The 115,343-nt window shown below is 42.2% G+C and carries 55 protein-coding genes and 19 pseudogenes (1 of these 74 running past the window's edge); 21 read left to right on the top strand and 53 right to left on the bottom strand.

Annotation, left to right across the window (positions count from 1 at the left end; all coding sequences use genetic code 11):
• The 7 genes and pseudogenes from DXA05_RS26755 to DXA05_RS00330 form a co-directional block, all read right to left on the bottom strand.
• Window positions 1-214 (bottom strand): annotated as a pseudogene (locus DXA05_RS26755) (beta-N-acetylhexosaminidase); its annotated part reaches 1,219 nt to the left of the window's first position; the annotation flags it as partial.
• A 149-nt stretch (window positions 215-363) separates the two neighbouring features.
• Window positions 364-1,770 carry a DUF5006 domain-containing protein gene (locus tag DXA05_RS00350; protein WP_284515329.1) on the bottom strand — a complete coding sequence of 469 codons (1,407 nt, stop codon included), beginning with the start codon at window positions 1,768-1,770 and terminating at the stop codon, window positions 364-366.
• Window positions 1,767-2,131 (bottom strand): annotated as a pseudogene (locus DXA05_RS26750) (DUF5006 domain-containing protein). The gene DXA05_RS00350 and the pseudogene DXA05_RS26750 overlap by 4 nt, the downstream one beginning before the upstream one ends.
• Before the next feature lie 97 nt (window positions 2,132-2,228).
• Window positions 2,229-4,046 (bottom strand): annotated as a pseudogene (locus DXA05_RS00345) (RagB/SusD family nutrient uptake outer membrane protein).
• Window positions 4,047-4,059: 13 nt separating this feature from the next.
• A complete protein-coding gene (locus tag DXA05_RS00340) occupies window positions 4,060-7,416 on the bottom strand; it encodes a TonB-dependent receptor (RefSeq protein ID WP_004312870.1) in 3,357 nt (1,118 codons plus the stop codon).
• A gap of 29 nt (window positions 7,417-7,445) precedes the next feature.
• A complete protein-coding gene (locus DXA05_RS00335) occupies window positions 7,446-9,098 on the bottom strand; it encodes a glycosyl hydrolase family 18 protein (protein WP_004312871.1) in 1,653 nt (550 codons plus the stop codon).
• A 246-nt stretch (window positions 9,099-9,344) separates the two neighbouring features.
• Entirely contained in the window at window positions 9,345-9,743 is a 399-nt protein-coding gene (locus tag DXA05_RS00330) for a hypothetical protein (RefSeq protein ID WP_128858621.1), read from the bottom strand.
• A 163-nt stretch (window positions 9,744-9,906) separates the two neighbouring features.
• Between DXA05_RS00330 and DXA05_RS26745 the strand changes: the two genes are divergently transcribed.
• Window positions 9,907-10,035, top strand: a complete 129-nt coding sequence (locus DXA05_RS26745; protein ID WP_284515328.1) for a hypothetical protein — start codon at window positions 9,907-9,909, stop codon at window positions 10,033-10,035.
• Window positions 10,036-10,154: 119 nt separating this feature from the next.
• On the opposite strand, the gene DXA05_RS00320 is transcribed toward DXA05_RS26745, so the two are convergent.
• Together DXA05_RS00320 and DXA05_RS00315 are read right to left on the bottom strand one after the other, a co-directional pair.
• On the bottom strand, window positions 10,155-11,912 hold the full coding sequence (locus DXA05_RS00320) for an AAA family ATPase (RefSeq protein ID WP_009040686.1): 1,758 nt from the start codon (window positions 11,910-11,912) through the stop codon (window positions 10,155-10,157).
• 136 nt (window positions 11,913-12,048) lie between these two features.
• Entirely contained in the window at window positions 12,049-12,297 is a 249-nt protein-coding gene (locus DXA05_RS00315; protein WP_225450099.1) for a hypothetical protein, read from the bottom strand.
• 142 nt (window positions 12,298-12,439) lie between these two features.
• On the opposite strand from DXA05_RS00315, the pseudogene DXA05_RS00310 reads away from it, so the two are divergent.
• Window positions 12,440-14,886 (top strand): annotated as a pseudogene (locus DXA05_RS00310) (glycoside hydrolase family 95 protein).
• A 36-nt stretch (window positions 14,887-14,922) separates the two neighbouring features.
• Window positions 14,923-18,866 (top strand): annotated as a pseudogene (locus tag DXA05_RS00305) (two-component regulator propeller domain-containing protein).
• A gap of 157 nt (window positions 18,867-19,023) precedes the next feature.
• Here DXA05_RS00305 and DXA05_RS00300 read toward each other — a convergent pair.
• From DXA05_RS00300 to DXA05_RS00290, 3 genes are read right to left on the bottom strand one after another with little or no spacing between them, the layout of a single operon-like run.
• On the bottom strand, window positions 19,024-20,388 hold the full coding sequence (locus DXA05_RS00300; protein ID WP_117809331.1) for a TolC family protein: 1,365 nt from the start codon (window positions 20,386-20,388) through the stop codon (window positions 19,024-19,026).
• A 12-nt stretch (window positions 20,389-20,400) separates the two neighbouring features.
• Entirely contained in the window at window positions 20,401-23,580 is a 3,180-nt protein-coding gene (locus tag DXA05_RS00295; protein ID WP_128858620.1) for an efflux RND transporter permease subunit, read from the bottom strand.
• 14 nt (window positions 23,581-23,594) lie between these two features.
• A complete protein-coding gene (locus DXA05_RS00290; RefSeq protein ID WP_128858619.1) occupies window positions 23,595-24,701 on the bottom strand; it encodes an efflux RND transporter periplasmic adaptor subunit in 1,107 nt (368 codons plus the stop codon).
• A gap of 223 nt (window positions 24,702-24,924) precedes the next feature.
• Here DXA05_RS00290 and DXA05_RS00285 point away from each other — a divergent pair, with 223 nt between their 5' ends.
• Entirely contained in the window at window positions 24,925-25,836 is a 912-nt protein-coding gene (locus DXA05_RS00285) for a helix-turn-helix domain-containing protein (protein ID WP_004313768.1), read from the top strand.
• A gap of 87 nt (window positions 25,837-25,923) precedes the next feature.
• Here the strand turns inward: DXA05_RS00285 and DXA05_RS00280 are convergent.
• From DXA05_RS00280 to DXA05_RS00230, 10 genes and pseudogenes are all read right to left on the bottom strand, one after another.
• A pseudogene (locus DXA05_RS00280) lies at window positions 25,924-26,933 on the bottom strand (HipA domain-containing protein).
• A gap of 2 nt (window positions 26,934-26,935) precedes the next feature.
• Complete coding sequence (locus DXA05_RS00275; protein ID WP_004308471.1) at window positions 26,936-27,259, bottom strand: HipA N-terminal domain-containing protein; 324 nt, start codon at window positions 27,257-27,259, stop codon at window positions 26,936-26,938.
• Between the two features lie 11 nt (window positions 27,260-27,270).
• Window positions 27,271-27,465 (bottom strand): helix-turn-helix domain-containing protein, encoded by a 195-nt coding sequence (locus tag DXA05_RS00270; protein ID WP_004316118.1) that lies wholly within the window; start codon window positions 27,463-27,465, stop codon window positions 27,271-27,273.
• 808 nt (window positions 27,466-28,273) lie between these two features.
• Window positions 28,274-30,313, bottom strand: coding sequence for a fimbrillin family protein (locus DXA05_RS00260; RefSeq protein ID WP_128858618.1), 2,040 nt, complete (start codon window positions 30,311-30,313; stop codon window positions 28,274-28,276).
• A gap of 29 nt (window positions 30,314-30,342) precedes the next feature.
• On the bottom strand, window positions 30,343-30,816 hold the full coding sequence (locus DXA05_RS00255; protein ID WP_004298778.1) for a hypothetical protein: 474 nt from the start codon (window positions 30,814-30,816) through the stop codon (window positions 30,343-30,345).
• Window positions 30,817-30,828: 12 nt separating this feature from the next.
• Window positions 30,829-32,009, bottom strand: a pseudogene (locus DXA05_RS00250) (glycoside hydrolase family 88 protein).
• Window positions 32,010-32,024: 15 nt separating this feature from the next.
• Window positions 32,025-33,956: a heparinase II/III family protein gene (locus tag DXA05_RS00245; RefSeq protein WP_128858617.1), complete on the bottom strand. Its 1,932-nt coding sequence runs from the start codon at window positions 33,954-33,956 to the stop codon at window positions 32,025-32,027.
• 24 nt (window positions 33,957-33,980) lie between these two features.
• Window positions 33,981-35,795, bottom strand: coding sequence for a heparinase II/III family protein (locus DXA05_RS00240; RefSeq protein ID WP_128858616.1), 1,815 nt, complete (start codon window positions 35,793-35,795; stop codon window positions 33,981-33,983).
• 20 nt (window positions 35,796-35,815) lie between these two features.
• Window positions 35,816-37,626, bottom strand: a pseudogene (locus DXA05_RS00235) (RagB/SusD family nutrient uptake outer membrane protein).
• A gap of 29 nt (window positions 37,627-37,655) precedes the next feature.
• Window positions 37,656-40,927: pseudogene (locus DXA05_RS00230) on the bottom strand (TonB-dependent receptor).
• A 266-nt stretch (window positions 40,928-41,193) separates the two neighbouring features.
• On the opposite strand from DXA05_RS00230, the pseudogene DXA05_RS00225 reads away from it, so the two are divergent.
• Both DXA05_RS00225 and DXA05_RS00220 read left to right on the top strand, forming a co-directional pair.
• Window positions 41,194-42,626 (top strand): annotated as a pseudogene (locus DXA05_RS00225) (sialate O-acetylesterase).
• Between the two features lie 167 nt (window positions 42,627-42,793).
• Window positions 42,794-46,803 (top strand): annotated as a pseudogene (locus DXA05_RS00220) (two-component regulator propeller domain-containing protein).
• Here DXA05_RS00220 and DXA05_RS26740 read toward each other — a convergent pair.
• The 12 genes and pseudogenes from DXA05_RS26740 to DXA05_RS00160 all read right to left on the bottom strand — a co-directional run bounded on the left by DXA05_RS26740 (window position 46,743) and on the right by DXA05_RS00160 (window position 65,182).
• Window positions 46,743-46,892: a hypothetical protein gene (locus tag DXA05_RS26740; protein WP_284515338.1), complete on the bottom strand. Its 150-nt coding sequence runs from the start codon at window positions 46,890-46,892 to the stop codon at window positions 46,743-46,745. The pseudogene DXA05_RS00220 and the gene DXA05_RS26740 sit on opposite strands and share 61 nt — an antisense overlap.
• Window positions 46,893-46,897: 5 nt before the next feature.
• Window positions 46,898-48,019, bottom strand: a complete 1,122-nt coding sequence (locus DXA05_RS00215; protein WP_284515327.1) for an ATP-binding protein — start codon at window positions 48,017-48,019, stop codon at window positions 46,898-46,900.
• Window positions 48,020-48,582: 563 nt separating this feature from the next.
• Entirely contained in the window at window positions 48,583-49,356 is a 774-nt protein-coding gene (locus DXA05_RS00205) for a radical SAM protein (protein WP_004298756.1), read from the bottom strand.
• Window positions 49,357-49,471: 115 nt separating this feature from the next.
• Window positions 49,472-51,582 (bottom strand): annotated as a pseudogene (locus DXA05_RS00200) (DUF5117 domain-containing protein).
• A gap of 25 nt (window positions 51,583-51,607) precedes the next feature.
• The gene (locus DXA05_RS00195; RefSeq protein WP_074637962.1) at window positions 51,608-53,956 is read right to left on the bottom strand and encodes a zinc-dependent metalloprotease; all 2,349 of its coding nucleotides are present in this window, start codon (window positions 53,954-53,956) and stop codon (window positions 51,608-51,610) included.
• 15 nt (window positions 53,957-53,971) lie between these two features.
• A pseudogene (locus DXA05_RS00190) lies at window positions 53,972-55,637 on the bottom strand (PKD-like family lipoprotein).
• 17 nt (window positions 55,638-55,654) lie between these two features.
• Window positions 55,655-56,337, bottom strand: a pseudogene (locus tag DXA05_RS00185) (DUF4843 domain-containing protein).
• A gap of 9 nt (window positions 56,338-56,346) precedes the next feature.
• Window positions 56,347-57,870, bottom strand: coding sequence for a RagB/SusD family nutrient uptake outer membrane protein (locus DXA05_RS00180; protein WP_004316103.1), 1,524 nt, complete (start codon window positions 57,868-57,870; stop codon window positions 56,347-56,349).
• A 16-nt stretch (window positions 57,871-57,886) separates the two neighbouring features.
• Entirely contained in the window at window positions 57,887-61,240 is a 3,354-nt protein-coding gene (locus DXA05_RS00175; RefSeq protein ID WP_074637961.1) for a SusC/RagA family TonB-linked outer membrane protein, read from the bottom strand.
• A gap of 133 nt (window positions 61,241-61,373) precedes the next feature.
• Window positions 61,374-62,552, bottom strand: a complete 1,179-nt coding sequence (locus DXA05_RS00170; RefSeq protein WP_004316101.1) for a FecR domain-containing protein — start codon at window positions 62,550-62,552, stop codon at window positions 61,374-61,376.
• A 24-nt stretch (window positions 62,553-62,576) separates the two neighbouring features.
• Complete coding sequence (locus DXA05_RS00165) at window positions 62,577-63,092, bottom strand: sigma-70 family RNA polymerase sigma factor (protein ID WP_128858615.1); 516 nt, start codon at window positions 63,090-63,092, stop codon at window positions 62,577-62,579.
• A 43-nt stretch (window positions 63,093-63,135) separates the two neighbouring features.
• Window positions 63,136-65,182: pseudogene (locus DXA05_RS00160) on the bottom strand (helix-hairpin-helix domain-containing protein).
• Between the two features lie 144 nt (window positions 65,183-65,326).
• Between DXA05_RS00160 and DXA05_RS00155 the strand changes: the two are divergent.
• Complete coding sequence (locus DXA05_RS00155; RefSeq protein WP_004308443.1) at window positions 65,327-65,905, top strand: DUF4294 domain-containing protein; 579 nt, start codon at window positions 65,327-65,329, stop codon at window positions 65,903-65,905.
• A gap of 360 nt (window positions 65,906-66,265) precedes the next feature.
• Here the strand turns inward: DXA05_RS00155 and DXA05_RS00150 are convergent, their stop codons facing one another.
• Window positions 66,266-66,793 carry an RNA methyltransferase gene (locus DXA05_RS00150; protein ID WP_004298728.1) on the bottom strand — a complete coding sequence of 176 codons (528 nt, stop codon included), beginning with the start codon at window positions 66,791-66,793 and terminating at the stop codon, window positions 66,266-66,268.
• Window positions 66,794-67,294: 501 nt separating this feature from the next.
• Here DXA05_RS00150 and nadA point away from each other — a divergent pair.
• Complete coding sequence (nadA, locus tag DXA05_RS00140) at window positions 67,295-68,233, top strand: quinolinate synthase NadA (protein ID WP_004298721.1); 939 nt, start codon at window positions 67,295-67,297, stop codon at window positions 68,231-68,233.
• 144 nt (window positions 68,234-68,377) lie between these two features.
• On the opposite strand, the gene DXA05_RS00135 is transcribed toward nadA, so the two are convergent.
• From DXA05_RS00135 to leuS, 4 genes are all read right to left on the bottom strand, one after another.
• Window positions 68,378-69,220 (bottom strand): OmpA family protein, encoded by an 843-nt coding sequence (locus DXA05_RS00135; RefSeq protein WP_008641420.1) that lies wholly within the window; start codon window positions 69,218-69,220, stop codon window positions 68,378-68,380.
• A gap of 31 nt (window positions 69,221-69,251) precedes the next feature.
• On the bottom strand, window positions 69,252-69,833 hold the full coding sequence (locus tag DXA05_RS00130) for a non-canonical purine NTP diphosphatase (RefSeq protein WP_004314157.1): 582 nt from the start codon (window positions 69,831-69,833) through the stop codon (window positions 69,252-69,254).
• 50 nt (window positions 69,834-69,883) lie between these two features.
• Complete coding sequence (locus DXA05_RS00125; RefSeq protein ID WP_004314158.1) at window positions 69,884-70,801, bottom strand: YitT family protein; 918 nt, start codon at window positions 70,799-70,801, stop codon at window positions 69,884-69,886.
• 124 nt (window positions 70,802-70,925) lie between these two features.
• Complete coding sequence (leuS, locus tag DXA05_RS00120; RefSeq protein ID WP_128858614.1) at window positions 70,926-73,760, bottom strand: leucine--tRNA ligase; 2,835 nt, start codon at window positions 73,758-73,760, stop codon at window positions 70,926-70,928.
• Between the two features lie 735 nt (window positions 73,761-74,495).
• Between leuS and DXA05_RS00115 the strand changes: the two genes are divergently transcribed.
• Window positions 74,496-77,066, top strand: a complete 2,571-nt coding sequence (locus DXA05_RS00115; RefSeq protein WP_128858613.1) for a family 78 glycoside hydrolase catalytic domain — start codon at window positions 74,496-74,498, stop codon at window positions 77,064-77,066.
• Between the two features lie 133 nt (window positions 77,067-77,199).
• Here the strand turns inward: DXA05_RS00115 and DXA05_RS00110 are convergent, their stop codons facing one another.
• Both DXA05_RS00110 and DXA05_RS00105 read right to left on the bottom strand, forming a co-directional pair.
• Window positions 77,200-78,132, bottom strand: coding sequence for a HEPN domain-containing protein (locus tag DXA05_RS00110; RefSeq protein WP_128858612.1), 933 nt, complete (start codon window positions 78,130-78,132; stop codon window positions 77,200-77,202).
• 16 nt (window positions 78,133-78,148) lie between these two features.
• A pseudogene (locus DXA05_RS00105) lies at window positions 78,149-79,899 on the bottom strand (AAA family ATPase).
• A 130-nt stretch (window positions 79,900-80,029) separates the two neighbouring features.
• Between DXA05_RS00105 and DXA05_RS00100 the strand changes: the two are divergent.
• Window positions 80,030-80,905, top strand: a complete 876-nt coding sequence (locus tag DXA05_RS00100; RefSeq protein WP_004298693.1) for a DMT family transporter — start codon at window positions 80,030-80,032, stop codon at window positions 80,903-80,905.
• A gap of 73 nt (window positions 80,906-80,978) precedes the next feature.
• Here the strand turns inward: DXA05_RS00100 and DXA05_RS00095 are convergent, their stop codons facing one another.
• The 3 genes and pseudogenes from DXA05_RS00095 to DXA05_RS00085 form a co-directional block, all read right to left on the bottom strand.
• The gene (locus DXA05_RS00095; RefSeq protein ID WP_128858611.1) at window positions 80,979-82,115 is read right to left on the bottom strand and encodes an alkaline phosphatase; all 1,137 of its coding nucleotides are present in this window, start codon (window positions 82,113-82,115) and stop codon (window positions 80,979-80,981) included.
• Window positions 82,116-82,129: 14 nt separating this feature from the next.
• Window positions 82,130-83,233: a metallophosphoesterase gene (locus DXA05_RS00090; RefSeq protein WP_128858610.1), complete on the bottom strand. Its 1,104-nt coding sequence runs from the start codon at window positions 83,231-83,233 to the stop codon at window positions 82,130-82,132.
• Window positions 83,234-83,239: 6 nt separating this feature from the next.
• Window positions 83,240-85,497: pseudogene (locus tag DXA05_RS00085) on the bottom strand (GH92 family glycosyl hydrolase).
• Between the two features lie 231 nt (window positions 85,498-85,728).
• Between DXA05_RS00085 and DXA05_RS00080 the strand changes: the two are divergent.
• The 10 genes from DXA05_RS00080 to DXA05_RS26720 all read left to right on the top strand — a co-directional run bounded on the left by DXA05_RS00080 (window position 85,729) and on the right by DXA05_RS26720 (window position 101,776).
• Window positions 85,729-88,920, top strand: coding sequence for a SusC/RagA family TonB-linked outer membrane protein (locus tag DXA05_RS00080; RefSeq protein ID WP_128858609.1), 3,192 nt, complete (start codon window positions 85,729-85,731; stop codon window positions 88,918-88,920).
• A gap of 12 nt (window positions 88,921-88,932) precedes the next feature.
• Complete coding sequence (locus tag DXA05_RS00075; RefSeq protein WP_061447930.1) at window positions 88,933-90,615, top strand: SusD/RagB family nutrient-binding outer membrane lipoprotein; 1,683 nt, start codon at window positions 88,933-88,935, stop codon at window positions 90,613-90,615.
• A 12-nt stretch (window positions 90,616-90,627) separates the two neighbouring features.
• Window positions 90,628-91,722 carry a glycoside hydrolase family 99-like domain-containing protein gene (locus tag DXA05_RS00070; protein ID WP_120144752.1) on the top strand — a complete coding sequence of 365 codons (1,095 nt, stop codon included), beginning with the start codon at window positions 90,628-90,630 and terminating at the stop codon, window positions 91,720-91,722.
• A 68-nt stretch (window positions 91,723-91,790) separates the two neighbouring features.
• Entirely contained in the window at window positions 91,791-93,449 is a 1,659-nt protein-coding gene (locus DXA05_RS00065; protein WP_284515326.1) for a metallophosphoesterase, read from the top strand.
• 77 nt (window positions 93,450-93,526) lie between these two features.
• Window positions 93,527-93,814: a hypothetical protein gene (locus tag DXA05_RS26735; RefSeq protein WP_284515325.1), complete on the top strand. Its 288-nt coding sequence runs from the start codon at window positions 93,527-93,529 to the stop codon at window positions 93,812-93,814.
• Between the two features lie 120 nt (window positions 93,815-93,934).
• Window positions 93,935-96,559, top strand: coding sequence for a hypothetical protein (locus DXA05_RS00060; protein WP_120144730.1), 2,625 nt, complete (start codon window positions 93,935-93,937; stop codon window positions 96,557-96,559).
• Window positions 96,560-96,691: 132 nt separating this feature from the next.
• Window positions 96,692-99,283: a zinc-dependent metalloprotease gene (locus DXA05_RS00055; RefSeq protein ID WP_120144731.1), complete on the top strand. Its 2,592-nt coding sequence runs from the start codon at window positions 96,692-96,694 to the stop codon at window positions 99,281-99,283.
• 2 nt (window positions 99,284-99,285) lie between these two features.
• Window positions 99,286-99,612 (top strand): DUF5118 domain-containing protein, encoded by a 327-nt coding sequence (locus tag DXA05_RS26730; RefSeq protein WP_284515324.1) that lies wholly within the window; start codon window positions 99,286-99,288, stop codon window positions 99,610-99,612.
• Window positions 99,613-99,632: 20 nt separating this feature from the next.
• Window positions 99,633-101,243: a zinc-dependent metalloprotease gene (locus DXA05_RS26725; RefSeq protein WP_284515323.1), complete on the top strand. Its 1,611-nt coding sequence runs from the start codon at window positions 99,633-99,635 to the stop codon at window positions 101,241-101,243.
• Window positions 101,240-101,776 (top strand): hypothetical protein, encoded by a 537-nt coding sequence (locus DXA05_RS26720; RefSeq protein WP_284515322.1) that lies wholly within the window; start codon window positions 101,240-101,242, stop codon window positions 101,774-101,776. Before DXA05_RS26725 ends, DXA05_RS26720 begins: the two co-directional genes overlap by 4 nt.
• Before the next feature lie 99 nt (window positions 101,777-101,875).
• Here DXA05_RS26720 and DXA05_RS00045 read toward each other — a convergent pair whose 3' ends face one another.
• From DXA05_RS00045 to DXA05_RS26710, 6 genes are read right to left on the bottom strand one after another with little or no spacing between them, the layout of a single operon-like run.
• Window positions 101,876-103,162 (bottom strand): hypothetical protein, encoded by a 1,287-nt coding sequence (locus DXA05_RS00045; protein ID WP_120144733.1) that lies wholly within the window; start codon window positions 103,160-103,162, stop codon window positions 101,876-101,878.
• Window positions 103,163-103,174: 12 nt separating this feature from the next.
• Window positions 103,175-103,381, bottom strand: a complete 207-nt coding sequence (locus tag DXA05_RS00040) for a hypothetical protein (protein WP_008646870.1) — start codon at window positions 103,379-103,381, stop codon at window positions 103,175-103,177.
• Between the two features lie 26 nt (window positions 103,382-103,407).
• Window positions 103,408-104,793, bottom strand: a complete 1,386-nt coding sequence (locus DXA05_RS00035; protein WP_008646868.1) for a RagB/SusD family nutrient uptake outer membrane protein — start codon at window positions 104,791-104,793, stop codon at window positions 103,408-103,410.
• A gap of 13 nt (window positions 104,794-104,806) precedes the next feature.
• The gene (locus DXA05_RS26715; protein WP_284515321.1) at window positions 104,807-105,529 is read right to left on the bottom strand and encodes a hypothetical protein; all 723 of its coding nucleotides are present in this window, start codon (window positions 105,527-105,529) and stop codon (window positions 104,807-104,809) included.
• Window positions 105,511-107,691: a SusC/RagA family TonB-linked outer membrane protein gene (locus DXA05_RS00030; RefSeq protein WP_284515320.1), complete on the bottom strand. Its 2,181-nt coding sequence runs from the start codon at window positions 107,689-107,691 to the stop codon at window positions 105,511-105,513. The genes DXA05_RS26715 and DXA05_RS00030 overlap by 19 nt, the downstream gene beginning before the upstream one ends.
• Entirely contained in the window at window positions 107,676-108,044 is a 369-nt protein-coding gene (locus DXA05_RS26710; RefSeq protein ID WP_284515319.1) for a carboxypeptidase-like regulatory domain-containing protein, read from the bottom strand. Before DXA05_RS26710 ends, DXA05_RS00030 begins: the two co-directional genes overlap by 16 nt.
• Before the next feature lie 1,271 nt (window positions 108,045-109,315).
• Here DXA05_RS26710 and mutS point away from each other — a divergent pair.
• The gene (mutS, locus tag DXA05_RS00020) at window positions 109,316-111,904 is read left to right on the top strand and encodes a DNA mismatch repair protein MutS (RefSeq protein ID WP_032849410.1); all 2,589 of its coding nucleotides are present in this window, start codon (window positions 109,316-109,318) and stop codon (window positions 111,902-111,904) included.
• A gap of 128 nt (window positions 111,905-112,032) precedes the next feature.
• Here the strand turns inward: mutS and lgt are convergent.
• From lgt to ychF, 3 genes and pseudogenes are all read right to left on the bottom strand, one after another.
• A pseudogene (gene lgt, locus DXA05_RS00015) lies at window positions 112,033-112,868 on the bottom strand (prolipoprotein diacylglyceryl transferase).
• Between the two features lie 17 nt (window positions 112,869-112,885).
• Window positions 112,886-113,802, bottom strand: a pseudogene (locus DXA05_RS00010) (ketopantoate reductase family protein).
• Between the two features lie 47 nt (window positions 113,803-113,849).
• Window positions 113,850-114,953: a redox-regulated ATPase YchF gene (ychF, locus tag DXA05_RS00005; RefSeq protein WP_004298673.1), complete on the bottom strand. Its 1,104-nt coding sequence runs from the start codon at window positions 114,951-114,953 to the stop codon at window positions 113,850-113,852.
• Window positions 114,954-115,343: the final 390 nt, after the last annotated feature.

Below are 115,343 nucleotides of genomic sequence, written 5' to 3'. Positions count from 1 at the left end.
GGCTCTTCTCACTGCCACCTATTGCCAACTGTGGGGTGATCCCCGAGCTTCTCTTCAATAAGTTTATAAAGTTGCGGACGATGACAGCCTGCTCGTGGTTCTCTACCGAAAACAGCGTTTGAGAAGAGAAAGTAAAGTTACCCTCTCCCGGCACGACCTGCGCCGGACGGGGAACTATTGAAATAGGGGGAGATGTCAAGTTGGCGGCATGCATACTAATCAAAGACGTCAATAGCACGAGAATAATTAAGATTTCTTTCTTCATGGTAATAAAACTTTTAAGAGTGAAAATGTCGAAAGAGATGCATAAACACCTGACTTCCGACATTTTATCAATTAATCTATTGAAAACAGAACACTATATTAGTAGAATAATTGACCTGCATTTGCCCAGTATGTCACACCTTCGTCCGAATACGTGCTATTCGTATAAAAACGAATCCAATCAATTTCCATCATAGGTGTATTCGGATCGGTCTTAGGTTCGGAAATAGCCTTCAATACACTATCCCATCCGTCCGGACGATTGTCTGCCGGAGCAAAAAGGAAATCCAAAGCCAAGCCATCTGCAGGAGCAAAACCCCAAGAACTTGTCGAAGGGACATCTACATTCGTACTTCCATTGATTCCTACTTTTATTCCATCTGTAGTCAATTCTACCCAATAAATATTATAATCACCAATTTTGGGGAGTGGGCTTGTTTTAGTACCATCTTCCATTGTCGAGAAAACACCTTGTGTCACCAAGTTTCCTTTCGTATTTCTAAGAATATCGATTCTCTGTATTTGTTTATCAAATACGCCCCCAGGTGCATCTCTAAGCTCAATGACCGGAACAATACCCGTACGATCTCCCGTCACACGCACTCTCATTTCTATACGCATTCCCGGATTGATGTGTATAAAACGGGTAGAAGCACCTGAACCGCCTCTTCCAATATATACAGCAGCCGAACCGTAATCTCTACTCGCACCAAGTCCGTCTCCCGGTGTGGAACCAGCTTGTACCCACAATTGATAAGTACCGTCTTCTGTTACATTAGAACATTTATCGCGATTAGCAGCAAACACATCTTGTATTGATTTAGTTGGAATATAATTAAAAGACCAATGCCTATAGTTACCAAACGACGTATTCGGCTTCGTCGGCATACTCCACCCGAAAGAGCTTTGTATAAAATGGAACTCTACGCCACTCCAGAATTTCCATCCTTCCTCTGCTAATTTCTGGTTGGGATGCGAAGTTAACGAAGCATAATCAGTTCCAGGTTTAGCACCCGTTTTTCCGGTTATTTCTACAGACGAGCTTCTGTCACTCCCCCACCAAGCATCGAATTTGCTTTTATTGCCTTTAGATACAAATGGATATTCCGGATGTTCATACACCAAGGTCGGATCATACATATCCGGATTGGCAAGAGATTCGAGGTCAGTCATCATAATTACTAATTTATCAGACTTCATCGGATTAGCTTCAGAGTTTGAAGTGAAATTCAATGTCAACTCCTTGTCTCCTGTCTTCGCTCCATCCATAACTAAAGATATAGGGTCAGTTTTTGCGTTCAGCGCTCCTGCAGGAATAGTCAGTTCACTGGGCAAATTTTCAAAAGAGCTCTCATCCTCCGCTTTTGCGCTGATACTTACCACAATAGGTATTGCCCTCGGTTTATCCAGACTGGCTACCAACACAAATTTATCACCTTCCGTTACTATATTGTCCGCATTGCCTTGTATTGCCATATTTACCCGATAGTAATCGGACACTTTCATAGGAAACTAGGGTTACCAATCTCGTATCCGCGGGAAAAAGCTACAAAATTAAAGTTTTTACTTCCTTCCAATCCAGTTTCTTTCAGAGGGAACTCAACACGAATACTCTTCTCACCTTTCGGAAAAGTAACGATGTTATGAAAATCTTTGAATACGCCGGACACATCCTCCGTACCAGTTTTAGCGGTAAAATAAATATCAAAATCTTCGTTAGCCAAAACCTCGCTCCATCCTTATCCGGATTAATATCCAAATCGACAACTAACTTTTCGCCCATTACAAAAGTCGTATTATTGACAGTCATCGTAAAAGGAACAGCTTGTGGTAAAGGCAAATACTTAGTTTCATCTTCACATCCCATCAAGCATACACCCAATAGAGATATTGAAAATAGTTTGTAGAATATATTCTTCATGTTTTTTTCTTTATAATTATCAATGAACTTAAGTTGATGCTTCTCAATTTTTGCGCCACCCCGGATTCTGTGTCAGTTCTTTATTCAATGATATCTCGCTCGGTGGAATCGGAAGTAGATAATCACGTCCCGCATCAAACTGGAACCCACGTGGAAGAACATTTTTCAGTGGATCCAAGTAATCGTTATTGTCTACCAGAATTTGAGCCAATTCTTCATTCTTCGGATCAATTGATTTATATAAAACGCTGCCGGCTCCAAAGTAAGCGCCTCCGCCACGTTTCCCCTGGAATAACTTATGTGCTCTCCAACGCATCAAATCATCCAAACGCATTCCCTGCAATGGCAGTTCAGAGCGTCTTTCCCGACGGATTTCTTGCAGATTGGCAGAAATTGTATAACCAAAATCAGGGAAATTGGGATCAATAGCTGATGGAGCGAGATAAGTGACTCCGGCCCGTTCGCGTAATGGCTTTATAGTCTTCTCCAAAACAGCAGCGTCACATTTTCCCAATTCTTCCGCAGCTTCTGCATAAGCCAGCAAGGCTTCTGCATAACGAATCATTGGAGTGGCAGTTTCTCCCTGCCCACTTACGAATGTAGTATCAATTCCCATACGGATATGATAGCCGGTAGTATTACTCTGATTTCCGGTACTTACAATTTGAGGAGGATTGATTAAATCTTTATCTTCCTCTGAATAAGCCTTCACCAGCATTTTCTTAGCTCCTTTCACTGTCATCGATTTGTATTTACAGTCCGAATGCATTACAGTGGCCAGCAACCGACCATCCCTATCCTTAAAAGATTCATTGAAATCTTTAAATTTTGCGGCTGTGGGATCAATAAAGTTGCCATCCACACTTAAATAATTATCTACTAATGATTGAGAAAGTCCGGCTGGTCCTTCAGCATCACACATTCCACTGGATAAATTCGTATTTAAACTGTGAACCAAGTTGTCGGCAATTGAATATTTCTTCCAAAACAACACTTCCTGAGTAGCCGACAAATCTTTTGAATTGAACAGGTTTCCATACTACGCATCATCAATATTCTTCACTGATTTATCATTCTCTTTTGTGTTTAATGTAATACCCATTTGAAACAATTCATCCCCCAAAGTAAGTACTTGCTGCAAAAAATCATCTGATTTATACTCGGCAGCGGCAAAGTCAGTACCTTTATGATATTTCTCCCACGTACCTTCAAAGAGTGCCACTCTCATCGCCATAACCATAGCAGCTTCTTTACAAATACGCAATCCCTGATATTTGCTGCGGGAATATAGCAACTCTTTAGCTGCCTTCAAATCATCAAGAATGAATTGTGCCACTGCCGAACGATCACGTGCCGGAATCTGTAACCCGCCAACGGTAGCGTTTCCATCCCAAAACTTGTCCATCACAGGAATACTGCCGAATTTAGTCAACAAGTAATAGTGCCAATATGCACGAAAGAAATAGGCTTCTCCTTTCAGAGATAATACTTCCGCTGTTTCTTCAGCTGCCGGTACTTTATAATATTCTAAGAAGTAATTGACACTACGTAGATTCTGGTATCCTTTCTGCCATTCTGTTACGCCTCCGATAGATTCTTGCAACTCCCCGTTCATACGCCTGTCATACACCATGGCTACCATATTATCACTATTCTTTTCTTCTCCCATTATTCCCATGCCATAGGCACCTGCAGAAGGAAGAGCAATATACAAACCATTGACATAATTAGTCACGGCACTTTGATTCGTCAAGAATGTCTCGCTACTGGGCACCACCAAAGGCACTTTATCCAGAAAGTCAGAACAGGAAGTCAATAAAGTACCGGCTAAAGCTACTGCTAATAAATATATTTTTTTCATCATTATCCTCTATTTAAAAAGTAAAATCAAGTCCGAATACAAAATTCCGGTTTAGCGGATACACCATACCATTACCATTAGATACGACCGGTGAGGTTAGACCCGGAGCCTCTGTAGTAGTACCTCCAGCCATTCCGTTCACCTGATTAAGCGTTTCCGGATCAAACTGTTTTGGCAATTTTGTTACAGTAAACAGGTTATCGCATGCTACATACAATTTCAGTCGACTAATACCGATATGTTTTAGCAACTTCTTATCGAAATTATATGATACAGTCAGGTTCTTCATACGCATATAAGCTGCATTCAATAAATAGCGAGTTGAATTATACCCTGTATTTACATAAAAGTCCTGATTATTTTTCCAGCTAGTCAGACGAGGCAAAAAGCCATTCGGAGTCTCCGGGCTGAAATAATCCAGATGCTCCTTGAAGTTATAGCTACCTGCACTAAACATATAGCTACTTCCCGAAATCGGGAAATCCCTTTTTGCCACTCCTTGCAATAAAGTAGATACTTCAAAACCCTTATATCCCACATTCAAATTGATACCGAACGAATATTTGGGAGTTGTATTACCAATAATCTTCAAGTCACCATGATTGTATATCGTACCGTCACCACCATCTATTTTCCCATCATTATTGGAATCTATATATTTCAAATCTCCACGACGCCACATGTCATCCGGCTTGAGCGCACTCATATCCACCTTTCGCAAGTAATCATCAATCTCACGGTTTGTCATGAAAAGGTCGTCAGCCTGATACCCCCAAATCTCACCAAGATCCATCCCTTCATAATATCCTTTATTAGGACCATACCCGGTGTGATTATTGTAAATGGTTCCATCTGGATTATTATATTTGGTAACGACAGCCTTATAGCTAAACACATTGAATCCTACGCCATAACTAAATCCACATTTCAGCTGATCATGCCAGTTCACCGAAAGCTCCCATCCGCGGTTACGCAATGTAGCATTATTTATTTTAGAGCGGTTTTCGGAAGCTATACCACTAATATCGGGAATAGCTTCGGCCGGACCAATCATATCCCTTGTCATGCGCTGGTATATATTTGCTTCTAAAGAAAGCCGATTGTCGAACAGCATCAAATCAAGTCCCAAGTTTGCATTATCCACTTTTTCCCATGTAATAAACGGACTTACCATTTTAGGGGTCTTTGCTATCGTTCCCTTGATAGCACTGGCAGAAGAGGCAGTAGGCAATAACCAACCATTAGATCCCAAAGCATCCAATGACATAGTAGCCAGATAATCGTATAATCCGGCTCCATTCTGATTACCCAGACGACCATAAGACACACGGACTTTCAATTGAGACACCGGAAGTTTCAGCCTCTGGAAGTAATCTGTTCTGGCAATATCATAACCAGCAGAGAATGAAGGGAAAAATCCCCAACGGTTTCCTTTTGCAAAACGTGAAGAGCCATCATAACGCCCGCTGAACTCAAAGAAATATATATTGTCATAATTCCAGTTCAACTTAAGGTAAGCCCCCATTGTAGCCCAATGTGTACGATCTTCTCCGGCTATGACGTTCCCGCTGGCATTTGCAAAAGAAAAGATATCATTACTCATCATTCCATCTTTATACATATACTCATTGGAATCTTCTTTCATTTCCATTTGGAATCCCGCCATTGCCTTGAAAGAATGTTTTCCCCATTGCTGAATATACATACTGGACACATTAGGCGACAAATAATAATTGAACAGACTTCCACGGGCATAAGAACCGAACTTCATTAACTTCCAATCGATATTCGGATAAGAGAATCCTTGCCTGCGTCCAGTAGCATCACCCGGTTTTAGCGTCCCTAAAGGAGTTTCATATTGCGGATTCTCATATAGAATCATATTGTTATTTTCTACATCAAAACGTATCTTCATTTCAGCCGTAACATCCCATCCTTTCATTAGAGTAGCCGTAGCGGATACTGACAAGGCATCTGAAAGCCGATTATTTTCATAATTCGAATTTTGCATGAAAAGCGTTTCGTTCCAGCTGGGAATATTATATTTTGAATCAATCGGCAAATGTGTTACTTGTGACGGACGATGCGAACCTATCTTATTATAAATAATAGACTGGTTGGGCATCGGACGTTTTATCATTTGCAAAGTTATATTATTATTTAGGTTGAATCTCAACCAGTCAGTAGGCTTCGCCTGTAGCTTTGTATTCAGATTATACTTGCTCAAATCATCCTTAACATGATCCAGAAAGCCCTCCTGATAGACATATCCCATACCGATATAGTAGTTTATCTTCTGCGATCCACCCTGTACACTCAAATTATGTGAATGACGAATGGACTTATCCTTGTAATAGTATTTAAACCAATCCGTATTGCCATACTGGGCATAATATGCACTAGCCCAGTCTTCTCCGTTACTAGATACATCTATTCCCGGAAATTCCTCTGAATATGGATTCTGCATGAATCCCTTAATCTTTTCTATAACCGAGTCTGAGATTCTATTAATCCCCGAAGCAGATGCACCGGCATCATACAAAGCATTATTATAATAAGCAAACTCCAAAGAATTCATCATCTGTGGAGTACGGATAGGAGAACTAAAACCAACTGTTCCCGAATAACTTACTTTAGCTTTTTCCGAATTTCCACTTTTAGTTGTAACCAATACCACACCATAGGCGGCACGGGCACCATAAATCGCGGCTGCCGAGGCGTCTTTCAACACACTGATACTAGCAACATCGGCGGGATTCACATTCTGCATACTTTGTTCGATTCCGTCTACCAATACATACGGTTCGCCACCATTGATAGAGCCAACACCACGGATATTGAATTTTATATCCGTACCCAACTCACCTCCTTTAGCTCCTCCCATTGCATCCGATGCGAAATTTAATCCTGCTACATTACCTTGCAAAGCGCTGGTGAGGTCCGTTATGGGACGATTGACGATATCATCTCCTTTCACTACAGATACCGCCGCCGTAATTGTATTTCTCTTTTGCGTATCCATACCGACAACAACAACCTCATCAAGCACTTCCGTGTTTTCCTTCAATACGAATCGATTGTTTTGTAATTTTGTAATTTTCACATCCAATGGAGTATAGCCAACATAACTTATAGAAAGCGTTTGCCCCGCTTTTCCCTGAACAGAAAAATTTCCGTCCAAATCCGTAATTGTTCCGGTTTTTGCACCTTTCACCATCACACTGGCGCCAATAACAGCTTCTCCCTGTTCGTCCACTACTTGCCCCGTAATCATCTTTTGTTGGGCAATGACCCCTATCGGCAATAAGAATAGGAAAATCAGAAGAAAAACAAGTCGTTCTTGTATCTTCATTAATTTTTCTTTTTTCATAATATTACATTTAATAATTAAGATTACATTTACTTGGGATTATTAATCTCATAAGCAACAAACTCCTCTTGTATCGCTTTCAACAATGATTTTTCATTATTTACCGACACATCGGACCCCCAACTCATTATTCCTCTATAGCCTTCCTCACAAGCATACTTCGCTTTTTTACGAATCGTATTCTGACCATTAAGAGTATACGTTTTGCCATTATACGTAAATTCATCCAAAGCAACATCCGAAAGTCCACCATTTATAAAATCAGAGTAAGAGACTTGTTCTCCATTTACACCGGTAGTCCCGATAAAAGGCACACCGAGAACCAGTTTATCTGCCGGAATCCCGTACTCAACAGCCATTTCTGCATCTTTTACAAATTGCTCGTAAGAATATCGCATCACTGCCGGTCCGTAGCATTGGTAAGACATAAAATCCAAAGCTTCAATCGCATTTTTCGAAATTTTATAAGCAACCGGATGAAGGGATACGGAGAAACATACGTCTTTGCCAAGTATCTGTCTGATTTTCACAATCGTCGCACTGTAGTTAGCATATTCTGTCTCCGTAGTAGGCCATTCAATATCAAGGTCTACTCCGTCAAATTCATATTCCTTCAAAACACTCTTCAAATTATTAGCAAATGCGGTACGCGTATTATCAGCACTCATCATTTGCCTCCATTGCCCGCTGCCGAATCCTAATCGTAATTTTCGGCTGTCATTACCTACCTGAGCTGCCAAGGTTTCGCGTATTTTTTTCCAACGGTCCAACCAAGTGTGAGAGTCCTTCCCCGGATTGGTAGAATCATCATATTGCCAATAAGCCAACACTTTTGCTACCATATTCCAATTATCGAATTTTATACCATTCTTCCCACCAGTACCTGCTGCCATACTCCAAAAAGAAGTTTCATCCAAACGGCCTTTGAAGTTTTCACCTATATAAAAATCGGCACGGGCAGTAGGCAATACGATTTCTTTGTCAAGCGTAGAAGACCACGCATCTACAAAAATCCTGAATTGCTTTTTATTGCCATCATAATCTACCGCCAGATAATGCCAAGCTCCCGGAGCCAAACCCTTGGCATCCACATAGGTACCTGCTGTCACTGATGCATTTCCCAACGCCCAGCTCACAGTCTGCTCGTTAGCACCTAATTGTAAGGCAGCCAACACTTTATCTCCACTTGTTTTTTTAAAGATATATGCTCCGGGCACCCACTCATCTATAAATATATAGGTAGCAAAAGTGAAACTTTTATTAAATGTCTCTTCTGTAGAATGCAATAATCCATCTTTTCCATTCATTTTTCCGGTTCCGTCAAATTTTATCACACCGCTACGTCCCTCATAAGTAGCTTCATGCGAAACCCCGCCTGTAAAAGTTGCATCATTTATAGGCAAGTCAAAAGCTATATCTCCATTAGCATAAGGACGCGCAGCCAAATAAATAAGATCATTGCTGACAATCAGATTTTCTACCGGAATACGGTTTAATTCGAAAGGGTCACCACCAATGTATTGACAATTGATTAATGTTTTCTCAGCCGGATCATCCACTCCCGGCTGTCCGGTGATTGCTCCTTCAGGGGGCATTCCACCCGGAACTTCTACCCATTTAGTGTCTTTACAAGCTGTTAGCGATACTAACACGAAAAGACATAAAAAGAATTTGTTTCTCATAAATTTAAGTTATTAAGATTTTCTATTCGCTGACAATAAGAGTCTCCATTAATCAAACAATTGGTTTTTCTCCTAAAATCAACGTCACAAAAATAGGTACAACAACAAAAATCAATATTTAAAAAATAGCCATTAAATATTCACTTTTCACCAAATCAACCCGTTCCATCGGAGAAATGGTTCTTATCTCAAAAAGACAATGATTAAAACACCCAACTATCCGGTTCTGACCTTGCCAAAACCCTCTTATTGAATATTCATGTTATAATCCGGTTTCAGCCGTTTCAGTGTTGTCTGCAAACGCCTTGATAGGAGGAAATAGCGGCTGAAAGCGGAAAAAGACATCCCTCGCAGAAAGATACTGCAAACAAGGTAGAGTGCTTTCAGCGCATTCAGTTTTCTCAAATTAGCTGATGGATCTATATATTCAGCGTAGTAGATATATATACTCACCACGCTGAATATATATGCCCAACAAGCGGGGTATATAGATTCATCACGTGGGCAAAAGTCGGTGGAATGTGGGCTTGGGTTCCTTTGAGTGGGGGATGGAGTACTACATACAATGAAATGATGTAAGAGACTTGAGCAAGTCAAGTACATGGCTCTGCTTACTTCAGTACTGGTTTGAACAAGTTCATCCACACATAGTTTTATTCCTTACCGCATCACCATCGAGCAAAATTAGTAAAGCTATTTCGTAATTAGTTTCAACCCTATTTGAAACTAAAAGTTTCACGCCGGGAAACAAAGTGTTTCACCGTATGAAACGAAGTGTTTCTCGGTGTGAAACGGATTGTTTCAAGCCTTGAAACAATTTTTGAAACTAATCGCCACAGGTGAAGAGATGGTGAAGTTATTGCACTTCACCCGCAAACTCCTTATTCATCGGAGAGACAGAGAAAAGGTGAAAGGGAGATGGAAAGATGGAAAATAAATATCCAGTGGGGAAATTTATTCGATACTGTAATGATTCAGTACTATACCGAAATGAATATTACTTTATAAGCTCTCTACTTCTTTTCCTGATAATTAACAGCTATCGAATGCTGTATCTCAAGAATTTACCTCCTCGCAAACTCTCATTTCCATACCTTTATACACTACCACAATCTTGTGTAGTTGCGTAGTGCCAATAGCGTTCTTCACCCTGTCGGTGTCAGCATAGCGGTTGGTCTGGGCAATAGCTTCCGCCCGCAATTCCTCCACCCGGCTTTCGGGGTCTTTGTATCTGGCATACTTCAGCTCGATGATGTAGCTATGGCTCATGTCAGGGTAAATCTCCAGCATGGGAGACAGGAAAATGTCAACATATCCGGATTGCGTGTCTGCTTCGGAAATGGGACGGTAGAAACGGTTTTGCGCTGTCATGGCAAGCGTGAAGCCATGTACGAAGGACTCTCCTTTCTGCTTGTCGCGCTGAGAGGCGTAGCGTTTCAGGCAATCGGCGATGTAGTCGAAGTAAGATTGCCATGCGCCATCGTAAGCCAAAGCAGAGGATAACTCATCTTTTTCATGGTTGTTGAAACTGAGGTCGGCTTCATTGTATGTATTCAGCAGATAAGTATAGAGTTGTTCACGCACCACTTGGTTGGGAATGATAAGTTTAGTCTTACCTTTGTACGTTCCGCTCACGGTGAGCATGCCGAAGTAATAGAGCAGGCTCACGAAATTATCGGAATCTACAATGTTGGCAGCTGGGAAACCGTCTTTCAACTCGCCGGTGATGTATCCCTGGCTCACTAAAGTCTGGATAATGGAGGCATCGTGCGCAAACTCTTTATCCTTGCGGATAAGCATACGCAGTTTCTCGTAATCGATACGAATGTTACTTTCTATCATATTTCGCGGTGCCTTTCCGTTATTATCAATATAGTTCTTAACGAAATAGAGCACCATATTGGAGTTGTACAAGGTTGGCTGATCATAACACTCCTGCGCAAAGCAATAGTTGTCATACCACGGTTTCATAAGTTCTATCAACTCATCTACAGTGTGATGGAATGGAGCTTTAGTAGAATAATAAGTCAGCATTTCGCGGACTTCGTCCTCGGTGAAACCCATCATTGCGTTGAATTTCGGTGTGAGGGAATAGTTGGTGCCAATATTAAATCCACTGGTGAGGTCATCCATCGTGACGGGACTCACTCCGGTGATGAAGCAACGCTTGATGCTGGAATAGGTTCCGGCTTTCACCCTATTGAAGAAGGCGCGCAGGTAGCCTTCCTTGTGGGTCTCTTCCGTATATCGGTGAATGCTTTCGGCATCCGAGAGGATGGCATTGGTGAAGTGGTCATATTCGTCAATGAAAAGATATATTTGCTGCCCGGCAAGTTCACACTGATGATATAGATAATCCAACTGCTCAACAGCTCCTGCTTTTTCATTCAAGACTTCCTTAATGCCTTTCGGCAGGTATTCTGCATAAATATCACAGAAATAATCGAAGCTGGTATTGCAATGTGCATCCAACCCTTGACGGTAGTTGTGCAACTCTCCACTAATTCCTGAGAAATTGAGATACAACACCAGATAACTGTTACGGTCTCGTGTGGGATGCTTTCCGATATAGAGATCGCCAAACAGAGCATCGAACTTGTCACGTGTACGCACATCATAATAGTGTTGCAACATGTTCAGCGTAAGGCTCTTGCCGAACCGGCGCGGGCGGATGAAAAAGAAGAATCTGTCCGATTGTTCTATTACAGGGATGAACGAGGTTTTATCCACGTAATAATAATTATCAAGACGAATATCCGCAAAGTTCATCATGCCGTATGGCAGCAACTTTCTTTCTGATGATACATATTCCATAATCCGGTGTATTTATGAGTTCACTTTTTATCAGTGCAAACAAAGATACGCTCTTTCCGCTACTTTCACAAACAAATGATTTTAAAAATGTTCTCTGCCCTGATACTCTTCCATGAGTACTGCAAGAAACAATAGATCAAAATGGACTCATCATCGTTGCTTTCTTACACACCTTATCTATAAACATGTTCATTGGGGTCGATATTGCAATGAGGTCCTTATATGCTTCGGCATATAATTCTTCCCGGCTCATACCTGTCAGATACATACTTGTTTTTATATAGGAAACAAAGGTAGTATTTATCTCCAGACCGGACATCATCCGTCGGAGTGTTTTTCTTTGAAAATTGGATATACTGAATGTAAACCAGACCCGGTTCTTCATTAGAAACATCTTACCAAACCCACAAAGAAGCACTTTTAGCGATTTTTAAAAGCCTATTGGTAAAAATTGAAACCAACCCGCTAGACAGAATCTTAAAAAACAAGTACCTTTGTATCTCACATTCCTTTAAACAACACATATTATGAAAAAACTCTGCCCTCTTATTCTTTGCACACTTTTTTCTCTTTCCGCAGCGTCCATAGAGACGGTGGATTATACTCAAGGGCTTTCCGTATGGTTCGACACTCCCAACAATCTCGATGGACAAGCTATCTGGCTACGTGCCAACGGCACAGGGGCGAATCCGGACAAAGCATGGGAAAGCCGTTCGCTACCTATCGGGAATGGCAGCCTAGGAGCGAATATCATGGGCTCCATATCCGCAGAACGAATCACACTGAATGAAAAAACTCTCTGGAAAGGGGGGCCGAATACCGCCAAAGGCGCCGAGTATTATTGGAACGTAAACAAACAGTCGTCAGGTGTACTGAAAGAAATCCGGCAGGCTTTCCTGGACGGGGATTCTAAAAAGGCGGGGTATCTCACGCAGGAAAACTTCAACGGGCTGGGAGCTTATGAAGAAAAAGACGAGACTCCGTTCCGCTTCGGTGCTTTTACCACGATGGGAGAGCTTTATGTGGAAACCGGACTCAGCGAAATCAATATGAGCAATTACCGCCGCATCCTGTCGTTGGATTCGGCGATGGCTGTGGTGCAATTTTACAAAGACGGGATACGGTATCAACGTAAATACTTCATATCCTATCCAGACAGCGTTATGGTCATGAAGTTTACTGCCGACAAAGGCGGAAAACAGAATCTTGTACTTAGCTATTGTCCCAACAACGAAGCAAAAAGCCATCTGGAAGCAGATGGAAACGACGGATTAGTATATACCGGCGTTCTCAATAACAACGGAATGAAATTCGCTTTCCGAATCAAAGCTATCCACAAAGGGGGAACACTGAAAGCAGAAAACGACCGGATTATTGTGAAGGATGCTGACGAAGTGGTATTCCTGCTTACGGCAGATACCGATTATAAGATGAACTTTGCCCCAGACTTCAAAGACCCGAAAGCCTACGTCGGCAACGACCCGTCACAAACGACTCTGGCTATGATGGACAATGCCCTGAAAAAAGGTTATGACGAGCTTTATCGTAATCACGAAGCCGATTATACCGCGCTGTTCAATCGGGTACGTTTTGAAATCAATCCAGAAATCGGCACTCCCAACCTGCCGACCTACAAACGACTGGCTAGCTATAAGAAAGGCGTGCCGGACTATCAGCTCGAACAATTGTACTATCAGTTCGGACGCTATCTGCTCATAGCCAGTTCGCGCCCCGGCAACATGCCAGCCAACCTGCAAGGATTGTGGCACAACAATACCGACGGCCCGTGGCGGGTAGATTACCACAATAACATCAACATTCAAATGAATTACTGGCCTGCGTGCCCCACCAATCTCTCTGAATGTACATGGCCTTTGATTGACTTTATACGCAGCTTGGTAAAACCCGGCGAGAAGACAGCACAAGCCTATTTCAACGCCCGCGGATGGACAGCATCCATCTCTGCCAATATCTTCGGATTCACAGCTCCCTTATCCAGCAAATCTATGGCATGGAACCTGAATCCTACCGTCGGTCCGTGGCTGGCAACGCATATATGGGAGTATTATGATTATACCCGTGACACGAAATTCTTAAAGGAAATCGGCTACGACCTTATCAAAAGCAGCGCACAGTTTGCGGTAGACCACTTGTGGCACAAGCCCGACGGGACTTACACCGCCGCTCCTTCCACTTCTCCCGAACACGGCCCGGTGGACGAGGGAGTCACTTTCGCGCATGCCGTAGTACGTGAAATATTACTGGACGCCATCCAGGCAAGCAAGGTGCTCGGAACGGACGCCAAAGAACGCAAACAATGGGAAAACGTACTGACCAAACTGGTTCCGTACCGTATAGGACGCTACGGTCAGTTGTTGGAATGGTCTACCGACATAGACGACCCGAAAGATGAACACCGCCACGTCAACCACCTGTTCGGATTGCATCCGGGGCATACCATCTCTCCCGTGACTACCCCCGAACTTGCACAGGCAGCCAGAGTGTACTGGAACATCGCGGAGACGGCGCTACCGGTTGGAGCATGGGTTGGAAGCTCAACCAATGGGCACGACTGCAAGACGGAAACCATGCGTATAAACTATACGGCAACTTATTGAAAAACGGTACACTGGACAACCTCTGGGATACCCATGCGCCTTTCCAGATAGACGGAAACTTCGGCGGTACGGCAGGAATAACCGAGATGTTATTGCAAAGCCACATGGGATTCATCCAACTTCTTCCCGCTTTGCCGGATGCATGGGCAAACGGCTCAATAAGCGGAATCTGCGCCAAAGGAAATTTTGAGGTTTCCATCTCCTGGAAAGAGGGACAACTGGAGAAAGCTATCATCCATTCCAAATCCGGAATCCCCTGTAACGTAAGATACGGAGACAAGACGCTCAAGTTCAAGACCGTAAAAGGGAAAAAATACGAAATCACCTTAAAAGGGGACAAGTTAGCCGTATTATAAAGAAGGCATCTGTCCTCATAAACAAACCTGCTTTACATGAAAACCAAATACGCTGTTCTGCCAAGCCTTTTCTTTATCATACAGTTAGTCGGTGTTCTCCCTCTCCGGGCAGAACACTATTACTTTAAACAAATCTCTCTGAAAGAAGGGTTGCCTTCCAACGTGCGCTGTATTCTCCGGGATGAGCAGGGTTTCGTATGGATAGGTACCAAATCGGGACTGGGAAAGTTCGACGGGCACGAACTGAAAAGATACAAACACCAGGCAAACGACCCGAACTCGCTTCTCCACAACCTGATTTATCAGATTGCCGAAGACAAGCAACACAACATCTGGGTACTGACTGAAAAAGGTATTGCCCGCTACCAACAGCAGAGCAACGACTTCACGTTCCCCACGGACGAGGACGGGAAGAATATCACCGCCTATTCCTTCTGCCTTGTCCCGGACGGAATCCTCTTTGGCGGCAAGGACAGGATTTACAAATATAGTTATAACGATTCTTCTCTCCGGCTTCTGCAATATTTCAACGCCAACTCTTTTAAAATCAACGCTCTCAGTATGTGGGATTCAAAGACGTTGCTTTGTTGCAGCCGTTGGACAGGCATATACCTCGTAGACCTGCATACCGGAGAGCACAGCCGGCCCCCTTTCGACTGCGGGCCGGAAATTACCACCATGATGACCGACAGCCGGAAAAGAATATGGATTGCCCCTTACAGCGGCGGACTTCGTTGCTACTCATACGACGGCAAACTACTGGCTTCGTACTCCACCCGCAACTCCGCCCTTAGCAACGACATCGTCCTAAGCCTCGCCGAAAGGGAAGGGCAACTGTGGATAGGAACAGATGGCGGCGGAATCAATATCCTCACCTCCGAAACCGGGGAAATCTCCCAACTGGAATATATCCCGGGACGTGAAAACTACTCTCTCCCCGCCAACTCCATTCTCTGCCTGCACAACGACCACAATAACAATATATGGGCAGGAAGCACCTGCAACGGATTAATCAGCATCCGGGAAGTGTTCATGAAAACCTACACCGACGTAGTCCCCGGCAACGACCGCGGACTAAGCAACAGCACCGTGCGAAGCCTTTACCGCCAATCGACCGACAGTATCTGGATTGGTACGGACGGCGGCGGTATCAACCTCTTTAACCCGCGTACCGAGAAATTCACCCATTATCTTTCTACCTGGAACGATAAAATAGCGTTTATCAGCGGATTCACTCCCGGAAAACTACTGATTTCCCTTTTCTCCAAAGGAGTATTCATATTCAACCCCGCAACCGGGGAGAAACAGCCTTTTACCATTGTCGACAAAGAAACTACGACACAACTTTGCAACCGGGGTAAATCGGTCAACTTATATCAGAACACCCCCAACACCGTGTTATTACTGGGCGACCATGTCTACCAGTATCACCTGAAAGAAAAGAAATTCGACAAGGTCACCGGAGAAGAAGGGAAAAGTATTGTTGGCACGCTCGTCCCCTTCAAGCACGAGAACAACCGGACTTACATCAACGATTTCAAACATATCTACGAACTGCACGATGGGGATTCCTTGCTGCAAACAACCTCGAATGTTATCAGGATACCGTAATCAGTTCGGCGTCACACGACGAGCACGGCGATTTCTGGATAGGAAGCAATTTCGGCCTTATCCACTACAACCCCGTTTCCCAAAAGCAGACGCACATCCTTACCAACCTGTTTACCGAAGTCAACATGGTGCAATGCGACCAGAGGGGCAAAGTATGGATAGGTGCGGATAATCTGCTTTTCGCCTGGCTTATACAGGAACAGAAGTTCGTTCTCTTCGGAGAGTCGAACGGAGCTATCCAAAACGAATATCTGCCCAACGCCCGGTTGGTAAACAATGAGGGGGATGTCTATATCGGCGGTGTAAAGGGTATGCTGCGCATTGACGGCCAGCTGCTGCTGAATACATCGGAAATGCCGGAACTGCAACTGTTGGATATTATCATCAATGGTGAGCCTGCACAGAACAAGCTATATAGTCATCCGGCAGCAATCTCTGTCCCATGGGACAGCAATATCACCATCCGAATCATGTCGAAAGAAGAGGATATCTTCCGTAAGAAAGTCTACCGCTATCGGATAGAGGGGCTGAACGACCAGTATATCGAATCGTACCAGCCGGAATTGGTAATCCGGTCGTTACCACCGGGCAATTACAAAATTATGGCTTCATGCACAGCGAAAGACGGCAGCTGGATTCCCAACCAGAAAATACTAGAACTAACCGTACTCCCGCCATGGTATCGCACGTGGTGGTTCATTCTCGGTTGCACCATTCTCATTGCCACCATAATCATCGAAACTTTCCGCAGAACATTGAAACGTAATCAGGAAAAACTGAAATGGGCGATGAAAGAGCATGAGAAACAGATGTACGAGGAAAAGGTACGTTTTCTTATCAATATCAGCCACGAACTACGGACTCCGCTGACGCTGATTCATGCGCCACTCAATCAGATTTTGAAGTCGCTCTCTTCCGGAGACAGCCAATATCTGCCGTTAAAAGCCATCTACCGGCAGGCACAACGGATGAAGAACTTGATTAATATGGTGCTCGACGTGCGGAAAATGGAAGTAGGGGAGAGTAAACTGCAAATTCAGCCTCATCCGCTCAATCAATGGATTGAACACGTTTCGCAGGATTTTATCAGTGAGGGGGAAGCAAAGAATGTGCATATCCGCTATCAGCTCGACCCACGGATAGAAAAAGTCAGTTTCGATAAGGACAAATGCGAGATTATCCTAAGTAACCTGCTTATCAATGCCTTGAAACACAGTCCGCAGGACACGGAAATAACGATTGCTTCGGAACTGCTGCCCGAAGAAAACCGGGTGCGTATCTCCATCATCGACCAGGGATGCGGACTGAAACAAGTGGATACGCACAAGCTCTTTACCCGCTTCTACCAGGGAACGGGAGAACAGAGCGGAACAGGAATCGGCTTGTCTTACTCCAAGATTCTGGTGGAACTGCACGGCGGCTCTATCGGCGCACAGGATAATGAAGAAACCGGAGCCAGCTTTTTCTTTGAGTTGCCGTTGAGGCAGGAACCGGAAGAAATCATCTGCGAGCCAAAAGCTTATCTGAACGAGTTGATGATGGATGATAACAGCGGGCAGCCGTCCGCGAAAGAGGTATTCGACACCACTCCATACACTATTCTCGTAGTGGATGACAATCCGGATATGACAGACTTTCTGAAAAGAACGTTCGAAGGATACTTCAAACGGATAATTATCGCCGGAGACGGGGTGGAAGCCCTTCAACTGGTCAGAAGCCATGTCCCTGATATTATAGTCAGTGACGTGATGATGCCTCGGATGAACGGGTATAAACTTTGTAAAACGATTAAAGAGGATATCAATATCAGTCACATCCCAGTCATTCTGCTAACTGCCAGAGATGACAGGCAAAGCCAAATAAGCGGTTACAAGAATGGAGCGGACGGCTATTTAAGCAAACCTTTCGAAGTGGAAATGCTAATGGAACTTATCCGCAACCGGTTGAAAAACCGGGAATATACCAAGAAAAGGTATCTGAATGCAGGATTAATCCCCACTCCGGAAGAAAGCACCATCAGCCTGACAGACGAAACATTCCTGATTAAACTGAATAGTATCATCCAGGAAAATATAGAAAATTCCAACCTGGGCATCCAGTTTATCTGCCAGGAAGTAGGATTGGGCCGTTCTTCGCTTTATAACAAACTGAAAGCACTTACAGGCATGGGAGCGAACGAGTATATCAGTAAGCTCCGTATAGAAAAAGCTATTACATTGATATCCGGCACGGATATGCCCTTCTCTGAAATTGCAGAGAAAACCGGGTTTACCACTCCGAGTTATTTCAGTACGGCTTTCAAGCAATATACCGGGGAAACACCTAGTCAATATAAAGAAAGGAAAAAGAAAGGTCTGGCTGATAAATAATACCATCATTATTCTTTATGCTGGCTGAAGTTTCCGGCTGCAAGCCAATTCGCCGCATATTGACCGATATTGACCGATTAACAAACGGGCTGCCACAGAATCACTTCTCCGGCAGCCCTTCTTTCATTAAATTAGAAAACAGAGAGTATGATACAGTTTATTCCTGACCTCCTCCTAAAGCACGGTATAGGTTAATTAAACTTTGTATTTCAGTAAAATGATTGGCCGTCTGCGAGAGTTGCGCACTAAGCAACGACTGCCGGGAGGTAAGCACTTCCAGATAGGTTGTATTACCATGCTCCATCAACAGAGTAGTGCTTCGCAGAGCCGTTTGCAGGGAAGTGATCTGTTTATCCAGCAAGATTCTTTTTCCCTGACAGGTTTGATAGGCAATCAACGCATCATTCACCTCACTACCGGCATTGAGCAACGTTTGCTGAAAGCCGAGCGCTGCTTCTTCCTGTTGCGCACGGGCAATGCGGTATTGTGCCACCACCTGTCCTCTGTTAAAGAGCGGCTGCGTAAGCGAACCTACCGCTGACGCGAGAAACTTGCCCGGATTGATAATCATCGCCCCAGCAGAGTTTGTCCATCCGGCACTCCCGCTCAAAGTGATGGAAGGATAGAAAGCCGAACGTGCCGCATTGGTGCCATAGAACGCCGCTTCCAGCGTCCGCTCTGCCGAGCGGACATCCGGACGGGAAGAAAGCATCCGTACAGGAATCCCTATCGAGAAGTCGGCAGGAAACTGTTGCTTTGCCAATACACCACGCTCATAGTTGCGTGGCGTCTCCGCCAATAATAAGGCAAGACTGTTCTCCACCTGATTGATCTGCTGCTGCAAATCGAGAACCGAACCCTGCACCTGATAATAGGCCGCCTCCATCTGCGACACAGCGGATTCGTTCGCCAGTCCGGCATTCATCAGAGCGCGGGTGGAGGCCACGGTTTCTTTCCATGCCGTCTCCGTCTGACGGGAGATGTCGAGTTGTTCGTCCAGCATCAACAAGGTGTAATAGGTATTGGCGATACCTGCTATCAACTGCGTACGGACTGCCTGACGGTAATCCTCGCTTTGAGCATAAAGCGCTTTCGCCTGTTTCTTGGAGTTGCGCATACGCCCGAAAACGTCCAACTCCCAACTGGCAGTAACGGGCAACGAATAAGTCTGCGTAGCCTTCTGCGTATCGAAACTGCTCACTGTTCCCTGCGGAACAAGAGCAAAAGCGGGCAGAAAAGCAAGTTTGGCAGACATCAGTACGGCCTGTGCTTCTTCCACACGGAGCTGGGCAGACTGATAATCGGTATTGGTCTGCAATCCCACTTCAATGAGGGATTGCAGATAAGGGTCGGTGAAGAGTTCCCGCCAGTCCATATTACCCAGACCGGCAGTGTCTTCGGTCACCACTTCCCCGCCGTACAGATCGTCGGGAACGACAGTGGCGGGTTCGTATTTGGTATAGATGCCACAACCGCTCAACGACAGACTGATGGCAACTAATGTGATGATATTCTTCTTCATTCTTTCTTTCATTTATTTACGTTCGCGTTCAACTTCACTCTTTTCTTTCTCTAAAAGCACCTGCACATCTGGTTCCTCTTCCATCGGTTTGCGGATTTTCTCCTGCAAAAACTCAAAGATGATGTAGAAAACCGGAACGACAAAGAGCAATGCCAGTGTCCCGACAGCCATACCGCCCACAACACCCGTACCCAGCGAACTGTTACCATTGGCACCTGCACCGGAGGAGAACATCAGCGGAAGCATACCGAAGATCATCGTCAACACCGTCATCAGGATAGGACGCAAGCGGACTTGTGCGGCAGAGTAGGCAGACTCCACGATACCCATTCCCTTGCGGCGACGTTCTATGGCGTACTCCGTAATCAGAATGGCCGTCTTAGCCAGCAAACCGATCAACATAATCACACCTGTCTGCAGATAGATATTATTCTCCAACCCGAGTATTTTGGCGAAAAGAAACGACCCCATCAGTCCGAACGGCACGGAGAAGATAACGGCAAACGGTATGAGGAAACTTTCGTAAAGACAGGCCAGAATCAGATAGATAAGGAAGATACAGATGGCGTAAATGAAAACCGTCTGCGCACCACCGCTACTTGCTTCTTCGCGTGCCATACCACCATATTCATATCCGTAGCCTGCCGGCAAAGACTGTGCAGCCACTTCTTCAATCACTTTCTGCACCTCGCCGGAGGAGTAACCGTCGGCAGGATTCACATTGGCGGTGATGGTGCTGTAAAGATTGAAACGGTTAGCCGTTTCCGGTCCCAGCACTTGTTTCAGCGTCACGAACTGGCTCACCGGAGCCATCTGCGTACCATTGCGTACAAACATATTATTCAGTGCCTGCTCGTCGAGGCGATATTCAGGCGAAGCCTGCATCATCACACGATATACTTTACCATACTGGTTATAGTTGGAGATATATGCGCCACCGCAATAACTGCCCACCGCATCGAGCACCGCACTCGGCGAAATTCCTGCACGCTTACATTTGGCAGCGTCCACTTCCACCGATATCTGCGGGAAGTTGATAGCATACGATGTATAAGCCATCGCTACCTCCGGACGCTCGTTCAAAGCACCGAGGAATTGTATAGCCGCTTCATAGAACGTAGCCAGTTCTCCACCCGTCATGTCCTGAAGGTTCAGTTCGAGGGAGTTACCCATACCGTAACCCGGAATCATGGCAGGCTGGAAGCTGAATACCTGCGCTTCCTTTATCGCCTGGAATTGTCCGTTGAGGCGGGACACCACAGCATCCGAGCTATGCTCCTTGCCCTTTCGTTCGCTCCAGTCTTTCAGGCGGATAATAATCGTACCGTACGAAGTTCCCTGACCGGATATCAGTCCGTAACCTGCTACGCGGGCATAGTGTTCTATTTCGGGGGTATCTTTCAACATATCTTCCAGGCGGTCCATCACTTTCGTGGTTTCTTCGAGCGTGCTTCCCGGTGAAATGCTGACATTCACCATTATGACACCCTGGTCTTCCTGCGGCACAAGTCCCGTTTTGGTAGTACTCATCAGGTAAACCAGCAAGGCAACGGCAACAGCCAGCGAAGCCCATACCATCCAGCGATGGCGGATGAAGAACATCACTCCTTTCTTATATTTACCCAATACGGCATTGAACGAAGCATTGTAAGCAGCACGCACTCGTCCGTTGATGCTCTTAGCGCTCTTGGTTCCGTCCGACGGGCGCATCATGATGGCGCACAAAGCGGGACAGAGCGTCAAAGCCGAAACCATCGAAATACCTACGGCGGTTGCCATCGTGATACCGAACTGTGTATAGAATACGCCCGAAGTACCTCCCATGAAGGTTACGGGAATAAACACGGCCATAAATACACAGGTACAGGAGACAATAGCCATCGTCACGTCGCCCATTGCATCTTTCGTGGCAAGATAAGGAGATTTATATCCGGCATCGAACTTGGATTGCACGGCCTCCACCACCACAATGGCATCATCCACCACCGTACCGATGGCAAGCACCAGCGCAAACAGTGTCAGAATGTTCAGACTGAAGCCCGCAGCCACCAGACAGGCAAACGTACCCACCAACGACACAATGATAGAGATGGACGGGATCAGCGTACTCTTCAGATCCTGCAAGAAGAAATAGACCACGAGGATGACCAGAATGATGGCAATAATCAGCGTCTCCACCACATTGTGTATGGAAGCGAAAAGGAAGTCATTGGAACTCATCATCGTGACGAACTCCGTTCCTTCCGGCAGATTCTTCTCCATCCGCTCTATCTGCGTAGTGATTTCTTTGTTGACAGCGGTAGCATTGGAACCGGCTGTCTGGAATATCATATAAAGAACGGCAGGCTGACTGTCCATCTCACTGCGGAAGCTATACGTCATCGTACCCAGTTCCACCTCTGCCACATCTTGCAGGCGAAGTATCGAACCGTCTTCCCGCGAACGGACAACCGTGTTCCGGAATTCTTCTACGCTTTTGAGGCGTCCGCGATATTTCATCGTAAACTGGAAAACATTCTTCGAGCTCTCGCCCAGTGAACCGGTAGGAGCTTCAATGTTCTGCTCACCCAACACGGCGGTTATGTCCGACGGAACCAGTCCGTATTGTGCCATCCGTTCCGGTTTCAGCCAGATACGCATACTGTATGTATCGCCCAGCTCCATCACGTCTCCCACTCCTTCGATACGTTTAATCTGCGGAATGACATTGATGTCCAGATAATTGGCCAGGAACGTCTGGTCGTATCGACCGTCCGTGCAGACCAAAGCACCAATCTGCAAGAAGCTGGTCTGCCGCTTCATCGTGCTGACGCCGACTTTCGTTACTTCAGCCGGAAGCAATCCCTGCGCTTTCGCTACACGGTTCTGCACGTTGACTGCCGCCATATCGGGATCCGTGCCCTGCTTGAAATAAACCTGTATAATGGCCAAACCTGCATTGGAAGCACTGGAACTGATGTACATCATGTCTTCCACACCGTTGATACTCTCCTCCAGTGGCATGATGACACTGTTCATCACTGCCTCGGCATCGGCACCCGTATAACTGGCAGTTACGTATACCGTTGGAGGTGCAATGTCAGGATATTGCTCCACCGGCAGCGTGAAGAGCGAAATAAGCCCTATGGCCAGAATCAGTACGGAGATGGAGATAGCCATCACCGGCCGTTTTATAAATATATTTCCTTTCATAATCAGTCTCCTTCTTATTTTACTTGCATGCCTTCGCGCACCAGTCCGGCGCCTTCCGATACAATTTCATCACCTGCTTTCAGTCCGTCCAGCACCACATATTCGCGTCCGTCATTGTTTGCGGCCACTGTTATCAGGGTAGATACAGCCTTCCCGTCCACTACCTTATATACAATCGTCTTATCCTGCATCTTCACGGTGGCCGTTTGCGGAATGGCGATACAGTCTTTATAAATGCTCGGCACTACCACCGTGCCCGATGCTCCGCTATGAAGCAACCGCGATTCGTTGGGAAACACCACGCGTGCCACCACAGTACCCGTTTGCCGGTCGATGACGCCGCTGATGGATTCGATGACACCTTTCTTATCATAAACCGAATTATCATTGAGGCGCAGTTCCACTTCCGGCATGTTCTTCAACGCTTCGTCCATGTCGCCATACTGGCGGGTGAGGGCAAGCAACTGATTCTCGGTCATGGAGAAATAGACGTACATATCCGAATTGTCGCTGACCGTAGTAAGCGGATAGGGCATATTGGCACTTACCAATGCGCCTGCACGATAAGGCAATGCACCTACGACTCCGTCACTGGGACTTTTCACCTCGGTATAAGAGAGATTGTTGCGGGCACTGATCTCTTGTGCTTCGGCCTGCGACAGTTGAGCTTTGGCGGTGAGATAAGAATTCTCGGCCGTTTTCAGGCTAAATTCCGAAACTACTTTCTGCGCATACAGTTCTTTGTTGCTCTTGTAGGTCAGTTCGGCAGTACCCAGCGCGGCACGTGCTGCTTCCACATTGGCAATGGCAGTTTTGAGTGCGGCCTTGTAAGGCACTTGGTCGATAATGAAAAGCGATTGCCCGCGGCGTACTTTTTGCCCTTCGGTCACACAGAGTTTCTCAATCGTTCCCGACACCTGCGGATAGATATCAATATCCTGCCGCCCACGTATGCTCGCCGAATAGGAAGAAGAAAATTCCTTATCCACCGCTTCTATCTGCATTACTGCATAAGAAGAAGATTTCACTCCCGCATCCGATGCTTGCTTGCAAGATGCCATCCACACTGTACAACCGACAATCCCTATCAGCCGTATCCATTTTTTGCTTACTGTAATCATACTTTCTCTTTTGGTCTTTTGTTAAATCCTGGACAAAAGTAGGAGAAAAGAACAAGGCAACAGTGACCAATTCCCCTCCATAAATGTCCTATTTTCGCCATTTACGTTTATTATAGCTAACTATTTGGCAATAAACGACATATCAAACAAATCTGAAGAAGTATGGGACATTCTGTTTTCCCGATTATTCACCAACTTTGCAAAAAGTAAAAAAGGAAAGAACATGGAAAAAGAGAACATTATTACGGTGGATATAGAGGATTTTAAGGACAGTCAGCACGTCCTTGATTATATCGATGATGACTTTGCGATAGTCAACAGTCTGGAGGGGACTCCTTATAGTAATGATACAATCAAACTGAATTGTTTTCTCATCGCGGTTTGTATAGAAGGGTGCATCCAGTTAGACGTCAACTACCGGACCTATAAGTTGCAGGCGGGCGAGCTGCTGCTCGGTCTACCCAACACGATTATCAGCCATACAATGCTAAGTCCTAAATATAAGGTCAGGCTTGCCGGATTCTCTACCCGTTTCCTGCAACGTATTATTAAAATGGAAAAGGAAACGTGGAATACTGCCATTCATATCCACAACAATCCGGTGAAGTCGGTTGACAACGGGGAGGATCAAACAGTCTTCGGATTCTACCGGGATTTAATTATAGCGAAAATAAACGATGAGCCTCATTGTTACCACAAAGAAGTGATACAACATCTCTTCTCCGCTATCTTTTGCGAAATGATGGGGCAGCTTCATAAGGAAATCGAAGCTTCCGGCAACATGGAAGGTTCGAAAGAAGGCATCAAACAGGTGAATTATATTTTGCGGAAGTTCATGGAACTGTTATCGAAGGACAAGGGTATGCACCGTTCGGTGAGTTATTTTGCCAACGAGCTTTGCTACACTCCGAAGCATTTCTCGAAAGTCATCAAACAGGCGTGTGGCAGAACTCCGTTGGATTTGATTAACGAAACTACCGTGGAGCATATCAAATACCGATTAAAACGTTCGGAAAAGTCTATCAAGGAAATTGCCGAAGAGTTCAACTTCCCCAATCAGTCCTTTTTCGGGAAATACGTAAAAGCGCATTTGGGAACATCACCGGCCAATTATCGGAACAGAAAAGAAGAATGACAAAAAGAACAGATTCTTATGTTAGACAAATCTTTTTGGGGATCTTGTTCATCTTAATATAAAAAAAGAGTAATAATGTGCACATTATTACTCAATAACACTAAGATAGCTCCCGACTCTTGACTTATACATAAGTCTATATTGCTTTTTCAATTCTTTAGAGAGAAAAGAATGTTCAATCAGTTGATCAGTCAATTCATATATCTTACTATATTTTTCGAGACAAGAGTTTACCAAACGCTCGGGTAGACCTATTTTTAAGCCAAAGTGATAAAAAGTCTTCCCAGTAACCGCCGATGCACCACCGAAATAATCCGGTTCAGGATTAACAAACAAACCTTTGCTCATGGCAAAGATACCATCGTTTATATGGAGATGAGTATTCAATAAATCGTAAGCAGGAGATAGGCGGAATCTTCCTTTCTTCTCTTCCAATAAAGAAAAGTTCTTTAAATGGCATCGCCGTTAGAATAGACAAAGTTGAACAAGATAAGTTCAAAAAAACGCAATTTATCCACTTGGGGGACAGAGCTGTATTTATCTATAATTCTTGCAAACTCTTCATAGGCCAGATTGTCATATTTATAATCGGAACCTCCATTTTTCCTGGTAAGCCCGGCTAAAGAAGCAAAATCCTCCTTTTGTAACTTTCCTTTCTCCGACAAATCAAAACGTCGTACAAAATAAGCAGGGGTTCCGTCCTGAAAAAAGCATAATCCATTAGGAGCTGTCGGAATCCCATATACTTGCGCAGCTATCTGCATTGTCAAATGTTCGTTGGCAGGACAAAACTCCTTGTTACGGAGATTATTGGGAACAGGCTTTAATATGAATTCGCCCTGTTCTCCCTCTTTGGTCAATCGCAATATCCCGTCATCGGCAACTAAAGAATACTTAATCTGGACTCCAGAAACGGATATGCGTTTGCTATTGTTATTGAAGAGATCAATACCGACATTATCGTCAAAATGCCTGTAAGGTAATTCACAAGATATATTTTTCCCATCAGAAAGCTGCTTCAAGGCTTTGGGTGAATATCCGCTTTCTCCACCAGTCTCCCGTAAAAGTGAGGGACAAATATGAATATCAGTTTCCATTATCACATTTTTTTAATTGTTATTGCTCCGATTGTATCTGTATGGGCAGTAGCCAGAAGAATACCAAAATCATCCTCTTCATCAATATGCAGGTTTCTAGCTTGAATAATCCGATTATCCCCTTCAGATGTCATATTAAAAAAGACAGGGAAAAGATAGGAAGAGGTATATTCCTGCTGTGTCTTGGGCATGGTCAGTGAGACAGCTGGGAGTTGTGGATTATTATAATAGTCCGTATCATAACAGAATGAATAGTGTTCACGATCTATTTCTGTTAACAGACCGGCATAAATACCTTTTATATAGACTTTGGCAGATCGACTCATATGTGTGTCTATTATTGAATATGAATACTAAGTCCTAAAGTTTTCAGGACATTAAAAAGAACATCGAAGCGGGGATTACCACTTCCACGTTCCAAGCGGACCAAAGCGTTAATCCCTATTCCTGCAAGAGTGGCCAACGTAGACTGATCCAACCCCAACTCCTTACGCCTTTCGCGAATATGTTTTCCTATCTCTATTAAATCCATAATTCACCATATATAGAAACTTTCTCACAAAGATAGAATCTTTTTAGTATAAAAACAAGTAAATTCACCATATACAGTGAATTTGCACATAAATAGCATAGTATTAAAGCATACTATCATGCTTTTCACCATATATGGTGATTTAAAAGAGATACATGCTTATAAAGGAAAGACATTGATTGCTGAAAGAAGTGCCAACATGAAGAATTGTATATTTTACCTATCCTGCTCTTTATATTTCGAGCCCTTCCTTGCACTTCATGAAAAACGCCCTCCATTTAGAGTTACAGATTTCGCAAATAACACAAAATAGGCATTATTAGCAAACAAGTTACAATAAAAGCAGTTAATCAAAAGCATAAATAGCTATCATATCACAAAGGATATATCAGATTGCTATTTATAAATAGGCAGTAGAAAAAGACAAACCAGCTCAATATATCCTCTTCAAAAACCAAGTTTAGCTTCCTTTAAAAGAAACCGATGGTTTGATTATAGCAAACGGACGGTTTGTTTAAACCAAACGAAGGGTTTGATTACGGCAAACGGATGGTTTAGTTACACCATATCGTGCATATTTCAAGGAAATAAATACAAGATAAAGAGAGATAATGCATATTCTTGCAATTGTTCATGCAGTTTATTTTCTGTTTGGCCCTTTTCTTTCTTTCCTTTTTTCGTGAATATCTTAAAAACAGAACAGATTCCCCGTTATATGAAAGTACCTTGTATCCGGAGACAGGCAGAAACTTTCATATAACGGGGAATTCTATTTCATATTCTCAATGAAGAGAATCCATGAAGAGAATCAACGATTCTCGGTATCTTTCATACAACGCACGGAGAATGCATGGGAACGACCGGAGGAATGTGTCCAGGTCTTATCGGAGACTTTATAATACAGAGAAGTAGCTCCCTGATCCTTGTCATTTCCATAACTGCTAGCCGATGAGTTAGACCAATAGCAAGCGGCACCCTTAGCGGTATCCAATCCTGTATTGTTGCCATTATTACCGCCGTTGGAACCCCACTTACAACCTGCCAACGGCCAATATGCGTAATTCGTACCGTCATAGCAATATTTAAATACCGCAGTTGCGCTCTGTTTCACAAATTCTCCTTTCTGCTCTATCTCATCCAATACTCGGGGAGACACAACCCGGTAACCTTTCGGACAAGGATCATAAATAGATTTATGACCGTCAGAAGGATTGAGATAAGTGCTCGATTCATTCGGGTTACCCCAGAAGTCATCTTTACGATCGGTACGTGCACCGGTCCATGCACCCAGATACCAGTCGGATTTTGTATTATCCACATTATTGGTATAAAGCAACGCACGGGGATTTTCTATAGAGAAGCGGACGTTGGTGGCTTCGGTAGGTATATTAGTACCCACGGTTCCCGACCAGCCGACCGGCGTAGGACGTCCCCATTGGAAGTAAACACCGTTTTGCTTCCAGTTGTCTCCTTCACACGTCATATAAGTACCCAGATTACGATCCAACACTACATATCCCGTATTACCATAAGGATGTTCTGCCGGAGTAGGGGTCATCCAGATAATAAAACTCCAGATGACGGTAGTCTGATCCGCTCCATAGATAGCCACCTGACCGCAACCGCCGTCATAGCCTCCGCTTACTTTATAGGTGTTGATCGTAATATTGTAATCACTGCCAATAGGGGAGATGTCCGTAGTAGAGCCATTCACGGCAATCATCTTATGATTAACGTTCAAATCGCAACCCAGAATAGTCTTGGCATACTTGGGTTCTTCCACTTCCATAAAGTTACCACGTGCTTTCACGCTCATCGTATTGCTCACGCCACTGGTAGAAATATTCGTCAACAGACAGTTGGACTCGCCATAAGCCCATCCTCCTGCCAATAAACGTGTCTCTACCGGCTCATACCATTCGCAGGAGTTATCCGAAAGTTTCAGGTTATTGACAGCAATCGTATTGACAGCATTGGCTTTCAGTTGCTTTCCTTCTTTGAGAATAGGAATGGTAACAGTCTGCTGGTCATTCTCCAGAGTGATGACAATGTACACTTCTTTGCCACTTAAATCGGCAGGATATGTAGTCAGGTATATATCCTGTGTGGAAGCGAGCAGTTCGGGAGTAGTCAGTGAAACAGTGGCATACGGTTTCACATCCGTACCGTAGGTCAGTTCGTCCGTATCCAAATCTGCTATGAATACACCGGAAAGAGGAGTTTTTGTCTCCTTGTCATATAAAGAAACACTTTTTAGCTTGTACGTAGAAAGCTCCTGGGACGAGATGCTGAACTTCACATAAGCCATCGCATGGTTCAACGTAAATTTAGCAAGCATATCCGGACTGCTGACCGTAGCCTTGGCAAACGCAAAACCATACTTTCCAATATGATGGCTATCGCCGGGACGGCTTTGTTCCTGCTCAACAGACAGGGTAGAAGTTATCTTGTTGCCATTTTCGGCCAGTTCCGTACTTGCCCGGTAAGGATAGTAAATAAGAAGTTCCGTAGCTCCTTCTTCCGCCATCTTCACGTCGTCCGAAGTAAAGACGCCGGAGTTCTGCCCGATCGACTCATCACTCAATAAAGACTGCACATTATTGATGTCGGTCCCTGCCGTACGGGAGAAAACACCCAAGGCATCCCCTTCGCTCCAAAGCACCGGATAAACATCCCCTGTTTTGTCACCGATAGAAACACGTGTCTGCGGAGACGAGAGTCCAACCAACGTCAGACATGAACCTGCCGTTGCCGGTTCTTTGCCGTTATCGGACGAAATAAATTCGTCCTGCGTGCAACTTGTCATCATGAGAATCATTGCACCTATTGCAAATAATCTATTTTTCATACCATTCATTCTTTTGAGTTACACCATTTTTACCATTCATTCTCCTCCAGATCACCGGCAGAACCGCCGTCACTCCATGCGCCTTCCGTTCCTGAAGCTTTCCAGGTCTGAAAAGCGGAACACACGGCACGCCCTTCGGCATTATAGGCGATAATCGCACTGATGTAATTCACTCCCGGACGTAATCCTTCGGTGATTTTGCGCGTATAGGGCAGAGATACGGGTTCTCCGTTCTCTTCTACGAATTTCACCAGTTTCACTTCAATGTTATAATCAAAGCCAATGTCGGCCACCGGATAGAATTCAATGACTTTCGCACCGAACGTAGTACCTGTTTGCTGCTCGGAAGTAATCAGAGCCGTATTGTCCGCAATCTCCGAAACTGTCAGGTTCATGGTGGGAATGACACGCGGAGCCGAATCATCCTTGTCCGAGCAGGAGGCAGTTATCAGCAGTAGTACGAAGATAAATGCCATATTTATATGTAAGTTCTTCATAATCATATTGTATTAGTCTTATTTTTGTAAATTCTTATACCGCAGCAATGCTTCTAAAAAGTAATAATCGGCATACGTCAGGGGGACATCCACTTCGCTTTTATCAGGAAGTGCACCCACGCTGTGCTTCAGGATGAAACATTCGTTCGTACCCGGTTCTGCCAGATACTCTTTCGAGGCAAGCGTACGGAGTTGCTTTTCTGCCATGGCAAGATAAGATTCCTTGGCTTCCGTGCCGGGGATATAACGGCTTAGTTCGATAAAGGCGGAGGCCATGATAGCCGCAGCGGAAGCATCCCGATAGGTCTGTTCTTCTACCGGAGCGTCGAAATCCCAGTAGGGAATACCGTCAGCAGGTAGACGGCGGAGCAGCATATCGGCAATATGTCCGGCTTGCAACAGATAGTTCTGATACCCCGTCAGGCGGAACATCATCGTATAACTGTACAAGGCCCATGCCTGTCCGCGGCTCCAGGAGGAATCGTCCGAGAAGCCCTGCACCGTTTGCTTGCCGCGCACTGCACCCGTTTCAGGATCATAATCCACCAGATGATACGTGGAATAATCATCCCGGAAGTGATGCTGGATAGTGGTATTGGCATGCGTACAGGCAATGTTCTGCAAAGAGTCGTCGGCGTAGGCTTTCGACATGGACAACAGCAGTTCAAGGTTCATCATATTGTCAATAATCACCGGAAACTTCCAGTCGCAGCCTTTGCGCACAAAGTCCCAGCTGCGGATCACACCGGCAGTAGGATTGAAACGAGTTGACAAGGATTTGGCGCCTGATAGAGCACTTGTTTATAAGCCTCATTACCTGTCAACCGGAAAGCATTCCCGTAACTGCAATTCAACTGGAAACCGACATCATGATCCCTGGTCACGTATTGTATAGAGTCGAGTTTCAGCGTGTTCTTCTCGGCCAGTGTTTTCACTGCTTCATTGCCTGTATATTCGTAGATATACCAGAGGGAACCGGGATAGAAGCCGCTGCACCACCAATAGATATTTGAGGGAACAAACTCACCATCGGCAGAGAGCGTGCGGGGAAGTGTCTTTTCTGTCAAGCGGGTGTCCATAGTCGTGTATTGTTGCTCTGCAACGGTAAATACACGGTCAATCAATGCCTCCATCGGCTCCTGCTTCGTACAGGAGGCCAATGTCAAAAGTCCGAGTATAGATATTAATAGGATTCTCATACGTTCCATTCTTTTTTATTTAGGGGACAGGGTTGTGGTAAATGTGGCGGTCTGATTGGCGGTGACCGTTGCTTCAAAGCCGACCATATAGGTGCCCGGATTAGCCTGGTCATAAGAGTTCTCACTGGTGGTACTCCATTGCTTGTAGGTAGGCTTCACGCTTCCGCTGGCTGTGAGATACATCACTTTGCTTCCGTTCGTTAGTACGATGCGGTTACTTTCCACCGTCGGAACGGCAGGCGTCACCATACACCAGCGCACTTTGGCGGATTTATCCGTTCTCGCCTTGATCTCATCCATGACTACTAAATCTTTATCGTTCACGATTTTCACGGTACGGGTAGCGGACGCCGCCTGATCGGACACTACTTCAGTCAGATCGAAAGTGGCTCCCAATTCCGTAGCGGTATTGATAGTAGTAGTCAGTGTAGCCACCCCATTTACCCGGTGACGGGCGTCGTTGATTGAAATCGTGCTATGATTCAAGTTATTCAGGCGGAATACATCCCAACGCATCGAGTTCTGTCCCATATCCCAAAGATTACCACCCAAAGCTGACAATTTCGACTCGAGCGTTGTATAACTTTGCAGACCGAAATCCATCGACCAGCGCACTCCATACGCGTCGTACACAAACGAACCAGCATCCATGTGTCCGTGGCTCGAACCTGCCTTTCCACCTTTGATTCCGAGGTATTTATCCGTATCAGTGTACGTCCAGTCGGTATGTACCATCACTACGGGCGTTTCCCCTTTTCCACTCCATAGTTTATTGGAAGGAGCGGAGATTGCGTCCAGATTCAGATTATTGGCAAACGCCATAATCATCGGCAACAGGCGGTTTTCGGCACAAGAAGCGTATTCACCGTTCTTCAGCATTTTCAGTTCATTATATAATAAGGATGGATTACTGTATTTATCGGCAAACCACCACGAAGCCAATGCCGCGGTAGAGGAGGGAGCACAGTCGGAATAATTAAAGAACTTGCTGTTCAAGCCTGTCATATACAGCATATACTCTGCCGTTTTGGAGAATCCCGGTGTATCGGAAAGCCCGTTATCCGTGCCAAGCGTACTGTTGAGGGCGGCAAGCATCAATACCTGATAGAGCGTGCCGTAACACCAGTAACCGCTGCCCTCCGGATAGTTGCCGTCGGGAGAGTACATCACTTCCAATGCAGGTTTATTGGATTCCAATGCTTTTTCAATCATGTCCTTTGCTTCGGAAGGATTGTTTTCATAGGAAGCCAGTGCCGCACAGACCAGTCCACCATTACAAACCTGGTTCCAGTTGTTGGTGGCCTCGTAGAAGTTGAGGTTCCAGTTCTTATCCTGCGCCTGTTGGAAGGCAAACTTCAACAGTGCGTTGGCCGCTTTCGTACGGGTGGCTGCGCTTAGTTCGTTGTAGAGCCAATCGTAGCCGAACGCAACAGCCGTAGCCATTTCGCCCACATCGAGAAAGTGACGTTTCGAGTTCCAGTCGGGAAAGTTGCAGACAGCGTTCATATCCGTCTCCGCTTTAGTCAGGTATTTGGCATCGCCGGTCATCCGGTAGGCATAAGCACAGGTGAAAATACGCAGTAACGCGTCGCGGGACACATCGAGGATACGTTTGTTGCTGGCATCCAATTTATAAGTCAGTGCCGTGGCGTTCATCCCTTTACTGTTGCATACACTCATAATGGTATTATGGAGCAAGGTCAGATTGGCACTCGAATTGGCATCCACTTTGGCTTTCAACGCAGTGAAGGCCTCGGCGTTCATCAACAGGCGGGGATGATTGTCCGCAGTCAGTTTGGAATAATCCAATCCGCCCTCCGGCTCCGTGGGATTCGGTTTCTCATGGGTAGATCCCGGACGGAATCTGTTCTCATCTTCATCGGAACAACTAACGGCTGTTCCTACAAAGAAAGCTATGATGATTGTTTTAAAAAGAATCGTTTTCATGGTTCAATGAATTTATTTGTATTACTACTTCAAAGGAATAAGTCGTACTTTCAGTTGCGAGGCACGATTGGCAGGAATCACCGTCTCAAAACCCACGCGGATGGTTCCCGGATTGCGGAAATCATATTCATGCGGGGGCACGTTCGACCAGGTTTTCATTTCTACTTCCGTATCGGCATCTACCGTCAATAGCATCCGTTGTCCGTCTTTGGTTAATTCCATCCGGTTCTTGCCCGTTATTTTGGCTTCCGCCGGAGTGACCATTATCCAGGATACGGCAGCTTCCTTGTCCCCCGTCTCCAACCGGTCGGTTACTTCCAGATGGTCTTTCTGATCCAATATCACGGTGCGGACGACTTTCTTTACGCTGTTGGCAAACACACTCGACAGGTCTACTTCCGCCCCTTTCTGTTTCTTCGACTCGAAAGTACGGGTGATCGGAGCATTACTCTTTACCAAATGGCGTTCGCCGTTAATCGTCAGGGTGTTGTGAGCGATATTGCTTAGCCGGAATACTTCCCAGCGTTGTCCGTTCTGCGACATATTCCACAGGTCTACTCCCTTACTTTCGAGCGTGATGTAACTCTGCATACCCAAGTCCATCGCCCAACGCACCCCGTCTCTCTCGAAGATAAACGAACCGGCATCCATGTGCGCATGAGAGGTAGAAGGCGAACCGCCTTTCACTCCCAGATAGGTATCTTCCTTGCTGTCCCATCCGCCACGGTAGATAAACACAGGCGTATCTCCTCGACTGAACCAAAAGTTTTTCTTCGGCTTGCCGATATGCTTCAAATCGAGCTGCGAACAGAACACCATCAGGCTGGGCAGTAAACGGTCTTCGGCAAACGGCATATCCGGCCGGTCGAGATACTGACGTTCAATCCACAACAGGGAAAGGTCTTTCGCTTTGCCTGCAAACCAAAACATCATCATGTTGCACTCCGCCTCTACCGGAGAGTCCGAGAAACAGAAACAATCTCCGCCCGGAGCCGTCATATACTGCATGAAACGGGCAGACTCCATGAAACCGGGGGCTTGGGAGAGCCCATTGTCTGTGCCGAAAGCACTTTCGAGCGCAGCAATGAGCATTACCTGAAAACTTGTCCCGTACCCCCAATATCCGAATCCTTCGGGATAACCTCCGTCGGGGCCATAACCTACCATCGCTTTCGGATTTGTCTCCATGCATTTCTCTATGATGCCTTTCGATACTTCCGGAATCTCTTCAAAAAGAGCCAGCGCGCCATACGCCAATCCACTATTACATACGGAATTCCAGTTGTTCTTAGCTGTATAGAACCAGGCATGACGGGTGTTCTTTGCCGCGTCGAAGCCTTTCGCGATGATTGCTTCGCGCACTACCCGGCGGGTGTCGGGCTGCAAAGAATCGTACAGCCAGTCATAACCGATAGCCAATGCCATTACCATCTCACCCACATCCAGGAAATGAGTGGGGTTCCAGTCGGTGAAACAACTGACGGCCAGCATCTCCTGTTCCGCACGGTGAGCATATTTCTTATCTCCCGTCATACGGTAAGCGTATGAGAGGTAATAGATACGCTTCAATGCGATGCGCGAAATCGCCAGCAGGCGTTTGCCCTCCTTGATACGTTCCACAGGTGGTTCCGTAAGTGTCCGGTCGCAAAGTTCCATGATCCGCTGGTGAACAGTGGCCAACGGGGGATACTCCGCAATGGCTTTCCTGATGGCTTCTTCTCCTCCCGCCGGCAATAACAACCGGGGATGAGGCGCTATCTTGCCATAATCAAACTGTTGCGCAACTACACCCGTGCAACCAGATACAAAAATGAGTAATAGTAAAAGTATTTTCTTCATCCTTATTCAAATCTTTATGATTAATACGCCCAACCGCTTCGTTTAGTCAGGTTCGGGTTCTTTTGCGTTTCAGAGATAGGAGCAGTCCATGGCCACATGTAATCGGTGTAATACCAGTTATACTCTACCAGTTCGCCCCACCAGGATTTGCCGCCATTGATGTCTTTCCCCTGGAATTTGGTTTCTTTGTAGGTTCCCCAACGTACTTCATCGAAAAAGTTGATTCCTTCCAGACAGAATTCCACGCGACGTTCATAACGTATCCTTTCGAGCATGTCTTCCTTTCCGTTCACTGCGCACGGGCCGCTTCCGCCCTCTGTCAGTGCAGGCATGTGGGCGCGGGTACGCACTTTATTCACCAGGCGGATGGCTTCTCCCAACTGATCGGTCTGCGCCAATGCTTCGGCATACTGCAACAGTACATCGGTATAGCGAATCAACGGCCAGTCGGTATGGCAACGGCTCCGGCTAATCAAACGTCCTTTCTCAAACTCATTGTACTTGCGATAGCAGTAGAAAGCAGAAGTACGTTTATCGAGCCAGAAGTCTCCACCATTCGTGCCCTGTTCCTTCAACGGCCAACGGAGTTGTTTACCGATCTGGTTGGCATCTCCTGCATAATTAGGCTTGTAGCAGTCTACCGGCACATAAGGAGTGACGACGGTCTGTTGCAGACGCGGGTCACGACTGTCATACGCCTTTTTGATGCGGGCTTCATTACCGCTGTTCAGGTAATATTTCTGATAGATATCTTCACCTACCCGTTTGACGAGGGCATTCTTTTGTGAGGACATGGATTCCAGTCCGTCACGGCAGAAGAAGATTTCACGCTGTTTTGGAGTCAGCAAGTCCCAGTCTTGCAAGCCGTCTACTTCCGACCATTTGAAGTCCGATCCGTCTGCGTTCTTATAGTAATCTACAAAGTCTGCGGAAGGTTTTATTTCCGTCCAGCCATCATACGTATCGCGGGCACCGGTCATTTGCTGAATGTTATCACAATAACCGGTTTCTTCGCTGAACTGGAGCGAGAAGATCATTTCTTTATCCTTTTCGTTTTCATATTTGAAGAAGTCGGCATATTCGCCTGTCCACAAGCCATAACCACACGTTTCCACTTCTTTGAAATCGTTGCCTGCTTCCTTGTATTGCTTCTTCCACATATATACCATACCACGCAGGGCATAAGCGGCACCTTTAGAAGGACGGCCGTAGTTTTCATTCAACGTGTTATTGGGGAAGTCGGGATTGTTGATGCAATACGTCAAATCATCCAGAATCACTTGCCATACCTCATCCACCGAAGATTGGCCACGGGTACAGTCTTCGTTATTGATAGGTTCCAGATAAACGGGGACACCCTGATAAAGCATATTCAGACGATTGTACGCCCAGGCACGGAGGAAACGGGCTCGCATTGGTAACGCGCCAGTTTATTAGCGCTCATATCCGCTTTATGCAGATTGGCAATCGCATCGTTACACGCATGGATGATGGTGTAACAGAACTTCCATTCATACCACACCTGAAAGTCATTGGCAGGTTTGGTGGCCAGCGAAAGCAGTTCCACCGGATAGTTGTTGGAATAATAATCGGTTGCAAAGCTCATAGCTTCGATTCCCTGACGGTTCAGCCCGTCGGCACGGCGAAGCTGGGTAGAGGAGAGTTGGGTAGCATAGAACGGGAAGTAGAGTCCTGCCATTCCCTTGTCGGCAAGCTCCTCCGTGGTCCACATGTTTTCACTTGCAATCTGGTCTTCCGGAGCCACATCGAGAATATCCATGCAGGAGGTAGCCGCCAGCGCCATCGTTAAAATCATTAATATCTTTTTCATATCAGATTCTGTTTTTTAGTTCTACATCATTAAAAGGTAATCTGTCCGCCAAAAGAGATCTGACGCATCAACGGATAACCGATGGCAGTTCCTATTTCCGGATCGAGTCCCGGATAACTGGTAATCGTCAGAATATTGTCCATCGACACGAAAGCACGGAGCTTATTAACAAAGAACTTGCTGGAAATCCGTTGCGGCAACGTATAGCCGATTTGGATATTCTTCAACTTGAAGTAGTCACCCTTATATTCGTTCCAGTCGCTCTGGATTCTGTTATTATAGGTAGTACCGTATGTCAGGCGGGGATATTTGCCCCACTGATTGGTACGCGGATCGTCCGGGTTGGAAGGATCGAAGAAGTAATGGTTATCGGCAATATGCTCGATAATGCCATATCCGTGGCTGACCAGTGTCGAGTTGTAGTAATCCGTATTCCAGTTGAGGTAATGCCCGAAAGCTCCCGACCATAACATGGAGAAATCAATGTTCTTGTAAGAGAAGGCACAGTTGAAGCCCAGGTTGAATTTGGGGACACTGGTGTGTCCGGAGAAATCCCGGTCGTTGGTATCGCCGTAGTTCATATCACCGTTGCTGTCGGCATAGAGTATGTCACCATACCAAAGCTGGTCTTTGGCAACCGTCTTCATTCCTCCGAACGAATAACCGGAGTCAATCATGGCCTGCACCCATACCATATCTTCTTTCGTACGTATCATTCCGTCCTTCGGTCCCGCATGGATATCCACCGCACCTCCGGTATAGCCTTCGCCGGAACCTCTGTACACCTTATACATATAGGTTTCTCCCAGTTGGCGGCCTTCGCAGATGTAGCCTCCGAAACCAGATTCAGACACATCACTGAAGTTGTTGACATAGCTCACTTTGTTTCCCTGTGCATCATACGTCCAGTATTTCTGGAGTTCGCCTTTGAACTTCATCACTTTGTTGGCGTTGAAAGAGAAGTTCATACCCACTCGGTATTCGAAATCTTTTCCGATACGGTCGTTCCAGTTGAGGGTAAATTCAACACCACGGTTGCGCACTTCACCCAAATTCTCGGGAGCAGAGCCTACAACACCCATCGAAAGATAGAGTTCGGGATGGTAGAGAATGTCCGAAGTATACTTATTATAATAGTCTATCTCACCCGTCAGGCGGTGGTTGAAGAAGCCGAAATCAAGTCCGATGTCGGTGGTGGCGGTACTTTCCCAATGCAGCTTGTCGTTGCTTAGTTTCTTGCGTACCAATCCTTTGGTTCCTTCACCGTCGATTACAACATTGCCTGTGGCGTAGTTTGCCTGCCAGTCGTAGTTGCCCGTTGAGTTGTTACCTGTCTTTCCCCAGGAAACACGGAGTTTCAGGTTAGAGAGATAGTCCGATGCTCCCTGCATGAACGATTCTTCCGAAATACGCCATCCACCGGAGAACGAGGGGAAATATCCCCAACGCTGGTTCACACCGAAACGGGAGGAGGCATCGGCACGAAGGTTGGCTTCGAAGAGATAACGCCCTTTATATCCGTAGTTGACACGGCCGAAATAAGAGAGCAATCCCCATTTGGCAGGTGCCGAGCTGGAAGAGCTGACGAGCGTCTCGTAAGTGCTTAGTTCGTTCAGCGTCCAGTCCGTAGCGCCTTTACGGGAAACGGCAAAGCTCTTGCTGTAATATTCCTGTGCAGAATATCCGAGCAGTGCGCCCAGATCGTGGTCTTTCTTGATGGTTGTATTGTAGCGTACCAGTATTTCGGCACTCTGACGCCAGGTGCGTGCGCTCGTATTGGTGATGGAAGCGTTCTCCAACGCGCTTTCGCTGACACGCTGGTCGGTGACGTAGTCCCAATAACCATTTTGGCGGCTATAAGAAGACTTGTCGGTGAATGTCGGCGAATAGTTGAAAGTACCTTCAATGTTGAGCCTTTATAGGGAGTGATAATTCCGTAGACTGATGCATTGAGACGCCATACGGTATTGAAACCGGTGGCTCCTGCCATCTGACCGAAGATATTATTGGCATTGGAAGATTCTTCGCTGGCTAGCGCGGCACGTCCCCAGTAGTTCGGTTCGCCGGGATATACACCCGGAGTGGTCTGATAGAGATACTTGAATCCGTTGCTGATATTAGCCATCCCGTAATCTTGCTTTTGTCCGTAGAGACGGGTGCCGACGGTCATCCATTTCACTATCTTGGCTTCCAGGTTGGTACGGAAATTGATTTTCTGCGTACTTGAGTCGAGGTTCCAGCGGTTCATGACTCCCTGATTGTCGAGATAGCCTAAGGAAAGCATGTATTTCACTTTCTCCGAACTGCCGGAGACAGACAGGTTGTGCTCTTGCGAATATCCGGTGTCGAATACTTCGTCGAACCAATCGGTGTTGGGATAAGCCACGTAATTGGGTACTCCGTACTCGTTCAACCCGTTCGGATCGGCAGAAGCAGCCCTCCAGCGGTCGATGCTTTCCTGCGAGAAGATGCCTTTGGTATTCACATTGTCGCAAGCCTCGTTCACCAGTCCCATATAACGGGCATAGTCGCTTACGAAAGAGAGGTTGTTGTAGGGCATCTGCACGACTCCCGAATAAGAATAGGAGATTTGCGGTTTGCCTTTCCCGTTTTTGGTGGTGATAAGGATGACTCCGTTGGCGGCTCGCGTACCATAAATAGCTGTGGAGGCAGCGTCTTTCAGTACGGAGATGCTTTCGATGTCGTTGGGGTTCACATTGTCCATGCTCCATTCGATACCGTCCACCAGGACCAATGGGGAGTTGGTATTGAACGTACCGTTACCGCGGACGCGGATGGTGGCACCGTCCGAACCGGGTTGTCCCGAAGCCTGCGTGACGTTCATACCGGCGGCAAGTCCCGAAAGGGCGGAAGAAACACTCATGATGGGTCGTCCTTCCGTCTGGTCGGCAAAGTTGATGGAAGTCACAGAACCGGTCAGGTTCACTTTCTTCTGTACACCGTAGCCCACTACCACTACTTCATCCAGCACTTTCGTTTCCACTTTCATCTGTACATCAAGTTTCGTACGCCCGTTCAGGAGAAGCGTGGTGGTCTGATAACCAATGTAACTGAAAGAAACGGAAGGTTTGGCAGAAGTTGTTTTTAAGGTGTAGTGTCCGTTCAGGTCTGTCAGGACACCGTTTGTTGTACCTACTTCGACGACGGAAACACCCGGCAGGGTTTCTCCATTCTCATCGATCACTACTCCACTTACCGTGGCAGATGTTTGTGCCCACACCACATCTGTCAGTAAAAAGAGCAAAGCCAATAAAAATAATAGATAATGCTTCTTTTTCATTTTATTAGATTTAATGAAACAATTAGGTTGTTAAATACTCACCCTGCAAAGAAATGGGATATTTAGCCAATCTAATAATACTGTTTAGGCGATTGATGCCACTAATTAATAAAATTCGGAGGAGAATGGAAAGGAAAAACAATCTTTTAAGAATTCGACTAGTTTTTATCAGAAAATGACTAGATAATTTTATTCCATATTTAAAAATAGGTTGTATTTTTGCCCGATACCTAATAACTATTCGTCGAATATCTAATAAAAACAGTATGAAAAAACATTTTCTACTTCTTATTTTATCACTTTTATTCCTGCCGATTGCACAAGGCAAAGTAAAACTTCCTGCAATGATGGGAGATCACATGGTACTTCAACAGAACAGTTCCGTTAAGTTATGGGGTTGGGCAGACGGTAAGAAAGTAACTGTCACCACTTCGTGGAACAACCGGACCTATCAGGCATCTACGGATAAAGACGGGACTTGGCTGGTGAAAGTAGACACTCCCGAAGGGGGTATACTCCTTATTCCATTACTATCAGTGACGGAACTCCGGTCACTCTCTCGGATATACTGATAGGAGAGGTATGGATCTGCTCCGGACAGTCGAATATGGAAATGCGTATGATGGGAAATACGGCACAACCCATTGACAACTCACTTGAAACGCTGCTGAATGCAGGTAACTACCGTGACCGTATCCGGTTTATCACCGTGCCAAGAATAAAAGATGTACAGCGAAGGGCGGACTTTAAAAAAGAAAAATGGAAAGTCTCCACTCCTGAAACAACTATTGATTGCAGTGCAACAGCTTATTTTTTTGCCAAACAAATTACCGAAACTCTAAATCTACCGGTAGGATTGGTAATCAATAGCTGGGGAGGTTCCCGAATTGAATCCTGGATGACCGAAGAAACACTGTCATCCATTCAAGGAATAGATATAGAGACAGCCAAAAGTTCTAAACTGGATGTACGTAATCGATTAGGGTGTCTGTATGATATCATGTTATGGCCTGTCAAAAATTATACAGCACGTGGATTTCTTTGGTATCAAGGAGAATCGAACATTTTCAATTATCAATTCTATGCTCCGATGATGACTGCTATGGTACAACTATGGAGAAATGTGTGGGAAGCGCCCGATATGCCTTTCTATTATGTGCAGATTGCTCCTTACAAATATGAAAACAGCCGGAATACAGGTGCCGCCTTGCTGCGTGAAGCACAAGTGGAAGCACTGAAAACAATCCCTAATTCGGGCATTGTACCCACTACGGATATCGGTGATGAATTCTGCATCCATCCGCCACAGAAGGATGTAGTAGGGCTTCGGTTGGCTACGCTTGCACTGACTAAGACATACGGTATCCGCCGGTTGCCATCCAACGGCCCGATGATGACCAAAGTGGACTATGCGGACAAAAAGGCCATAGTGACATTTGATAATGCACCTGCGGGGTTGTTCCCTACTTTCTCCGAACTGGAAGGATTTGAAATTGCGGGAGCGGACAAGAAGTTCTATCCGGCAAAAGCAAAGATTGTGGGACGTACCAACACAGTAGAAGTGTGGAGTGAAGAGGTAGCCCAACCGATTGCCGTGCGCTATGCTTTCCGTAATTATGTGGGAAATATCACGCTGCGGAATACTTTCGGATTGAGTGCTTTCCCATTCCGCACAGATACGTGGGATGACGTGAAATAAAGGCTTCTACAAAGGGGGTAATTACCCTGTTTACAGGAGCTATAGATCCAATCTGTTGGGTATATATGCCCTGCGTGTTGGGTATATAGATCCAACGTATTGGACATATAGATCCAATACGCAGGATATATAGCTCCTGCAAACAGGGGATATAAAGAAAGGAAACTATGAAACGATCCATCTTATCCATATGTATATTGTTGGCATCGGTTTCTCTGGTCTTCGCCAATATCTACAAGAAATATGACGTTAGATCGGGGTTATCGGGCAACTGTGTCCGGAGCATCCTTCAGGATAGCATCGGATATATGTGGTTTGCAATGCAGGACGGGCTGAATCGTTTCAACGGCATCGAGTTCACCAACTACGGACATTCGTCAGAAAACGGCGGAAACAGCTATATGAATATAGTAACGATCTGCCGCCATCAGGATAACAATCAGATTTGGGTGGCCAGTACGGAGAAGCTGTATTTATTCGATTCGTGGGAAGAGAAGTTCTCCGTATTCGATAAACAGACGGAAGACGGGGCATCAGTCAACAGCGTCTTCGGAATGGCATACGACAATGACGGGCAGTTATGGATCGGAACAACCAACGGGCTGTTTGTCTACAACGAGAAAAAAGGTACGTTGAGGCAATATCTGCATTCTCTTTCCGATCCTCATTCACTGCCGGATAATCACATATGGGTGATTTATAACGACTCGTTCGGGACTATCTGGATAGGTACCCGGAATGGGCTGGCGAAATACAACCAACGTACGGACAACTTCACAGGATATATATCCGAGGGCACTTCTTTCGGACGTCCTGCCTGCAACGAGATTATCTCTTTGATGGAAAGTTCGCAGGGAGTATTATGGGCGGGTACATGGTACGGGGGACTGGCACGTTTCAATAAAGAGACAGGGCAATTCCGCTATTACTTCGGAGAAGGGGACACGCTTACCATTCCGCGCATCCGCACCTTGTTTCAACGAACGGCCAACTCTTTCTATCTCGGCTCCGACGACGGACTTTATACATTCAACACCACGACAGGAGAATGTCTGCCTACCGACGACGGACAAAATAAAGAAAGTATCTATGCCTGTTATCAGGACAGGGAAGGGGGAATCTGGATCGGGACTTATTTCAGTGGGGTGAGTTACTTGTCTCCCAAGCATAAGGATATTGAGTGGTATTATCCCAATGGTGCAGAAAATTCTCTTTCGGGAAATGTAATCAGCCAATTCTGCGAAGATCCCGACGGAAACATTTGGATTGCTACCGAAGACGGGGGACTGAATCTCTTTGATCCCCGCACGAAGAAGTTTAAAAAACATCTGTTGAGAAACAGTAACCCTAATATCGGTTATCACAATATCCATGCACTGTTGTACAATGAAGGAAAATTGTGGATTGGCAGTTTCTCCCGTGGATTATATATCCTGGATATTCAAACGGGAAAAATGAAAAACTATCGCCATAACCGCGCAAACCCACATTCAATTCCTAACGATCATATCTACTCCATCTATCAAACGAAGGATGGCAGCATTTATCTGGGAACGCTTTCCGGATTCTGCCGGTATGACCCGGAAAGTGACTCTTTCCGAACATTGGAACCTTTAAGCCATATCTTTATCTACGATATGGTTGAAGACCAACATGGGGACATGTGGCTGGCAAGCAAAAGGGACGGCATTTGGCGTTACAACCGCCAAACCGGCAAATTGCACAACTATCGCAACGACCCGGCAAATCCTGATTCTCCTTGCAGCAACTGGGTAATCCGTGTGTATATTGATCATAAACAGCATCTATGGTTCTGTACCGAAGGCGGTGGTATCTGCCGTTATCACTATCAGGAGGACCGTTTTGAAAACTTCTCTACCAAAGAGAATCTGCCAAACAATATCATCTATGGCATACTGGACGACCAATCGGGTAACTATTGGCTTTCTTCCAACAGGGGACTGATCCGGTATGAGCCGCAGAACAAACGGGCACAGCTCTATACCATCGAGGACGGATTACAAAGCAACCAGTTCAATTTCCGCTCTTCCCTGCAAGCCAGTGACGGGAAATTCTATTTCGGTGGAGTGAACGGGTTCAATAGTTTCTATCCGTTCAAATTATCGATTAATAAGGTAAGACCTACGGCGTCTATCTCGGCGGTATATATGCACAGCCCCGACGACAAAGTAAGCCTTAGCAAGCGTATACCTGCTCTTAGCGGACAAGTAACGATTCCTTATCAGGTGGTATCGTTCGACATCGCATTCGAAAGTCTTAGTTATGTGGCTCCCAGCAAGAATTTATATGCCTACAAACTGGACGGTATTCACAAAGAATGGATATATACGGATAAACATAACGTATCTTTTCTCAACCTGCCTCCGGGTGAATATACTTTCCGTGTGAAAGCCAGTAACAACGATGAATATTGGAGCAATGACGACTGTTGCCTGCATATTGAAATTCTTCCTCCACCCTGGAAGACCATTTATGCCAAGATTTTCTATTTACTAATTGCGTGTGGCCTCGCATATTTTCTGATACAGCTTTATTTGCGTAAACAGCAGGCTGTGAAAGCAAGAAAGATGAAAGAGATGGAACAAATCAAGAATCAGGAATTGTTCCAGTCGAAAATTACATTCTTCACCCAAGTGGCACATGAAATCAAGACTCCGGTTAGTCTTATCAAAGCTCCGCTGGAAGCTATTTTGGAAACACATGAATGGAACAGTGAAGTGGAAAGCAACCTGTCTGTGATACAAAAGAATACCAACCGGCTGATGGAGCTTATCAAACAATTGCTCGACTTCCGAAAAGTGGACAAGGAAGGTTATACGCTTTCATTCAATGAAGTGGATATCAACCGGATGATAGAGGACATCATCGACCGTTTCCGTGCCATCTCCCTGACCGGAATCTCTTTCAGTGTCTCCCTGCCGAAAGAACATCTGCAATATAATGTAGACCAGGAGGCGCTGACTAAAATTGTCAGCAACCTGCTGACGAATGCCATGAAATATGCCCGCACCCGCATTATGGTGATTTTGGACGAACATCTGTCTGCAGAAGGGCGTACGCTCTCCCTGTGTGTACGCGACGACGGTCCGGGTATTCCGCAAGAGGAATGCAGCAAGGTTTTCGAACCGTTTTATCAGGTGGGAAATACAGGAAATAACGGATCGGGAGTAGGAATCGGATTGAGTCTCGTCAAATTGTTGGTGGAAAAGCATAAAGGAAAGGTTTATATCAATCCCGGCTATACGGAAGGATGCGAAGTATGTGTGGAAATTCCGTATTTGGAGAAAAGCATCTCTGTCAGCCCCTCCATTACTTCCATGCCCGACAAGGTTCCCGCTCTGGAGGAAGAGAGCGAACCCGCCGGTTACTCTCTTCTGGTAGTGGAAGACACGACGGATATGCTGGAGTTTCTGGCTAAGAATCTGGGAAATACCTATACCATCCATACAGCCGCCAATGGCAAGGAAGCCTTGGAATGTCTGGAGACAACAACAGTAGATCTTATTATCAGCGACATCGTCATGCCTCACATGGACGGATTCGAATTATTAAAGTCCATCCGTTCCGACAATATGCTTTGTCATATCCCGTTTATCCTGCTTTCGGCACTCGACAGCATCGATTCAAAAATTGCGGGTCTTGACTATGGCGCGGACGCTTATATAGAAAAGCCTTTCTCGCTAAGCCACATGAAAGCCACCATCAATAATCTGCTGGAAAACCGGCGCATGCTGTTCAATCACTTTTCAACGGTGCCGAATATGTCATACGACCAGACATTAATGAACAAAACAGACGTGAAATGGCTGAACACGATCAATGAAATCATTATCCGCAATTTCACCAATGAAGAATTTACCATCGATAAGATGGCAGAGGAGATGGCTATCAGCGTTCCAACTTACAGCGCAAGTTGAAAGGGCTGACCGGAATGCCACCCAATGATTATATCCGGTTGATACGGCTCAAAACAGCCGGAGAACTTTTGCGGAAAGGGGAGTACCGGATCAATGAGGTTTGTTTCATTGTAGGATTTAATAATCCTTCGTACTTTGCCCGTTGCTTTCAGAAGCAGTTCGGGATATTGCCGAAAGATTATGTGAAAGGTGGTGACATAACCCATTCCCAAAAGGGAACAACTTCAATATCCCCATAAGTTTCCTTCTGGTTGTAAGTAAGCAGGGTCTTCTTTTCGAGCATCACATTTTCCAGTTCGAATCCGTACAGTTCACGTTTCAGGTTCATGTCATTCAGTTCATAGCAAACCTGAAAGCCATAAGCTTTCCCGTTTTATACGCCAAAAAATCACATTCCGTCTTACTATTGTCGAATGAAATATTCATATACCCTTTATTTCTCAGCTCATTATAAACAAGATTCTCCAAGGCACTACCACTTTGCGGAGAATAACGAAAGACATTGGCTGAAACCAAGCCATTGTCAATGAAATAACACTTATGCTGGGAACGGGAAGTCTCTTTCAAAGAATAAGAAAAGTTACGTACATCGACGCAAATATAACTGTCACACAAAAAGTTGAGATAGGACGCAACTGTATTTTCATTGCTTTTCAGTGCCTTACCCACAGCCGGTATAGAAAAACGACTCCCCATATTCTGCATCAAGTAACTGACCAGACGAAAGAACAAATGGGTGTCACGTATGCCACTATAAACGATGCAATCCTTCTGCACAATGGATTCGAAATAGCTTTTCAATAATTCCTGTTTGATGTCCTCATCAGCATCACCCAATACGATTTCAGGAAAACAACCTGTAGAAAGGACATTGTCCATGATACGCAGAACTTTCGGTGTTTGGGTATAACAATCAAGCAAAGTCGTTATTCCTTGCGAACGAAAAACTTCCCGAACAGAAAACGGACGCACTTCATTCTCGAAATAACGACCGGACAACAAGGCGGAAAAACGGTTCTGTAACAATTGCGAGTTAGACCCCGTAATATATATCTTTTCAAATATCTCAGTGTCATAAGCACTCTTTATGAATATCTCCCAATCACATAAATGTTGTACTTCATCCAAAAACAGGAATTTCACTTTCTCTCCCGTCAGACGTTCTGCATTTTCAATCACGCCGAATAATTTGGAGGAATCATCCCAAAATGGAATGAACTGCGGATCATCCAAATTAAGTACAAGAATCGACTTACCGCTCACTCCTGATTGCAACAGATCATTAATTAATAGTTTGAAGACAGTAGATTTGCCACAACGACGTACACCGGTCAGTATCTGAACATGACGCATCGTTTTCTTTTTCAGAAGATTGTCCATGATGTCTCTCGGACACAAGTGATCAAACATTTTGCCATTCCATTGGGCATTCTGGCGTATCAGGGTCTTTTCCATACCAAAATCAGTTTTTTAATAACCTTCAATTCATGCAAATATAAGAACTTTATTTTGTTTACCTAACTATGTTCGGTAAAATGAGTATTTACAGGAAACATAATTAGGTAAATAAGCCCTTTAATCTGGAAAGAGTGTTCTTTATAAAGAACGTTTTGCAGATAACACTTGGCGTAAATACCGGATCAATGAGGTTTGTTTCATTGTAGGATTCAATAATCCTTCGTACTTTGCCCGTTGCTTTCAGAAGCAGTTCGGGATATTGCCGAAAGATTATGTGAAGAAAGGAAACATTATCAGGGAAGTACACATTCTCAAGCATTCCCACTGCGATGAAGAAAAATACTCAATTATATGAGAAAACTCTCACTGCAATGAGAACTTTTTCTCATCGCAGTGAGAATATACCCTTGTCAGAATAGGCTGAAACAGCTCATGAAGCCAATAAAAGGGCGAGCAATAAAATAGGAAATATAAAACTTCTGAATTCTATTAGTTCGCCCTCTTATATTAATTTTCTTACGTATTATCAAGAAGAAATATATCCCTGTTTGAATTATATTTTAATAAGAAGCTGTTGCCGGAATACCTTCCTTTTCCAATAAAGCCACAATACGGTCTAACTCTTCATGCGTAGCCTTTTGCAAATCGTGGTCGGGAGTCTCCCGGTCGATCGTATAAATCATCACTTGCCGGGGAGCGATTTCTTTCACTGCTTCTATCCAGGGGAGCACATACTTGTCGGATGTATTATCCATGTCTTTTCCCTGATAACCTCCTTTCAGAAACATCGTCTGTACGATGCAGTTTCCTTTGAACTCTTTCATTCTTTCGATAATCTTCTTAACAGAATATTTTCCGTTAGGACGGTCCAACAGATGAATGTATTCTTCATCCACCGTATCCAGTTTCAGGATATTATTATCTATCTTGTTCAGTGCTTCGAATACAGCAGGACGGTCGATAAATGTAGAGTTACTCAATACGCTTACTTTTGCTTTTGGGAAATACTTGTCGCGAAGCGCAAGTGTATCTTCTATGATTTCCGGGAAATGGGGATGCGCAGTCGGTTCACCGTTTCCGGCAAATGTCAGTACATCGGGAGCAGGGCCGTTTGCCTGCATGTCTTTTAGTTTCTCTTCAAGAGCCGTACGGACTTCTTCACGGGTAGGAAGAAGTTTCTTCGTACGATGTTCGGCATTGAAACCACACTCACAATAAATGCAGTCGAATGAACAAACCTTACCGTCATCCGGCAATAAATTGATTCCCAATGAAACGCCCAAACGGCGGGAATGAATAGGGCCGAAGATGGGTGAAGGAAAAATAATAGTCATCTTATTCTAATTATTTATTCATAAATCATAGCAAAGATAACCCAAAACTTATAGGTTATTCTATCTGTACGACCATTTTTTCATCATCCCAAACAAATTATTACTCTAACGCCACTCAAGAAACCACACGGAAATATTGATCCATTCTTCTCAAAAGCAGAATATACATATCACGTACTTCCCTTTGGGAATGTGTCGTGCTAAGCTCCTCCAGTCTATCGTGCAGACTATGCAATTCGTTCGTTAAACGTTTCTTTATACTATTATGTTCAGTAGCTTCCTGCATAATATCCAGCCATGCTTCCAAACATATCAGCTGAATATCCATCTGTTCATAACTAACGGCTGACTGCGGATCAAAACCATTAAACAACCCCTTATAAAGATCCCGGAAAAAATCAATATCGTCATACCCCTTCCGGTCACTCTGCAACGCCTGCAATCGAAGAGCTGAAATTGTCTTTACACTCAACAATTGTTTGAACAACTTCGCCAGTTCCGGATACAGAAGATTGTTTCTTGTTTCCAACAAATTCTCTTTTACATAGGTACATTCCATCTTTTTAACAGAATGAAATAAATAGTTGTCCAAATCAAGCATTGCCTGACGCTGCGCATCTGCCGGTTGAGAACTACCCACCACCTTTGCCATTTCCATCAGATAACTCCCATACAGACGAATAGCCTTTCTGTATATATCAGTGAGCGAACTCCCTTTATCGTATTTCTTCCCCTTATACACAATCTTGTCCAACCGACTCACTACAGTCTGTAAATCCGATATTTTGACCGTATAATCTTCTGGAAATGAAGAATTAGAATTCTCCTTCCCTGATGGTTGGAATAAACGAATGTGATCTGGTAAATTATGCTCTATCCATTGCCGGAGCTTCTCCCGTTCATCATAACAATTTTGGTCTCCATTGAAAGGATGATAACCAAAATAAATAGTCCGGCAATCATCATCTCCCACTTTTAAAGTCTTTCCACACGAGCTTTTCGATAAACTTCTGCGCAAACCTAAAAGATATCCAATTTCTTCCGTTATTTCATTTTGCAACAATTCTTTTTCCACTTCTTTAGAATAACGGTCAGCCAGAATACGCGAATCCGAGGCACCGCAACTTAACAGATAGTCGTCTAATTTTCCTTTTAGGAATCCATGTCCGATATTCAAACGACATGAAAGTATTTCTCCGGTACGAGGATGACAGATAAAGTCACTTTTAATCCCCGGTATTCTCAAATCATAAGATATAAAAGCACGTTGTTCCGCCGGAATTATCTTTCGGTCTGCATACCTTACTTGTAAAGCATCATGAATACCTGCTTTATGGAAGGCGGTATTCCATGCTTCCACTCCTTCCTTTACTGCCTGGAAATATTCCTTCGGAAAAAGGGTATCTACATAGAAAGTAAGCGGTTGTGACATATCCCAACGAAGAATCAATGAATCTTCTACCATACAATAAGGATTTTGCGAGTAATCTTTGAAACTCAATGTCCGGTAAGGTATTCTGTAATCTGCCAAGCGGATCTGATCTTTTTTCAGAGGTAGCAAGCGTACTGCACAAGTGACTTCCAAAGGCATACTACCTTCAGGCAATATAATGGCAGAACTGGACAGCATATATCTTTCCGCTTCAACTCCATGATAGCGCCTGACCGTAAACGACACACCTTCCTTAAAAGGATGTATTTTCATTATTTCCGACAGTTCCGGAACCAAGGAACGAATAAAACTATCATTATAGCTGAACCAGTCATCGCCAGTCATCAGATACTCTGTTATCCGAATAATAGCTCCCTGCTCTTTTGAATAGGCCACCACTGGATAACTTTTACCGGCAGGTTGCATATTTGACAACGAGAAAGACTGCTGATATGTGCTTTTTTCATCTAAAATACGCTCTGTATAAAACGGTTTTTGAAGCAAATTGTAGCTTTATCCGGAGATATAATACGCACTACTCCCAGTCCGTCAACCGGACGATTCAACAAATCAAACCCTCGGTCTATCTGTCCACTGACTTCAATTTCCCGCCCGATATATTTTTCGGGTATTTCCAAATAGATTTCTTTTTCCGCTACATACACAGGAAACACACCGTCGATCTTATCCATCCCGGCAACAAAAAACTCGTCAAATGACTTGACGGAATCCTGTGCCTGAAGCAAAACTGTGACACACAACAATATACCAATCACATATCTTCTTCTCTTCATGAATTTCTTTATTTACTTTTCATCATTAAAACAAAATACTATCTACAAGAAACATTGCCCGTTTTTTGGCAACCGGATCCGTAATCTTATGGCTATAATCAAGACTTTCCTCCTTTATTCTATTCAAAGCCTGCATAATGGAAACCAATAATCTCGACGAAGTTATCTTTTCTGATCTATCCAACAATTTAACAAGTTTACTCACATAAAGCAGCTGCACTTTATACTTGGCGTCACTTACAGGAATATTGTCAGCCCATTCGGCAAATAATTCTTTATGTATGCTTTCCAAAAACTCATCTACAGACAACATATCCTCACAAACATTCTCCGTTCTTTCCACTTCCCGGAGGGAACGAATCATTTCCGACATCAGCTCTTCATAAAAGCGATCGAACTCCCGACTACCGTTTATTTCTAATTTAGCGGTAAGTTTTTCATCAAACATCCACACAGGCGGTTGTAATATATAAGCCTGTATAAAGCTCATAACCTTCTTATTGTAATCGGCTTTTTCGGGTATGTAAATATTCTCATCATCCGGCTCAGCAAGACGCTTTCCACCCAAATGAGACAAAACGTGCTGTACCCACTGCATATAATGCTCCAATACCGCTTCATAACGCCCCTGTAATACACGCAAGGACATTTTATCCGTCACATTCCAGACATCCGGATGTTCACACAAATATTTCAGATTCTCTATTCCCTGTGTATTAACCATAACATGGTCATTACCTAAATCTTCCGCCTGAGCCCGTACATCCATTCTGCCCGAAAAATGTAATGAGGGATCTTTCTGTTTTTCCTGATTCCAAAGGGTCCTGTTCTTTTCTCTTTCAGAAGCATCTTTACCCGGAAATATACGGTAGCCCCATTCAATAGCCCACTTATCATATTCGCCGACACGTACCCGCCTGTTTCTCAAATCAACTTTATCTTGAGGACGCAAAGCATAATTACACCGCACATAATCCATTATGGAACTACCAATACTATATTGACTTAAAAAGTCATTATCACGTAATTGATCGATGGAGTAATGAGAACTACCCAGAAAGTTATGTTCCAACCCTAATGTATGACCCACTTCATGTGTCAATACTTGTTTTATCTGTTCGTATTGCAAAGAGTCCGGCAGCTCTATATTCCATGCCTGTGGATCATTCGCTCCACATTGAGCAAAATACCATTTCTGTTCCAAATTCAAGACACTGCAAAAAATACCGATGTGGCAAGCTATAATCTCACCGGACCGGGGTTCGCATGGAGTCGGTCCATAAGCGTTATTTTGTCCTGATATCTTCCATGAGATGAACGGATAAGTACTGTCATAAATACTAAAATCAGGATCTTCCTCAACGGTAGGAGCCAGTCGCGCATCAATGGCGTTCTTAAATCCAGCTTTCTCGAAAGCCGGACGCCAGTCACGCACCGCTTCAATGATACAGTCGATGTACTTTTCCGGTGTATTACGATCTATATAAAAAATAATAGGTTGTATGGGTTCTACCAGTTCCCCCCTCATGTATCTTTCTTCATCTTCCGCCCTTATTTCCAGCCGCCATCGTTTGACAACAGATTTCCGAATAGCAGGCTGATTCCCTTGAAAACACTCCTTGCTGATAGAAAAATAAGCTCCGGTATTTGCAGCAACTGCCTCCAACGGTCTTTTTGACAGTAATTTTATGCAGATACCTGTATCCCAGTCTCCAATATAAGGAGGTGCAACAGGCTTACCTGGTATTTTCATTGACGAACTTCGATAAACTCGTGATGCGTGTATCAACAAGCGGTTGTCATATCCTTTAATTTCCTTGATATAATCTTTCTCTCTTAAACGCGTACCTATCAATAAATCAAAAGATACAATATCAAGAGTAAACAAAGGAAAATCTTTTAATACTTCACCAATCTCTATCAAGCTGCTTCCCTGATTCCTAGCTTTAATCGGTAATATCTTATAAAGCCTTTCGTTCCCACGTTGGGCGGCGATTTTTGCATACGTTCCTTCAGGATTTTCTATCACCCTCTCATATTGTGGATCCATCATCCACAACTCGTCACCCTGTTTACGGAAACTGAAAAATACCGGACCTATCATGTCACCCGCATATCCGAATTTCTTTTCCATATCCCGGTCCGGACGGGCAGGAGCTGTCAGGATAGTTGTCGTTACGGCAAACTCACGTCCAATCAATGAATCCGGGATTTCCCAATAGATATGTTTATCACTTCGGTAGGTAGTAAACATACCGGGAATAACTTCCACTGGTGCTTCTTCTTTAATAAAAGTTGTAATACTTTGCTGTTGCCCGTACAGACAAGTACAGACAACAGCAAGAAATACTGCACCGATAATTCCTTTTAGCATAAAGACCGGTTTATACTATTCATAATTATAGCTAATATCAACAATCTTCCCAATAGGCTGATCGGGATCTTCGTAAACACAAATGCTGTTTTCTTCACGAGCTACATCGCCCGCCACTGTCAATTGCAATTCGACAACTACACCTTTGTCAGCAGTATTGATACCCAACCCGAGAGACATACCTAGTTTCTCCTTATATTCGCCTATTTCCTCATCGTCATCTTCCTCTCTCACACTTTCAGGGTCCTTAAATTTAAAACTAACTATCTGTGCTGACGGATCAGTTTCATAAGTATAAAGTTCAATTGCCCTTCCGCGACCAAGATCAATGCGATATAATTTATTACCCGATGTCATAAATATAAGGTTTGCCGTATACGCGTAAGAAGCTGCAAATTTTGCTGTTTCTACATTTACTTCGGACGGTAAAGCAATCGTATACCGGGCAGCACAAATCGGATCTTCATCTTGCGCACTGAATTTAAACACAGTCAGCTCTTTTCCGTTATGGGGAGCAGCAATCGCATAAGCAAAATTTCCCCAATTTCCCCCCGTAACAATATCATGTATTTCTAAAGACGGATCAATTACATCCGGATCAAACAAATTAGATTCGTCTGACATTGAATACGTGGATACAGGCTTCTGGTCACTCCATTTAGTACCATAATTACGTATATTTTGAGTAGCCTGATTCATCATATAATCATAATAACTCGGAATAGATGCACTAAGAAAACGATGATTCTCAGAATCAAAAAACAAATAGCCTCCTCCATACGAACCATAAGCGGAAATAGCGGGAAACTCACTTTCCTTTTTTACCGAGAATGGTACACAAAATCCATCCATAGGAGCACAATATGCTTTTCCACTATTTACAAACAATTCACCATGAGCACTCATCTTATAAAACTCAATATTCAACGGTTCCCCTTTTCCCGTCGGTTCAAAAAGTATTTTATTCGACGGATATCTCGTTATTAAAGTACTTGGAGTCAATAAGGCCAAGTCCTGATCGGTTACTACCATTAACGCCGGACTTACTTTAAAACCAAAAAAAACTAGCATACTACTCAAATACGAATCCCCATAGTTTTTTCTTGCACTTACCGCCAAAGGTTTTCCTTCTAACGGAAATGACTGATTCAGTTCTGATTTAAAGACATCCGGATAAACATAATATCCTCCCGGAGTACCCTCTATCGCTCCTAATACTCCCTTTCCTTCTTTTTCCTGCAATACAAACCAGCAAGGATTTAAAGGACGAATAATTGCAACTTCACCTATCTGATACCAGGTTGTTCCACTCTTTTTATCCGTAATGACCAACATCAAACCTATATTTTCCGATTCATAAGCTCGACTGTTACTTTACATTCTTTGCCTACGGAATAATCTTTATAATCACTAAGTCTGTCCGATCCCGCTTTCTTTCCTTCAATTGTTTTCTTCCATTGAAACACAAGGTTTTCCTCATTTTGCTCCAAAGTCTGAGAAATCTCGGGTATAATTGAAACTTCCACTGCTTCCTCTTTAGGCATACGTACCTCGTTTCAGGTATTACGATATCCATCGTATTTACATCATGATAATCGTAATCTCCCTTGTCATCGTAACAGCCTGTTTGCAATAAAGCCGCTCCGATAAAACTTACTATACAGATGATATATTTCCTCATAACGTTTCTTTTTAATCTTATTCATATTCTATTTCATCACCTTCTTCACCTAAAATCGGCGGATTCCCCGCTCCTTATATTCTCTATAAGCTTGCTTGATTACATCAATATCTTCATCTTCCAAGTCATCCCATACACGTTGACATACATCCATAATAAACATATATTTAGCATCGCTATAACTGCCAAATCCCACATAATCACTCCATTCGGTCGGTTTCAACTCCCATCTGACATTTAAAACGATTTGATTCTTTTCTACCAGACCTTTATCAAACTGATGAAGAGGGTTATTCAAATCAAACTCCAGATAACAACCATAGATATTTCTACCTGCCTGTACTTTCGGACGATTTATTTTATAATAGAATATCTGGCAAACTGTATCAAGGTCAGTATATGTATACTTGCTTTCCAATAATACATCCACTGAATTCTGATAATCATTATTCGGAGTTACTTTCACACAGAAATCACGATTCTCTTTCAAAAAATCTCCTTGTATTCTTACCTCAAAACTGTCTACAGCATAAGGTTCTTTCTTCACATAATCCGTATCAACCAAAGTACGGACATGCGTAGTGCTACCATAGAAATTGATACGAGGTGTCTGGTCATATAAGTCTATCTCGTTTTCACTGCATCCTACATAAATGCCGCAAACAAGAATAGCTAAAACAAAATATATAATACGTTTCATAATGCTTCATCATTTAGAGTTGTTTCCAAAAATATACTCGTCATCCGGCAACGTCATCTGATAATGGGCTTCAGTCATCGTTTCAATCCCACAACCATAATAAGTGCTATAATTATGCGCTTTCAAGAAATAGAAAAGTTGACCTTCCGCGAAATATTCTTTTCTATATTCTTTCATTATCTCATTAATACGTTTAGTCTGGTTTTTGTCTTCTTCCGAAGTATTATCAAGGTCATCATATCCGGTAGTCGGTATTTCATCACTATAAGAGATACCACGTGCAAAACGTACGGTATTTAACGCGTCAGCACTTTCCGATGCAGAAGGAACACATTCTGCTACAATATAATACATTTCGGGTAAGCGTATCAAAGGGATAGCGTCAGCACCGGAATAAGCATATCCGCCATTCAAAGGTTTCTGATTATATTTTCTACAAAAAACATCTGTCCGACTTGCCCCATTAATAACCTCAAACATTTCCGTATTTTTTCTCCAGTCAGTATTCCCTGCATCGGCAGTTTCATAGAAGAATTTAAATTTATCTCCATCCAGATAGAAATGTTGCTGAGTATTGGTATTCTCCATATCCATATAATTTCCAATAAGCAAATTGGAGAATTCATTGACTGTTATTCCAAAGATTTGCTCTGCGTAGCGTATGGAATTGTAATTGGAAGCAGTCTGCGATTTATACAATGTAAAATACTTAGAGGCAGCAATCACTTGTTTAGCGTACTCTGTGGCCAATCCTTTACTTTCCGCATCACCTTTGTAACAATATACACGAGCCAGCATAGCTTTAACCGCATATAGATTCATACGAAACTCACGATTGACAAGAAAATGATTTTTATCTATAAAATCTTCATCCGTCTGATCGGTAAAGAAATCAAGAGGATCACTCTCTTTCAGTAATTTTTCAGCGTCATTCAAATCTTTGAGAATAGCGTCAACCACTTCGCTGGCTGGTAAAACAGGAGTGGCATCCTTATCAAAAGCAATACGGTAGGGTATAGCTTTGGATGCAGGATGTTCTTTATAAACAGGACCGAACATACGCAACAAATCAAAGTGAAGAAAAGCGCGAAGCCCGAGTGCCTCTCCCTTCATAGTTTCATAATAGCGTTCGGTAACTAAAACATCTTTATTTTTGTCTACGTACTCCAAGAAGTTATTAATATTGGCTATGATGTTATACATCGTTGAGTAAATCCCATTCTTCTTACTCAAAAACATGTTCTCATAATCGAACACGATACTTTGGTCGAAAACAGCATTTGTATTATACCCCGGATAATCGGAATATAATCCTGCCAACTCATCCAAATAAGCATAAGTCAAGTCTCCGGCATATAATGTCGTGGTTCCCAACTTCAAATAAATACCTGTAAGCGCATCCTTAAATCCTGATTCCGACTCAAATTGCTTGTCGGTAGGAATAGAAGTCTTCGGAGATACATCCAACCAGTCGCTGCAAGACATAAGTCCCAGCATTGTTGTTGTTAATAGTATATATATTATCTGTTTCATACAAATAGGTTTTTAATTAGAAAGCAACATTCAGAGCAAATGTAAACTGACGGGAATACGGATAGTACAAACCTCTTTCGCGTTTCACTGTAGACCAATAGAAAAAGTCTTCCATATTAAACGTCACTTTAGCGGAACTCAATCCCCAATGACTAATAAATTTTGTATTAGTACGATCCATACGATAGTAAACAGACAACGAACTTCCCTGGAATATATTTTCATCCATTATAAACCGGGAAGTGGCTTTCGTTTCCAACCCGTTAGGATTAAGAATACGGAACTGTGCCTTATCACCCGGTTTCGCCCAACGTAGCTGAGTTACCCGTCGATCTACATTATATTTCAAATTAGCATTTTCCACCTTGTCAAGCAAAGTCTGATTATATACCTGACCGCCAAACTGATACCTGAAGCTGACGTCTGCTCCCCAACCTCTGTATGTAAAGGAAGAATTAATATATCCTTGCCATTTAGGTTCTGTATTACCAATAGGTACTACATCATTCGCACTCCAGTTAACGGCACTCGTCATCTCCCCGTTACGTTTCAATAATATTTCATCTCCGGAAGCCGGATCAATACCTAATGAACGTACTACCCAGATACGGGAAAGAGATTCACCTTCTTCATAACGTGGCAACGGCGTATCTTTTAAATCTGATGCACTTTTATCATTTCTGTATTTCATCGCTTCCGATATTTTCAATAGTTTGTCAGTATTATGAGAACCGTTTACTGTAATTGTCCAATAAGCTTGTTTAGCAGTGTTTTTATAAGGAATAGCCGAGAGAGAAATTTCCCAACCCTTATTCTCTATCTTTCCCAGATTTTCCGGATAACTGCTGAAACCAAGAGAAGGAGCAAGACTTATATTGGCAACCATATTATCTGTTATTTTCCGATAATATTCCACACGTGCAGTAAAACGCTGATCGAAAAACCCGAGTTCCAAGGCAAGATTAGTACTTTTTGTAGTCTGCCATTTTAAACTTTCATTATGCATAGCCAAGATTTCCGAACCTGTTGCATCCGACGAGTAATAAGGAAGCAGTAAATTGGAATATGTATAATAACCATGTGCCTGATAAGGATCAAAACCTTGGGAACCGGTCGTACCGTATGTACCCCTCAAAATGAAATCGGAAATAAAAGATACATCTTTCAAAAAGTTCTCTTTTTTCAAATCCCAACGTAATCCGGTTGACCAGAAAGGAGCCCAACGGTTATTTTTTCCAAACTGTGATGAACCGTCCAAGCGTATATTAAAGTCGAACGAATACTTATATTTATAAGAATAGCCTCCAGCAGCTACCCAACCAATGGAGCGCGTTGTCCTCTCATCTCCTGTCACCTTCTCATTATATTTCTTACCAAACAACAAGTTATCCATATTATCATTCGGGAAACCAGTCACATAGTTTCCATAAGTCTCCGAATTATTCTCCAATACACTCATACGTGCATTAGCAGTCAGGTAGTGATCTTCCAGTTGCTTATTCCAGCTTCCTGTTAAATCTATGCCCCAATTGACAGCTTCACTCTGACTTCTGCGATAATCACCTCTTAAGGTAGGATCAGTCACATTATCAAAAAGCGTATGTTGTGCAGGACGAAAAATATCACGATGTCCTACGCTCTTGGACAGATTAAAAGCTCCTTCAAACCGTAATTCATTAGTAGGATTATATTCCACCTTGAAAAGTTCACGTACTGTAAAGTTTTTACTTTGGTCTTTACTGTTGAATGTTGTATTATACATCGGATTCAGGTAGCTCGACTCACCACCCACTCCTTCGAAATTATCAAGCCGTTTTTGTATTTCTCCGTTCTCTCCATACGGACGCAGATAAGGATTCAAGCGGGTATATTCACTAAAACTTCCCCACGGAGACTCATTAGCCACCGAATTATCCAACGTAATACTATTCTTTAACAACACCTTTTTCAGACGATACTGAAAATCAAGTGAACCGGTCAGTACATCACGTTTGCTGTCTTTCATCACACCCGGAGAACTATTATATCCGACATACATCCGATAGCGTAAGGCTTCATCACCACCTTCCAGCGTAACCGTATGTCGTTGTTGGAAAGCTGTTTGCAAAGGCTTGTCCAGCCAATAAGTATTTACTCCTGCCAGCACTTCACGCAATTTAGATTGATAGAGCTGCCATTTTTCAACTGTTTCGCCGCCGTATGTATAAAGTCCGCTTTGCAACTCTGCATCTATCTTCTCTCTTGCATTCATCAAGTTATACCCGGTCATATCCGGAGCTTCAATACGAAGTTCCCCACCATAAGTCACCCAAATCCGTCCCGGTTTGGGAGTCTTGCTTTCGATAACAATTACTCCATTTGCCGCACGCGAACCATAAATAGCCGTAGCTGCCGCATCTTTCAACACAACGATGGAAGCAACACGGTCGGGATCCATATCAGCAAGTGTCTGTATACTGATTTCAAATCCGTCCATGATAAGCAGCGGTTGATTGGCATAGGTCTCATATTCGCCCTGAACTGCCAGCACATCATTACTGGCAGAATTTAAATCTACCGTAGCCTGTGCATTCAAATCCATATTTGCACCGCCACGCATACGCATATCAGGCAGATTATTCGGATTAGACCCCATATTGATATTATCCATGATACGAAGCCCGGGAGCGACAGCAGCTATCGCTTTAGCCACATTATTCGTACTATACTTTTTCAGTTCTTCACCCTTGATAGTAACAGCAGAACCAGTGAATCCCTCTTTCTTTCTATTAAACATACCTGTCACCACCACTTCATCGAGTGCTTTTGTATCAGACTTCATCACTACCGACATATAGGATGAAGGATTCAAGAACTGAGTCTCCAAACCTACATACGATATTCTAACCCGACTATCTTTCGAAACATTAGAAAGCTGAAAATTACCATTATTGTCCGTGATAGCCCTAATATTATTGGCATCTTCTACGATAATAGTGGCACCGATAACAGGAAGTCCGTCTTCCTCGGAAAAAACTTTTCCTTTTACTTGTGAAAAAAACTTTTTAGAATCCTCTTTTGTGATATTGATGAATTGTCCGTCAATGTGGTATTTCAACGGATTTTTCCCGATAATCACTTTCAATGCTTCATCGACTGTAGCTTTTTCTACTTTTCCGGTAGAAGTATAAGAACTGATTTCATCGTAGATAAAAAGAACTTTATATCCCGATACTTTTTCAAAACGTTTAAAAATAGAGGGTAATCCTTCATTTTTAAACTCCATTGTTATTTGCTTTTCCTTACCTGTTTGCGCTTCAACACGCCATGAATAGGCAAAAAGGAAAAACAAGAACAAGACAATGAACTTTTGTGCTTGATTCTTTTTCATAAGCCCGAATAGTTAAATAATATTTCATTCTTTTAATTATATACGAAGTTTAAAAAAGAATGGTTACCCTTAAAAGAATTTATTTTTCAGAAATATATATTTCTATTCAGATTTATGACTTTTTGCTCGTTTTTTATTCAATAATTAGTTTTCCTGTTTCAAAATGAGCATGTATCCTCTCCATTCGATTCAATAATTCAATCAAGTGAAAGATGTCTTGGTGACGATTTGCAAAGAAATGCATACGAAGATCCATAATTTTGCTATTGCGGAACTCAATATCTATATTATACCAACGCCCTATTTCTTTCATCATGTCAACCAGGGCAACATCGTCAAAATAGAAAAATCCTTCCTTCCAATATAAAAATGATTCAATGTCCACCTCGTTCACAGCAAACGTTCCGTCAGAAGAAAGCTGTGCACTTTGTCCCGGCATCATTTCAACACTATGAATTCCACAAGTATCGCTAACAGCCACTTTTCCTGTAATGAGCGTAACACGGACATCAATAGGAGAGTAGCTACGCACATTAAATTCCGTTCCTAATACGCGAACCTGTAGATTTCCACTTTTCACAATAAAAGGATGTTTTGCATCTTTAGTAACTTTAAAATAAGCTTCACCTTCCAAAGAGACGACTCTTTCTTTTCCTTTAAAAATCGTAGGGTAAGCTAATCGGCTGTCTGAATTCAAGAAGACTTCGGTTCCTTCGGATAAAACAACTTTGAATGTCTCTCCCCTGGGAATACTTAATCTATGTATCTGTACTTTCTGCTTTCCTACTTCCTTGGTTTCTGTCTGAAGAAGAGCACGACTATAATCTATTTCTTTAGAAGACAACTGTGCAGTAGAGGAAGACGAAAGAGATTCTACCACTTCTTTTAGTGGTTTTATTTCCTTCTCATCATTCACTTGTAAAGTGACTTCTTGGGCAACATGATTGGCTTGAAACACTTGAATGATTTCCGGTTGCGACGAAATCATCATTGCACGCAAAACTAAAATTATGACAACAGCTGCCGCTACACCTGTGATACTGGCCCACAACAGCATGCGTGTATTTTTTCTTCGATTGTTTTTAGAATGTTTATTATGAAAATCTGCCATTTCATTCCGGACATCAATTGCCAGCATATTTTGTTTTTTCTGCATCTCTATCACAATTTCTGCCAAATCAGAACATGCTTGCAAGCATTCCTCATCTTCTTTCAAATTATGTAATTGATCAGCAGTTATATGAGAACGATTCTCCATAATTTCCAGGAGTTCTTCTTCCGACTTACTTATATTTATATTCTTTTCATCCATAAATAATGTATTCAATATATATATTTACGTTTTAAAGTCTATTCCGGTTACCCTCTTGCCCAATTCTTCGCGAAGAATACGCAAAGCCTTTACTATATTCTTATGAATAGCCGCAACACTTACATTCAATTCTTCGGCCACTTCTTTATATTTCTTATTATGAATATAGCATGCTTCCAATATATGATAATTATAAGGAGTCAACTTTTCCATAGCTTTACGAATACGCAAAACACGAGAATCAGAATGTTGTGAATCGACTTCTATCATTTTATCAGTTAATTGCGAAGTGAACTCTACATATTCTTCATGGATATTTTGCTTGCGAAGATAGTCAATGCAACGTGTACGAATGATTGTATAAAGATAAGTTTTAGCCGTCGCTTCTTCTATCTTTTCATAATTACGCCACAAATACTCAAAAGCATCACTTACGATATCTCTGCATACCTCAGCGTCATTTATAAAATAATATGCAAAATATACAAACTGTGCATACCATTCATTAAACATTTTGTCAAAAGTAGCCCTGTCATCCATTTAATATCGTATTCTTCTGTTATTTCTGGCAGACAAATATACATTAAAACTTAATACGCAGTTGCATTTGTACATCTGCTTTTTTATTTCCACAGATCAAATCATTGCCCGAACCGATCTCATTCCGGTCTAAATAGACTGTTTCGCCAAACTTGGTTATGAACAACCAGTGCTTATTCAGTTCATATCTGAAACGAACGGAGCAGCGAAATCCACGACCTTGGAAGGACGGTGTGTAAAACGTATAAAGCAATCCGCTTTCCGAAGCATATACACGCGAATCATAATCGTCTGTAAAAAAGTAACTGCCCTGAACGTCAGCAAACAGCCTGGCCCAAGGCAGTTGGAGGATATCATTTGTGTAACCTGATATCCTATATTAGCAGCTCTGTCCTGAGAATGAAAATGATTATAATCTAAAGTTGTACGACTGCTTAACACATCTCCTAAAGAATAGTTCAAACGATAACGAAGTTGATGGTGAAAAATAGGAAGTGTTAGTGTTCCTTTACTACCTGTCCAATCCCGTTCTTTGCGTTTATAGCGGTACTTCAGATACATGGATAGATGGCTGCGTGGAGTGAAAGTGGCTTGAAGCAATCCGTCTGTTCCGCGAGAGGGTTTATTTACTCTGTATTTTTTCCACGGAAAAGAAAATAAATCGAATGAGGCGAAAAATTTCCAATAGCAAAAGGAGAAGTCTCCATGCCGATATAATATCCCTGTTCATTTTGTGTCGTACTTCCTTCACCGAAAGAATGGGCGAACATAGCCCAATAGTTATAAGAATAAAACCGGTGTATCAACATGATTTGAGTGTTTTGAACCGGTGAATATTGCAAACGGTTCAAAGATGCCCAACCTTGTTTTCCTATGGCCGTCTCTCCTTGAAAAGAAAAACGATGCCAGCGATAAGCATAATCAATCCCCAGATTATAGAAGTTGTTTCCATGAAGATTGTATTTGGAATAGCCTGTTAATTCCGGTTCATAAGGTTGGTTGAAAAGGTAGTAAATACCGGTGATACCCAGTCGGATACGGTTGTGTTGATAACTCACGTTTCCACCTGTTAATTGCATGGTGAACAGGTTCTTTTTATCTGCTTCCTTTTGACTTCGATGTAGCCCGGTTTTATAGATAGAGGTGATTGCTCCATCAGTGATTACTCCATCTAATAAACGGTGTGAATAGAAACCGGAAAGATCCCAATCTTTAGATAAAGCAACAGTGGCAGCCACTCCCCGAAAATAATTGTATTCATCGCTGGAAGAGTGTTTCTTTATTCTGCCACTACGATTGTTGAAAGAAGAGGCATAGATTGTTTTTCCCATCAGATAATCAGTGCTAATCACTAATCCTTGTCCGAAACTAAGCCGATAGTTACCAACAGCTAATGCTTTTAATCGTCCACAATCTTTTAATAACAGATAAAAGGAATAATAATCATAGCCGTAGCGATTGTGTAAAGCTCCAAAAGGTTCTCCAGCATCTTTTTCAGCAACGACTCCTGCATAGAGCCGGTCACTATATCGGAAACTGTATTTCACAGAGTTATAAACAGAAGGTCCTAAATAGGTATGTTCATAACCTTTTCGCCTATAAAATGGTATATCAAAGCGAGTTAACAGCTCATTTTTTCCATATTTCGCTGCGCTTTTCAACAGACTTTTCCACCGAAAAGCAGGTTCATTGTTAATAGCTTTTATACAGACAAAAGGTAGTAAATACTGGATTGTTTGCCTATCCATCTCTTCTACCAGTTGAAGTTCATAGATGGTTTTCATCTGTCCGTGTATATAGATGTAGGCCAGCAAATGTTCAATCTGAATATCACTAAGGAAAGGAAACTGTTCGAGTTGTTCACGGGTAGCAACATTCAAATTAACTGGTTCCTGCATACGATTGGAAAGTTCTTCCAATTCATTTTCCCAATTAGGAGTATTAACAGAGTTATCAGTTCCGTTATTAACGGATAAATCTTCAAGAACATCTTCTAAAAGACTTTCAGAAAGGTTTTGAGCACTACAAGCAGGAATTATTAACAGGCTGTTTATAATACTTATCAACCGTAAAAGTTGAATAGTTTTCATCAATAAAATGGTTTATTCTTCCTGCTTTTTAACAGATAAGGCCGCAAAGATACTTTAAATAGGTTAACATCGAAGAGAAATGTCTGAATAATAAAATTTTAATTCTATTTTTGTATCGTGAAAAGAAGGCTTAACATAGTAGTAATGACGCTGTTTGCTATTGTTTGTTGTTCGTTGCGCCTGCAAGCTCAAGATAAACAAAGCATCAATGGATATTTGGTTCCGATGTGTATCTACAATGGAGATACCATTCCATGTGTCCAGTTAAGAACTGTGTATATTTTCCGTCCGTTGAAATTCAAAAATGAAAAGGAACGCCAGGAATATTACCGACTGATCCGCAATGTGAAAAAGGTATATCCTATCTCCAGAGAAATTAACCAGGCCATCATTGAAACTTACGAATATCTTCAGACTTTACCCAATGAGAAAGCCCGCCAAAAACATATCAAACGGGTTGAAAAAGGATTGAAAGATCAATATACTCCCCGAATGAAAAAACTCTCGTTTGCACAGGGAAAACTGTTGATTAAATTAATAGACCGCCAAAGCAATTCTACCAGTTATGAACTGGTAAAAGCATTTATGGGACCTTTCAAAGCGGGATTCTATCAGACTTTTGCTGCATTGTTCGGAGCCAGTTTAAAAAAAGAATATGATCCGCAAGGTGAAGACAAACTAACGGAACGTGTAGTGTTGATGGTGGAGAACGGACAGATCTAAAATCAATCAGCTTATAAGTTTATAAACTTTATAAACTAATTGATCACTACTCAACCATACTAGTTATCATTTCAAGAATTAACAAGCTTCCTGCAAGGTATTAATTTCCGGTTTCTCAGAAGTTAATACTTGAGTTCCCAGCTATTAATACATATCATATAGGCTGTTAATACCTGAAAACTCAAGTATTAACAGCCTGAAAACGAACTATCAACAACTATAATAATAATTACCCAACACCCATAGAATCAACATGGCTCCATATAGTTATAAACAGAACATAGTTATTGATTATGAATGAATTAACTAAGCTATTAACTCGTTATAAACAACTTATTAACCAATCCTGTATTATGACTATTAGTGTAACTTTTTGAACAAATCCCAAATCACAATACCAGTAGTTACGGAAACATTCAACGAATGTTTGGTACCATATTGAGGAATCTCTATACAGCCATCCGAATGGTTAATAACCTCCTGCTGTACCCCTTTCACTTCGTTTCCCATAACGATAGCGTACTTCTTGGTTTTATCCAACTGGAGCTCATCAAGCATGATGCTTCCTTCCGCCTGCTCTACAGAATAAACGATATACCCTTCGTTTTTGAGGTTATCAACAGCATCAACAGCGTTATTAACATACTTCCAGTCAACAGTGAACTCTGCACCCAGCGCAGTCTTATGCATTTCAGGGTGCGGTGGGGTAGCTGTTATACCACACAGATAGATACATTCAATACGGAAAGCATCCGAAGTACGGAACACAGAACCTATATTATGCAAACTACGAATATCATCCAGCACTACCACCAGAGGCAGTTTTTCAACCTGTTTAAACTCTTCGGCACTGATACGGTTCAGCTCTGTTATTTTCAGTTTACGCATACGTCTTTTCTTTTATTATGTTCTTGTCCACAAAGGTAATTCTTTTCAGTTAACAAGGTGTTGATAACGGTTTAAAACCTGTCAAAACTATCGGCAAAGATTTTGAAAAATAATTCTTGCATTATTCAAAAGAAGATATAAGAGGCCTTCATTATGAACATTCCAAAAAACTAACCCAAAACTTTCTACACAGACATAAACATATTTTTCAGCACTTATCTACCTGTTTATATCCATAAAGTTTTTAACTTTGCACTTTATCAACAGGGAGTTAATAGCAAACTTCCATTTGACGGCATTTAACGATGCTTTCATTGATAATGAAGCAAGTAGAATAGGATATCTTGCCCTTTACATCAGTTCATAACCGACTCATAAAGCAGAAGTATGGACTAATAACTTATCCGGCAAGAGAAATCGTATTTATTTGCTAACATTATTAACAGGCTATCATCACTAACAAAGGATTTTTTTTAAAAGGAAAGAAATAAGAATATTATTATGAATGAACTCATAAAGGCTATTAACGAGCTAAAGAAAGAAAAGAATGCAATCATTCTGGGACACTACTACCAGAAAGGGGAAATACAAGACATCGCCGATTACGTTGGCGACAGTTTGGCATTGGCTCAATGGGCAGCCAAAACGGAAGCGGACATTATTGTGATGTGTGGCGTTCACTTTATGGGGGAAACGGCAAAGGTGCTTTGTCCGGACAAGAAAGTGTTGGTACCCGACATGGCGGCAGGTTGTTCGTTGGCGGACAGTTGTCCGGCGGATCAGTTTGCACAGTTTGTCAAAGAACACCCGGGATACACCGTTATTTCGTACGTCAACACAACAGCTGCCGTGAAAGCAGTGACAGATGTGGTGGTGACTTCCACCAATGCGAAGCAGATCGTGGAAAGCTTCCCCAAAGATGAGAAAATAATCTTTGGTCCGGATAGGAATTTGGGTAATTATATCAACTCTGTTACGAACAGGAATATGTTGCTTTGGGACGGAGCCTGTCACGTGCATGAACAGTTCTCTGTTGAAAAGATTGTGGAATTGAAAGCGCAGCATCCGGAAGCGTTGGTCTTGGCACATCCCGAATGTAAGAGTACGGTTTTGAAATTGGCTGATGTGGTAGGATCTACAGCTGCTTTGTTGAAGTATGCCGTGAACCATCCGGAAAACACGTATATTGTGGCTACCGAATCGGGTATCTTGCATGAGATGCAGAAGAAGTGTCCGCAGACAACGTTTATCCCTGCTCCTCCGAACGATAGTACGTGCGGATGTAACGAGTGTAGCTTCATGCGGTTGAATACGTTAGAGAAGCTCTATGAGTGTTTGAAGAATGAAGCACCGGAAATTACGGTAGATCCGGAGGTGGCTAAGAAGGCAGTGAAGCCGATTCAGCGGATGTTGGAGATTTCGGCTAAGTTGGGATTATAAAGAAATTTGGTTTCTATTATTGTTCTTGAATGAATAACAGTTAGAAACTGTTTTAAAATAATTCAATTCTTTAAAGATAAAAAAATCCTCCCAGTTTATTAACCGAGAGGATTTTTTATTGTTGATTATTGAATCAATTATTTTTTATTTGGATTCTTCCGAACTTTGAAGCATCTGGAACAACTTATCCAACTTCGGAGCCATGATAATCTCCGTACGGCGATTCTTGCTTCTTCCTTCTATTGTTTCGTTATCATCAACAGGCATATATTCACCGCGGCCGCTAGGCTGAATCTGCAAAGGATTTACATTGTAATTCTTGATGAGGATACGAACTACGGAAGTGGCACGGATCACACTCAAATCCCAGTTATCTTTGAATTGTACAGTATTGATTGGTTTGTTGTCCGTATGTCCTTCGATAAATACGTCGATGTCCGTCTGTTTGTTCAATACTTCGGCCAGTTTGCCGAGAGCTTCCTCTCCACGTTTATCCAGGCGGGCACTTCCTGACTGGAATAATAATTTGTCGGACATCGCTACATATACTTTTCCGTCTTTTTCGCGAACGGTCAGCTCGTCAGTACTAAAACCAAGTAATGCATCTTTTACATTACTCAAGAGATTTTGTACCTTATCATTCTGTGCCTTAATCATGTCCTGCAATTCATTGATCGTGCGTTCTCTTTCGTTCAGCTCATTTTTCTTCTGGCTCAACAGCGCATTCAGTTTTTCCTGTTCAGTCATGTTGACATTCAACATACTCTGATACTGGCGGATACTGTTCCCCATCTTGGTCGTATCACGCAAGAGGTTTTTGACTTGTGCCGATAGCTGGTTACCAACTTCGCGGGAGTTATTCAACAACCCTTGCAGACTGTCTTTGCTTGCGGTGGCTGCCATCTCTGCAAGCATGAACTTCTTTTTTGTTACACACGAAGTACACAATAGGAGCGTAAGTAAAGTAAATAAAGTAATTTTCTTCATTGTGTTTTATATTTTAAGTGGGTATGTATAATCAGCTTTGCAGAAACTCACAAAGTTTCTGTACAGCCAGTGCACGATGGCTGATTTGGTTTTTTATATCATTTCCCAATTCGGCAAAAGTCCGGTCGTAACCTTCAGGCATGAATACAGGATCGTAGCCAAATCCGGAATCACCACGTTTTTCTTTGATTATTTCGCCTTTTATCACTCCTTCAAAGAGATACTCCTTTCCGTCCAGTATCAACGAAATAGCGGTACGGAATTGTGCTTTACGGTTTTCTTTTCCGTCCAGTTCGTGAAGAAGTTTGAGCATATTTGCCTGGGCGTCGTGTCCTTCACCTCCTGCATAGCGGGCGGAATAGACTCCGGGAGCTCCGTTCAAGGCTTCCACTTCCAATCCCGTATCATCGGCAAAACAATCCAGATGATAGTTTTTGTAGATATAGGAAGATTTTAATAACGCATTTCCTTCCAGTGTTTCAGCAGTTTCGGGAATATCCGTTTGGCAACCGATATCATTGAGACTTAATAATTCTACTTGATCTCCCAGGATAGCGGCTACTTCTTCTAGTTTATGAGCATTATTGGTAGCAAATACAAGTTTGCGTTTCATCATCTTATTTTTTGTTTTAACAGGGTTGTTCACTACTTATCAACCGGTTCTTATTTTACTTTCAGCTTATCGAATCCTTCGCCATACACACCGATAACGGAACTTTGAGAGATAAAAGCATTCGGATCAATGCGTTTTACCAAACGGAAAATTTCGAGTGACTGACGTTTCTTGGCAAGTACTACCAATACTTTCACATTGTTTTTACTGTACCATCCCGTACCGTCGAGTACCGTTACTCCCCGGTCGGCGTCTTTAATGATACGGTCGGCTATTTCATCATATTTCTTGGAGAAGATGAAGAATTGAACCGATTGACGAGCACTGTTGATAATCCAGTCGAGCACAACACCAATAATAAACAGGGTGACAAAACCGAAAATAACCCGGCGCCAATCATGAAATATAAAGTAACAGGAGCTGATAATGAATACATCACATATCATAATCATTCGTCCAAGTGATACATCTTTGTATTTATTGACGATGGCCGCGATAATATCTGTTCCGCCCGTACTTCCATTGTAGTTGAAAGTGATACCGAGGCCTACACCACACATGGCTGCACCGATAATACAAGCCATGAAGTCCTGTCCTGTACCAAGCAATAGCGGCTTGCCGTCCGGCGTCATATCCGGTGCTTCTACGTAATTGTTCACCACCAACTGGAATAACCAAAGCAGAAAAGTCAGCGTAAAAATAGCATAAGTGGTTTTTATACTAAATTTTGGACCTAATACCCGGATTGCGAAGGTCATCAGAACTGCATTAATGATGAAGTATGACCATTGGATTGGGAATCCTGTTGCATAATAGATAATAGCCCCGATACCGGTAGTTCCTCCGGTAGTTATCTGATAAGGTAACAGGAATGCTGCCCATCCCAAAGAATAGCTTATCAATCCGAGAGTGATGTAGATATAATCTTTCACTTCTCTCATTATTTCCGCTTTTGTCAGTTTATGCATGGATTTTAAGTTCAAGTATTAAGTAATAAGTGTTAAGTATTAACCTGGCGGATATATTTGGAAAACGACTACGGATAATACTTAATACTTATTACTTAATACTTATTGTTTTATACTTAATACTTTAAATTACAACGTTTACAATCTTTTTCGGAACGACGATGATCTTTTTCGGAGTCTTGCCATCAATCCACTTCTGTGAACGTTCGTCGGCCAATACTGCGGCTTGGATAGCGTCCGAAGCTTCATCTGCTGCAAATTCCATATTGAAACGTGCCTTTCCGTTGAAAGAGATGGTATAGTTGATAGTATCTTCTTTCAGATATTCTTCGTTGTATGCAGGCCATTGGGCGTCGCATACGGAAGTTTCGTGTCCTAATACATCCCACAACTCTTCGCAGACATGTGGAGCGAAAGGAGCGAGAGTGATAACGAGCTGTTCCAGAATCTCTTTTTTGCTACATTTCAGGTTGAAGAGTTCGTTTACGCAAATCATGAATGCGCTGATAGATGTATTGTAAGAGAACTGTTCAATATCACCAGTCACCTTCTTGATTAATTTATGAAGGCTCTTCAATTCTTCTTTTGTTGCAGGTTCGTCCGTTACCAGATATTCGTCCGTACGGCTGTAGAACAACGACCAGAATTTACGGATAAAACGGTGTACACCGTCGATTCCGTTTGTATCCCACGGTTTAGACTGTTCTACCGGACCGAGGAACATTTCGTACATACGAAGTGTATCCGCACCGTATTTCTCAACAATCATATCCGGATTGACTACATTGAACATAGATTTACTCATCTTTTCAACTGCCCATCCGCAGACATATTTTCCGTCTTCGAGGATAAATTCGGCTGTTTTATATTCAGGACGCCATGCTTTGAATGCTTCCAAATCCAAAATATCATTAGATACGATATTTACGTCTACGTGAATAGGGGTAACTTCGTACTGATCTTTCAGGTTCAGTGAAACGAAAGTATTGGTGTCTTTGATACGATATACAAAGTTGCTGCGGCCTTGAATCATTCCTTGGTTTACTAACTTTTGAAATGGCTCTTCCATTACAGACACACCCATGTCATACAGGAATTTATTCCAGAAACGAGAATAAATCAAGTGACCTGTTGCATGTTCGGTACCACCTACATATAGGTCTACATTTTTCCAGTACTGGTCAATTTTCGGATCAACTAATGCCTGATGATTATGCGGGTCCATGTAGCGGAGATAGTAAGCCGAAGAACCGGCGAATCCCGGCATGGTGTTCAGTTCTAGCGGGAAGACGGTTACATGGTCAATCTTCTCATTTTCTATGACACATTTGTTTACTGTATCCCAAGCCCATTTAGTTGCGTGTCCCAATGGAGGCTCACCTGTTTCGGTAGGCAGGAATTTAGCGACTTCCGGAAGTTCCAGCGGCAGACTGGCTTCGTCAATCATATAGGGCATTCCGTCTTTGTAGTAAACAGGGAACGGCTCACCCCAGTAACGTTGGCGAGAGAAAATAGCGTCACGCAGACGGTAGTTCACTTTCACACGGCCCAGATTGTGCTCTTTTACATATTTCTTGGTTGTCTCTATCGCTTCTTTGATGGTCAGTCCGTTCAATGAAAGATCACAGTAAGGAGTGACATCAAGACGCGGAGAGTTGCAAACAATGCCTTCTTTTGCATCGAAACTTTCTTCGCTTACATCACAGCCTTCTACCAACGGACGGATTTCCAATCCGAAATGTTTGGCAAATGCATAGTCGCGGCTATCATGAGCAGGTACAGCCATAATAGCTCCTGTTCCGTATCCGGCCAGTACGTAATCGCTGATCCATACAGGCACTGCTTCACCTGTGAACGGATTGATAGCATACGAACCACTGAACACACCGGTAACACTACGGTCGGCAATACGTTCGCGTTCCGTACGTTTTTTGGTACGATCGAGGTAGGCGTCTACTTCTGCTTTTTGTTCAGGAGTCGTTAACTGTGCCACCAATTCACTTTCCGGAGCCAATACCATAAAGGTAACACCGAACATGGTATCTGCACGAGTGGTAAAAATAGTGAATTCGAGGTCACTGTCTTTTACTTTGAATTGCACTTCAGCACCTTCCGAACGTCCGATCCAGTTTCTTTGGGTTTCTTTCAGAGAATCTGTCCATTCGATCGTGTCCAATCCATCAAGCAAGCGTTGTGCATACGCAGATACACGCAAACACCATTGGCGCATTTTCTTCTGGATAACAGGAAAACCGCCACGTTCGCTGACTCCGTCTACTACCTCGTCGTTAGCCAGTACAGTTCCTAATTCGGCACACCAGTTTACCATTGTTTCACCCAGATAAGCGATACGATAGTTCATCAGGATTTCCTGCTTTTCTTTTTCGCTTTTGGCGTTCCACTCTTCGGCAGTAAAGCTGATATCTTCGCTGCAAGCGGCATTGAGTCCTTCGTTTCCGTAGATGGCGAAGGCTTTTTCCAGTTCTTCGATAGGACGGGCTTCCTGTTCGTCGTTGCAATAATAGCTGTTGAACATTTTTTGGAAGGCCCATTGGGTCCAATGATAATATTCCGGGTCGCAAGTACGGATTTCACGGTTCCAGTCGAAAGAGAAACCTATTTTGTCCAACTGCTCGCGGTAGCGGTTGATATTGTTGACGGTAGTGATGGCGGGATGCTGTCCGGTTTGGATGGCATACTGTTCTGCCGGCAGACCGTAAGCGTCATATCCCATCGGGTTGAGTACATTGAAGCTCTGCAGTCGTTTGTAACGGGCGTAAATATCCGAAGCAATGTATCCCAGCGGATGACCTACGTGTAGACCAGCTCCTGATGGGTAAGGAAACATGTTTAGTACATAAAATTTTTGCTTCGAATCATCTTCCGTAACTTGGTAGGTTTTCTCTTCTACCCACCTTTTCTGCCACTTCTTTTCAATTTCTCTGAAATTGTACTCCATAGTGATAAAGTTTTTATTTATAGTGATTTATACTGTTATTTCTAATTCGAGGCACAAATTTACGTGTTTATTTTCAGATAACCACGCTTTCCCTATTGACTTTCTTCTTTTTATTTTGTATATTTGAGGTCAATAATAATAAAGAAATAACAATGAGATATATAAATTTTATTACATAAAGTTCAATAGGTTAATATGCGAATTGCATAACGAGGATAACGAATGGGCAAGAAACTGTGAAGGTTCTTGCCCATTTTTGTTGCAATAATTCTATTTTAGGTATTGAAAGTGTCAAAAAAGAGTTTATAATAAACTTGGATACCGTTTATAATAAACCTCTTCGTTATTTATTAAAAACTTGAATAGAGTTTATTCGATTTCGAGGATTTCGTGTAAAGAAGAAAGAATGATTGCAATGAATAACCGGCATCTTCTTTTCTTCTTTAATAAATAATTTCTACAATATACTGAATGAGTGTATTGATTATATTATTTTACAATATGTCATTGTTTTGCTCGATTATCGATCATTCAATGTACAAAGCTCCTGTCGTCTGTTCAATCAGATCGGACTTATGAGTCAGTTCCGGATTGAATAGAAACCATCATTGAGTCAAAAAAAATGCGGAAATCGTCTGTCATATCATATAATTCTGTAATTTTGTTGTGCAAGCCCTGTAAAACTAAAACTGCATTTCCAAGTTAATCTTTTAATACTAAAAAATACATATAAGTATGAAAATGAATCTTCATTGTTTTGCGAATCTTATCCCGATAATGATTCTCGCGCTTTTCTCGAATAGCGGACTGATAAACGCAACCGAAGTCGGAAAACGTACTGACGCATTGGAAGCATCAGCCTGGAACGAATCCCAATGGATTTCCGCAGTAGACGCCCCTGTAGTGAAAGGACATAACAACGGTCGCGCAGCCGATGGCGCGAGTTGGTTCGTGTCCACCGTGAAAAACGAACAGAAAATTGTCTCTGCCAAGTGGATGACCGCTGGACTGGGAGTTTACGAGTTGTATGTGAATGGGAAACCCGTAGGCGGGGAATTTCTGAAACCGGGCTTCACACACTATGCCAAGACCAAACGTTCTTTCACCTATGATATTACAGACATCATCCGTACCAAGCCAAACGCCGAGAACATGCTTTCCGTACAGGTGACGCCGGGATGGTGGGGTGACAAAATCATAACCCCCGGAGGATATGACGGCATGATAGGCAAGAAATGTGCCTTCCGTGGTGTACTGGAACTGACTTTTTCTGACGGAAGCAAAAAGCGTTACGGTACTGACCTTAAAAACTGGAAAGCCGGAATTGCCGGCCCGGTGAAACATGCCGGTATCTTTGACGGAGAAGAGTACGATGCACGCGAGCCGATGGGCTACGAATGTGTGGACAAACTTTCCACCCCCGAAGAGAATACAGAATTCTCCGGCGACATCCTGCCTTCGGACGGAGCGGAAGTCTATCTGCGTACTGATCTCGCCCTCGCTCCTGTCAAAGCATACGTTTGGAAGAATGTAGAAGGAGCAAAGGAGAATGAGTTCGGTAAGGTAATTATCGCCCGTGAGTTCGCATCGGGTACGGAGATGACCGTAAGTCCGGGAGAGACGTTAGTGGTGGACTTCGGACAAAATTGTGCCGGCGTACCCTCTTTCGTATTCAAAGCCGCTGAGGGAACGGTGCTGACCTGCCTTCCTGCAGAGCTGCTCAATGACGGCAACGGTGCCAAGATTCGTGGCATGGACGGTCCGGAAGGAAGCTGCCATCGCGAAAACCTGCGCATCCCCCACACCGGTATCCGTCTGGATTACACCTTTGCTGGCGGAGATAACTATGTGGCCTATTATCCTCACTGCACCTTTTTCGGCTACCGCTACGTCTCCATAACTGTCACCGGGAATGTTGCCATCAAGTCGTTGAAGTCCATCCCCGTTACTTCCATCGCAAAGGAACTGGAGACCGGCACTATCACCACAGGCAACGACCTTGTGAACAAGCTCATCTCCAACACTTATTGGGGACAGCTATCCAACTACCTGTCCATACCCACCGACTGTCCGCAACGCGACGAGCGTCTGGGCTGGACAGCAGACACACAAGTGTTTGCAGAAACCGGTACGTTCTTTGCTAACACCATGAAGTTCTTTCACAAGTGGATGCGTGACATGCGCGATACACAGAACAGTTTGGGCGGATTCCCCGGAGTGGCTCCCTTGGCACAATACGGTGATGAGAAAATGCGTTTGGGTTGGGCCGATGCCGGAATCATCGTGCCTTGGACGGTATGGAAGCAATTCGGTGATACGCAAATCATCGAGGAGAGCTGGAACGCCATGGACCTGTTTATGAATCACATCAACGACACCAAGTATAACCACGAGACTCTCTGCGGTGAGAACGGCAACTACCAATGGGCCGACTGGTTGAGCTACGAACCACTGGAAAGTTGTAGCGGACTGGCTTTCTCTCCCCAAGGTCCGCTTCCTGATGCCGTCAGCTATTGGAACTATTTGAGCGCTTCCTACTGGGTGATAGATGCTTTCATGATGCGGGATATGGCTGCCGCCACCGGTCGCGATGCCGCCAAGTACCAGCAAATGGCCGATTCGGCAAAGGCATACATCAAAAAGAACTTCCTCAACGAGGACGGCACCTTCAAAACCGCCATCCTCAACACCATGCAAACTCCTGCCTTGTTTGCCCTAAAGAACCAGCTTTTGGAAGGCGAACCCAAAGCGAAGATGATAGACCGCCTGCGTGAAAACTTCGCACAGCACGATCTTTGCTTGCAGACCGGATTCTTGGGCACATCCATCCTCATGGCCACCCTCACGGAGAATGGCATGGAAGACATTGCCTATGAACTCCTCTTCCAACGTAAGAACCCAAGCTGGCTATACTCTGTGGACAATGGAGCCACCACCATTTGGGAACGGTGGAACAGCTATATGATAGACAAAGGAATGGGACCACGCGGTATGAACAGCTTCAATCATTATGCCTACGGATGCGTATGTGAATGGATTTGGGAAACCGTTGCCGGCATTGCAGCCGATCCTGCTACTCCCGGCTTCAAGCATATCATTATGAAGCCCATTCCAGACAAGCGATTAGGACACGTGACTGCCGAATACCGTTCCGCCTCCGGACTCATCAAGAGCGCCTGGAAATACGAAGGAGACACCTGGATTTGGGAATTCACCATTCCTAAGGGTGTTACCGCTACCGTAACTCTTCCTGGAGAGGTGAAGTCAAAGGAGTATGGAAGTGGAACTTACAAGGTGACTAAATAAAGTATGTAATTGCGATAGTTTCTCATGTAGAAATTGATATTAAGGAGATGTGTAGAAACTCTCTTTTTAACGTGATTACCCTCATTACAGCTATCTGTGATGAGGGTAATTATTCATTTTTACAATATACGGTTTATATCTTCTCTTTCTCTTCTTTTTCTATCATCTCATCGTAATACGCCATGCGTGCGGCACATTCCCGAATAGTTACTTCGCGGAGCACCTCTGTTCGTGCCAGCATATACTCGTATTGCTCTTTGCTAACGGTGAACAGTCGATTATATCGGGCTTCGATATATGCTCTGCATAATTTATCAAATGCTTTATTATCTTCGAAAGTATGAGTTGGAAACACATTTGCGAATTCTCGTGAACAGCTCCTGACCATTGCTCCCAGCACTTTCAATTCATGAGATTTAGGGCGAATGCCGCTATACACGAGCGTAAACGTTTTGTAGTAACGTTCGCAGGCTTGATGTAATTCAAATGAACCTAGTTTATAATTCTCTTCTTCTTTATCCAAATGTCCATGTCTTAAGAATCCTTCTGCTAAAGGAAAACATTCTGCATATTCTTCCTCTGCATATTCTTCCTCTGCATATTGCTTAATCTCCCGATACGGTAATTTCTCCGGTTTGCCAATCTGAAACGTGCCGTCGTTATACAACAGAATACCGTCTTTTATAATCTCATAGAAGAAATAATGCTTCCTTCTTATAGCTCGATTAATGGTCGTCGGGTTTTCTACAATAATACTAGGCGGTGCCGGATGCCGCTTTCCTTCCATTCTTGTATCATATTTAGGAACGATCACCTCGCGCGCATGCCTCTCTGCTTTATTTGCGTCTCTCGTATCACATATCACCAGAATATCCAAATCACTTTGGTAGTAAGTAGTCCCTCCACGTTCGTCGTATGTTTCATCCCAAATGACATATTTTCCCCGTGCATAACTTCCATACAAGATAATCATACGCACATTCGTAAGATTCGACAATATCAATTCTTGCAACACTGCCAACTCTTCTTGCGTGCGTTTGGGCAAACGTTTTATTGATCTTTTCATATTGTTAGCCTATCTGTTAAACCTCTTCACATATCGGCATATCCATTCCTTTGTATACAACCACAATCTTATGAAGCTGTGTAGTGCCGACTGCTCTCTTTACCGTATCAGTGTCAGCATAACGATTCGCTTGGTCAATAGCTTCCAGTCGTAGTTCTTCCACGCGGCTTTCGGGATCTTTATACTTGGCATACTTCAGTTCTACAATATAGCTGTGCTTCATGTCGGAATAGATATCCAGTAGCGGACAGAGGAAAATATCGACATAACCTGCCTGTGTGTCCTGTTTGGAAATGGGACGGTAGAAACGGTTTTGTGCCGTCATGGCAAGCGTAAAGCCGTGGACAAAAAATTCACCTTTCTGCTTGTCGCGCTGGGAAGTGTAGTGTTTCAGGCAGTCAGCAATATAACCGAAATAGGCTTTCCAATCGCCATCGTAGGCAAGAGCACTGGCAAGTTCGTTTTTTTCGTAACTACTGAAATTGAGTTCGGCTTCGTTATAGGTACTTAGCAGATAAGTGTAGATTTGTTCGCGGACTACCTGATTAGGGATGGTGAGTTTGGTCTTTCCTTTATACGTGCCGCTAATGGTGAGCATACCGAAATAGTAGAGCAGGCTCACAAAGTTGTCGGGATTGGTGATATTGATGGCAGGAAAACCTTTTTTCAGTTCTCCGGTGACGTAACCTTCGCTCACCAATGTTTGTATGATGGAGGCATCATGGGCAAACTCTTTGTCCTTCCGGATGAGCATACGTAATTTTTCGTAATCGATACGGATATTGTCTTCTACCATATCCCGGGGGGCTTTGCCTCGTTGAATATAATTCTTGACGAAGTAGAGCACCATATTTGAGTTGTACATGGTGGTTTCGCCATAACATTCTTCCGCAAAGCAGTAGTTGTCATACCAGGGTTTCATTATTTCTATCAATTCGTCCACACTGTGGTTGAATGGACTGGTGGTAGAATAGTAAGTGAGCATTTGGCGCACTTCTTCTTCCGTGAAACCTATCATCTCGTTGAATTCCGGCGTGAGCGAGTAGTTGGTTCCGATGTTGAAACCGCTTGTGAGGTCGTCCATTGTCACGGGGCTTACACCGGTAATGAAACAACGCTCGATACTGGAATAAGTTCCAGCTTTAATTTTATTGAAGAAGGCGCGCAGATAACCTTCGCCATGTGTTTCGTCCGTATAGCGGTGCAGGCTTTCTATATCCGAGAGGATGGCATTGGTGAAATGGTCGTATTCGTCAATAAAAAGGTAAATACGTTGGTTGGTCTTATTACATTCTGTGATAGGTATTCAAATTGTTCGACAGCTCCTTCTTTTTTGTCGAGTTCTTCCTTGATGCCTTTGGGGAGATAGTCGGCGTAAATATCACAGAAATAGTCGAACATTGTTTGGCAATGCGCATCCAGTCCTTTGCGATAGTTGTGTAGTTCGCCTACTATTCCGGAGAAGTTGAGGTATAGTACCAGATAGCTGTTCCGATCGCGCGTAGGGTGCTTTCCGATGTAAAGGTCGCCAAACAGGGCATCGAACTTATCCTTGGCAAGTATATCATAATAGTGCTGCAACATATTTACTGTGAGGCTTTTGCCGAAACGGCGCGGACGAATAAAGAAGAAAAACTTGTCCGCCTCTTCTATCATGGGTATAAACCGGGTTTTGTCTACATAATAACAGTCGTCGCGGCGGATTACTGCAAAGTTCATCATGCCGTATGGGATACGTTTCCTGTCCGGTGCTATATATTTTTCCATAACTTATACCTTATTTTAGGAACTTTCTTTGAACATAAACAAAGGTACGGGCTTTTTGTTACTTCTCCAAACAAACATTCCATAACTTCTCGCTATCTTTGCACTCTATTAAACAAACATCACCACCATTATGGAATTGAAGCATGGATATTACCATCTGATTGCGATACTTGTAGTTGCTATCTGGGGATTGACTTTCATATCAACCAAAGTATTGATTAATCACGGACTGACCCCACAGGAGATATTCTTCTATCGTTTTCTTATTGCCTATCTGGGCATTTGGGTGATTTCTCCCAAACGTCTGTTTACGAGTAATTGGAAAGACGAACTTTGGTTGATGGCAGGAGGTTTCTTCGGTGGTTCACTCTATTTCTTTACAGAGAATACAGCTTTGGGAATTACGCAAGCATCCAATGTCGCTTTCATCATTTGCACAGCTCCCTTGCTTACTACCATTCTCTCCCTTCTCTTTTATAAGAGTGAAAAAGCCACCAAAGGTTTGATTTATGGTTCCATATTAGCTTTAATCGGGGTGGGACTGGTGGTCTTTAACGGTAGTTTTGTACTCAAATTATCTCCGGTAGGGGATTTGCTTACTTTGCTTGCCGCCCTGTCGTGGGCATTTTATAGTTTGGTGATAAAGAAAATGACAGGGCGTTACCCCACAGTATTTATCACCCGCAAAATATTCTTTTATGGAGTATTGACCATACTTCCCGCCTTTCTTCTTCATCCGCTGCAACCGGATTTCGATGTACTTTTAAAACCGGTTGTATTATCCAATCTCTTATTTCTGGCCGTCCTGGCATCCTTGGTTTGTTATGTCCTTTGGAATGTGGTATTGAAACAGTTGGGAACCGTTAGAGCCTCCAATTATATCTATCTCAATCCGTTGGTGACTATGGTAGCTTCGGTTATCATTCTCCACGAAAAAATCACGTGGATTACATTATTGGGAGCAGGTTGCATTATTTTTGGAGTCTATCAGGCAGAAAAGAAATAAGAAAGAATTTCTTCTTTGCATATAGAAGAAACTCTTTCTTATTTCAGTTTGAATGACAGATCTGTTTTATATCTTATTTAGCGAGTAATTGGAGAATTTTATTACTAACATCGCTGTTTTCCTGAACACCGCCAAAAAGCTTGGATTGTGGACCGTATGCAAACAGTGGAACCATGATTGGTGTATGTCCTTTAGATACAAACATTGCTTTCATTTTGCCTTCTTTTATGTTTCCGTCACGTAAAGCTAATGCTCCGGTTTCATGATCAGCTGAAATAATCACTAATGTATTTCCATCTTTTTCTGCAAATCTGATAGCAGCTTCTACCGCCTTGTCAAAGTCCAATACTTCACGGACAACTGTCGAATAATCATTGCTGTGCGCACTTTTATCTATTCGGGCACCTTCTACCATTAAGAAGAAACCGTTAGTACTCCTGCTCGAAAGATAGTCAATAGCCATTTGGGTGGTAGACGGAAGGAAATCTCCCCGGTTTTCGTTTACAGAAGCCGTTTTGCTCTTTGTGGGTAAATATCCCAGTTTTTTAGATTTCTTGATAGCTTTGTCATTCGGCTCTTCTATGATGGTAAACTCTTTTTTGATTTCCTTTTGAACGTTTGGTGCTTGTTTTTCAAATAGTTCATAACTACCGGCAGAAAAGAATGTCAGCTTACTGTTAGGAAGATCTGCCCAAATTTCTTTAGACATTCCACGTTCCGGTTGGTGAGCAAAGAAAGCAGCAGGAGTGGCTCCGTCGAGATTGTCAGTGGTTACGATTCCTGAAATGTAGCCATAGCCGGATAACTTCTCCGGTAAGTTTGGAATAACTTGGTTATTTTCATCCATTCCGAGCGCTCCGTTTTTAGTTTTTTTTCCGGTTGAGTAAGCAGTTCCGGAAGCAGCTGAATCTGTTGTAAACTTGTTGGCAGATTGCGTTCTGACGAAACCGCATGTTTTTAAATTAGTGATAGTAAGCTGTCCTTGATTGGCATACATTCCTGAACAGATATGTGCCGGTCCCATGCCGTCTCCTATCATTAAGATGACATTCTTCACCGGTTTATCGGTAGCATCCATGTCAAATGAAGGAACATACGAACTTTGTGGATTTTCGTTCTTAAAATCTCCTTTGACGATTTCTTGTGCTGATAGATTATAGCAAAAGAATAAGGAGAAAATAAATAAATGAGCTTTAAATTTTACATTCATGGCTAATATGTTTTTTAATTAGAAGTAAGTAATTCGGATATGTTGACTGTATCGTATGGCTTTTCTCCAAATGCGGTATAATATTCTAATTGCATCTGGTTGTTTTCTTTGTCAATAGAAAGGATGCCGTAGCCCGGTAAATCCATTTGTTTGAAAAAACGGATATGGGGAGTTTCTTTATCAATCCATTCCATACGCTGTTGTAGAGTAGAAGGTTGCCATTGTGGGTGTGCCGTTACAAATTCAGGACCATAGTCTGTAACTACATTTTTCGGAACCAGCATATTTTTATCTTTGATGACACTGTTGACGAGAATCTGGACGATAGGTCCCCAAGGAGTGTCCCGACAGACAACGGAGTATAGATGCAGATGTGCACAGAGCACGATTGCTTGTTGACTGGCAATGATTTGCAGCAATTGTTCCCTCTTGGCATTATCTTGTCGGAATACATGCCAGCATCTTTCGTTTACCGGAATCACAGGCTCGTGTAACATGACAAACTTGTAAGTAGCCTTCGAACCGGCTAGTGACTTTTCTAATTGTTGTAGCCCTTCCGGATTCCGATCCCATGGATCATAACACACAAATAATACATCATCAAGAATAGTAGTGTAATTGGCTGACTGTAAGGATGGATGTCCTGCCAACCTTGCCATATTGGGTAAGTATACTTTTTCAAAAGCTTCTTTAGCCCCTGGTCCTGTGATATCATGATTACCTTTAGTCATAATGAAAGGTACTTTCAGATTCATTTTGTTGACAGCTTTAAAGGCATTGTTAGCCATCTGTATTGCTTTTTGTGGAGAACCGGCCAATCCTTCTGACAAGTCCCCCATTTGCAGAACAGCTTTTATTGACGGCTGGTGTTTTTGAACTTTTCCGCTGATTATCCGGGAAAATTCCGGCCATGTATTTTTCGTGAATACTGAATATTCTTTGGTAACTTGGCGCAGATCATCCGGTTTGGTGGATAACCATTCCATATCGTGATCTTCCAATAAATCATAGTGTATATCTCCCAACAAGAGAAATGAAACTTCTTTTTCATTTTGCTCTTGGGAGTATGATTGCAGAGAAGTCAAAAGCGATAAAAGGACAAATAATATTTTATTCATATTCTGTTATTTATTCATTTCAAAAGAAGGGGGCACACTGTCTGCCGCCCAATTCTTATTGGGAGTGTTTCCCATTGTAAATTCCAGTTTGCCGCCATTCATCAGTTCTTTATGTTCGAACCAGGATTGGTTCCAATCTTTGCCATTTAATTTGGCTGATTGGATATATTTATTTGTCGGCGAATAGTTGTGCGCAATGACTTCGAATGATTTGCCGGCTCCTGTTTCAATAACTGCTCTTTCGAACATAGGAGTTCCGATGACATAAATAGGCAAACCAGGAGTAATAGGATAGAAACCTAGCATGGAGAAGACTACAAATGCTGACATTCCTCCGCCATCTTCGTCGCCCGGGAGTCCCATCAGGTCATTTCTAAACCATTCATCGAGCAATGTCCTTACTCTTTTTTGAGTTCTCCAGGGCTCTCCTATATAGTTGTACAGATAAGGAATGTGCATACTGGGTTCATTAGCCATTGAAAATTGACCTACATTACCCGTATGATCCGGTAATTGTGCATAAAATACATATTTGGCTTCGCCCAATGGGGTGTTATACATCGTTTCAAGATTATTTCTGAATGCTTCTTTCCCTCCCATCAGTTCAATTAAATCAGCAATATTATGGGGAACATCCCATCGGTATATCCAACCGTTATTCTCGCCGTATGCTTCACGAGCACCTAATCCGCCGGCAGTGGCATAATCAAAGGGTTCTATGAATTCGCCTTTTGCATTTTTGGGATGGAAGAATTTTGTTTCAGGATTGAAAATATTCCGATAGTTTTTACTCCCTTGTAGAAAGTAGTTATAGTCTTTCTCATACCCAAGTTGTTTGGCTATTTGTGCTAGGCACCATTCATCGTAAGACGTACCTAGAGTGACGGCTACCGGTTGACGTTTTTCAAATGGGTGTACTTCGTCAGCTGTTTCTTGTTCTCCCGGTGCCAATGCCGGTAAATATCCGTTTTCCCAATAGAATTTTGTGATTTCACCTCCCTTTATGCCTGACCACGGGGCTAACGTTTTTTCTGTAATACCAAGTTTGCAGGCTTCGTAAGCAGCTGATAAATCAAAGTTACGGATTCCTTTTATATATGAATCAATAACAGTGGCTACACCGTGATTGGAATTCATTCTACGACTGTCTCCCGTAACTTCAGGAAATGTAGGCATCCAGTTATGTTCCATTTGTTGTGCCATTCTGATAAAAGACTGAATCATGTCAGCTTCCATTTGTGGTTCGATGATAACACGTAAGGGGTGGACTGCTCTATACGTGTCCCAAATCCAATCGTCGGTATAAAATGGGACAGAATCTTTGTGGATACTATTGTCGAAAGCACTGTAATAGCGGTTGTCTTCCGAAAGGCAAATCATCCGTTCGTAAGTCCGGTAGAGGGAAGTATAGAATATTGCTTTTGCATTTTCGTCTATTCCTTCCACTTTGATTTTATTTAATGTTTGGTTCCAGATGTTTTTGGCAATGTTCATCTGGTTTTCTACATCATAATCTTTTATTTCCCGCTGTAGGTTGGCTTTTGCTTGCTTTTCATCAATGAAGGAAATGCCGTAGCGAACTTTGATTGTTTTTATATCTGTTGAATATAAGAAAGCGATACCACGTTCTTGCCTTTTATGGCAGTGTGGCTGTGATTTATTTCTTCTTTGCTGACAGTCATCGTTTTTTCCGGCAGTGCGGAAGTCTCCATATAAACATATACTTTGGTTTGATGATCTATGTTCTGATAACCGGAAATGGTATTCTCCGTAGTTTTAAGCTCACCATTGGTAGTACTAAGTATTAAATATGGAGCATTGTTTTTCCGGAAACTTAGTTCATAGATTCCTGCCTGGTGGGAGGGAGCGAATTTAGTGGAAACCTCTTCTTCTTCAAAATAGGAAGAATAGGAATAGGGTTTTATCGCTTCATTATCATAACAATAGTAATATACCGGTTGTAATCCGCTCTCTGCTCCCTGATAGAAAGACAGGCTGAATGCAGACTTTCCCCGATGCGAGGTGACAATGACCGGTAAGCCTTTTATTTTATCAGAGGTGTAATCTGCTCTTTCCGGATAGATGCGGAGCATACTATTGGGAAGATGGACAGTTGGGTAAGTAGGAACTAACAAATGACTGATATTCCCCATATAGGGATTTACATAGTCAACCGGAGTTAACACTACCTCTTGCTTGTTCCTGCATCCATTGACGATTAAAATCATTAACAGTACTAACGGAATGAATTTTCTCTTGTACATAAACAGATTTTTTTATTTTTCGATGGTTTTAATTAGATTTGCTGTAAATATATAGTATTTTGATTAATGAAAACTTAATGTAACCTTAAAATCTATCTTCTACAAATATTTTTTTTGTAAAGTTTCGCCATTAAGAGAATATTAATCTAATATTAATCACCATAAAATATCTTTGGTTCATCTTTAATGCATTAATCAATACTGTATTCTTTAATTTAATAATTAAGTATTATGAAAAACTACTTCCTATTCTTATTCTTTTTAGTAATAAGTGTATCGGGTTATGCGCAAGGAAAGCGTATAACGGGTAAAGTGACAGATGCTGCGGATGGAATGCCTATCATAGGAGCTACGGTGGTAGCTGTTGATCCGGATGGTAAGACGAACGCTAAATCGGTAGGTACAATTACCGATATAAATGGTACGTTTACACTTAATGTGCCTAATGGATGTCAAGAATTGAAATTTTCGTATGTCGGAATGGAGACGAAAACGGCTAAAATTACCGGTTTGACTCATATCAATGTATTTTTGGCCAGCACGGCGAGGGCTCTTGATGAAGTGGTTGTTACCGCTCTTGGAGTGACGCGTGAAGCTAAGAGTCTTAATTATTCACGGCAGAGTGTAAATGCGGAAGCCTTGGCAGAAAATAGTAGTGGCAATCTGATATCTTCTCTTTCTGGTAAGGTGGCGGGGGTTACCATTACTCCTCCGGGAACGAGCAATGGTAGTGCGCGTATTGTCATTCGCGGAACAAGCTCACTGACTGAAAACTCACAGCCCGTATTCGTGATTGATGGTATGATTATTGAAAACGAACCGGGTGATACAAGTGTGACCGTTGATGGTGGTACAGGTTCTACCGACCTTGGTAATCCGGTAGCGGATATCAATCCGGATGATATTGAAAGCATTGAAATTTTGAAGGGACCGAATGCAGCTGCACTTTATGGTTCGCGTGCAGCACAGGGGGTTGTATTGGTGACAACTAAACGTTCGAGCACATTCGAAAAAACAAAAGTATCTTATAGCGGAAATTTTCAATTTGAAAAAGTAAATCAGTTTTTAGATTATCAGAATGGTTGGGGAACAGGAGAGAACTCTTATTTGCTTGACCATAAACTGACACTTCAACCTAATGGTAACAGGCTACAGACAGATTTACCGAATTTCAGTGGTTATAATTCTTCTGCAGGTGCTAAATTGCGTAGCTGGGGAGCACCTTTGTGGGATCAGGTTATCTATGGACATGATGGTGTACTTACTACTCATTCTTCACATCCGGACAATGTGAAGGATTTCTACGAAACCGCCCATCGGTACACGCATACATTGGCTGTGGAAGGTGGTTCGAAAAAGAATAATTATCGCGTATCGTATACGAGAAGTAAGGGTAATAGTGTAGTACACGGTATCAATGAAAGCTTTAAAGATATATTCAATCTCCGGTTGATGAATACGATTACCAAATGGATGACTTTAGATTCTAAAATGACTTACTCACATGAAAAGGTAGACAACCGTCAATATATGAATGGTTCGGATAAGAATCCTATATATGCGTTTGTTACTCTTCCCCGTTCGCTTTCTATTGATGTGTTGAAACATTATAAGGATGAAAATGGAAATGAAATGATTCCGATTGGTGAACGTGGTTATAATCCGTATTGGAATATTTATGAAAATACGAACTCTGACACGCGTGACAGAGTGAGCGGATCGATGAATCTGGAAGTAAAATTACTTCCGGGCTTGAAGGCGGTAGGTAAAGCCGGACTGGATGCTTATTGGTGGAAAGGAATGGAGTTCTTTAATCTGGGTGCACGTAGTGATGTGGACGGTGGTATGAAGAACTGGATCAATAACAGTACTTCTACTAACTTTGAAGCTTTATTGATGTATAATAAAACATTTCATAAAATATCAGTCAATGCCATTGCCGGTATTAGCCGATATGAACGCAACTCGGAGAAAAGAACGGAAAGCGTGAATAGCATATTGGTTCCTGATTTCAAGAATATTTCTAACTCGAATGAGTATCCTAGTGCCACTCAACTGCAATCTAAGAAGATAATCCGTTCTGCTTATGGCTCGGTGTCATTAGGTTACAATAGTTATGTTTATTTAGATGTAACGGCCCGCAATGACTGGTCGTCTACTTTACCACTGGATAATTGCTCTTATTTTTATCCTTCTTTTGGTGCTACGTTTATTTTTACCGATGCATTTAAGATCAAATCACCTATCTTGTCGTTCGGTAAGATTCGTGCTTCTTTTGCTTATGCCGGTTCTGACACAGATCCATATCGGATTAATCAAACCTATAAGTTGGGTAGCATTTATAATGGTTCACCTTTGCAAACCATTAGTACAACTTTAAATAATGATCAACTTTTGCCGGAACGTAACCGTTCTTTGGAACTTGGAGCTGATCTCCGCTTTTTCCATAATCGTTTGGGTGTAGATGTAACTTATTATCGTTCTGATGCCTATGACTTGATAACGAAAGTCGCTTTGCCGGTGCCTAGCGGTTATAGTTTTAAATTCTTGAATACAGGTCATGTACGTAATCAAGGATGGGAAGTTGTGTTGTCTGCTACTCCCGTCAAGACCAAATTGTTTGAATGGAATGCGAATATCAACTGGGCGCGTAATCGGTCGAAAGTAATTAAGGTAGTGGACGGAAATCCTAATGTACAATTATTGAAATCAAGTAATGTCAGTATCATGTTGGAAGAAGGCATGCCTTATGGAGTCATTCGGGGACGTGCTTGGAAACGTGATGACCAGGGACGTAAATTAGTTGATTCTTCAGGTAAAATATTGGTAACGGATAATACGCAATATTTAGGCTGTGCCGAGCCGAAATGGACGGGAAGTTTTGGAAGCAATTTCAGAATCCAGAATTTTACAGTTAGTTTCCTGTTTGATGCACGTATTGGAGGAACTCTTTATTCGGGAACATGGAATAGAGCGACAACAGCCGGTGTTGTTGCCGAATCTGCCGAAGGACGTGAAGGATATTATTTGAGTAATGTGATTTATGGTGAGAGTAGTGCGAAGGCAACTTCCGGTTATCAATATCCGGACGCTTATTTTGAAGACGGAACGCCTTGTCTCTTGTTTGTCAAACCTAATAACCGCTATGCTAGTTTTGATGAAAGATCTGTATTTGATGCTTCCTATATTAAATTCCGTGAACTCTCTGTTGCCTACAGTCTTCCGAAGTCTATCCTAAAGAAATTGCCGATTAGTGGTCTACGACTGGCTGTGGTAGGACGTAATTTGGCTATTCTTCATCAAAATACTCCTAAAGGCATAGATCCGGAGGCTTCTTCTTCATCAGGAAATGCTCAAGGTATAGAATATGGAGGAATGCCGCCCGTATCTTCTGTCGGATTTGATATTAAACTAACCTTCTAAAGATAGAATATTATGAAACAGATTAAAATATTATTAGCCGGTTTTGCTGCAATGGCCATTTCTTTCGTTTCGTGTACGAATGACTTTGAATCTGCCAATGCCAATCCCAATGAACTTAATGAAATTAATCCTGAATATTTGTTCAATACGAGTTCTTATTATACGCTGAATGCTTTTTGCGGAAGTATGAAAAAAGTGTTGTTGGCCAACTATAGCCATTATTATGGTGGAGCTACCGGTGGACAGGTACAACGGTATGGAAATCAAGGTTCAACCAATGATTCATATTGGAAGAATGTATATAACTATGCTATTTTTCCTGTTCACTTTATACAAACGCAAATGGAAAATGACGAGCAATATCACAATCGTGTACTTATTGCTAAAATATGGGAAAATTATCTTTTTTCACAAGCAGTTTCTATTTGGGGAGGTATTCCTAAAAGTCAGGCTTTTAATGCCGGCGAGAGAGTGCCTTACGATAAGGAATCGGATATTTATTATGCTATGCTGAATGATTTGAAAGCATGTGCCGACGGGTTGAAGATGGATGGAGATGTTTATAAAGCAGACCCTATTTTTCCTTCAGGACAGAAATCCAGCGACTTATTGAAATGGAAGAAGTTTGCCAATTCACTACGTTTGCGTTTGGCCGTTCGTATTTGTAATGCTGACCGTTCGAAAGCGACTGAAGTGATTGATGAACTTATGGAAAATGAACAGAACTTGATGACAAGTAATGAAGATAATTGTCTTTTGCAATGGGGAGATAATGCAGATACAAGAAATTATTTTTATGATTATCTGGTCATCAACCGTGAAAGTAATTTGGATAAGCTTCACTCTGCCGGCGAATCGATTCTGATGTATATGGCTCCCTATGCTGATCCGCGGTTGGAGAAATTTTTCACTCCTGCCAATGCTGCTTCTATGCCTGATAACTTCCATTGGGCACCTTATTGGGGACAACCGAAAGTTTCTAATTTGCCTTCGGGAGTCAGCTTGTCTCCCAATCCGCATAGTGGAAAGACGGCTGATGATTACTCTCAATTACAGGATAAATTCACGGAGCAAAGTTATGCAGAGGTAATTATGAATTATGCAGAAGTGTGCCTGTTGAAAAGTGAATTGGTTCATAAAGGTTTGGGAAGTGGTTCGCAAACAGCCGAGGCTTATTACAATGCGGGTGTGAACGCTTCAATGGCTCAATATGGCGTAGATGGTGGAAAAGTGAATAATTATCTTCAGACTCCAGGAATTAAATGGAATACATTGACAGATCTCACAGTCACAGAAGAAGGTGAAGATTATTATAAAGATTTTATCGGCATTGTATCTTCTGCTATTACTTCTGATGAACCTGATCCGATTTATCGTCAGATTATCATGCAGCAATATATAGCTATGTTTTATCAATCGTTGGATGCGTGGACACTGATTCGCCGTAGCCAAGTATTGGAATTTCCGCCGCATTTCCAGCCGGAAACCGGATATGGTGCTGTGAATGCCGGCACCAAGGATAATCCTTATGCTTATATTCCACAGCGATTGGTATATCCCGATAGCGAGAAAACAAACAATGAATATGAATTGACGAAAGGTATTGCAAATCTCGATGGTGGACAAGATGCAATGTCGACTAAGTTATGGTTTGCATTGCCGACTAAGACTAACCCTTATTTGACGAATAATTAAAAAATGAAGGATATGAAAAAGATAACTATTATATTGCTCGGATTCATCGCTTTGTTAGCTGTATCTTGTGATAAAGACGATCATTTGGCTCCTGATAAGAGCAAATATGTGTATGATATACCACAGACGGATTTACCTGTGGATGCGATAGTCGGTGCTTATTATACCAATATAACTTCCTCTTCCAGCTGGTTAAAGTCCGGTAAGAAAATATATGCCGGTACTCCTTTGTTGGGTGAATATTTGTCTACAACTAGTGGAGTGTTACAGCAACAGCTTGCTTGGGCGGATGAGGCTGCCTTGGACTTTCTGATAGTTACTTGGGATGCTGCTTCAGCAGATAATACATTGATTACAAACTTTAAGTCTGTACGTACGGCAACCAATGCAAAAGTCCGCTTGGTGATCAATTATAACACCAAACATCTGAAAGTATCTAATGACAAACCGCTTCAAGAGGAAGAGAATTTGAATAAGATGATCAATGACTTTACGAATACTTTAGTGCCTTTATTTAATGATGAGGCCTATTATAAAATGAACGGAAGACCGGTTATTCTAATAACTCCGTCTAACCTTTCTTCTTCTGCATTGAAGAGTATTGATTATTCTTTGGTCATCCCGGCATTAAAGAAGGCTGTATCAGAATTGGGGTATGATCTTTATACGATTGGAGAATTTACTACCGGTTGGGTAGCTCCGGTGAATTATGAGGAACATCAGATTGCTTCTTTTGATGGAGTGACAGTGAACGACTGGTCAACGAATATGTATGACCGTTATTATGCCTTTTTCAGTTTTGTTGATTTGAATTGGGCCAATTGGAAGGCTACAATAGCCAAATGGAATACAGACTTTGTTCCTTGTATCTTTCCTTCTTATAATGACCGTATCAATTCAACTTCAAGTTATAAATATACTTTCGGGCAAGATGGAGAGACTGCTGATTATATTAATTTCTGTAATGTGGCTAAACGGAATATCGGAAGTAAAAACATTGTGTTAGTCAATTCATGGAATAATTACCAGAAAGGAACGAATTTGGAACCGACGGAGGAAAACAAATCAGAATTTCTGAAGATAACCAGAAATCAATTTAAGAAGTAATAGTTATTAATAACGGGATACGACACATCAGGCAGATCGTCGTATCTCGTGATAACAATAAATAATTTATGAGAAAGAAAATAATATCGGTCGTTTGTTTTCTCTTGGCTGTTTTTGTATCTCATGGGATAGCTGCGGATTCTGCTCCCTTTTTCTTTTTGCAATTAAGTGATCCCCAATTTGGCTTCATGGATAATAATAAGAGTATTTCGGCAGAAACAGAGGCTATGAATAAGGCTGTGACAGCTATAAATCAGTTAAAACCTCCGTTTGTGGTGATAACCGGTGATTTTGTAAATAATTCGAAGAGTAAGGAACAGATTGCTGCTTATAAGTCGATGATTGCTCAAATAGACTCTTCAGTAAAGGTTTATATGATTCCGGGAAATCACGATATAGGTAAGGTCAGCCGAGCTTCTATAGATAATTATAAAAAAAACTACGGAGAAACCCATTTTTCATTCAGGTATGGTGATTGTGCATTTATAGGTATTGATTCAAATATAATAAAAGAGGAGGACAAGGAGAGGGAAGAAGTTCAATTTAAGTGGCTGGAACAGGAATTACAGAAAACGAAGGATGCCAGATTCAAGTTTGTTTTTACCCATTGCTCTGTTTTTCTAAAGCGGATGGATGAACCTGTGAATTATTCGAATTTCTCTTTGCCTATGCGAGAGAAATATGTGCGTTTGTTTCAGAAATATGGAGTAAACGCAATATTTGCGGGGCATTTACATAACAATGCTTATGGAAAGGTGGACGATATGGAAATGATAACGATAGGTCCGGTAGGAAAGGTGCTGGGGACAGGGTATCAAGGGATGAATCTTGTGAAAGTATATCCGGATCGGTTTATCAGTGAATTTATTGCCTTAAATCAACTTCCTAAAGAGGTGGTGATGTCTGATCCGGCGACAAAAACGACGGAGTCGATGAGTCGTGTCCGTTTCAAATCAATAAAGAATTTAGTGATGGCAGGGTATCAGGGTTGGTTTAATACTCCTGAAGACGGTGCTGGTTTGGGTTGGAAACATTTTGAAAAAGAAAAAGAGTTCAAACCGGGCAAGTGTACCATTGATCTTTGGCCGGATGTTTCTGAATATGAGAAAACCTATGAAACGGCTTTTAAGTTACCTGATGAGACACCAGCAAAGGTTTTTAGTTCGTATGATGCTTCTACTACAGATCTGCATTTTAAATGGATGAAGCAATATGGAATTGATGGGGTATTTATGCAACGTTTTGTTGTTTCTATACGAAATCAGAAAGGGAAGGATAATTATAATAAGATACTGAATAATGCTGTTCTTTCGGCGGAAAAGTATGACCGGGCAATTTGCCTGATGTATGACCTTTCCGGTATGGAAGCCGGTGAAGAAGATATATTGATACGTGACTGGAAAGAGCTGTGTGAGAAGTATAAACTAGTTTCCCGGAACAACAATCATTATGTTTATCATCATGGTAAACCGTTAGTTGCTGTTTGGGGAATAGGGTTTAATGATCGCCGTAAATATGGATATGAGCAGGTAAAGAAAATCATTGATTTCCTGAAGAGTGAAGGTTGTTCCATATTGGTAGGTGTACCTACTCATTGGCGGACATTAACGATAGATGCTGTTTCTGATACGAGATTACTTGAACTGGTAAAACAGGCGGATATTGTCCATCCATGGTTGGTAGGACGTTTTGATAATAATACGTATGAGCATATCGTAAATCGATAGAGGAAGATATAAAGTGGTGCAAAGCGAATGGTAAAGATTATATACCGGTGTTGTTTCCGGGCTTTAGTTGGCATAACATGAAAAAGGATGCTCCGCAAAACATGATTCCGAGATTAGGGGGACGTTTCTTCTGGAAACAGGTAAAAGGTGCTGTAGATGCAGGAGCAGAAAGCCTTTATTTGGCAATGTTTGATGAGATAGATGAGGGGACAGCTTTCTTTAAATGTACAAATACACCTCCGGTGGGTGAAAGTTCTTTTATAACTTATGAAGGAGAAGCACCCGATCATTATCTTTGGCTGGCAGGTGAAGCTGCTAAATATTTGAGAGGAGAACTGCGTTCGTCCCGGATGCCGGTTCGATAGGGATGTGGAGTATAATAGCCGGATATATTTCGTTATTGGTGCAGAGTAACTATATTATTTTAATATCCTAAGATTGAAAAAACATATTTTTTATATCTTTGCTTCAAATAAGCTTTTGCTATGAAATATATCCGACTGTTATTTTATATTTTATTTATCTCGAAGACTATAGTCACTTGGGGTGGTGAAAATATCGGAGGCCTTTCTTTTCGTGCTTATGAATATTCAAAAGATGAACGTACTTCATTCATCATACCGTCCGGCAATCAGGGAGTGAGATTCAAAGATTATTTATCTGTTTCTTTTGATTTGAAGATTAGGGAAAAAGGCGAGCATTTTGGTTATGTATGCCGTATGATTGTTGACAATAAAAATAGCCTCAATCTGATATTGGTTAATCCTGTGAACGAAGAGCCTTATTTGTGTTTGATTAAAGACCAGCAATATTTAGGAAAGATACATTCTTCTGCGACTATCGATATTCATGAGTGGAATAGGATAAAGATAGAATTGGAGTATAAAAATGATACGTTATATGTCAGAAATAATGGTTCTCTTATTTCTAAAGAGAAAGTTGCTGCCCCGGATAATCATTCTGTTAAAGTCTGCTTTGGTGCTAATAAATTAGCTTCTTACACAACTTCGGACGTGGCACCTATTATTTTGAAAGATGTACAGATCGGTCTGGAACCTGGGAGCATAAAATATGAATGGTCGTTGGAGCAAGCAGTATCTGACACTTTGCTTCAGGACAAGTTTCGGCAGATGACAGCTTTTATATCAAATCCGGAATGGATTATTAATAGTCATATGTATTGGAAACATAAGAAAACGTTATCTTTTTCATCCAAGACTTTTCCTGTCCCGTGTGAAGATCAGTCGGCATGTTATTTTATTGCAAAAGATCGTATTGTCAAATATGATTTAATACGGAGTACAACAAAAGAATATGTTTTCTCGCCATTGATTGATGTAAATCGGATCACTAACCAGTTTCTTTTTGTTCCTTTGAAAGATAAAGGTAGTCAGTTGGTTTATTATGACTTTGAGAAGCCTGATGGGGAGAATTTGTCTTTCTTCAATTTTCAAACAAAAAGTTGGTCTATTCCTATCCAACGGAAAAGGCAGTCTTCTTATACACAACATAATCGGTTTTTCAATCCAAAAGATTCATCAATTGTACAAATTCTGGGATATGGATTTCATTTGTATACCCGTGAGTTGAATAGAATATCTCTATCGGGTGAAGTGATAAAGGGAGAGTTGCCGGATGTGATTACTCCTCGCTATTTGAGTGCCATAGGGAAGACCGATTCGCTGGTTTATATTTATGGAGGATTGGGAAATGACTTGGGCAAACAGGAGTATGGGGTCGTTCATTATAAGGATTTGTATAAATTGAACTTGAATGATTATTCTTTGGAAAAAAAGTGGGCTATGCCGGAGAATCTTTGTGATGAGGTAGCTGCTTCTACGTTGATAGTTGATGAAATAGAAAAAGGTGAACATGCAAAAGGATTGTTTTTTTCTTCAGGTCGTTTTCTATCTTCTCTAGTTTTGAAAGATTTAAATTTGGAGAATGGACAAGAAACTGTTTTAGGTGATACAATACCTTATACTTTCTTAGATGTTAATTCTCATGCAGATTTAATTTATCTTGCTTCAGAAAAATGTTATTACGCTGTAACAGTTCACCAAGTAGAGGGGAATAATTATGAAGCTAATATTTATTCTATTGCATCTCCAGTGTTGCCTATTCAAAATATAACAGTACAGGAAAACAGGGGGACTTGGTGGAAATTACTGTTTATATGTATTTGTGTAGCAGGTTTAGGGGGAATTGGGTGGAGATTAAAGAATAGCAGAAAGCATGATAAGAAAGAAGCTATATCTATTTCACAACAAGATATTTGTGAAAAAGAAGAAGGGGTTGTTTCAGATATAAATAGTGAAAAAGAAATTCAAGAAAATGACCACCTATATTCCTCGTTTGAAGCTCCTGTATTGAACACCACACCAGGAATTTATATGCTAAACGGATTTCAGGTTATTAATCGGGATTTAAAAGACATTACCGGAAAATTTACGCCTATTATGCGTCAATTATTATCTGTTATTATTCTTTATTCCAATCAGAATAATAAGGGGATTTCTAATATCAAGTTAAAAGAATTGTTGTGGTATGATAAGTCCGAGGAGAGTTTCTCTAATAACCGTAGTGTAAATATACGTAAGATACGTCTTTTGTTGGAAGAGGTAGGAGATACGGAGATATCATCAGCAAATGGTTATTGGTACTTTCTTAATAAGGGGCATGTATATAATGATTATACTATAGCAAATCAATTGATGCAAAAGATGGCGCCTTTAGATGTGGTCCATAAGGAAGATCTAGAAAAATTATTGAGTCTGGCTTCATTTGGTCAATTGCTTCCTAATATGCAATTTGATTGGGTAGATAGTTTTAAAGCAGATTATTCCGATTCAATGATTGATCTTCTGAGTCGGTTAAGAGATAGCAAGCAATTTGTAGGAAATGATAACTTGAGAATACAAATCTCAAATTGTATTCTGCGATTTGATTCATTAGATGAAGAGTCTGTTCGCGTTAAGTGCCGTGCTTTAGTGGATTTGAAACGTATGGGAATGGCATATACTGCATTTGATCAATTCACCAAGGAGTATAAGCTAATATTGAATGAGGATTTTAAATATAGTTTTGAGCAGTTTATAAGTGAAGTGTAATTTATAGGTTGATGTATTACAAAAAATATTGTGTAGTTTTTCTGGAGGAAAAGTCGATTTTATTGGAGTTAATTCTTTATAATTCTTAAATTTGTATCCTATTACAGAATATGAATTAACACTATTATCAAAATGAAAAGAATTTGGGTGGCTCTTTTGGTGTTTTCTATACTAGGAGGGAGTGTATCAGCAAATGCTATTTCTTTTAAACGCAAAAAGTCAAAAAAGAAGGAGTCTGTTGAGAAAGAAAAAACTGCTTATGATAAACTGTTCTCATCTAATCATTCAAAAGCAGAAGGTTTTATCACTGTACATAAAGTAAAGGAGAAAGTTTATTTTGAACTTCCCTTATTAATGTTGCAACGTGATATGTTACTAGGTTCTACAGTAACAGAAATTAGTGATAATAAGAATGCTATTATTGGTTCGAAACCTACCGAACCTCTTCATTTTCGTTTTGAGAAATTGAATAATAAAGTCTGCTTGTCGGCAGTGCAGACCAATAATGTGGGTGATGACAATGGTCACCGATTGAAGGCAGCTATTGAGATGAGTAATATGAATGCCATTCTGCAAGTATTTGATATTTCGGCTTATAATAACGACAGTACGGCAGTTGTTTTTGATGTTACCGATTTCTTTGTAAGTGACAATAAATTAATGTCCCCGTTCGATAAATACAGCGTGAATACATCAGGGGGACGTAAACGTTTGACCTCATTTCAAAGTAACAAATCATTTATTGATGGTTTTAAGGCTTTTGAAGATAACATATCAGTCCGTAGTTGCTTGAATTATACTTATTCGTTGACTGGGGGCAAAGGGAAAGACATAAAAGACGAACCTCTGACCGCAAAGGTAACCCGTTCGATTATATTATTGGATACGATTCCTTATCGTCCCCGATTGATGGATAGCAGAATTGGCATTTTTCCTACAATGAAAAATGAATATTCAGCTGCTAAACAGACAACTCGTTCTATCTATTATGCAAATCGTTGGCGTTTGGAACCTTCAGATTTGAGAGGTTATATTGAAGGGAAGAAAGTGACTCCTATTAAACCGATTGTATTCTACGTAGACAGTTGTTTTCCTGAAAGTTGGAAAGCATCTATATTTGAAGCTGTCAATCAATGGAATGAGCCATTTGAAAAAATCGGTTTTACACAAGCTATCCAGGCTAAAGAATTTCCGAAAGACGATCCGGAATTTGATGCGGATAATTTGAAATATTCATGTATCCGTTATGCTCCGATAGGGATTGAGAATGCAATGGGACCATCGTGGGTTGACCCTCGTAGTGGAGAAATATTGAATGCTTCGGTATATCTGTACCATAACGTCATAAAATTGTTGAATAATTGGCTGTTTATTCAAACTGCTCAAGCCGATAAGCGTGTACGTCATAAAGTAATTCCAAGAGAGGTGATGGACGATGCTTTACGTTATGTCGTTTCTCACGAAGTGGGTCATTGTTTGGGATTTATGCATAATATGAGTGCTTCTTCCGTAATTCCCGTAGATTCGCTCCGTTCTCCTTCATTTACGCAGAAGCATGGTACTACCACTTCCATTATGGATTACGCGCGTTTTAATTATGTGGCACAACCTGGTGATATGGAACGGGGAGTACGTATGATGCCGCCATATTTTGGTTTGTATGACGATTATCTGATTCGCTGGAATTATACACCTGTGCCGGAAGCTAAAACTCCGGAAGAGGAATATGCCATCACTTCGAAGTGGATTACGGATTTATCAGATAATCCTGTATATCGGTATGGCAAGCAGCAGTCGGATATACTCGACCCTCGTTCTCAAACGGAAGATTTGGGTGATGATGCAGTGAAAGCAACCCGATATGGAGTGAAAAATCTGAAATACATTCTGGCTAATCTGAATCAATGGCTAGGAGAAGAAGATGTGGATTATACACATCGGTCGGATATTTACGATGGTATAATCATGCAATATCTGACTTATATGTTGCATGTATATCATAATATAGGAGGAATCTATTTGCATGAAAAATTGGTTGGTGATAAGGTGGAAGCCTTGCAGGTTGAACCTAAAGAGAAGCAGAAAGAGGCAATGAATTACTTTTTGGAGCAATTGGCGACCTTGGATTGGCTGGATGATGAAAATGTGCTGAAGGTACTGCCTATGGTAGGGAAGCCATCGGAGGCTTTGCGGGATGTAATGATGAAATTATTGATGAAAGCTCCTGCCCGGGTAGAATTCTCGGCATTAAAAGCCGGTAAAGAAGAAGGATATGATGTTGATGAATGTATGAATGATATTTATACATATATATGGAATCCTACTATACAAGGACGTAAATTAAGTGCTGCTCAAATGAAACTGCAGAATTTGTTTATCAAACACCTGGCTTCGACTGCCGGAATCCGATTGAGTAAAGATACTAAATCATTGAAAAGTGAAGAAGATGCATGGGGGCAGTTAGCTGCTTTTCATCATAAAACAGGTGTAGGGCATAAAGGATGTTGTTGTGCGTCCGATCTGGGGCGTATGTTTAATCCAGTGGCTGGATTTGACGAACCAATGGCAGAGTATTTTATTCCCAAAAACCAGGATAGTATGTGTTATGGTTATTTCCTGCGCATACGTAATTTATTAAACAGCCGGAAGCAACATGTTGATAAAGATACGCGGCTTCATTATCAGTTATTGCTTCATCAAATGAATAATGCATTAAACAGATGATTATGAAGAATAAATATATCTTTTTGCTCTTTTTATCAGTATTTGGTGTGTTTGTCTTTTCTCCTTTGGAGGCTGTTGCCAAAAAAAAGAAAAAAGGGAAAATAGAGCAGGTTAAACCCAAAAGCGCATACGAAAAACTGTTGAAGGATAAACCGAATAGCGTCGAAACTAAAGGACTGATGAATCTTTATTGGGTAGACGATAAAGTATATATGGAAATACCCAGAGATGTGTTGGGTAAACGTTTGCTGATGGGAGGTGTAGTCGATAAACTAAGTAACCCTCAGGAATCATCTGTTGGCTTTTGCCTGTTGCACCTTTACAAGTGAAATTCTGCCGGTCCGATTCTTTGGTTAGGTTATATCAGGTAGCGGACCGTCCGGTGACAGAACAAGATTCCCGTATCGGAGATGCGCTGAAAAAAAGTTTCAGTGATGTCATTTTAAATCAGTTTTCTATAAAGGCTTATTCTCCGGACAGCGCTTTGGTGATTGACGTTACATCTTATGTTTTTCAGGATGATAAATACATGAATCCGATTGATCCGAAAGCATACAATACGATGGGGGGCTGGGTGAAGCGTAAAGCCTCTTTCAAACAGAAACAATCAATGATATCCGGAATAGCTTCTTATCCAGATAATGTATCTATTTCATGCTATATGAGCTATGAATTAGCGATGTCATTATTCGGTATTTTTCCGATAGCAGAAAATATTCCCTTCAGCGCAGTTGTGAAGCGTACTTTTATGTTATTACCGGAAGATGGGGATTATTGTCCTCGTTTGGCTGATCCTCGTATCGGAACTTTATGGAGCGGCAAGGTGAATTTTTCGGATAAGGAGCAAGGCAGCAACATACAGTATTGGGTGAATCGCTGGAACCTGGCTGTTGATAAACCTGTTGTTTTCTATGTGGATACGCTGTTGCCTGAAAAATGGCAGAAGTGTGTGTATCGTAGCGCTGAGATATGGAACAAAAGCTTTCAGAAAATAGGTTTTTCTAATGCGTTAGATGTGAAACCTTACCCTAAAGATATAGGATTTGATGCCAACAGTATTACTAAGTCTTGTATCCGGTATGTCGTTTCACCTTCCGGTCAGATTACGGATAATTATTGGAGTGATCCGTTGACAGGAGAAATAATAAGTGCCAATATTTATATCCCTCATAATTTAGCTTCGAAAATTCAGCTGAATTATTTCTTGCAGACAGCTTCCTTTAACGAGAAAGCCCGTACATTGATGCCGGATGAAGATTTGGTGGAAGAAGCATTGACTTCGTTGTTGTTGAGGCATTGGGGGCATTGTTTGGGGTTGACGGATAATATGGCAGGATCTATTGCTTATCCGGTTGATTCGCTCCAATCGAAAGAGTTTGTAAAACAACATGGGTTGTCTGCGTCAGTCATGGATAAGTTGCCGATGAACTATTTACTTTCGGTTGATAATTATAGTACTGATATACCTTTGACGCAACAAGTACTGGGAGAATATGACCATTGGGCGATTCGTTATCTTTATCAGCCTATGAATAAGAAAACACCGCAAGAAGAATTGCCGGATCTGCGGAAACTGGTTTCTGAACGGAATCAGAACCCATTATTGCTTTTTAAACGTCCGCAGAGCAGGAAAGCTTATTATGATCCTCGCGGAATGGAGATGGATTTGGGAAATGATGCTATTCGTGCGGCAACCATTGCTTTTGAGAATTTGGGTAAAGTAGTGGCGAATGCAAACCAATGGTTAGACAAGGAAGATTTCAACTATGAAAAACGAGCCTCACTATATGGAGAAATTATCAATCAGGCGGATGAATACGTGAAGCATGTATTGCAGCAAGTTGGTGGAATCTATTTGAATGACAGTTATCAAGGGGATAGTTACCCTTCTTATCAACCGGTATCCAAAGAGTTGCAACGTCGTTCGTACCAGTGGATGATGGAGCTATCAGTCAAATGAACTGGTTGGACAATCGGGAACTGTTGAATCATTGTGCGCTGACAGGTAGCGCTGCTGACTATTCACAGAAGTTTTTCGCCAATTTGCTATTAATACAGCTCAATAACCTTTGGCTTAGCGAAAGCAAATCGAGTGACCCTTATACGCAACAGCAGGCTGTTGAAGATTTGAAGAATCATCTTTTCAAGGAAACAAGGGCAGGAAAGGAGCCTGACGACTGGAAACGTTTCTTACAGGGACAATTGCTGAGTTTTGTCATTTCTTGGTCGAATGTAAATGTGCCGAAAGGGAAAGATGAGACAGCTAATGCTTCTTCTAAACTGACTATTCAGACTGTCTGTCCTTACCGGGGGATGACGGCAATTGAGAGCATTCCTTATTCTTCTGCTCCTGAACGGGCTCCATTCTGGTATGGCTGTCTGTTGGATTTGAAAAGTGAGTTTACGAGAGCGAAATCAGTAGCACCTAACCGGGAAATGCAAGAGGAGTATGATTACCGATTGTTTACGATTGAGAAGGCACTGCGGAAATAGATATAATCTATAAAATGATTAGATATAAAAAAGCAATTAATTCGTGATAAGATGAATTAATTGGCTTATATTTTTAATGAAGTTTTTCTTCTGTTTTGTTTATTCTACTACCCTTGTGAATGCGTAGGTTATACCAAAGAAACTCGCATCGAAATAATGACCGTACTCTTCAAACGTTGAGCTGAAGAAATCAGTTGGTATAAAATCGTGAAAGTAAATGATGATATTATTATCATCTATCTTATCCAATCCTATAAATGCATTTCCAAGCTCTGTTTTTCTCTTTGAGAAACAACGATTCACTTGCGAGGTGATGAAATAAGGAGCGTCATATTCTTCGTCAGCTATCCAGTTATAGATGCCTTTCTCTATATGGTCGAAAACAACAGTGTGTCCTTGAGGATTGCAAAAGAAGTTCTTTAAATCTCCCGTCAGGTATGGGATTATTTTATCTGTACCATCTTCTTGATGTACAAATTCCAGGTAGTCATTCGCTCCATTGTTTTCCGGCAGACTATTTACCCAGTCTTCGTCAGGCATACCAATATATACATAGTTGTCTTTATCTTTAATCTCTACAGGTTTCCATTTGCCCAGCATGTCAGTAAACTTTAACTGATCCAGTTTTATATTATAGGATACAAATGAGCCCGGATAGTAGAGTTCGGAGTTGTCAACTGGTGTACCTAGTTTAAGGATAGCGTTTTTTCCTGTATAATCTTCTGCTCCTTCTTTTATTTTTATCTTAAAACGTGTGTAGTAAGAACCTTTTGGAATGGTGACGGAAGTTATTCCGTTTTCAAGTTCAAAATCTTCGTTCAATATGGCTGTACTGGACGGGTCTATTTCTATCGGCAACACGATGTCTGTTGTTGCCCTGAAACTGCTGCCGCTATTTTCTCCTTCCACTTCGATTCTAATGTCTATTTCACTTAACAGACGATAGATCACAGGCTTGAAAGTATACATAATGTGCTCTTTCACTTCAACGGGGATAATCGCTATTTTCTTGTCACCGAGCGCATATCCGGAAACCGGGTTGATGGAAAGGCGGATTTCACGGTTGGCAGTCAGGTTGTTTTTGGGAGTAATGGTTAAAGTGGCACTTGTTTCTCCGGCTTTTATCATGAACCCGTTAGCAGAAATTTCATAGTCTTCATCCAATATGGCAGTACCTTCAATGATGACAGGAATGCTTAAGTCTGTTTCAGGTGCTACAGAAGCTCTCAATTCCACTTCCAGGCTACCGTTAGAAGGTAATATGTATATGGAGCGACTAAAAGATAACTTTGCACCCGACGAGTCGTCATCACTGCAAGCTGCCGACACTATGATTAGTATAATCATTAGCAGGAAGGAGCCTGTTATTTTGATTTTTGTTTTCATTTTAATCCCTTTTTATTGGTTAATGGCATTGTTGTATTCATCCCATAATGCTTGTACTTCTTCACGGTCTTGTGCATTCAGGATATTTCCGGTGGGAAGTAAATAATCTTCTGATGTATTATCTACTTTTGGGGTCAGTTCTTCCGGTTTATCACATGAAACCAAGAAAGCGGAAGAACCTGTGAGAATGAAACATAGGATATATAGTATCTTTTTCATAACTGTTTCTGTTTTTTATGGATAAATTATTCTATGTAGCCTGGATTTTGAATGAGCAAATCAGGAAATAATCTGATGTCTGCTTTGGGAATAGGAAAAGTATACAGATACTTTTCTGTGATAAATTTCTTTCCTTTGGCAGCGACCCAAAATTCCGGACGTCCGTTGCGTTTTAATTCAAACCAGCGGTCGCCTTCAACAAACAATTCTTTACGGCGTTCACAGAGGATGGCTGACATCAATTTTGTCAAAGGGATCCCAGTGGCGTCGGTTTTTATATTTTGTTGGAAAACTTCTGGGAGATTGTCAATCGTGTAGGCTATATAATCCTGAGTGATTCGTTTGGAACGAAGCTGGTTAAGATAACCTAGTGCGTCTGTTTCCTGATTCAGATGTGCGTGGGCTTCGGCTATAATCAGGCAAAGTTCTTCACTACGAAACTTGGTGGTGATGATTTTATTGACAATCCGTTTGGAATCATAGTTGCATTTGCGACGTACGTCATTGTCGGTGGCCGCAAATAAATCAACCAAATTTCTGTCGACAGGTCTTGATTTTATATCGGCTTGTGCAGTTGCGTAACTCATGGTTCCTATATCATCATCCATGGTGAATGAACGGATAATGACATTGTGTGCTTTTGCTTGTTTCTGGTTAATGGCTTCTACATATTCGTCAGCTTCCAGCATCGGGTATTTTTCCAATACTTCTTTGGCATAGGTAATGGCACTACTCCAGTTCTGTGTCCAAAAGAAGAAACGTGCGAAGTAGGCTTTTGTCACGGATGAAGTAAAGATAAAGTCTTCATTAGACACATTATATGAGAGGGCTTTCCGGAATCCTTCTTCTATAAATTCAGCAGTTTCTTTCAGATTGGCGCGTGCAGGCTTTGCTTCCATATCAAAATCGTCGACAAGTGGAAGTCCGAGAGTCTCTTTTGCCGTCTCCGGCTGGTATGGCTCACAGTAGCGCTGCATAAGGTTATAATAGCAAATAGAACGAATGCTCCAGGCTGTTCCCAATAGGGTTCTAGCTAAATCGGATTCCGTATCATCCATGTTGCCGATAACCATATTACAGTCTTTGATAACAGAGTAGAGTGTTTTGTAAGTGGCCTGATTTTTGTTAATGGCACTTCCCACATAAATGCTCGTATAGCCGAAATTGCTGGCAAGCGTTGCATTCAAGTCATCGGCAAACATCTCTAAAGTTGTCATTACTTCTGGATTGGGAATGATAACGTCATCTCTTCCTTTTTCTATCTGATCCAACCAATAATGGATAATGGTCGAAAAATCTTCAGCTGTTTCAGGAATTATCTTTCCTTTGGGCTTTACGTCTAAGTAATTGTTGCAGGAAGCCAACAATATCATCAGACCACAATAGATAGATATGAATAGTTTATTTTTCATCGTTTATTGTTATTTAAAATCCAACATTTACGCTAAACATCACAGAACGGCTTATCGGATAAGTAGCACCGGGGGTTTCAGGATCCATGCCTGAATAGCTGGTGAATGTGAAGAAGTTGTTCAGTGACAAAGAGAAATCTACATTGGAGAGAGCCGAATTACTTATTAACTTCTTAGGTAGCGTATATCCTAAAATGATGCTCTTAATTCTGGCATAAGATAAGTTGGTAAGGAAAGCTCCATGCGTGATTTCTTTGTGCATAGGGTTATAATAGCCAAATCCGTAAACCTCACCGAACGGATTCCATACGCGCGGATAAGTGCCATTTGTATTATTGGGCGTCCAACGGTCGGCTGCTACTTTCGGAACATTCAGATGGTGTGCGAACAAATCATTTTGGAAGACTTGTTCACGTTCTGTGTAATTAAATACCCCATTACCGCTTACGGTGTTAGCTGAAGTTGGCGACTTGATGAATTCAAAATTTTTGGCTCCTGTGGCAAAAGTTCCGTTTACGCTAAGGCGAATACCTTTATATTCGGCGGTTACATTAAATCCTCCGGTTACGGGAGCTTCACTCGTGCCTAGATAATACCGGTAATTATCGGGCTTATTCAAGTCGGTAGCTGTGTGTATTTCAGCATCGGGACGCAGCTGGTATGTATATAATCCTGTTTCGGGGTCAATACCTGTGTATCTCCCACTATAGATGGCGTCTACAGGATAGCCTCCCATAAGTTATTATATCCCATGCTGCTATAGGAAGCTTTATATTTGGTCACTTTATTCTTGTTGTAAGCTATGTTGGCAGAAAGAGACAGACTGAAATCTTTTGTTTTAACAGGAGTTCCATTCAGGGTAGCTTCGATACCTTTGTTGTCAATATTGGCAGTATTGTATTTCTGTTGGGTGAATCCTGTGCTGCTTAGTACTTGCACACCTGTTACAATATCTTTACTTTTCCGGTAGTATCCTTCCACTATACCTGTCAAGCGGTCGTTAAACATTCCGAAATCAAGAGCCACTTTCACGTCTTGCGTCTTTTCCCAACGTAGATTGGGATTCGGTGGACTAACTACTTTTCCTATATGATAAATATTGTTGGAAATATTCCGGTAGTCATCGTAGTAACTGATAATCATTTGTGGGCTGACACTACGGTTGATGTTACCAGTAAATCCGGTTGCTATACGGAGTGTTAATCTGTTCAGTACGGGTTTCAGCGAAGCCATGAAATCTTCTTCACTAACATTCCACGCTGCGCCGGCTGCCCAGTTAGGATTAAATTGTTTGTCACTACCAAAATTAGAACTACCGTCAGTACGGAAAGAGACATTCAGTACATATTTGTTTTTGTAGTAATAGTCAGCAGATGCATAGAAAGAGACAAAGCGTTGTTCGCTCCATGTTTCTCCGTTCGAGCCATCAATAGCAGCGAGATAGGCTTTCAGCTTCTCGTAGCCTACTCCTGTCGGGTCATCAGGAAGTGGGGTTATGGCATTTCCGGTGATTTCGTCGTAACCGTATCGTTTGCTGTACAAACCGTCTGATTTACTTCCGCGGAATTCGGCACCGGCTATAAGGGAGACAGAGTGGTCTCCAAAAGAATCATCATAAGCAAAATGCCCGCGGACCATATAGCTCTCATTATCTACATTGCGTTGCAAGATAGAAGCATATTCCTTATTAGTATTGTTATCGATAGAGAGACGGTTGTCTAAAGCTGCTTTTGTGTTTTTACCATATATTTCCTTTAGACGGTTGGTGGAATAAGTATATGAAGCCAGACCCACAAAACGCAAATGGTTGATAATGCTGTAATCAATTCCTGCACGAACCATTGTTTTTATATTCTTAGTGCGTGAAGAAGTTTCGTCCATTTCGCGAAGTACATTAAATCCACAATCAGGTATAATCTTGGAACTAGTCTTTTTATTGTTATATTCTCCTAGTGCATAATATGTTTCATCTGCCCGGTAACTGCCGTCTTCGTTATACGGACTTTCGTATGGATTGGCAAAATAAGCATATTGGAAAGGATCGAGACTATTCAGTGCCGGGGACTTTGAATATTGATAAGACATGGATGCCCCAAAGTCAATCTTGACTTTCTGGCTGGGGTGCATTGATAGATTAGCTGTCAGGTTATAACGGTCGTAATCATTATTTTTCAATAAACCAGCGTTGCGGGTATATGCTAGTGAAGTATAATAGGTGTATTTGTCTCCACCACCATTAATGGATAGGTTGTGGGTGGTAGAAACACTGTTGCGAAACAGTTCATCGTACCAATCGGTATTCGTTTTACCTAATTCTTCGATATACGTATCTTGTTGTTCTTTGCTCCATCCGGCAAACTTTCCCCTACCAGCACGAATGATGCCTACTACTCCTACCACCGGATAGTCATTTGCCCCGGCTTCAAATCCAGGAGCAGAGAATTCATCCCATAATCCCTGTTCATAGGCAAGCTTCTCTTGTGAATTCATCAAAGAGTAGTTCCGTTGGGGTGGTAAAGTGACTGATACATTGCCTGAATAGTTTATTTGGGCTTTTCCTGATTTGCCTTTTTTGGTGGTGACAACAATTACCCCACCGGCTGCTCGCGAACCATAAATAGCAGCGGCTGAAGCATCTTTCAAAATAGTAATACTTTCTATGTCGCTGGGATTGATGCCAGCGACACCATTCATGAACAAGTCGTCAAATTGACCGGATTTTATTTCAGCACTGGTAGGCATATCGGTACTTCCACTTTGCATGGGAACTCCGTCGATAACCCATAGTGGCTCACCATCTCCGGTGATTGTATTGGTACCTCTGATTCGTATTTTTTGTGTACTACCAGGTTGTCCGGATATGGCTGATACGGCCACTCCTGCTATTTTACCTTGCATGAGGCGTCTACCGTTGGTTGGGCTTGGTCTTTTAACTGGTCGGCCGAGATAATTCCGACAGAACCAGTCATTTTCTTAAAAGTAGTTTGGGTATAACCTGTAACGACAACTTGATCCAGTTCACTTGTTGCAGATTCCATTTTAATTTTGATAAAAGGTGTTGCTCCTTTCAATAAGTGCTCTACATTTTTCATGCCAATGTAAGAAAAAACAAGTGTCTTGCCTTCTTTCATCTCTTTGATGGAAAACTTACCATCAATATCTGTGGTAACACCGACTTGGGGGAGCTCCTTATAGCGGACGGATACGCCTACTAATGGTACCCCACTTTCGTCAGTTACAATACCTTTCACTGTTACCTGTGCATTTGCAAATAAAGGTAAAATTAGAGCGAAAAGTAATGTTAATGAAAAAATGGTAATTTTATTCATAATTGTATTATATTGGTTTGAATATATGCAAATGTATTATTATTAGCTGATATAAACAAGAAAAATGATAATATTTGTATTTAAAATGTGTGCTTTTGTTTGAGTGAATATCATTCGATGTTTATTATATTTTTATAAAAGTATAGAAAATTGGTTCATGGTATGTTACGACTGGCTTTTTGCATTATACTGCATATTGGGGAGTTTGATATGTTGTAGAAGGCAAAAAAGAAGTGGCTTAATTTGACAATTTTGGGGCATAATTGCTATACCCAAAACGGTTCGTTTCATGTATGGTTATAAATTTATTCCATATCATTATATTTTGGACATGATAAGATTATCATTGAAATATATTTCAACATATGCATTCCTACGATAGAAGTGTCAAAAATAAAAGAGACTAACAATTTCCTTAATTATAAGTTTAGGACTTTATCAGTTAATTCGTTTCTCGGTGAGAAACACTTCGTTTCTCGGTGTCGAACAGGTTGTTTCTCGGTGAGAAACGGGGCGTTGGTTTTAAAGGAAAGCCCCGAATAGTAACCGACTGGATAACAGTGCTTTACAAAACAGTGTTATCTATCAGAAATACATAGGAGTTTTATTGACATTTTTTTGGTAACGCCATTTGTTTCTATTGCATCTATTACTGTAATAATATTTACATTAAAACTAAAATATGGCATTTATAAAAGAATTTGTTTCATTCCTTTCTGAGACAGGAATGAATCTATTTTTAAAGGTGGGGTTGCTCTGAACCGAATCTCTAGGATTTCAGATTGCGCCAAAAGAATCTGATGATTGAAAAGAGAGAGTTCTGCTGGTTTATATCAAATAGGGACGAAGCGTATAGGCATAAAAAAAGGAGCAACGCCTTGCTCCAACCTTTGTTAACCTTAAATCTAATACTATGAAAAACACATTGCAAAGATACGGACTCTTGGGAAATTAGCAAATTATCCAAGAAAAATAGCATGTTTTATAACACGTTTTAATAGTTTTCCCCTACTTGTTAAGAAATTAGTCCTCCTTATTTCAAGGTATGTAACATTAATTTTGAAAATTGAATCGGAGCATACCGTTGATTCTCTGCCGAAAAACCGTTATCTTTGCAAGGATAATCACATTATGCACTCAATAAAAAAGAAAAGGAGACACCCGTGAACGAAGAAGAGATCGTCCTCACCCCGATGATGAAACAGTTTCTGGATTTGAAGGCAAAACATCCGGATGCAGTGATGCTGTTTCGTTGCGGTGACTTTTATGAAACATATTCTACGGATGCCATCGTTGCAGCCGAAATTTTAGGGATCACACTGACAAAACGTGCCAATGGGAAAGGAAAAACTATCGAGATGGCAGGTTTTCCTCATCATGCCCTTGATACCTACCTTCCGAAACTGGTTCGCGCTGGAAAACGTGTCGCTATCTGCGACCAGCTCGAAGACCCCAAAATGACGAAGAAGCTGGTGAAGCGTGGTATTACCGAATTGGTTACTCCTGGTGTTTCTATCAATGATAATGTTCTGAACTATAAAGAGAATAACTTCCTGGCTGCCGTTCATTTCGGAAAGGCTTCCTGTGGAGTTGCTTTTCTCGATATTTCTACCGGTGAATTCCTTACTGCAGAAGGACCTTTTGATTATATAGACAAACTGTTGAATAACTTTGCCCCTAAGGAAATTCTTTTTGAACGTGGCAAACGCCTGATGTTTGAAGGTAATTTCGGTAACAAGTTCTTTACATTCGAGCTGGACGACTGGGTATTTACAGAAACGACTGCCCGTGAGAAACTGCTGAAACACTTTGAAACGAAGAATCTGAAAGGTTTCGGAGTGGAGCACTTGAAAAACGGTATCATTGCTTCCGGTGCTATCCTGCAGTATCTGACAATGACGCAGCATACGCAGATTGGTCACATCACTTCATTGGCACGTATTGAAGAAGATAAATACGTCCGTCTGGATAAGTTCACGGTGCGTAGCCTTGAGCTGATTGGCAATATGAATGATGGAGGCAGTAGTCTAATCAATGTGATCGACAGAACGATCAGCCCGATGGGAGCGCGTCTGTTGAAACGTTGGATGGTTTTTCCGTTGAAGGATGAGAAGCCGATTAATGAACGCTTGAACGTAGTGGAATATTTCTTCCGCCAACCAGATTTTAAGGAATTGATTGAAGAACAGTTGCATCTGATAGGTGACCTGGAACGTATTATTTCCAAAGTGGCTGTAGGGCGTGTGTCGCCTCGTGAAGTCGTTCAGTTGAAAGTTGCCTTGCAAGCAATTGAGCCGATAAAACAGGCATGTATGGAAGCTGATAATGCGAGCTTGAATCGCATTGGCGAACAGTTGAATCTTTGTATTTCTATTCGTGACCGGATTGCCAAAGAGATTAAAAATGATCCTCCTTTACTGATAAATAAAGGTGGAGTGATTCAGGACGGTGTGAACGCAGACTTGGATGAATTGCGGCAAATCTCCTATTCAGGAAAAGATTATCTGCTAAAGATACAGCAGCGGGAGAGCGAAGAGACGGGTATTCCGAGCTTGAAAGTAGCTTATAATAATGTATTCGGTTATTATATCGAAGTCCGTAATGTGCATAAGGATAAGGTTCCACCCGAATGGATTCGCAAACAGACGTTGGTCAACGCAGAGCGTTATATCACGCAGGAACTGAAAGAATACGAAGAAAAGATTTTGGGAGCGGAAGATAAGATTCTGGTTCTGGAAACGCAGCTATATACGGACTTAGTACAGGCATTGATGGAATTTATTCCACAGATACAGATTAATGCGAATCAGATTGCACGTTTGGACTGCTTGTTGTCATTTGCCAATGTGGCCCGTGAGAATCGTTATATCCGTCCGATTATTGAGGATAATGACGTACTGGATATTCGTCAGGGACGTCACCCGGTAATAGAAAAACAACTTCCGATAGGTGAGAAGTATATTGCCAATGATGTAATGCTGGACAGCGATACACAGCAGATTATTATTATTACAGGTCCGAACATGGCCGGTAAGTCGGCACTCTTGCGTCAGACGGCGTTGATTACGCTATTGGCTCAAATCGGCTCGTTTGTTCCTGCGGAAAGTGCGCATATCGGTTTAGTTGATAAGATATTTACCCGTGTAGGAGCGAGCGATAATATATCAGTCGGTGAATCTACATTTATGGTAGAGATGAATGAAGCGGCTGATATCCTGAATAATGTTTCTTCCCGGAGTCTGGTATTATTTGACGAATTGGGTCGTGGTACTTCTACTTATGATGGTATTTCCATTGCCTGGGCAATTGTAGAGTATATCCATGAACATCCGAAAGCAAAAGCACGTACATTATTTGCTACGCATTATCATGAATTGAATGAGATGGAGAAATCTTTCAAGCGCATCAAGAATTATAATGTATCGGTGAAAGAAGTTGATAATAAAGTAATCTTCCTTCGTAAACTGGAACGTGGCGGTAGTGAACACTCTTTCGGTATTCATGTGGCAAAGATGGCCGGTATGCCGAAAAGCATTGTGAAACGTGCAAATGAGATATTGAAACAGCTTGAATCTGATAATCGCCAACAGGGCATAGCAGGTAAACCGTTGGCAGAAGTGAGCGAGAATCGTGGAGGTATGCAGTTAAGCTTCTTCCAGTTGGACGATCCGATTCTCTGTCAGATTCGCGATGAGATATTGAATCTTGATGTGAATAATCTTACTCCTATTGAAGCGCTGAATAAACTGAATGATATTAAGAAGATAGTCAGGGGGAAATAAGCTGAAAATGTATATAATGTCTTAGGATATGTTTTCGATTGTTGTCCTGACATTAGGGAAATGGCATTTGTTTTATTGATAAGAAAGAGGGATTAGTGATGTTTGAACCGCTAATCCCTTTTTTTGATTTAGGCTATTTTCTTTTTCTTCTTGTCATAGAAGAACATGAAATAGACGCCTATTATGATAAACGGAACGCTTAGCCATTGCCCCATATTGAACATCATGCTGTTTTCAAAATCTTCCTGATTTTCTTTTAGGAATTCGATGAAAAAGCGGAAGGTGAAGATGTAAGTCAGGCAGAGCCCGAAGAAGAAGCCACGGTGCAGTTTCTTGCTGTAATTCTTATACAGGTAAATCATGATGAAGAACAGGATAAGATAAGCGATGGCTTCGTAGAGCTGTCCCGGATGACGGGGGAGCATATCTACACGTTCGAAAACGAATGCCCAGGCACATCAGACGGTTTGCCGATGATTTCGGAGTTCATCAGGTTGGCAAGGCGGATGAAGCAGGCGGTGATTGGAGTAGCTACGGCAATCATATCCAGCACGTCCATATAATGGAGCTTCGTCTTGCGGCAATACAGCCAAAGGGCGATTATCAGTCCTAATGTACCGCCGTGGCTGGCAAGTCCTTCATATCCGGTAAATTTCCAGTTTCCGTCCGGCATGAACTTGATAGGAAGAATCATTTCCCAAAAATGAGACAGGTAGTATCCCGGGTCATAGAACAGGCAGTGTCCTAGGCGGGCACCGATTAGAATACCAAAGAAACAGTAAAAGAAAAGCGGGTCAAACTTCTTTTCCTCTATCTTTTTATCCCGGTACTGGTAGTGAACAACCACATAAGCAAAGAATATTCCTACTGCCCACAGTAATCCGTAATAACGGATAGAAATGCCGAACAGGTTGAATAGTTCGGGATTCGGGTTCCAGTTGATGGATAATAGCATGGTATTCATTCTATATTGGATTAATGTTAATGATTAGATTTTTTGAATTTCTCTGCAACCATCCGGTAGGTCGGTATATCTATTCCCTGTTCTTCGGCTGCTGCAATCATGTCGAAGAGCAATCCTTGTATTTCCGAGTCGTGTCCGCGTGCCAGGTCTTTTTGCATAGAAGCGGTACTTTCGGGGTCGAGCTTGTCAATCACTTTCAGGTTGTAGCTGACTGGGTCTTCGGGAAATTCGACGCCTAGTTTCTTTCCTAAGGCAGCGCTTTCCGTAGAAAGTCCGATAAATGTATCCCGTATCTTTCCCGGTTTCTGTACTTTTCCCATCGGAACGTCGTAGTAAGCACCCGTTACGGCCATTGCAGAGATAAACGACCATTTGATAAACGTATCCCGGTTGATGTCTGGTGACAGGTCTACCTTTATGCCTGCTTCCTGCAAGTCTTGTTGGATAGCTTCCAGCAATCCGGGCTTCACAACCGTGCCGCGATGAGCGCCGTATACCAACCGGAATATCTTTCCCATTTGGGTGATTTCTCCGGTGCCGGATACGAAGCCTACGATATAGATGCAGCCGTCGAGGACAGTGACTTCCGGTACCAACTTTTGTATGCGTGGCCCTGTGCCGTACACATTCAGGATAGGGATGACAACCGTGTCTTTGTGCGCTGCTCTTTTAATCAGTCTACGATAGAATCGACCGAATAACCTTTTACGCATACAAATATCACATCTGCTTTTCCATTGAATTCTTCAGCGGTAGTTGCCGGAATCCGGAGCGTATGTTCGCCCTTCAAATCCGATTTCAGTTTCAAACCGTTCGTTTGAATCGACTGCAAATGAGCTCCACGGGCAATACAGGTTACATCTTTGCCTGCCAGCGACAAGAATCCTGCGATACTGCCGCCTACACCTCCCGTTCCTGCAATGAGATATTTCATATTGTTAGCGAATTAGTAATTAATAAGTCGTCGGTGGTAACCGATAATCACACGTTGAAACGGAAATGCATGATGTCGCCATCCTGCACCACATATTCTTTTCCTTCTACACCCAGTTTTCCGGCTTCTTTCACAGCTGCTTCCGAGCCGTATTTGATATAATCATCGTATTTGATAACTTCGGCACGGATAAAGCCTTTTTCAAAATCGGTGTGGATCACTCCGGCACATTGAGGAGCTTTCCATCCTTTTTCGTATGTCCAGGCACGTACTTCTTGTACACCGGCAGTGAAATATGTTTCAAGATTCAGGAGTTTGTAAGCAGACTTGATAAGACGTGCTACGCCCGATTCTTCCAAGCCTACTTCGGCAAGGAACATTTGACGGTCTTCGTACGTTTCCAGTTCGGCGATGTCCGCTTCTGTTTTGGCTGCGACAATCAGGATTTGAGCATTCTCGTCTTTTACGGCTTCGCGTACCATATCTACGTATTTATTTCCGTTTACTGCGCTTGCTTCATCAACATTGCAGACATACATTACCGGCTTGCTGGTCAATAAGAACAGTTCGTGAGCAATCTTTTGTTCGTCTTTTGTTTCAAAAGTCACTGTACGTGCAGATTTTCCTTGTTCCAGTGCGTCTTTATATTGAACGAGTACATCGTAAGCTAACTTTGCAGCTTTGTCTCCGCCCGTCTGTGCTTGTTTCTGTACTTTCTGGATACGGCTTTCGATGGTTTCCAGGTCTTTCAATTGAAGTTCGTAGTCAATGATTTCTTTGTCGCGGACGGGATTTACGCTTCCGTCTACGTGTGTCACATTGTCGTCATCGAAGCAACGGAGTACGTGGATAATTGCGTCTGTTTCACGGATATTGGCAAGGAACTTGTTTCCCAGTCCTTCACCTTTGCTTGCGCCTTTCACCAGTCCGGCGATATCTACGATTTCTACAGTTGTAGGAACAATTCGTTGGGGGTGCACCAATTCAGCGAGTGCGTTCAGACGTTCGTCAGGAACAGTGATTACACCTACATTGGGTTCAATTGTACAGAAAGGGAAATTTGCCGCCTGTGCTTTCGCATTCGACAAACAGTTGAAAAGTGTCGACTTACCCACGTTCGGTAGTCCTACAATACCACATTGCAATGCCATATTAATCTATTATTTCTTTTATTATCAATGATTTATACAAATGAACAACGATTTGGCAACAATGTCCGGATAAATAAAGAGTATTTGTTGCCGGGCTGCTCATTGTAGTTTGCAAAGATAATACTTACTAATCGAAATTACCCCAATTTCGTAGAACAAAATAAGTTTGTCCATTAAAAATCAATTTTTAAGCTAACGAAGAAAACGTGGTATGCTTTCTGTCTTTAAAAAACAGATAAAACGATATCAATGTCTCTTTCAATGTAGACTTCATCTGTTTTTTTAGTAATGAGCCAGCTAAATGTTGTTTTAAAAAGATGCAAAGGCTCATTTGTTTTGTCTTTATCATTTACTTATGATATTTATTCTCTTTATATAATTAATTATATT

The organism is Bacteroides sp. AM54-2NS (assembly GCF_003602935.1).
Classification (GTDB): Bacteria; Bacteroidota; Bacteroidia; order Bacteroidales; family Bacteroidaceae; genus Bacteroides; species Bacteroides xylanisolvens.
The sequence above is the reverse complement of the archived record's forward strand: the minus strand, read 5'-3'. Positions and strand labels throughout refer to the sequence as shown.

What these genes read in the sequence shown, in the direction of transcription:
- DXA05_RS00045 (WP_120144733.1), bottom strand. Translation starts at nt 103,162, where the DNA reads ATGAAAACAAAAATCAAAATAACAGGCTCCTTCCTGCTAATGATTATA.
- DXA05_RS00275 (WP_004308471.1), bottom strand. Translation starts at nt 27,259, where the DNA reads ATGAGTCGATCTGCCAAAGTCTATATAAAAGGTATTTATGCCGGTCTG.
- nadA (WP_004298721.1), top strand. Translation starts at nt 67,295, where the DNA reads ATGAATGAACTCATAAAGGCTATTAACGAGCTAAAGAAAGAAAAGAAT.
- DXA05_RS00175 (WP_074637961.1), bottom strand. Translation starts at nt 61,240, where the DNA reads ATGAAAAAGAATCAAGCACAAAAGTTCATTGTCTTGTTCTTGTTTTTC.
- DXA05_RS00035 (WP_008646868.1), bottom strand. Translation starts at nt 104,793, where the DNA reads ATGAAAAATAAACTATTCATATCTATCTATTGTGGTCTGATGATATTG.
- DXA05_RS00240 (WP_128858616.1), bottom strand. Translation starts at nt 35,795, where the DNA reads ATGAAGAAAATACTTTTACTATTACTCATTTTTGTATCTGGTTGCACG.
- DXA05_RS00285 (WP_004313768.1), top strand. Translation starts at nt 24,925, where the DNA reads ATGGAAAAAGAGAACATTATTACGGTGGATATAGAGGATTTTAAGGAC.
- DXA05_RS00165 (WP_128858615.1), bottom strand. Translation starts at nt 63,092, where the DNA reads ATGGATGACAGGGCTACTTTTGACAAAATGTTTAATGAATGGTATGCA.
- DXA05_RS00195 (WP_074637962.1), bottom strand. Translation starts at nt 53,956, where the DNA reads ATGCTAAAAGGAATTATCGGTGCAGTATTTCTTGCTGTTGTCTGTACT.
- DXA05_RS00270 (WP_004316118.1), bottom strand. Translation starts at nt 27,465, where the DNA reads ATGGATTTAATAGAGATAGGAAAACATATTCGCGAAAGGCGTAAGGAG.
- DXA05_RS00340 (WP_004312870.1), bottom strand. Translation starts at nt 7,416, where the DNA reads ATGAAAAAAGAAAAATTAATGAAGATACAAGAACGACTTGTTTTTCTT.
- DXA05_RS00030 (WP_284515320.1), bottom strand. Translation starts at nt 107,691, where the DNA reads ATGCAAGGTAAAATAGCAGGAGTGGCCGTATCAGCCATATCCGGACAA.
- ychF (WP_004298673.1), bottom strand. Translation starts at nt 114,953, where the DNA reads ATGGCATTGCAATGTGGTATTGTAGGACTACCGAACGTGGGTAAGTCG.
- DXA05_RS00130 (WP_004314157.1), bottom strand. Translation starts at nt 69,833, where the DNA reads ATGAAACGCAAACTTGTATTTGCTACCAATAATGCTCATAAACTAGAA.
- DXA05_RS00245 (WP_128858617.1), bottom strand. Translation starts at nt 33,956, where the DNA reads ATGAAAACGATTCTTTTTAAAACAATCATCATAGCTTTCTTTGTAGGA.
- DXA05_RS00115 (WP_128858613.1), top strand. Translation starts at nt 74,496, where the DNA reads ATGAAAATGAATCTTCATTGTTTTGCGAATCTTATCCCGATAATGATT.
- DXA05_RS00075 (WP_061447930.1), top strand. Translation starts at nt 88,933, where the DNA reads ATGAAACAGATTAAAATATTATTAGCCGGTTTTGCTGCAATGGCCATT.
- DXA05_RS00170 (WP_004316101.1), bottom strand. Translation starts at nt 62,552, where the DNA reads ATGGATGAAAAGAATATAAATATAAGTAAGTCGGAAGAAGAACTCCTG.
- DXA05_RS00100 (WP_004298693.1), top strand. Translation starts at nt 80,030, where the DNA reads ATGGAATTGAAGCATGGATATTACCATCTGATTGCGATACTTGTAGTT.
- DXA05_RS00320 (WP_009040686.1), bottom strand. Translation starts at nt 11,912, where the DNA reads ATGGAATATGTATCATCAGAAAGAAAGTTGCTGCCATACGGCATGATG.
- DXA05_RS00060 (WP_120144730.1), top strand. Translation starts at nt 93,935, where the DNA reads ATGAAATATATCCGACTGTTATTTTATATTTTATTTATCTCGAAGACT.
- DXA05_RS00335 (WP_004312871.1), bottom strand. Translation starts at nt 9,098, where the DNA reads ATGAGAAACAAATTCTTTTTATGTCTTTTCGTGTTAGTATCGCTAACA.
- mutS (WP_032849410.1), top strand. Translation starts at nt 109,316, where the DNA reads ATGATGAAACAGTTTCTGGATTTGAAGGCAAAACATCCGGATGCAGTG.
- DXA05_RS00260 (WP_128858618.1), bottom strand. Translation starts at nt 30,313, where the DNA reads ATGAAAAATAGATTATTTGCAATAGGTGCAATGATTCTCATGATGACA.
- DXA05_RS00315 (WP_225450099.1), bottom strand. Translation starts at nt 12,297, where the DNA reads ATGAAGAACCGGGTCTGGTTTACATTCAGTATATCCAATTTTCAAAGA.
- DXA05_RS00065 (WP_284515326.1), top strand. Translation starts at nt 91,791, where the DNA reads ATGAGAAAGAAAATAATATCGGTCGTTTGTTTTCTCTTGGCTGTTTTT.
- DXA05_RS26715 (WP_284515321.1), bottom strand. Translation starts at nt 105,529, where the DNA reads ATGGGAGGCTATCCTGTAGACGCCATCTATAGTGGGAGATACACAGGT.
- DXA05_RS00080 (WP_128858609.1), top strand. Translation starts at nt 85,729, where the DNA reads ATGAAAAACTACTTCCTATTCTTATTCTTTTTAGTAATAAGTGTATCG.
- DXA05_RS00090 (WP_128858610.1), bottom strand. Translation starts at nt 83,233, where the DNA reads ATGAATAAAATATTATTTGTCCTTTTATCGCTTTTGACTTCTCTGCAA.
- DXA05_RS26730 (WP_284515324.1), top strand. Translation starts at nt 99,286, where the DNA reads ATGAAGAATAAATATATCTTTTTGCTCTTTTTATCAGTATTTGGTGTG.
- leuS (WP_128858614.1), bottom strand. Translation starts at nt 73,760, where the DNA reads ATGGAGTACAATTTCAGAGAAATTGAAAAGAAGTGGCAGAAAAGGTGG.
- DXA05_RS26720 (WP_284515322.1), top strand. Translation starts at nt 101,240, where the DNA reads ATGAACTGGTTGGACAATCGGGAACTGTTGAATCATTGTGCGCTGACA.
- DXA05_RS00125 (WP_004314158.1), bottom strand. Translation starts at nt 70,801, where the DNA reads ATGCATAAACTGACAAAAGCGGAAATAATGAGAGAAGTGAAAGATTAT.
- DXA05_RS00095 (WP_128858611.1), bottom strand. Translation starts at nt 82,115, where the DNA reads ATGAATGTAAAATTTAAAGCTCATTTATTTATTTTCTCCTTATTCTTT.
- DXA05_RS00155 (WP_004308443.1), top strand. Translation starts at nt 65,327, where the DNA reads ATGACGCTGTTTGCTATTGTTTGTTGTTCGTTGCGCCTGCAAGCTCAA.
- DXA05_RS00070 (WP_120144752.1), top strand. Translation starts at nt 90,628, where the DNA reads ATGAAAAAGATAACTATTATATTGCTCGGATTCATCGCTTTGTTAGCT.
- DXA05_RS00215 (WP_284515327.1), bottom strand. Translation starts at nt 48,019, where the DNA reads ATGGAAAAGACCCTGATACGCCAGAATGCCCAATGGAATGGCAAAATG.
- DXA05_RS26735 (WP_284515325.1), top strand. Translation starts at nt 93,527, where the DNA reads ATGAAAAAGGATGCTCCGCAAAACATGATTCCGAGATTAGGGGGACGT.
- DXA05_RS00040 (WP_008646870.1), bottom strand. Translation starts at nt 103,381, where the DNA reads ATGAAAAAGATACTATATATCCTATGTTTCATTCTCACAGGTTCTTCC.
- DXA05_RS26740 (WP_284515338.1), bottom strand. Translation starts at nt 46,892, where the DNA reads ATGAACCTGAAACGTGAACTGTACGGATTCGAACTGGAAAATGTGATG.
- DXA05_RS00180 (WP_004316103.1), bottom strand. Translation starts at nt 57,870, where the DNA reads ATGAAACAGATAATATATATACTATTAACAACAACAATGCTGGGACTT.
- DXA05_RS00135 (WP_008641420.1), bottom strand. Translation starts at nt 69,220, where the DNA reads ATGAAGAAAATTACTTTATTTACTTTACTTACGCTCCTATTGTGTACT.
- DXA05_RS00350 (WP_284515329.1), bottom strand. Translation starts at nt 1,770, where the DNA reads ATGAAAGTGTCCGATTACTATCGGGTAAATATGGCAATACAAGGCAAT.
- DXA05_RS00205 (WP_004298756.1), bottom strand. Translation starts at nt 49,356, where the DNA reads ATGACTATTATTTTTCCTTCACCCATCTTCGGCCCTATTCATTCCCGC.
- DXA05_RS00295 (WP_128858620.1), bottom strand. Translation starts at nt 23,580, where the DNA reads ATGAAAGGAAATATATTTATAAAACGGCCGGTGATGGCTATCTCCATC.
- DXA05_RS00150 (WP_004298728.1), bottom strand. Translation starts at nt 66,793, where the DNA reads ATGCGTAAACTGAAAATAACAGAGCTGAACCGTATCAGTGCCGAAGAG.
- DXA05_RS00290 (WP_128858619.1), bottom strand. Translation starts at nt 24,701, where the DNA reads ATGATTACAGTAAGCAAAAAATGGATACGGCTGATAGGGATTGTCGGT.
- DXA05_RS00110 (WP_128858612.1), bottom strand. Translation starts at nt 78,132, where the DNA reads ATGAAAAGATCAATAAAACGTTTGCCCAAACGCACGCAAGAAGAGTTG.
- DXA05_RS00055 (WP_120144731.1), top strand. Translation starts at nt 96,692, where the DNA reads ATGAAAAGAATTTGGGTGGCTCTTTTGGTGTTTTCTATACTAGGAGGG.
- DXA05_RS00300 (WP_117809331.1), bottom strand. Translation starts at nt 20,388, where the DNA reads ATGAAGAAGAATATCATCACATTAGTTGCCATCAGTCTGTCGTTGAGC.
- DXA05_RS00255 (WP_004298778.1), bottom strand. Translation starts at nt 30,816, where the DNA reads ATGATTATGAAGAACTTACATATAAATATGGCATTTATCTTCGTACTA.